The organism is Savagea serpentis, from assembly GCF_015351395.1.
GTDB classification, from domain to species: domain Bacteria; phylum Bacillota; class Bacilli; order Bacillales_A; family Planococcaceae; genus Savagea; species Savagea serpentis.
The window spans coordinates 1-115,343 of sequence record NZ_JADKPV010000004.1 but is presented as its reverse complement, the minus strand read 5'-3'; the positions used below and the strand labels follow the sequence as shown (position 1 = coordinate 115,343).

101 protein-coding genes and 1 riboswitch (1 of these 102 running past the window's edge) are annotated in these 115,343 nt (G+C 42.2%); of the genes, 74 read left to right on the top strand and 27 right to left on the bottom strand.

Going from position 1 to position 115,343, the window contains the following annotated elements; translation table 11 throughout:
- On the bottom strand, positions 1-1,348 hold the 5' portion of the coding sequence (locus IRY55_RS09010) for a DHA2 family efflux MFS transporter permease subunit (protein ID WP_194562983.1). Its footprint begins 101 nt before the window's first position; only the first 1,348 of its 1,449 coding nucleotides appear in the window; it begins with the start codon at positions 1,346-1,348; its stop codon lies beyond the left edge, outside the window.
- 174 nt (positions 1,349-1,522) lie between these two features.
- Here IRY55_RS09010 and IRY55_RS09005 point away from each other — a divergent pair, with 174 nt between their 5' ends.
- Positions 1,523-2,404: a TetR/AcrR family transcriptional regulator gene (locus IRY55_RS09005; protein WP_194562982.1), complete on the top strand. Its 882-nt coding sequence runs from the start codon at positions 1,523-1,525 to the stop codon at positions 2,402-2,404.
- Between the two features lie 62 nt (positions 2,405-2,466).
- Here the strand turns inward: IRY55_RS09005 and IRY55_RS09000 are convergent, their stop codons facing one another.
- Complete coding sequence (locus IRY55_RS09000; protein WP_194562981.1) at positions 2,467-4,095, bottom strand: GGDEF domain-containing phosphodiesterase; 1,629 nt, start codon at positions 4,093-4,095, stop codon at positions 2,467-2,469.
- Between the two features lie 360 nt (positions 4,096-4,455).
- Between IRY55_RS09000 and IRY55_RS08995 the strand changes: the two genes are divergently transcribed.
- From IRY55_RS08995 to IRY55_RS08965, 7 genes are all read left to right on the top strand, one after another.
- Complete coding sequence (locus IRY55_RS08995) at positions 4,456-5,376, top strand: DMT family transporter (RefSeq protein WP_194562980.1); 921 nt, start codon at positions 4,456-4,458, stop codon at positions 5,374-5,376.
- 151 nt (positions 5,377-5,527) lie between these two features.
- Positions 5,528-7,162, top strand: a complete 1,635-nt coding sequence (locus IRY55_RS08990) for a glycerol-3-phosphate dehydrogenase/oxidase (protein ID WP_194562979.1) — start codon at positions 5,528-5,530, stop codon at positions 7,160-7,162.
- A 12-nt stretch (positions 7,163-7,174) separates the two neighbouring features.
- Positions 7,175-7,723 (top strand): glycerol-3-phosphate responsive antiterminator, encoded by a 549-nt coding sequence (locus IRY55_RS08985; RefSeq protein ID WP_194562978.1) that lies wholly within the window; start codon positions 7,175-7,177, stop codon positions 7,721-7,723.
- Between the two features lie 149 nt (positions 7,724-7,872).
- Positions 7,873-8,676, top strand: coding sequence for an MIP/aquaporin family protein (locus IRY55_RS08980; RefSeq protein ID WP_194562977.1), 804 nt, complete (start codon positions 7,873-7,875; stop codon positions 8,674-8,676).
- 18 nt (positions 8,677-8,694) lie between these two features.
- Positions 8,695-10,191: a glycerol kinase GlpK gene (glpK, locus tag IRY55_RS08975; protein WP_194562976.1), complete on the top strand. Its 1,497-nt coding sequence runs from the start codon at positions 8,695-8,697 to the stop codon at positions 10,189-10,191.
- Between the two features lie 146 nt (positions 10,192-10,337).
- Positions 10,338-11,333 carry a DUF2804 domain-containing protein gene (locus IRY55_RS08970; protein ID WP_194562975.1) on the top strand — a complete coding sequence of 332 codons (996 nt, stop codon included), beginning with the start codon at positions 10,338-10,340 and terminating at the stop codon, positions 11,331-11,333.
- Between the two features lie 77 nt (positions 11,334-11,410).
- The gene (locus tag IRY55_RS08965) at positions 11,411-11,929 is read left to right on the top strand and encodes a YusW family protein (protein WP_194562974.1); all 519 of its coding nucleotides are present in this window, start codon (positions 11,411-11,413) and stop codon (positions 11,927-11,929) included.
- A gap of 22 nt (positions 11,930-11,951) precedes the next feature.
- On the opposite strand, the gene IRY55_RS08960 is transcribed toward IRY55_RS08965, so the two are convergent.
- Both IRY55_RS08960 and IRY55_RS08955 read right to left on the bottom strand, forming a co-directional pair.
- Complete coding sequence (locus tag IRY55_RS08960) at positions 11,952-13,784, bottom strand: ABC transporter ATP-binding protein (protein ID WP_194562973.1); 1,833 nt, start codon at positions 13,782-13,784, stop codon at positions 11,952-11,954.
- Positions 13,777-15,501, bottom strand: a complete 1,725-nt coding sequence (locus IRY55_RS08955; RefSeq protein WP_194562972.1) for an ABC transporter ATP-binding protein — start codon at positions 15,499-15,501, stop codon at positions 13,777-13,779. Before IRY55_RS08955 ends, IRY55_RS08960 begins: the two co-directional genes overlap by 8 nt.
- Before the next feature lie 160 nt (positions 15,502-15,661).
- Between IRY55_RS08955 and IRY55_RS08950 the strand changes: the two genes are divergently transcribed.
- Genes IRY55_RS08950 through IRY55_RS08930 form a run of 5 tightly spaced genes read left to right on the top strand, consistent with a single transcriptional unit; the run spans position 15,662 to position 18,906 of the window.
- Entirely contained in the window at positions 15,662-16,039 is a 378-nt protein-coding gene (locus tag IRY55_RS08950; protein ID WP_194562971.1) for a GntR family transcriptional regulator, read from the top strand.
- On the top strand, positions 16,036-16,947 hold the full coding sequence (locus IRY55_RS08945) for an ATP-binding cassette domain-containing protein (RefSeq protein WP_194562970.1): 912 nt from the start codon (positions 16,036-16,038) through the stop codon (positions 16,945-16,947). The genes IRY55_RS08950 and IRY55_RS08945 overlap by 4 nt, the downstream gene beginning before the upstream one ends.
- Positions 16,910-17,629, top strand: coding sequence for a hypothetical protein (locus tag IRY55_RS08940; RefSeq protein ID WP_194562969.1), 720 nt, complete (start codon positions 16,910-16,912; stop codon positions 17,627-17,629). Before IRY55_RS08945 ends, IRY55_RS08940 begins: the two co-directional genes overlap by 38 nt.
- Positions 17,629-18,297 (top strand): hypothetical protein, encoded by a 669-nt coding sequence (locus IRY55_RS08935; RefSeq protein ID WP_194562968.1) that lies wholly within the window; start codon positions 17,629-17,631, stop codon positions 18,295-18,297. The genes IRY55_RS08940 and IRY55_RS08935 overlap by 1 nt, the downstream gene beginning before the upstream one ends.
- Positions 18,298-18,312: 15 nt before the next feature.
- Positions 18,313-18,906 (top strand): hypothetical protein, encoded by a 594-nt coding sequence (locus tag IRY55_RS08930; protein WP_194562967.1) that lies wholly within the window; start codon positions 18,313-18,315, stop codon positions 18,904-18,906.
- Positions 18,907-18,949: 43 nt separating this feature from the next.
- Here the strand turns inward: IRY55_RS08930 and IRY55_RS08925 are convergent, their stop codons facing one another.
- The 4 genes from IRY55_RS08925 to IRY55_RS08910 all read right to left on the bottom strand — a co-directional run bounded on the left by IRY55_RS08925 (position 18,950) and on the right by IRY55_RS08910 (position 23,579).
- The gene (locus IRY55_RS08925; RefSeq protein ID WP_194562966.1) at positions 18,950-19,624 is read right to left on the bottom strand and encodes an ABC transporter ATP-binding protein; all 675 of its coding nucleotides are present in this window, start codon (positions 19,622-19,624) and stop codon (positions 18,950-18,952) included.
- A complete protein-coding gene (locus IRY55_RS08920; protein WP_194562965.1) occupies positions 19,599-20,642 on the bottom strand; it encodes an ABC transporter permease in 1,044 nt (347 codons plus the stop codon). Before IRY55_RS08920 ends, IRY55_RS08925 begins: the two co-directional genes overlap by 26 nt.
- Before the next feature lie 4 nt (positions 20,643-20,646).
- Positions 20,647-21,816 (bottom strand): ABC transporter permease, encoded by a 1,170-nt coding sequence (locus tag IRY55_RS08915; protein WP_194562964.1) that lies wholly within the window; start codon positions 21,814-21,816, stop codon positions 20,647-20,649.
- Positions 21,817-21,917: 101 nt separating this feature from the next.
- Positions 21,918-23,579 (bottom strand): DUF6583 family protein, encoded by a 1,662-nt coding sequence (locus IRY55_RS08910; protein WP_194562963.1) that lies wholly within the window; start codon positions 23,577-23,579, stop codon positions 21,918-21,920.
- A 629-nt stretch (positions 23,580-24,208) separates the two neighbouring features.
- On the opposite strand from IRY55_RS08910, the gene IRY55_RS08905 reads away from it, so the two are divergent.
- Both IRY55_RS08905 and IRY55_RS08900 read left to right on the top strand, forming a co-directional pair.
- The gene (locus IRY55_RS08905; protein WP_194562962.1) at positions 24,209-26,224 is read left to right on the top strand and encodes a methyl-accepting chemotaxis protein; all 2,016 of its coding nucleotides are present in this window, start codon (positions 24,209-24,211) and stop codon (positions 26,222-26,224) included.
- Entirely contained in the window at positions 26,214-27,023 is an 810-nt protein-coding gene (locus IRY55_RS08900; protein ID WP_328799646.1) for an EAL domain-containing protein, read from the top strand. The genes IRY55_RS08905 and IRY55_RS08900 overlap by 11 nt, the downstream gene beginning before the upstream one ends.
- 100 nt (positions 27,024-27,123) lie before the next feature.
- Here IRY55_RS08900 and IRY55_RS08895 read toward each other — a convergent pair whose 3' ends face one another.
- Complete coding sequence (locus IRY55_RS08895; RefSeq protein ID WP_194562960.1) at positions 27,124-27,987, bottom strand: DegV family protein; 864 nt, start codon at positions 27,985-27,987, stop codon at positions 27,124-27,126.
- A 191-nt stretch (positions 27,988-28,178) separates the two neighbouring features.
- Here IRY55_RS08895 and IRY55_RS08890 point away from each other — a divergent pair, with 191 nt between their 5' ends.
- Positions 28,179-28,748 (top strand): nitroreductase family protein, encoded by a 570-nt coding sequence (locus tag IRY55_RS08890; protein WP_194562959.1) that lies wholly within the window; start codon positions 28,179-28,181, stop codon positions 28,746-28,748.
- Between the two features lie 43 nt (positions 28,749-28,791).
- Here IRY55_RS08890 and IRY55_RS08885 read toward each other — a convergent pair whose 3' ends face one another.
- Complete coding sequence (locus tag IRY55_RS08885) at positions 28,792-30,171, bottom strand: dipeptidase (protein ID WP_194562958.1); 1,380 nt, start codon at positions 30,169-30,171, stop codon at positions 28,792-28,794.
- Positions 30,172-30,308: 137 nt separating this feature from the next.
- On the opposite strand from IRY55_RS08885, the gene IRY55_RS08880 reads away from it, so the two are divergent.
- The 9 genes from IRY55_RS08880 (at position 30,309) to IRY55_RS08840 (ending at position 40,608) form a co-directional block, all read left to right on the top strand.
- Entirely contained in the window at positions 30,309-31,556 is a 1,248-nt protein-coding gene (locus tag IRY55_RS08880) for a hemolysin family protein (protein WP_194562957.1), read from the top strand.
- 155 nt (positions 31,557-31,711) lie between these two features.
- On the top strand, positions 31,712-32,257 hold the full coding sequence (locus IRY55_RS08875) for an RNA polymerase sigma factor (RefSeq protein ID WP_235961108.1): 546 nt from the start codon (positions 31,712-31,714) through the stop codon (positions 32,255-32,257).
- 374 nt (positions 32,258-32,631) lie between these two features.
- A complete protein-coding gene (locus tag IRY55_RS08870) occupies positions 32,632-34,221 on the top strand; it encodes an L-lactate permease (RefSeq protein ID WP_194562955.1) in 1,590 nt (529 codons plus the stop codon).
- 56 nt (positions 34,222-34,277) lie between these two features.
- Complete coding sequence (locus tag IRY55_RS08865; RefSeq protein ID WP_194562954.1) at positions 34,278-34,991, top strand: FadR/GntR family transcriptional regulator; 714 nt, start codon at positions 34,278-34,280, stop codon at positions 34,989-34,991.
- Positions 34,992-35,004: 13 nt separating this feature from the next.
- A complete protein-coding gene (locus tag IRY55_RS08860) occupies positions 35,005-35,742 on the top strand; it encodes a (Fe-S)-binding protein (protein WP_194562953.1) in 738 nt (245 codons plus the stop codon).
- Complete coding sequence (locus IRY55_RS08855) at positions 35,739-37,154, top strand: LutB/LldF family L-lactate oxidation iron-sulfur protein (protein ID WP_194562952.1); 1,416 nt, start codon at positions 35,739-35,741, stop codon at positions 37,152-37,154. Before IRY55_RS08860 ends, IRY55_RS08855 begins: the two co-directional genes overlap by 4 nt.
- 1 nt (position 37,155) lies before the next feature.
- Complete coding sequence (locus IRY55_RS08850) at positions 37,156-37,857, top strand: LutC/YkgG family protein (protein ID WP_194562951.1); 702 nt, start codon at positions 37,156-37,158, stop codon at positions 37,855-37,857.
- Positions 37,847-39,268 (top strand): FAD-linked oxidase C-terminal domain-containing protein, encoded by a 1,422-nt coding sequence (locus tag IRY55_RS08845; RefSeq protein WP_408015165.1) that lies wholly within the window; start codon positions 37,847-37,849, stop codon positions 39,266-39,268. Before IRY55_RS08850 ends, IRY55_RS08845 begins: the two co-directional genes overlap by 11 nt.
- 11 nt (positions 39,269-39,279) lie before the next feature.
- A complete protein-coding gene (locus tag IRY55_RS08840) occupies positions 39,280-40,608 on the top strand; it encodes a (Fe-S)-binding protein (RefSeq protein WP_194562949.1) in 1,329 nt (442 codons plus the stop codon).
- A gap of 56 nt (positions 40,609-40,664) precedes the next feature.
- On the opposite strand, the gene IRY55_RS08835 is transcribed toward IRY55_RS08840, so the two are convergent.
- The gene (locus IRY55_RS08835) at positions 40,665-41,882 is read right to left on the bottom strand and encodes a DUF418 domain-containing protein (RefSeq protein ID WP_194562948.1); all 1,218 of its coding nucleotides are present in this window, start codon (positions 41,880-41,882) and stop codon (positions 40,665-40,667) included.
- 106 nt (positions 41,883-41,988) lie between these two features.
- Here IRY55_RS08835 and IRY55_RS08830 point away from each other — a divergent pair, with 106 nt between their 5' ends.
- Together IRY55_RS08830 and IRY55_RS08825 are read left to right on the top strand one after the other, a co-directional pair.
- Positions 41,989-42,687 carry a response regulator transcription factor gene (locus IRY55_RS08830; protein WP_235961107.1) on the top strand — a complete coding sequence of 233 codons (699 nt, stop codon included), beginning with the start codon at positions 41,989-41,991 and terminating at the stop codon, positions 42,685-42,687.
- Between the two features lies 1 nt (position 42,688).
- Entirely contained in the window at positions 42,689-44,272 is a 1,584-nt protein-coding gene (locus IRY55_RS08825; RefSeq protein WP_194562947.1) for a sensor histidine kinase, read from the top strand.
- Between the two features lie 43 nt (positions 44,273-44,315).
- On the opposite strand, the gene IRY55_RS08820 is transcribed toward IRY55_RS08825, so the two are convergent.
- On the bottom strand, positions 44,316-44,501 hold the full coding sequence (locus IRY55_RS08820; RefSeq protein WP_194562946.1) for an SE1832 family protein: 186 nt from the start codon (positions 44,499-44,501) through the stop codon (positions 44,316-44,318).
- A gap of 121 nt (positions 44,502-44,622) precedes the next feature.
- Here IRY55_RS08820 and IRY55_RS08815 point away from each other — a divergent pair, with 121 nt between their 5' ends.
- The 5 genes from IRY55_RS08815 (at position 44,623) to IRY55_RS08795 (ending at position 50,595) form a co-directional block, all read left to right on the top strand.
- Complete coding sequence (locus IRY55_RS08815; protein WP_194562945.1) at positions 44,623-46,560, top strand: cation:proton antiporter; 1,938 nt, start codon at positions 44,623-44,625, stop codon at positions 46,558-46,560.
- Between the two features lie 101 nt (positions 46,561-46,661).
- Entirely contained in the window at positions 46,662-48,824 is a 2,163-nt protein-coding gene (locus tag IRY55_RS08810) for a DNA topoisomerase III (RefSeq protein ID WP_194562944.1), read from the top strand.
- A gap of 19 nt (positions 48,825-48,843) precedes the next feature.
- Positions 48,844-49,380, top strand: a complete 537-nt coding sequence (locus IRY55_RS08805; RefSeq protein ID WP_194562943.1) for a hypothetical protein — start codon at positions 48,844-48,846, stop codon at positions 49,378-49,380.
- A gap of 79 nt (positions 49,381-49,459) precedes the next feature.
- Complete coding sequence (gene ybaK, locus IRY55_RS08800) at positions 49,460-49,960, top strand: Cys-tRNA(Pro) deacylase (RefSeq protein ID WP_194562942.1); 501 nt, start codon at positions 49,460-49,462, stop codon at positions 49,958-49,960.
- The gene (locus tag IRY55_RS08795) at positions 49,960-50,595 is read left to right on the top strand and encodes a YczE/YyaS/YitT family protein (RefSeq protein WP_194562941.1); all 636 of its coding nucleotides are present in this window, start codon (positions 49,960-49,962) and stop codon (positions 50,593-50,595) included. Before ybaK ends, IRY55_RS08795 begins: the two co-directional genes overlap by 1 nt.
- A 34-nt stretch (positions 50,596-50,629) precedes the next feature.
- On the opposite strand, the gene IRY55_RS08790 is transcribed toward IRY55_RS08795, so the two are convergent.
- The 3 genes from IRY55_RS08790 to IRY55_RS08780 are packed head-to-tail and all read right to left on the bottom strand — an operon-like array spanning position 50,630 to position 52,354.
- Complete coding sequence (locus IRY55_RS08790; RefSeq protein WP_194562940.1) at positions 50,630-51,265, bottom strand: hypothetical protein; 636 nt, start codon at positions 51,263-51,265, stop codon at positions 50,630-50,632.
- Positions 51,266-51,301: 36 nt separating this feature from the next.
- On the bottom strand, positions 51,302-51,988 hold the full coding sequence (gene bshB2, locus IRY55_RS08785) for a bacillithiol biosynthesis deacetylase BshB2 (RefSeq protein WP_194562939.1): 687 nt from the start codon (positions 51,986-51,988) through the stop codon (positions 51,302-51,304).
- Positions 51,989-52,003: 15 nt separating this feature from the next.
- Entirely contained in the window at positions 52,004-52,354 is a 351-nt protein-coding gene (locus IRY55_RS08780) for a YojF family protein (protein WP_194562938.1), read from the bottom strand.
- A 123-nt stretch (positions 52,355-52,477) separates the two neighbouring features.
- On the opposite strand from IRY55_RS08780, the gene IRY55_RS08775 reads away from it, so the two are divergent.
- From IRY55_RS08775 to IRY55_RS08755, 5 genes are all read left to right on the top strand, one after another.
- The gene (locus tag IRY55_RS08775) at positions 52,478-53,098 is read left to right on the top strand and encodes a DUF4230 domain-containing protein (protein WP_194562937.1); all 621 of its coding nucleotides are present in this window, start codon (positions 52,478-52,480) and stop codon (positions 53,096-53,098) included.
- Positions 53,099-53,103: 5 nt separating this feature from the next.
- Positions 53,104-53,796: a uracil-DNA glycosylase gene (locus IRY55_RS08770; RefSeq protein WP_328799645.1), complete on the top strand. Its 693-nt coding sequence runs from the start codon at positions 53,104-53,106 to the stop codon at positions 53,794-53,796.
- Complete coding sequence (locus IRY55_RS08765; protein ID WP_194562936.1) at positions 53,781-53,966, top strand: uracil-DNA glycosylase; 186 nt, start codon at positions 53,781-53,783, stop codon at positions 53,964-53,966. Before IRY55_RS08770 ends, IRY55_RS08765 begins: the two co-directional genes overlap by 16 nt.
- Entirely contained in the window at positions 53,963-54,247 is a 285-nt protein-coding gene (locus IRY55_RS08760) for a YwdI family protein (RefSeq protein ID WP_194562935.1), read from the top strand. Before IRY55_RS08765 ends, IRY55_RS08760 begins: the two co-directional genes overlap by 4 nt.
- Before the next feature lie 90 nt (positions 54,248-54,337).
- A complete protein-coding gene (locus tag IRY55_RS08755; protein ID WP_194562934.1) occupies positions 54,338-54,718 on the top strand; it encodes a DUF423 domain-containing protein in 381 nt (126 codons plus the stop codon).
- Between the two features lie 145 nt (positions 54,719-54,863).
- Here the strand turns inward: IRY55_RS08755 and hemQ are convergent, their stop codons facing one another.
- Entirely contained in the window at positions 54,864-55,646 is a 783-nt protein-coding gene (gene hemQ / locus IRY55_RS08750; protein WP_194563084.1) for a hydrogen peroxide-dependent heme synthase, read from the bottom strand.
- A 220-nt stretch (positions 55,647-55,866) separates the two neighbouring features.
- Between hemQ and IRY55_RS08745 the strand changes: the two genes are divergently transcribed.
- The 3 genes from IRY55_RS08745 to IRY55_RS08735 are packed head-to-tail and all read left to right on the top strand — an operon-like array spanning position 55,867 to position 58,576.
- Positions 55,867-56,697, top strand: a complete 831-nt coding sequence (locus IRY55_RS08745) for a lipoate--protein ligase family protein (protein WP_408015164.1) — start codon at positions 55,867-55,869, stop codon at positions 56,695-56,697.
- Positions 56,698-56,756: 59 nt separating this feature from the next.
- Complete coding sequence (locus IRY55_RS08740) at positions 56,757-58,061, top strand: HD domain-containing protein (protein ID WP_194562932.1); 1,305 nt, start codon at positions 56,757-56,759, stop codon at positions 58,059-58,061.
- Positions 58,062-58,072: 11 nt separating this feature from the next.
- Positions 58,073-58,576, top strand: coding sequence for a YwgA family protein (locus tag IRY55_RS08735; RefSeq protein ID WP_194562931.1), 504 nt, complete (start codon positions 58,073-58,075; stop codon positions 58,574-58,576).
- 26 nt (positions 58,577-58,602) lie between these two features.
- Here IRY55_RS08735 and IRY55_RS08730 read toward each other — a convergent pair whose 3' ends face one another.
- Complete coding sequence (locus tag IRY55_RS08730) at positions 58,603-58,788, bottom strand: 2-hydroxymuconate tautomerase (protein ID WP_194562930.1); 186 nt, start codon at positions 58,786-58,788, stop codon at positions 58,603-58,605.
- A gap of 69 nt (positions 58,789-58,857) precedes the next feature.
- Here IRY55_RS08730 and IRY55_RS08725 point away from each other — a divergent pair, with 69 nt between their 5' ends.
- From IRY55_RS08725 to IRY55_RS08685, 9 genes are all read left to right on the top strand, one after another.
- Entirely contained in the window at positions 58,858-59,358 is a 501-nt protein-coding gene (locus IRY55_RS08725) for a YwhD family protein (RefSeq protein WP_194562929.1), read from the top strand.
- Between the two features lie 275 nt (positions 59,359-59,633).
- Complete coding sequence (locus IRY55_RS08720; protein WP_194562928.1) at positions 59,634-60,056, top strand: DUF1934 domain-containing protein; 423 nt, start codon at positions 59,634-59,636, stop codon at positions 60,054-60,056.
- Positions 60,053-61,717, top strand: a complete 1,665-nt coding sequence (argS, locus tag IRY55_RS08715; protein ID WP_194562927.1) for an arginine--tRNA ligase — start codon at positions 60,053-60,055, stop codon at positions 61,715-61,717. Before IRY55_RS08720 ends, argS begins: the two co-directional genes overlap by 4 nt.
- Before the next feature lie 60 nt (positions 61,718-61,777).
- Positions 61,778-61,961, top strand: a riboswitch (cobalamin riboswitch).
- A 73-nt stretch (positions 61,962-62,034) separates the two neighbouring features.
- On the top strand, positions 62,035-62,988 hold the full coding sequence (locus IRY55_RS08710) for an ABC transporter substrate-binding protein (protein WP_194562926.1): 954 nt from the start codon (positions 62,035-62,037) through the stop codon (positions 62,986-62,988).
- Positions 62,981-63,967, top strand: a complete 987-nt coding sequence (locus tag IRY55_RS08705; protein ID WP_194562925.1) for a FecCD family ABC transporter permease — start codon at positions 62,981-62,983, stop codon at positions 63,965-63,967. Before IRY55_RS08710 ends, IRY55_RS08705 begins: the two co-directional genes overlap by 8 nt.
- Positions 63,960-64,709: an ABC transporter ATP-binding protein gene (locus tag IRY55_RS08700; protein WP_194562924.1), complete on the top strand. Its 750-nt coding sequence runs from the start codon at positions 63,960-63,962 to the stop codon at positions 64,707-64,709. Before IRY55_RS08705 ends, IRY55_RS08700 begins: the two co-directional genes overlap by 8 nt.
- Before the next feature lie 174 nt (positions 64,710-64,883).
- Positions 64,884-67,043: a (Fe-S)-binding protein gene (locus IRY55_RS08695; RefSeq protein WP_194562923.1), complete on the top strand. Its 2,160-nt coding sequence runs from the start codon at positions 64,884-64,886 to the stop codon at positions 67,041-67,043.
- Between the two features lie 82 nt (positions 67,044-67,125).
- Entirely contained in the window at positions 67,126-68,313 is a 1,188-nt protein-coding gene (locus IRY55_RS08690) for an acetyl-CoA C-acetyltransferase (protein WP_194562922.1), read from the top strand.
- 66 nt (positions 68,314-68,379) lie between these two features.
- On the top strand, positions 68,380-69,519 hold the full coding sequence (locus IRY55_RS08685) for an acyl-CoA dehydrogenase (RefSeq protein ID WP_194562921.1): 1,140 nt from the start codon (positions 68,380-68,382) through the stop codon (positions 69,517-69,519).
- A gap of 86 nt (positions 69,520-69,605) precedes the next feature.
- On the opposite strand, the gene IRY55_RS08680 is transcribed toward IRY55_RS08685, so the two are convergent.
- From IRY55_RS08680 to IRY55_RS08670, 3 genes are all read right to left on the bottom strand, one after another.
- Positions 69,606-71,198, bottom strand: coding sequence for a CTP synthase (locus tag IRY55_RS08680; RefSeq protein WP_194562920.1), 1,593 nt, complete (start codon positions 71,196-71,198; stop codon positions 69,606-69,608).
- Between the two features lie 181 nt (positions 71,199-71,379).
- Positions 71,380-71,943 carry a DNA-directed RNA polymerase subunit delta gene (rpoE, locus tag IRY55_RS08675; protein WP_194562919.1) on the bottom strand — a complete coding sequence of 188 codons (564 nt, stop codon included), beginning with the start codon at positions 71,941-71,943 and terminating at the stop codon, positions 71,380-71,382.
- A 383-nt stretch (positions 71,944-72,326) separates the two neighbouring features.
- Entirely contained in the window at positions 72,327-72,845 is a 519-nt protein-coding gene (locus tag IRY55_RS08670) for a DUF2529 family protein (RefSeq protein WP_194562918.1), read from the bottom strand.
- Positions 72,846-72,995: 150 nt separating this feature from the next.
- On the opposite strand from IRY55_RS08670, the gene IRY55_RS08665 reads away from it, so the two are divergent.
- From IRY55_RS08665 to IRY55_RS08615, 11 genes are all read left to right on the top strand, one after another.
- Positions 72,996-73,853 (top strand): class II fructose-bisphosphate aldolase, encoded by an 858-nt coding sequence (locus tag IRY55_RS08665; RefSeq protein WP_194562917.1) that lies wholly within the window; start codon positions 72,996-72,998, stop codon positions 73,851-73,853.
- 80 nt (positions 73,854-73,933) lie between these two features.
- Positions 73,934-74,578, top strand: a complete 645-nt coding sequence (fsa, locus tag IRY55_RS08660; RefSeq protein WP_194562916.1) for a fructose-6-phosphate aldolase — start codon at positions 73,934-73,936, stop codon at positions 74,576-74,578.
- Entirely contained in the window at positions 74,579-75,844 is a 1,266-nt protein-coding gene (locus IRY55_RS08655; RefSeq protein ID WP_194562915.1) for a UDP-N-acetylglucosamine 1-carboxyvinyltransferase, read from the top strand. It abuts the gene before it with no gap.
- An 83-nt stretch (positions 75,845-75,927) separates the two neighbouring features.
- Positions 75,928-76,896, top strand: a complete 969-nt coding sequence (gene glpX / locus IRY55_RS08650; RefSeq protein WP_194562914.1) for a class II fructose-bisphosphatase — start codon at positions 75,928-75,930, stop codon at positions 76,894-76,896.
- A 102-nt stretch (positions 76,897-76,998) separates the two neighbouring features.
- Positions 76,999-78,282 carry a transcription termination factor Rho gene (gene rho, locus IRY55_RS08645; RefSeq protein WP_194562913.1) on the top strand — a complete coding sequence of 428 codons (1,284 nt, stop codon included), beginning with the start codon at positions 76,999-77,001 and terminating at the stop codon, positions 78,280-78,282.
- 202 nt (positions 78,283-78,484) lie between these two features.
- The gene (gene rpmE / locus IRY55_RS08640) at positions 78,485-78,694 is read left to right on the top strand and encodes a 50S ribosomal protein L31 (RefSeq protein ID WP_194562912.1); all 210 of its coding nucleotides are present in this window, start codon (positions 78,485-78,487) and stop codon (positions 78,692-78,694) included.
- 91 nt (positions 78,695-78,785) lie between these two features.
- Positions 78,786-79,370: a thymidine kinase gene (locus tag IRY55_RS08635; protein WP_194562911.1), complete on the top strand. Its 585-nt coding sequence runs from the start codon at positions 78,786-78,788 to the stop codon at positions 79,368-79,370.
- 133 nt (positions 79,371-79,503) lie between these two features.
- Positions 79,504-80,580 (top strand): peptide chain release factor 1, encoded by a 1,077-nt coding sequence (gene prfA, locus IRY55_RS08630; protein ID WP_194562910.1) that lies wholly within the window; start codon positions 79,504-79,506, stop codon positions 80,578-80,580.
- Positions 80,573-81,385 (top strand): peptide chain release factor N(5)-glutamine methyltransferase, encoded by an 813-nt coding sequence (gene prmC, locus IRY55_RS08625; RefSeq protein ID WP_194562909.1) that lies wholly within the window; start codon positions 80,573-80,575, stop codon positions 81,383-81,385. Before prfA ends, prmC begins: the two co-directional genes overlap by 8 nt.
- Before the next feature lie 27 nt (positions 81,386-81,412).
- The gene (locus IRY55_RS08620; protein WP_194562908.1) at positions 81,413-82,450 is read left to right on the top strand and encodes an L-threonylcarbamoyladenylate synthase; all 1,038 of its coding nucleotides are present in this window, start codon (positions 81,413-81,415) and stop codon (positions 82,448-82,450) included.
- 226 nt (positions 82,451-82,676) lie between these two features.
- A complete protein-coding gene (locus tag IRY55_RS08615) occupies positions 82,677-83,072 on the top strand; it encodes a single-stranded DNA-binding protein (protein WP_194562907.1) in 396 nt (131 codons plus the stop codon).
- A gap of 79 nt (positions 83,073-83,151) precedes the next feature.
- On the opposite strand, the gene IRY55_RS08610 is transcribed toward IRY55_RS08615, so the two are convergent.
- The 3 genes from IRY55_RS08610 to IRY55_RS08600 all read right to left on the bottom strand — a co-directional run bounded on the left by IRY55_RS08610 (position 83,152) and on the right by IRY55_RS08600 (position 88,032).
- Positions 83,152-85,839: a DEAD/DEAH box helicase gene (locus IRY55_RS08610; RefSeq protein WP_194562906.1), complete on the bottom strand. Its 2,688-nt coding sequence runs from the start codon at positions 85,837-85,839 to the stop codon at positions 83,152-83,154.
- On the bottom strand, positions 85,836-87,377 hold the full coding sequence (locus IRY55_RS08605; protein ID WP_194562905.1) for a hypothetical protein: 1,542 nt from the start codon (positions 87,375-87,377) through the stop codon (positions 85,836-85,838). Before IRY55_RS08605 ends, IRY55_RS08610 begins: the two co-directional genes overlap by 4 nt.
- Positions 87,378-87,540: 163 nt before the next feature.
- Positions 87,541-88,032: a helix-turn-helix domain-containing protein gene (locus IRY55_RS08600; protein ID WP_194562904.1), complete on the bottom strand. Its 492-nt coding sequence runs from the start codon at positions 88,030-88,032 to the stop codon at positions 87,541-87,543.
- Positions 88,033-88,263: 231 nt separating this feature from the next.
- On the opposite strand from IRY55_RS08600, the gene IRY55_RS08595 reads away from it, so the two are divergent.
- The 5 genes from IRY55_RS08595 (at position 88,264) to IRY55_RS08575 (ending at position 93,494) form a co-directional block, all read left to right on the top strand.
- Positions 88,264-88,527 (top strand): hypothetical protein, encoded by a 264-nt coding sequence (locus tag IRY55_RS08595; RefSeq protein ID WP_194562903.1) that lies wholly within the window; start codon positions 88,264-88,266, stop codon positions 88,525-88,527.
- A gap of 195 nt (positions 88,528-88,722) precedes the next feature.
- Positions 88,723-89,406, top strand: a complete 684-nt coding sequence (locus IRY55_RS08590; protein WP_194562902.1) for a hypothetical protein — start codon at positions 88,723-88,725, stop codon at positions 89,404-89,406.
- On the top strand, positions 89,403-90,644 hold the full coding sequence (locus IRY55_RS08585; protein WP_194562901.1) for an efflux RND transporter periplasmic adaptor subunit: 1,242 nt from the start codon (positions 89,403-89,405) through the stop codon (positions 90,642-90,644). Before IRY55_RS08590 ends, IRY55_RS08585 begins: the two co-directional genes overlap by 4 nt.
- 103 nt (positions 90,645-90,747) lie before the next feature.
- Entirely contained in the window at positions 90,748-91,680 is a 933-nt protein-coding gene (locus tag IRY55_RS08580) for a DMT family transporter (RefSeq protein WP_328799643.1), read from the top strand.
- The gene (locus tag IRY55_RS08575; protein ID WP_194562900.1) at positions 91,677-93,494 is read left to right on the top strand and encodes an S-layer homology domain-containing protein; all 1,818 of its coding nucleotides are present in this window, start codon (positions 91,677-91,679) and stop codon (positions 93,492-93,494) included. Before IRY55_RS08580 ends, IRY55_RS08575 begins: the two co-directional genes overlap by 4 nt.
- Before the next feature lie 41 nt (positions 93,495-93,535).
- Here IRY55_RS08575 and IRY55_RS08570 read toward each other — a convergent pair whose 3' ends face one another.
- Positions 93,536-95,092: a hypothetical protein gene (locus tag IRY55_RS08570; RefSeq protein WP_194562899.1), complete on the bottom strand. Its 1,557-nt coding sequence runs from the start codon at positions 95,090-95,092 to the stop codon at positions 93,536-93,538.
- A gap of 154 nt (positions 95,093-95,246) precedes the next feature.
- Here IRY55_RS08570 and IRY55_RS08565 point away from each other — a divergent pair, with 154 nt between their 5' ends.
- The 5 genes from IRY55_RS08565 (at position 95,247) to IRY55_RS08545 (ending at position 104,698) form a co-directional block, all read left to right on the top strand.
- Positions 95,247-96,872, top strand: a complete 1,626-nt coding sequence (locus IRY55_RS08565; protein ID WP_194562898.1) for an S-layer homology domain-containing protein — start codon at positions 95,247-95,249, stop codon at positions 96,870-96,872.
- Between the two features lie 316 nt (positions 96,873-97,188).
- Positions 97,189-98,079: a C40 family peptidase gene (locus IRY55_RS08560; RefSeq protein ID WP_194562897.1), complete on the top strand. Its 891-nt coding sequence runs from the start codon at positions 97,189-97,191 to the stop codon at positions 98,077-98,079.
- A gap of 197 nt (positions 98,080-98,276) precedes the next feature.
- Positions 98,277-100,418: a 5'-nucleotidase C-terminal domain-containing protein gene (locus IRY55_RS08555; RefSeq protein WP_328799642.1), complete on the top strand. Its 2,142-nt coding sequence runs from the start codon at positions 98,277-98,279 to the stop codon at positions 100,416-100,418.
- 196 nt (positions 100,419-100,614) lie between these two features.
- Positions 100,615-102,672 (top strand): S-layer homology domain-containing protein, encoded by a 2,058-nt coding sequence (locus IRY55_RS08550; protein ID WP_194562896.1) that lies wholly within the window; start codon positions 100,615-100,617, stop codon positions 102,670-102,672.
- 322 nt (positions 102,673-102,994) lie between these two features.
- Positions 102,995-104,698 carry an N-acetylmuramoyl-L-alanine amidase gene (locus IRY55_RS08545; RefSeq protein WP_194562895.1) on the top strand — a complete coding sequence of 568 codons (1,704 nt, stop codon included), beginning with the start codon at positions 102,995-102,997 and terminating at the stop codon, positions 104,696-104,698.
- Positions 104,699-104,740: 42 nt separating this feature from the next.
- Here IRY55_RS08545 and murJ read toward each other — a convergent pair whose 3' ends face one another.
- The 3 genes from murJ to csaB all read right to left on the bottom strand — a co-directional run bounded on the left by murJ (position 104,741) and on the right by csaB (position 108,644).
- Positions 104,741-106,201: a murein biosynthesis integral membrane protein MurJ gene (gene murJ / locus IRY55_RS08540; RefSeq protein ID WP_213086691.1), complete on the bottom strand. Its 1,461-nt coding sequence runs from the start codon at positions 106,199-106,201 to the stop codon at positions 104,741-104,743.
- A gap of 130 nt (positions 106,202-106,331) precedes the next feature.
- Positions 106,332-107,507, bottom strand: a complete 1,176-nt coding sequence (locus tag IRY55_RS08535; RefSeq protein WP_194562894.1) for a glycosyltransferase family 4 protein — start codon at positions 107,505-107,507, stop codon at positions 106,332-106,334.
- Positions 107,508-107,519: 12 nt separating this feature from the next.
- A complete protein-coding gene (gene csaB, locus IRY55_RS08530) occupies positions 107,520-108,644 on the bottom strand; it encodes a polysaccharide pyruvyl transferase CsaB (RefSeq protein ID WP_194562893.1) in 1,125 nt (374 codons plus the stop codon).
- Between the two features lie 144 nt (positions 108,645-108,788).
- On the opposite strand from csaB, the gene IRY55_RS08525 reads away from it, so the two are divergent.
- The 4 genes from IRY55_RS08525 (at position 108,789) to IRY55_RS08510 (ending at position 115,085) form a co-directional block, all read left to right on the top strand.
- The gene (locus tag IRY55_RS08525; protein ID WP_194562892.1) at positions 108,789-109,508 is read left to right on the top strand and encodes a WecB/TagA/CpsF family glycosyltransferase; all 720 of its coding nucleotides are present in this window, start codon (positions 108,789-108,791) and stop codon (positions 109,506-109,508) included.
- Positions 109,509-109,522: 14 nt separating this feature from the next.
- Positions 109,523-110,791, top strand: a complete 1,269-nt coding sequence (locus IRY55_RS08520; RefSeq protein WP_194562891.1) for a nucleotide sugar dehydrogenase — start codon at positions 109,523-109,525, stop codon at positions 110,789-110,791.
- A gap of 29 nt (positions 110,792-110,820) precedes the next feature.
- Positions 110,821-112,206, top strand: a complete 1,386-nt coding sequence (locus tag IRY55_RS08515; protein ID WP_194562890.1) for an O-antigen ligase family protein — start codon at positions 110,821-110,823, stop codon at positions 112,204-112,206.
- A 152-nt stretch (positions 112,207-112,358) separates the two neighbouring features.
- Positions 112,359-115,085 (top strand): S-layer homology domain-containing protein, encoded by a 2,727-nt coding sequence (locus IRY55_RS08510; RefSeq protein ID WP_194562889.1) that lies wholly within the window; start codon positions 112,359-112,361, stop codon positions 115,083-115,085.
- Positions 115,086-115,343: the final 258 nt, after the last annotated feature.

The window sequence follows — 115,343 nt, the reverse complement described above, 5'->3', positions numbered from 1 at the left end:
CTTCTTGCGCAATTTGGAACATCATTTGAGAAGCTTCTGTCGGATCGCTCGGAATCATCGCTGTACTTTGCAATTCTGTCATTTTTGTTTGCGTATGTTTCGTCGTAATTGTCAATAAAATCGCTGAACCAATCGCACCGGATACTTGTTGTAACGTATTATTTATAGCGGTACCGTGCGGGTTAGATTCCATCGGTAATTGATTCAATCCATTCGTCATAATGGGCATCATCACCATAGACATCCCGAACATGCGAGCCGTGTAGACAGCCATAATATAATAATAACCATCATCAAAGCCGAGTCGGCTCAATAAAAATGTTGTTAAAACCGTGATGGTTAAACCTGTTAGAGCTAAAGCTTTCGGGCCGTATTTATCAAACAATTTTCCGGTAATCGGCGACATGATCCCCATTATAATAGCGCCAGGTAGCATGAGAATTCCAGATTCAAATGGTGAAATGCCACGAATGTTTTGGACGTAAAGTGGTGTTAAAATCATCGCGGAGAACATGGAAACGGAAATGACAACTGAAATGACAGATGACAAAGCGAACATCGGATAGCGATAAATGCGCAAGTCAAGTAAAGGTTCTGTCATACGTAATTGGCGAATGATAAATATTGTGAGTGCAATCGAACCAATTGCAATCGTTCCGTACACAGACCAATGTGTCCATCCATTTTCGCCAGCTGCACTGAATCCGTATAAAATACCACCGAATCCGATAGACGATAACATTAATGAGAAGATGTCTAATTGAACATGTTTTGTTTCCATAACATTTTTTAACTTGAAAATTGCAACGAGTAAAATAAAGATTGCGAAAGGTAATACAATACCAAAAAGTGTACGCCATGAGTAATGTTCAATTACCCATCCTGATAATGTCGGTCCAATGGCTGGTGCTGTAATCATCACTAGCCCGAACACACCCATCGCACTTCCGCGTTTTTCAATGGGGAAGGTGACGAGCATAATATTCATTAAAAGTGGCATCATAAGAGCAGAGCCTGCCGCCTGTAACATTCTTCCTGCGACAAGTAACAAAAATGTCGGTGCAACCATTGCGAGCGCCGTACCAGCGGTGAAAAATGCCATAGCGCTAATGAATAGTGCACGGTTTGTAAAACGTTGTACAAAAAAAGCGCTCGCAGGAATTAAAATTCCATTTACGAGCATAAATCCTGTCGTCAACCACTGAGCAGTTGAAATTTCGACAGAAAACTCTTCCATAATCGTTGGGATTGCGATATTTAATAACGTATTATTTAAAAAAGCAATAAATGCACCGAAGAATAAAATGGCGATCATTCCATACGGAATGCGTTTTTGTTGATCTTTCATAAAGAACCTCCGAAACTATAGTATATTATTTGTACTCCAAGTTCACTTAGAACATTCTACCGAGTTTAAATGGACAATTCAACAAAAATGTACCGACCTCCAAAAAAATTGGACAAACAGTATAAATTCGATTAAATTAAATGAAAGAAACAGGTGGAAGAGAGAAGGGGAATTATGAAAGATCGCAAAAGACATGTTTTGCGTGTTGCGCAAAGATTATTTATCGAACAAGGTTTTCCAGCAACATCCATTCAACATATTTTAGACGAAGCGAACATTTCGAAAGGAACGTTTTATAATTATTTTAAATCGAAAGACGACTGCTTGAAGGCGATTTTGCAAAAGTCATATGAAGAAGCAGTGATGTTACGCAGTGAATTGTTAACAGAGCAAAATAAAAAAGACCCGTCCATTTTTGCTGAACAAGTTGCGTTACGTCTTGTCATAAATCGGGAAGATAATTTGTTGCCTTTGTACGAAGCGGTGTTTTATTCAGGTAATCGTGAGCTCATGTCTTTCTTAGAAGCTCATTTTAAAGAAGAATTATTATGGATTGCAGAACGTTTAATCGATATACATGGAGAGGAAATTCGACCGTATGCGCCAGATTTATCCATCATGTTTACAGGAATGATTCAGCAATATTTGAATTTTTCAAGGCCACATAATTACGAAGTGATCGATGCGCGAGCTCTAGTTTCCTATTTAGTAAAGATTATTGATTATCTTGTTGCTCCTATCATTCAGGATCAGTTCGCATTTGTGGGGAGTTCCATTTTTCAGCGTTTTGATATTCCGACTTCCGATGTTACGGTTACATCGGAAGAGTTGATTGAAGAGTTGAGACAATTTCAACGAGAATGTCTTGATTTGAGTAAGATGCAATTAGAATACTTCTCTTTTCTTATAGAAGAGTTGCAACGAACTCCATTAAGACCGACTTTACTCAATACGATTTTAAGAGAATTTCGAGCGAGCTTTATGAATACGCGTTGGGAATCTGAAGCAAAAGTGTTGAGTACGATGATTTGGAAATATATCGCTCAAGAAAAATAATAAGAAATAAAATAAACGAGCAGAAGGGAAATTCCTTTCTGCTCGTTTATCTTTTCTTTCGATTATAAAGCTTCAGGTTGGGCAATATAATACCCTTGAACGCCATCAATTTGTAGTTTTTTTAGCATTTCGAATTGGCCTTCTTGTTCTACACCTTCCGCAACGACATAAAGATCGAGCGAGTGGCAAAGACGAATGAGTCCTTCGACAAGCTTTGTCGTTTGTGGATGAGTGACGAGAGATTGTATATACGTTTTATCGATTTTCACAATTGAAATCGGCAAGGATTGCAAAAATCGGAAGGAAGCATAGCCTGTGCCGAAGTCATCGAGGGCGAATGTCATACCGAGTTGTTGTAACTGTTGCATTTGACGTGTAATCGATTGTTGTTCTTCCGCCTGGAAAGCAAATTTTTCAGTGATTTCAATTTGAATTGCGTTTGCTGGACAATCATATTCGTTCAAAATGGCTTGCAATGTCACACTATGATTATCTTTCATAAACTCACGAATAGAGGAATTGATGGCTACTTGAAAAGTAGGCTCAGACTTAATTCGCTCTGCTGCAAATTTCACGACGGTGCGGAAGAGAAAATCACCAATTTCATGAATTAATCCACTTTCTTCAGAGATTGGAATGAGTTCGTCTGGTTTAACTTCACCTAAAACTTCGTCATTCCAACGAATTAATGCCTCATACACATTTTTTTCTCCTGTATGTAAGTTCAATTGGGGTTGGTACACGACTGATAATTCCTCATTCTGAATCGCTAAGGGGAGGCGCTCATTGATCAATGCATAACGATCAATTTTTTTATGTTGTTCTGTCGTTAGTGATAAAATATCTCCTCCACCTGATCGCATGATTGCTTGTGTCGCTTCACGTGCTGCGAGAAGAAGACGTTCGTATGTTTGTTGGTCTTCTGGGAACTTAGCGATACCTCCACTGACGGTTAGTTTAATTTGATAATGTTCAATATGGATCGGTTGTTGCTCTAAAAAATTCATAAAGCTTTGAATGAACCAATCCGCATGTGGCGTTAAAATTACGAATTCGTACTTATTAATACGAGCGATGGGACTATCTTGAAAAAATCGTTGCAAACGATTCGCAAATTGTTGAATAATTTTTAGGTCCAGCTTCGCTTTATTATCTTGGTCATCAAAAATATAATAATCTAAATTAATATGAACGAATGAAAAATGAAGGTTTTCTTTAATGCGCTCTGTCGTTAGCATTTCAAGTTTGTAACGGCTCATTAAGCCCGTTTCAAAGTCGATAAAAGCAATGCGTTCTAACTTTTCTTGTAACGCCATATCTTCTGTCATATCTAATTGCAAAAACAATACTTCTTTTAATTGTTCGCTTTCAAATATAGGAGTGGCCAACATGTTAACATAGTAAGATTTTCCTTTTCTACTCATTTTTTTCACTTGGCCAAAGTAATTGCGCCCTGCTTGTACAGTTTCCCAAATGAGGTCAGCAATTTTTTGATCCTCTTTAGAAGGGTCGAACATTTGCCAAATTGATTTCCCGAGTACTCGTTTCGGTGTCCATTCACTCACTTGAAGAAAGTTTTGATTTGTATACGTAATGAAGCCTTCAGAATCAGTCTTAAATACCATGACATGTTCATCTAAACTATCCATTAAACAAGAAAAGTATAGTTCTGTTCTCGTTGTTTCCTTCATAATAAATAACTCCTTTAATCTCTTTTCTCTCTAATCCCTAACTATTATACTATTATATGCGATTGTCATTATAAAATCAGTAAAAAAGACTCTTAAAAAGATTCTAAATTAATGGATAATACATGACTAAAATACGATGTCTTCTTAAATATTATCAGTTTATCATAAAAAAATAAAATAAGAAAAAGCTTTTACAGAGCGGAACATTGTATTCTATTAACAACCTTTCAAAACTTTTTTCTTTTATTAATAACATCTGAAATATAATACGCATTTTTATAACTATGGACTTATATAACGTAACAATGTTAACGTAAAGTTACATGACGTAAAACGTCAAGAAAGGAGTTGTACGGACGAATGCTACGTGCAAAAGGGATTTTGATGATTGTGGTCGGAGCGATGTTTTGGGGCGCTACTGGACCAATGATGGAATGGATTTTAGATCAAGGGATGAGCAAGCAATTTTTACTCATTTTACGTTTGTTAGTCGCAGGAATGGGCCTTCTCGCAGTCTTAAAATGGAGAGGGGTCCGAGTACGTCGTCCGTTCGCTCAACCGTATTGGACACGTAAGTTAATTATTTTCGGGATTTTTGGAATGCTCGGAGTACAATATACATTTTTAGCATCGATTGATACGAGTAATGCTGTCATTGCAACGCTCTTTCAATTTTTAGCACCGATTTATATTATTTTATTCGTATCGCTCATTCAAAAAGCGGTGCCTCCTATCGCACAAATTTTAGGGATGCTCGTGACCTTAATCGGTCTTTTTTTATTGCTGACCGATGGCACTTTAGAAGGGTTTGCACTCAGTCGTGAAGCTGTATTTTGGGGCATAGCAGTAGGATTTGCATTCTCTTTTTATACATTATATCCAGCACGTCTCATGCAAGAGTGGGGAGTTTTACTTGTCGTCGGATGGGGAATGGTTATAGGAGGGGTCATCTTACTCATCTTTAATCCTATTACTTTCATTAAAGGCATTCCGACATTGTTCGATTGGCAAGTGGCGTTCATGTTACTCGGTGTCATTATTATCGGGACGATTGCTTTCGTTTTATTTTTAGGAAGCATGACATATATTACGCCTGTTGAAACGAGTGTGTTATCGAGTTTCGAACCGTTAACGGCGATGGTTATTTCAATTTTATGGTTTGGCATAAGACTTGGCACATTCCAATTAATTGGCGGCGTGACGATGCTTGTCGGCGTAACAGCGATTTCTTTAATTGGTAATAAGGTGAAGACACCGGAAGTCGAACTGAAAATTGAGTGACATCATTTTACTTTTTCAAGGCGGTTTGATATGATGAGAGTAAGTTAATACTGTATACGGTTTGAGTATAGAGAGACCTTTCACAGGAAGTGTGTTTTCCGCACTACCTTTGTTGAGAGGTCTCTTTTTTATTATAAAGGAGAGGGAAAATATGACAAAACAACGTGAAAGTATGATTAAACGTTTACAATCAGAGTCATTTGAAGTCGTCGTCATCGGAGGTGGAATTACAGGAGTCGGAATCGCACTCGATGCAGCATCACGAGGTATGAGTGTCGCATTATTAGAAATGGAAGACTTCGCACATGGTACATCGAGTCGTTCAACGAAACTCGTCCATGGAGGATTACGTTATTTAAAGCAATTTGAAATTAAAGAAGTAGCCGAACTCGGTCGCGAACGTGCGATTGTCTATGAAAACGGTCCACATGTAACAACACCTGTTCAAATGTTACTCCCATTTTATAAAGGAGGAACATTCGGTAGTTTCTCAACTTCAATCGGTTTAAAAGTATACGACACATTAGCGCAAGTGAAAAAGTCAGAACGCCGTACGATGTTATCACGTGAAGAAGTCGAACAAAAAGTTCCAATCGTGAAAAAAGACGGTTTATTAGGTGGCGGTTTATACGTCGAATATCGTACAGATGATGCTCGGTTAACGACAGAAGTCATGAAAGAATCGATCGAATACGGTGCAGTTGTCGCAAACTACGTAAAAGCGGAAAACTTCGTCTATTCTCACGGAAAAGTGACAGGCGTCGTCGCACAAGATTTAAAAACGAAAGAGTCGTTTGAAATCAATGCGAAAGTCGTCGTAAACGCAGCGGGTCCATGGGTCGATGAAGTGCGTGAAATGGATGGTTCAAAAGCAGGAAAACACCTTCAATTATCAAAAGGCGTTCACCTCGTCTTTGACCAACAAACCTTCCCACTTCAACAAGCGGTCTACTTCGATACACCAGACGGACGTATGGTCTTTGCGATTCCGCGTCAAGGAAAAACATATGTCGGTACGACGGATACATTTTATGAAGGAGATCCAAAGCGCATGACAGTCACATCGTCCGACCGTGCGTATATTTTAAAAGCGATTGAATACATCTTCCCAGATATTGAAGTGAAAGAAGAAGATATCGAGTCCAGCTGGGCAGGAGTTCGTCCGTTAATTCATGAAGATGGGAAAAATCCTTCAGAAATTTCACGTAAAGATGAAATATGGGTTTCAGAATCAGGACTTATGACGATTGCGGGCGGTAAATTAACAGGTTATCGTAAAATGGCAGAAACAATTGTCGATCGCATCGTGAAACAATTTAAACAAGAAAATTATATTTTATATACGAATAGCCGTACGAAACATCTGCCGATTTCAGGTGGTAAAATCGGAGGTTCTGATGCATTACCACAATTTATCGAAACAGAATCGAATAAATTAGTAGAACGTGGCATCGAAAAGAACCGCGCTGTTCATCTCGTTCGATTATACGGTAGCAATATCGGGCAAGTTGTAAGCTATATGGACAGCAATGACTCGAAATTACCAGATGATCTTTACGGACAATTAATGTACGCGATGGAAGCAGAAATGGCGATGACACCTGTCGACTTCTTATTGCGCCGTACAGGATACATTTTATTCAATATCGATTATGCATTAAAATGGAAAGACGAAGTGACGAATGTAATGCAACAGTACTTTGGATGGAAAGATGATATGCGCAATCAATATGAACAACAATTACGTGTAGAAATTGAACGAGCGACTGAAGCAATTGCTGAATAGTGAGGGAAGCGTATGCTAACGCAAAAGATATTGCCAGCGTTAAGACAAATGCAACAATTTGAAAAAATTATGGAATCATCTTTTCAAACTTTCGTTTTATTAGATGTTCACATTAGCCAATTAGCACTCATCCGTAGAGAAGCGAAACGTCGCGATAAAAAAATATTCATCCATGCTGATCTCGTGCATGGATTGAAGACGGATGATTTTGCTGCTGACTTTTTACTCCATGATATTCGACCAGATGGCATTATTTCCACCCGCTCGAATATTATTTTGAAGGCAAAAAAGAAAGATATCGTCGCCATTCAACGGATGTTTTTACTCGATTCAATGGCTTTAGAAAAAAGTTATTCACTCATCCGTCAAACAAAACCAGATTATATTGAAGTATTACCTGGGATTATTCCAGAAGTGATTACCGAAGTGAAAGAAACGACAAACATTCCGGTCATTAGTGGTGGATTGATCAATACAGAAGAGCAAGTGAAGGCAGCGTTACGTGCAGGGGCACATGCCGTTACAACGTCAAACGAAAGTTTGTGGAAAATAAATTTGTAGTTGACACAAAGGACCTCGTCACTTATATTGAATGTAAGTTAATACAAAAAGTGGCTGAGGATAGAGACCCCACACGAATGCATATTTAGGCATACGTGTGGGGTTTTTTCATTTCTCTGCCTCCCAAAATTTAAAAGGAGGAGAATAATATGACAGGATTTTTTGGTGAATTAATCGGTACGATGGTATTAATTGTATTAGGTGTCGGCGTTGTCGCAGGAGTTGTTTTAAATGATTCAAAAGCAAACGGTGGCGGTTGGATCGTCATCACGATGGGGTGGGGTCTCGGAGTAACACTCGGAATTTATGCATCGGCTCCGTTTAGTGCAGCGCATTTAAATCCAGCAGTGACACTCGGTATGGCAGCGATTGGGGAGTTCCCAACAAATGAAATTATGCCGTACATTGCGGGACAAATTGTTGGCGCTTTCATTGGTGCGGTAATCGTTTTCTTCGCTTATATTGCACACTTTTATAAAACAGAGGATAAAGAAACGAAACTTGGTGTATTCGCAACGATTCCAGCAATTCGCTCACCTCTTGCAAACGTTGTCACAGAAATTATCGGTACATTTATGTTAGTGTTAGCGATTTTATTTATCGGAGCGAATGAATTTACAGAAGGTTTGAACCCACTCGTTGTTGGGGCATTGATTGTAGCGTTAGGACTTTCTTTAGGAGGGCCTACTGGTTATGCCATCAATCCAGCGCGTGACCTCGGTCCACGTTTAGCTCATTTCTTCTTACCTATTCCGGATAAAGGTGATTCTGACTGGGGATATGCTTGGGTTCCAATCGTGGCACCAATTCTCGGAGGAGTGTTCGGTGCACTCTTTTATAAACAAATTTTCTTACAAGAAACATCGATCGCGTTTTGGATTGTCGCAGTGTTGATTGTCGGTATTCTTATCGCGTCACTCTTCGATACGAAAAAACGAAGCGCTAACTTTTAATTTAAAGGAGGAACTATTATGACAAAAAATCATTATATTTTATCATTAGACCAAGGAACGACAAGTACACGTGCGATTTTATTTAATAAACAAGGTGAAATTCACTTTACGAGCCAACAAGAATTTACACAATATTTCCCAGAGCCAGGTTGGGTTGAGCACGATGCGAACGAAATTTGGAGTTCGGTACTCAGTGTTATTGCAGGCGTATTATCGAAACGTAACATTCAACCGGACCAAATCGAAGCAATCGGAATTACGAACCAACGTGAAACGACAGTCGTATGGGATAAAAATACCGGAGAACCGATTTACAATGCAATCGTTTGGCAATCGCGCCAATCGGAAAGTATTTGTCATGAATTACGAGAAGCGGGCTTAGAAGATGAAGTTCGTTCACGTACAGGTTTACTTGTAGACCCTTACTTCTCAGGTACGAAAGTGAAATGGATTTTAGACAATGTAGAAGGGGCTCGCGAACAAGCAGAGGCAGGCGAGCTATTGTTCGGTACGATCGATACGTGGATCATTTGGAAACTTTCTGGTGGACAAGCACACGTTACAGATTACACGAACGCGTCACGTACATTAATGTACAACATTCATGAACTTGAGTGGGATGACTTCTTATTAGAAAAATTAACCGTTCCGAAAAGCATGTTGCCAGAAGTAAAACCTTCTTCACATGTTTATGCTGAAACATCGACAGATCATTTCTTCGGTCGTGCTGTACCAATCGCAGGAATTGCAGGTGACCAACAAGCAGCTCTATTCGGTCAAGCATGTATCGAAGAAGGTATGGTGAAAAACACATACGGCACAGGTTGCTTCATGCTCATGAACACCGGCGAAAAAGCAGTACAATCTGACAACGGTTTGTTAACGACGATCGCTTGGGGATTAGACGGTAAAGTAGAATATGCGTTAGAAGGAAGTATTTTCGTGGCGGGTAGTGCGATTCAATGGTTGCGCGACGGACTTCGTATGTTCCGTTATTCACCAGAAAGTGAAGAGTATGCACGTCGCGTTGAATCGACAGACGGTGTCTACGTCGTCCCTGCATTCGTAGGACTCGGTGCACCATATTGGGATAGCGAAGCGCGTGGGGCAATATTCGGTGTCACACGTGGGACGACGAAAGAACATTTTATCCGTGCGACACTCGAATCACTCGCTTACCAAACGAAAGACGTGCTCGATGCGATGGAAAAAGACTCAGGCATTTCATTAAAACGTCTCCGTGTTGATGGAGGAGCGGTCGGCAATAACTTGCTTATGCAGTTCCAGTCAGATTTACTTCAAGTGCCAGTGGACCGTCCAATCGTTAAAGAGACGACAGCACTCGGTGCCGCATATCTCGCAGGTCTTGCAGTTGGATTTTGGAAAGATAAATATGAAATTGCAGCTCATTGGAAAGTCGACGAAAAATTCGAACCAGAAATGGAAGAAGCGCGTCGTGATGAATTGTATGATGGATGGCAAAAAGCGGTAAAAGCGACAATGATGTTTAAATAGTAGGAATAGACCTCTTTGAATTTTTCAAAGAGGTTTTTTCATATGCTTCTTATACAATAAATGGAATAATTGTGCAAGTTGGACTACAGAAAAGCATTTTAAAATCTGCTACAATGGGAGGAGAGATAAGAAGGGGAGAGATGCGTATGGAGTTACTCACATTATGCGATGCAAAGGGAAAGTTGAATATGCAAACCGTTGGCTATTCACCCATTCCGAAAATTGATGCAAATGTGAAGCGTCGTCTTTTCCGCAGAAAAAATTGGAATCATTGGATTGTTTACGGGGAAGAAGCTGTTCTTACTTTTTTAATCGCCGATTTTAGTCATACGGTAGTAGGGATTGTCACTTTTTTTGATTTAGAAACCGATCGTTTTTTGATGGAAAAGGTAGACCTAACATTTAATCGACAAATGACATTAGGCACGCATCCGTCTCATTCTTCCCATTTCATACATGATGGCTTAACAATTGAATGTGTGCGTGAAGAAGCAGTGACACATTTATTAGCGAGAGTATCCTCTTTCGATGGAGAATCATTCCAAACAAATTTAAAAATTGAACATCCGACGCAAGATGAATCTCTTAATGTGGTCATTCCGACGACGGTAGACGAGTATCAAATGACTTCGAAACAGTTCACTCTGCCGACCTCAGGTACTGTCACATTAGGTAATCGGGAGTATCATTTTCACCCAGAATATAGCTTTTCTGTCGCTAATATGATGCGAGGCATTTGGGGAAGGAAAGTGGAATGGTGTTGGGGAGTTGCTTCTCAAAGAGTAGGCGATGAGCGAATTGGTCTTAATTTATCGAATGGTTGGACAGATGGAAAAGGATATACGGACAATGGTGTCGTCATTGATGGAAAATTACATATCATTAATGAAGAACTGCAATTTCTATTCAATCCACAAAATATGAGTGAAAAATGGGGCATTAAAACAAAATATTCTTCACGTGTACAATTGACGTTTACGCCTTTTTTCGAAGAGCAAGACATATTGAGAATGAAGTTAAGTAAGTTAAAGGTACAACGAGTAAAAGGATATTTTGATGGAATTATTGAATTAAATACAGGTGCTCCGTTGCGTATTCGTCAACTTTTAGGAACGATCGAATATGCAGCAGGCAAGTGGTAATGTTTAAAGAAGTGAATATGGGGAAAACACTCACTGTACACGATTGAAATCTTTATTTTGAAAGGCAGTGAAATCGTATGAAAAAACAACAACTAACGATGAGTGCATTGATTTTATCAGGAGCACTCGTACTCGGAGCTTGTGGCAATGATGGAAATAAGGAAGCACCAGAGCCAAATCAACAAGTGACCCCACCGACAACAGAACAAGAGGATAATACAGTGGAGACTCCAGAAGTTGAAACTGAAAAACCAGCTGTAGAATCTCAAACAGGAGAAACAACAGCAACAAACTTTGAAAAATTTGAAGTTGAAATTGACGTAGATGGTAAAGATGCGATCGATTTAGAATATGATCAAAAAGATCCAAAAGATAATGAATATAAAAACTATGTCACAAATGAAGCATTTAAAGGCGAAGACGCTACTGCCAAAGTAGAAGAGTTCGTAAATGCTTTGAAATTGACAGATACAAGCAGTGAAGAAGAAGTAATCGCTGAAGTAACGAAAGCGTTAGGCATCGACGCTTATTCGAAAATTGAAGTCGAATACAAATATGCAGACGGTACGAAAGTAGAAGTAAAAGATAAAAAATAACGAATGAAAATGGCGGTTCTCATCATAGAGAGCCGCCATTTTTTTGTTGTTGCAACATGTCGTAATAAATGCCACGTTTTTCAATGAGTTGTTGTTGAGAGCCACTTTCGACGATGCGCCCATCTCGTAAGACATAAACCGTATCCGCTTGACGAACAGTGTTCAAACGGTGAGCGATGACGAAGCTTGTCCGTCCTTCCATCAATCGTTCGAGCGCTTCTTGAATGTGCAATTCCGTTAACGTATCGATACTACTCGTCGCTTCGTCTAACAGTAGGATCTTCGGATTGGCAACAAATGCACGGGCAATTGATAACAATTGTCGTTCACCTTGCGATAATTGTCCGCCATCTGATTCAATCATCGTATCGTATCCATCAGGCAGTTTCATAATGAAATTGTGTGCGTTCGCTCGTTTTGCGGCTTCGACAATGTCCGATTCCGTTGCGTCGAGACGTCCGTATCGGATGTTATCGCGAACGGTCATTTCGAATAAAAAGGAATCTTGCAAAACGAAGGCCATTTCACTTCGTAAAGAAGAACGGGCAATCGTGTCGATCGGTCGTCCGTCGATATAAATCGTTCCGGAAGAAGTATCATAAAATCGACTAATGAGCTGCATAATTGTCGTTTTTCCTGCACCAGTAGGACCAACGAAGGCCACCGTTTCACCACGTTTCACGTGAAACGATAAATCGTGAACGATTGTCGTTTCATCGTACCCGAACGAAACGTCCTCAAATCGAACATCTCCTTGAATGACACCACGCTCTAATACGTCACCATCATCTTTTTCTTCCTCTTCATCCATTAAAGCGAAGACACGCTCCGCTCCTGCTAAAGCGGAAAGAACGGTATTAAATTGATTCGCTAAGTCGTTTAGTGGTCGAGTAAATTGACGTGCGTATTCGGAGAAAATAACGATCGTTCCAATTGTCACGAGTCCATCTCCTCGTAGAGCGAGCCATCCTCCGACACCTGCGACGATTGCGAATGAGGCGTTGTTTAAAAAGTTCATCACTTTCGGAATGTATCCCGAATGCGTATGTGCCCAAAAGCCGCGCAATTTTAACGCTTCACTTTTTTGTTGAAATTGTTCTAACATGCGTGCTTCTTGCGAAAAAGTTTTCACGACGGCTTGTCCTGAAATGGATTCTTCGATAAAACCGTTCAACTCTCCGAGTGCACGTTGCTGTTCTTTGAACAAAATCCCTGTACGTCGCGTAATCCAGCGCATCGATAAAAACATCACTGGAATGATCGTCATCGTGAGCACGGTAAGAAGTGGGCTTAAATAAAGCATGATGGCGACTGTCCCGGTCAATGTGATGATACTCGAAAATACTTGAATGAACGAGGAGTTCAATGTTTGGCTAATATTATCGATATCATTCGTTAAACGGCTCATAATTTCCCCGTGTTGGCGCTTATCAAAAAAGGAAATTGGTAACTTTTGAAGTTTCGCAAAGAGGGCCGTCCGCAAACGATAAACGGTCTGTTGGGCGATGCCAGCCATCCAATAGTTTTGACCGTACATCGTTAAAGAGAGTCCGAAATAAATCGCAAGCAATAACAAAAGCATTTTGCCGAGTCCATCCATTTGTCCAGGAACAATATATTGATCAATGATCATTCCGAGCAAAAAGGGTCCAGCTAAAGCGAGTAAGGAGCTGATTAAGACGAGTGCGAGCACTGCAATGAGTAAGAGACGCTGTTCATCGACGACATCCCAAATGCGCTTTAACGAAGCTTTCCAATCGCTTGAACGTTGTTTCTTTTTTGGCGTTGCGCCTTTTTGTATTTGTTCTTTCGTTAATAATTTAGGATAACGAAACGGTTTTAACCATTCACTCATCTTCCTTCCCCTCGCTTTCTTTTTGAGATGCGATGAGACGTTGGTAAAGTGCTGAGCGTTTCGCTAATTGCTCAGACGTACCGTAGTCGACCACTTGTCCGTCTTCCAATAATAAAATCGCATCCGCTCGTTCGGCCGTCATCACTTTTTGAGTAATGATGATCGTCGTCACATCGAGTGTTTGGAGCGCATTTAAAAATTGTTGCTCAGTTTGAATGTCCAAAGCGCTCGTACTGTCATCTAAAATGAGTAGTTCTGGCTTTCGAATGAGTGCGCGCGCAATCGAAATGCGTTGCTTTTGTCCGCCTGATAAATTGACACCTTTCTGTCCGATGACGGTGTCGTACCCGTTCGGAAAAGCTTGAATAGCGTCATGAATTTGAGCGTTCGTTGTCGCTTCAATTAACTCATCATCCGTTGCATGAGGTGCACCCCAACGCAAGTTGTCCGCAATCGTCCCGGTGAAAAGTAAAGACTGTTGTGGCACGTAGCCGATCAGTTCGCGCAATTGCGAGAGCGACCATCGTTGCAAAGGCTGTTCTCCGAGCACAATTTCCCCTGATGTCGGAGTGAACAGGCGCGGAATAAGCTGCACGAGTGTCGACTTACCAGAGCCAGTCGCACCCATAATCGCCAATGTTTCGCCACGCTTTAATTCGAAGTTAATATTGCGTAGCGCTTGACGGTCACTCCCTTTATAAGAAAATGACCCATCGTGAAAGCGGAGACGCTCCCAATGAGGAATGTCGTCTCGCTCCCTTTTGACGTCTTCGAGCGATTCCACAACGAGCACTTCTTCAATTCGTTCTGAAGAAGCTTTCGCGCGTGAGAAAATCATAATTAAAAATGAAAACATCGAAAATGCACCCGTCATACGGAGTCCGTAGTTTAAGACGGCGACGAGTTCACCGACTTGAATGGATGATGTTTGAATTTGTTTCGCACCGAACCAAAGGACTGCCATTAAGCTTGCGTTCATAACGAAGAGCAAGACAGGCAAGATGAGTTCCATCGTTCGCAAAGCGCGCACCGTATCTTTTTGTAATGCTTCGGCTACTCGATTGAAGCGGCTCGTTTCAAACGCGTGACGCAAATACGCTTTCACGAGTCGCATCGCGCGCAAGTTTTCTTGTGCCATGCGGTTGACGCGATCTAATCGACGCTGTACCGATGCGAAAATAGAGACCCCTTGTTTCACCATCACCCATAAAAAAATAGCTAAAAAAGGAGCGGTGACGAGAAGTAAAAGTGCGAGTTGAACGTTGACGAAAAACGCCATCATTAAACTACCGATCACGACGAGTGGTGCGCGCGTCATAATGCGCAAACTCATAAAAAGGAAGTTTTGAATGATCGTGACATCATTCGTTAAGCGTGTAATTAAACTAGAAGATTGGAATGTTAAAAAAGTAGCGAGCGTCATCTTTTGTAAATGACGAAATGTCGCGCTGCGCACATCGTAAGCAAAACTTTGCGCAACGTGGGCTGAAAAGTACGAGTTCACAATACCCGAAACGAAAGCGAGTACGGCAAGCCCCATCATGATGCTTCCCCACGTAATGACGACGGATGAGTCGTGCGCTGTAATACCGTCATCGATAATTTTAGCGATGAGGAGCGGTTGAATTAATTCGACGCTCAATTCTAAAAAAGTTAAACAGAGCGCGATGATAATAGGAATTTTATAAGGACGTGCATAAGAAAAAACAGTTTTCAAAAAACAACACCTCACTTAAATGCGAATCATTCTCACTATTATCGCACAAAAAAGGAAGTGGTGGCATATAAAAATGCTTGCGTCATTCATCGTTGTATCGTATAGTTAAGTCAATCAGTACATTAGTTGAGTAACGTACTAGGTTGGAGGTGAGAAGGAAATGCTTGATGCGACAAGTACAGAGCCGATTTATCAACAAATTGCGAATTGGTTAGAAGATGAAATTTTACTCGGACATTTAACAGAAGATGCGAAAGTGTATTCCCAATATCAGCTCGCTGAACTGTTTCAAGTGAATCCAGCAACAGCAGGGAAAGCGATCACATTACTGCTAGAACAAGATCTCGTCTATAAAAAACGCGGACTCGGGACGTTCGTGAAGGAAGGAGCGCAACAACAATTGAAAATGAATCGAAAGACGACCGTTATTCAGTCGATCATTGATGATTTAGTTGAGCAAGCGAAACTTCTCGGATTAACAGAACATGATGTTCAGCAAGCGATTCAAGCGAGCTTTCAAAAGGAGGAAAAGAAATGATAGAGGCAATCCAATTACGTAAACGTTATGGAAATAAAGATGCGTTGAAAAACGTCACCTGTCACATTCCGAAAAACAGCTTCGTCGGTTTAATCGGTCGTAACGGTTCGGGAAAGACGACATTTTTAAAATTGTTAGCAGGAGAATCGACACCGACATCAGGTCAACTATTCGTCGGAGGAGAACAGCCTTTTGACAATATTCAAGTGAGCGCGAATACGATGTTGATCGACGATGAATTTAATTTAGTCGACAATGCGCGTTTAACAGAAGGGCTTGACGCGATGGCGCATTTCTATCCGAAATTCGACCGTCTTTTAGCGGAGCGATTGTTAGCGTATTTTGAAATTCCGACGCACGCTCGCCAGTCGAAATTGTCGAAAGGGATGAATATGACGTATCGTTTCGTCCTCGGTTTATGCGCGCGCACGGATGTTACGTATTTTGATGAGCCGACGAACGGTATGGATGCGAGTGTGCGTAAAGATGTGTATCGACTATTGTTGAAAGATTATGTCGAACATCCGCGTACGATCATCGTATCGAGCCATCATATCGAAGAGCTCGAACAACTGTTATCATACGTCGTCGTCCTCCATGACGGACAGACGGTTTATGTCGACGAAGCGGAGCAACTTCAACAACGTTACGTCGAATTGATCGGTTCTGCAGCTACGATTCAATCGGTCATTGCGAAAAGCCAAGTCGTGACGACATTCGGAGAAGCGCCCGTCCAACACGTCATTGTGCCGAATGAGCTAACAGCAGAAGAACGTCATCAATTGCAACAATCGAATGTGCAAATAAAAGGAGTCGGACTGTCTGACGCATACATTTACATGACAGAACACCGCAAAGGGGGAATCGATGATGTTTACAACGACTATGACGCCGACTCAACTTTATAAACAACAGCTTCAATGGATGATGCGCACCTATTTTAGTGCAAGCGTCGGGACGATTTTATTATTCCAAGTCGTCGGACTATTTTTTAAAACGACACAGTATTCAAGTGATGAAGAAAGTAGCATTGCCGTCGTCAGTCAAAGCTTCGACTTCAACTTAATTATGATTTTCATTTGGAGTTTCGCCATCAATGCGATTTTGGCGAATAAATTAACGGAACGTCTCATGTTTCGTTTCATTTCGACGAAGCGCGTTCACCATTTAGCGAATGTGACATTCAGTGTGACGCAAATGATGATTGGTTCCTTTATTCCGTTACTATTCATTTCATTTGCACCGTTATTGAAAATGTTTTCAGATGACACGATCATTATGGCGTATCCATTTCTCATTGAAGACCCACTACTGTACGGGTCATTATGGTTAAGAGTTTTCGGATATAGTTTAATTGCTGGATCTTTATCTTATTTTATCGTTTCATTTTATCGATACTCAGCAAAACTATTTTTCGTCACCGCTGGGATTCTCTTTATTCTTCAAATTATGAATTTACCTGCTGCGTTTATCATTTATTTATTTGAGTCTGCAACGGATGTTGAACAGTTCGGAAAGGGAATGGTTGTGGCAGTCGTGTTATACACAGTCAGTTATTTATTTAGAAAGCGGACGGAGGTGCGTTCGTAATGTCGATCTTTCCAGTAGCACTCTTATTGTTAGTAGGTTTTCTTTTCGCGATTATGGCTTTCATGTATATTGCTTTTAAAAATTATTCGATGACGAAATATGTGACGACGGCAGCATTACTCACTTGTTTAGTATTAGCCATTGTTACACCGTTTCTCGTAGAGACGACCCCGTTAAATGCTTATGAAAAACGACCGATGGAAGCGATGGTACCGGAATCTGACGAAACGTACACATTCGATTTAAGTGGAAATGAGTTGTATTTAGATTTCGCTTCCGATGAATTAGCAGAGGAATTACGATTAGGAGAGAAAGGGAACATTTTAGGAGTAAGTACACAGAGTTACTCCGTTTATTGGGAAGAAGTCGATCAAGTGCAAGTGAGCGTATCGAAAAGTAGAGAAATTTATATGAAAGGTTACTTAATCGATGAATACTCTCATGTTGAAGCAGTGTCATTTAAAGACGACGGATTGTATGTAGAGCCATCAGAAGAGCAAAAATTACATGCTTATACAATGTACGATTTAAGCTCCCTCTTCAAAGAGCATGACGAGGAGGAGTATTGGATGAATGTGTACGTATCCAGTCCACAAATTGATATTACTGTCCCACTCGGAACGAAAGTCACGACGAATCCAGCACTTGCAGATCCGACATCACCCTAGAAAGGAGGGACCGCTTTGCTCGGTATAAATCTCGTATTTTTAATATTGACGATAGGGGTTCCGATTTATTTTTGGAGTCGGTTATCAAAGCATTCAACATTACGCGTTCCTTTTTATCGGTGGAATAGTATGTTTATAGTTACGTTCGTCTTTCTCTTCATCGGTGCGATCATCGCGCCATTTATCGTCAATGTGACGAAGGTGGAAGATATTATAAAAGAAAGTGTGCCAGAAGATGTAAGCTGGAAGACGCCTGATGAAATGTATCACTTCGACGTGAATGCTAATTCTTCCATAAAGTTGGACATCCCAGAAGGACTCTCGTATACGATTGAACAAAGGGAAGAAGTGAAAGAATTAACGGTTCACCTTTATCAAGAAGCTTTTATTTATGATGAAAATGCTATAACAAGTTGGGGAGAGCCGTGGACCGTTACATTGCGTCATGACACATTAGTTGTCGAACGCCCGACCTTTCACGAAAGTTATTGGATGTATCGTCTTCCGATTTTCGCCCAGCAAGAAGGGCAGTTAAGTGCTACTTACTATTATGCACGAGGAGCATATGTAGAAATTCTCGTGCCGCCACATGTCCAAATGAATGAATAAAATACGTACCTCTTCACGTCTGTGAGGAGGTGCGTATTTTTCGTTAACGAAGTGAAATCGTGTCGATTCCTTTCGTTTGGAGCAATTGAGTGTAAAACAAATCATCGCCTACATTAAAAATCGTATCGGCTAATGCGGTCACTTCTTCCATATCGTGTGAAATGTACAACATCGTCATGCCGAACTGATCACGTAAAGCGAGAAGTGCTTGTTGAATTTCAATTTTCGAACGTAAGTCGATGCCGACAGTCGGTTCGTCAAGCAGCAGGAGAGCGGGCTGATGAATGAGTGAGAGCGCTATGTTTAACTTGCGCTTCATCCCGCCTGATAAATGTTTCGCTTTACGATCCCATTCTTCGAGTGCGACACTTTTTAAAATCGCTCGTAACTGTTCGTCGCTGCGCCTAATGGGCGAAAGTTGTTCGAAAAAGCGCATATTTTGAGCAACGGAAAAATCTTCCCAAATGGCCAGTTGTTGAGGAACGTATCCAATTTGTTGGCGAATCGTTTTCGCCTCTTGCTCATAACATCGTCCGTCCCAAGTGAGCGTGCCACTGTCAGCGTGCAACAATGTCGCAATGATATGAAAGAGCGTCGACTTCCCCGCGCCATTTTTTCCGATAAAACATGCGATCTCTCCTTTCGGAATCGTGAACGAGACGTCGTGAAGGACGGTTTGTTGTCCGAATGCTTTATGAAGATGTTGTACGTGTAACATCGAGATTCTCCTTTCGTATCGCGAACATGAGTGCGAGTAAACAAGAGACGACGAGACTCATCGCGAACGTTCCTCGCAATAGCGCGGCGAACGGGTGCCACGTCGCGAATGTCGTACTTGCTGTTGCGATCAATATGAATAATAGGACGCTCGCTGTCCGATGAAGCGCTCGTGTCGTATGAAACAATGTGAACACGAGACCAATTCCGATGAACAAGGTGAAGCGGTACGTCACGACGGTCCAAAGGGACGAAAAGTCTAATAATCTATAAGCGATGCCATCTGTGAGAAGAGCGATTCCGTTAAGAATTGCCCATTGTCGCCAAAATAATGAAATGCTTGATAAGCGACTAAACGGGAAGCGCCATCGGAGTGAGCTTCGTATTAATGTCCAAAGAGGGAGTCCGATTATATATGTCCCGATCATCGTGAAGATGCTCCATAACAGGAGGGGCGTTGTCGGCTTACGTTGTTGTTCATTATCGCTAAATTCATCGTGCAAAACGACCGTTAGCAATTGTCGCTCTCGTTCTGCTTGCATCGATTGTTGTGCGATAACTTCATGATCGACTGGACGATTTACAATGTGTTCAATCGCGATTGCTGCACGCTCCCGCCCTACAATTTGTTGAATGTGAGCGGTGATGATTTCTTTTGCAGTGCTGTACCCGAACGATAAGTTAGACGTATAACTTTCGACGATTGTTTGTCGTTCTCCTTTTGCAATTTGTTCATCAAAAGAATGTTTGAATAAGAAGACACTATCTACTTCATGCCGTTCAAGCGCGCGTAAAGCAGCGGAACGATCCATTTCGCGTACGTCGATATAAGGAGCATCGTGAAGCGCAACGAGTAAATCGTTCGAAAATTGTTCCGTACTTTCATCGACGATTGCGACAGGAATGCGAAACTCTTCTGTCGTTTGAAAGATGAGTTTTGTGAAAAGTAATGTAACAGCGAGTGGCAACAGTAATAATAACCAATGCCACCACCGCCAATGAAAACGTAATAAAGCCATCGTATTACTTCACCTCTTTCTGTTGACGCCAAACGATGAGCCATAAAAGTGCGAGCATGCCGAATGTTGTGATGCTGACCGACCATTGCATCGAAAAACTCCCCATTAAAAAGAGCTGACGTATCCCTTCTGTCAATTCATTTAAAAAAGAGAAAGAAACGACGGGCTGGAGTTGCGCAGGTAAATAGAGCGGTGGAACAATGAATCCACTCATCCCTAACAATAAAACGATGCCGAGCACTTGGGTGGAAGTTGCTAAAAATCGAAAACGTTCCATAATGGAGATGAAAAAAAAGCTCATGTTGGTCGTAAGTAACATGGCGAATGCGAGAGAAAGAACGTCCGACGTAACAAAAACGATTGAGCTTAAAAGTAACAAAATGATGATGCCGAGAAAACTCGTCATGAAAACAAAGAGCGTAATAACGATTCCTTTTGCGCTTTCTATTGAAAGTGGTGAGACGTTCAATAGTTGAAGACGCATCGTAATAGAAGGGGGCAACGTGCCGTGGAAGAAGCGATATAGAAGCCACGTCCAAATAACGAGTAATCCGAATAAAAATTGAATCGCGAAGTAGTGGACTGGAGAATCGGTCAATGGATTTACAATTTTTTCTTCTTCGAGCATCGCATCTTTTCCGAGCGTGAATAAACTATAACTCATAAATTGTTCAAATAATAACTCATCCCGTTGCGCTGTAGACCATTCGGCTTCCTTTGCGTATTGGTCGATGAGTAAAATATTCGCTTGTGACGTATTAATATGTTGCGCAACGGTTTGTGCCAAACTATAGAGCAGTTCTGTTTCTCGTTGTTTTTTATCATTTCCGATGACATGAAGTTCAATCGCTTTTCCGTCATAAAGCGCGCGTGTAAATCCAGTAGGAAATTGCAAAGTACCACCGATTGTATTGTGATGCATTGCATTCTCGCTTTCTTCTTTAGACATGCTTTCGAAGTGGAGCGGACCCTCAATTAATTGACCGTCCGTTAAAGCGGCAAGCAATTGTTTCGTTTCACTTGACTGATCTTCGTCGACAATAGCAAAGCGAATCGGCTCATGTTCATCAAAGGAAAGCAATGGAATAATCGTCCATAGTGCGAGCATTATGAGTAGGAAAGGAAACGATAAAAAAGCGAAAATTGTTAATTTTTGTCGTTGTATCAGTTGCATAAAATGCTTCATAAAATAAAACAAATGTTGCATATGAACCCCTCGCTTTCCAATTAAAAAACGGAACAGGTTTTCACCTATTCCGTTTCATCTTTCCCGAATTATTCGTTTCCGAACATTTCTTGCATTTCTAATTTCCACTCTGCGAATTCTTCATCTGTCATTTCGATGCCATCTTCCGCAAGTTCAGCACGCATCTCTTCAAAATCTGCGTCTGTAAATTCCATCGTTGGCTCTTCATCCCAAGCGCCTTCCATATCGCCATCGAACATAGTTGTCATCATAAGCCCTTGTAAAATTTGGCCGACTTCTTCAAATTCTGTTTCGAGATATGTTGTAATTTCGTCTTGAGACATGTCGTTTAAGTTACGAATATTGTCTGTCGGGTTTTCAGAAGTAGCCTTAATGCGTTTCGTATCTGATTCTACGATGAGCGCAACGTCTTCTACTTTAATATCTTCGTAGTTAATGCCGACACGTTGAGAGCTCTTCATTGCGTCTTTGCTATATTCGTTTTTACCTGACCAAACGAGTTCGCCTGCGATCGCCATATCCGATTGAACGCTGAACGTATATTTGTAATCACGCACGTCTTTTTCAAGCGTTTCATCTGCTGTGTATGTTAACGTACCGAGGTCTTCCACTGCGAAGTCGATGCGGTCAGCTGTAATTTTGCCGTCGAATTTCGTTTCACCTTGAATTGTGAAAGCGTTCGGTTGTTCAACTGAACCGAATGCGTACTGGAATGTGTGACCGTCTTTTTTGCGTAAATGATTACCTTTCACTTGTACAGCTGTTTCTTCGTCATCAGCCATCGTAAGTTCACGTTTCACGATGAAGTCGTCCGCAATCCAAATTGTTGACACGAGATGTGGCTTTTCAGTTGATTGTTTCACTTCTTCAATCGCTTCGTTAATATCGTTATTAAAATCTTTCATCATTTCTTCTGGTGATGTCATTTCGAACATTGCGTTTTGCGTCATCGATTCTTTCACCATTTTTTGAATCGTCTTGTCATCGCGTACGAGTTCAAGAATAGCGACTGTCGCTTTTTTTAATTGTTCTGGACCGAGATCCATCGTAATTTTTTCAGCGTTTAGTTCTTCAGATAAAACAGTAACTTTTTCTTTCGTCGACGTGAATGCTTCGTCGTCTAAGTTTTTATACAATGTTTTTAACATCGCATCTTGCACATGTTTCATATCTTTATCCGCAGGCAATGTGTTTTGATTGAAAAATTGAGTAAAGTCGATACTCATTTCTTCTGTCCATTCAGGGTCGTTTTCTTTCATTAATTCGTTCACTTTTTTATCGTTGATCGTTAAAACTTCAGATAAAAATGGTAATTGAACGAAAAGGTCGTGCTGTGCGAGGCGAAGATAAATGTTGTCGAGTGGCATTCCGGCAACTTCACCTTTTACACGAACATCCGCTACTTTATTTTTCATATCAGACTGTGACGTCATTTCGATATGAGAATCTTTAATGAGATCTGTCGGAACGTCCGCGAGTAATGCTGACTGGCTATTCATATCAACTGTCATTTTTGATTTTGCTTCGACAGGATGTTCCATCGTCATGTCGTAATAATCAAGTTCTGGTTTATAACGATGTTTGAAATCGTCCACCATCGTTTGGACGGATTTAAATTCCGCTTTGAAATAATCTTGTTTTGTTGAACCGCCTAAAAATGCAAAGGCAAGGGCTCCACCGCCTACAACAACGGCAATAATAAGTGCGATCATACCTGTTTTCTTATTCATTCTGTCACTCCTTTTTATTGAAACGCTTTTAAAAGTATAACGTTTTCGTCTATTCTTTACGAGAACTATTTCAGAAGGTTTCAAACTATCGAAAGTTAGAATACTTAGACCTATTTTTAGGTGTTTAAAGAAGTTTAAATAGGTCTTAAAGACTTAAGTTAAACTTAGTCATTATTAAACATAAAGATTTTGATAAAAATGACACTAGTTCTTTTTAACCGATATCCATTTATAAAACGATATAGGTAGGTGAGGTTATATATCTTGTTTTTTATAAAAAACAAGACTAAAGAATCGTTTTTAGTAAAAAGGAAATGACATCTAAAAACAAGATGAAAAACTCATGAATAGATATTCAGTCAAAATAATGATAAAAACAAAGCAACTTTATCATTATTTGTAACCATAAAATTACATATTGATATATCTTTTCACTTGGTTGGATAGTTCCAGTGAAACATGATTTTCAAAGTATATAGTTATAAATTGGATGAGTTGTATAAAAAGTTTAATAAAGCTATTGTCAGGAAAAGTGATTATGTTTATGGTTAAGTTTATCAAGTAATACATTTGGCCAAGTGGTAGGACCTTGTAGAATAGAGAAATTATTATGAGGAGTTACCCTAGAAATGAGTATCAGAACAAAGTTAATAATTTTAATGGTTGCAATTGTAGGTAGTGTTGTGGTTAGTATCGGACTTGTTACCTCGAATCGTGTAGGAGAGGCGATTGAAAAATCAGCAGAAGAGCGTGGGATAGAAGAAGTGGAACGTTTAACTGCTATAGTCCAGACGCAGTTTAATAAATATGCAGATGATTTATTGCTACTTTCTGCCCTATCGGACATACAAAAACTTGCGCTAGGGAAAGAAAACATTGAGAAAGTTCAGCAATTATTAAAAGTATATATAGAAAAAAATCCCGATGTCTTTCAAATCTCAATTGGTTTGAAAGATGGTACTTTTATTAATTTTCCTGAAGATGGTTTAATGAAAGACTCTGTATATCGACCACAAGAGAGAGCCTGGTATAAAGAAGCAAGTCAAAATCCAAATGAAGTTTATTTTGGAAAAGCACATGTCGATATAAAAAGCGAACAATTATTAGTCCCTTTTTCAAAAGCAATCGTACAAAATGGACAAGTACAAGGAGTTTTATTACTGGACTTGCCTTTGACATCCATTGAATCTTTACTTACAGAATTTAATTTTTCATACGATGGATTTGCGTTTTTAATGGATCAAGGTGGAACGGTGCTTGTACATCCGACAGAAAGAGGAAAGTCTGCTGCAGACACTGAGAGTTTTTATAGTAAGATGAATAATTCTTCCGGTACATTTCGTTTTGAAATCGACGGAGAAAAGAGGCATGCTTATTTCGATACTGTGGAGACTTTCCAAGTAGGCGTTATCTTTTTAGAAAAAAATATGTTCAATCTTCTTCGAGTGGTGAAATATTCGTTAGCTGTGATTTCGCTACTTGTATTTTTTGTGGCTATCATCGTGACAATTTATGTATCGCGCAAAATGACGCAACCCATTCGTGAAGTAGCTTTTTGTATGGAAGAAGTCCGAAAAGGAAACTTAAATATTGCAGCTCGTATTTTTAGTCATGATGAAGTCGGACATCTAGCTTCTAATTTCAACGATATGTTACAGGATTTAAATGAACATTTTGTGAAAATAAAAAATAGCTCTAAACGACTAAATGAGGATGTCCGCCTGTTGGAAATAACAGCTCAAGAAAATGTAGAATCGAGCGAACAAATTGCTGAAGCGATTACTGACGTAGCAATAGGAACTGTCTCTCAGTCCGAAGATTTAGAAAAGGTACAACAGGCAATGGAACGGTTAAATACACAATTTAGCGAAGTAGAACAAAGCACGGCCATCATGCAAGAGATGAGTTCTAAAACATCCATAGTCAGTAACGAAAGTGCACAAAGAGTATCAGAATTACAAAGGCAATCCCATTTAACATTTCAACATATTCAAAAAGCAGAAAATGATATGGACAAATTATTAGAGCATATGAATGATATTGAAAAAATTATAGATGTGATCAATGACATTTCAGAACAAACGAATTTATTAGCGCTCAATGCATCTATTGAAGCGGCCCGTGCTGGCGAAGCGGGGAAAGGATTTGCTGTAGTGGCTCAGGAAGTACGTAATTTAGCAGAACAATCTGCACAATCTGCTCACCGTATTACGAGTATTATTCAATTAGCAATGTCTGCCGTCGAGCATGCTGTGCAGCAAATGTCCCGTACCCATGAAAGCATGTCGGAGCAACAAGGATCAGTCGTTCAAACGTATGATGCTCTACAAAATATTGATCAACATATGGAAAGTATAATGAACCAGATTGAGCAACTTTATCATAATGTGGAGAACATGGTGTCTTCACGTTCACAGGTGAACGATTTTATTCTTCATTTGTCATCAATTTCAGAACAATCTGCAGCTGCTGCAGAAGAAATAAGCGCCTCTGCGGAACAACAAGTGAGTTCGATTGAACAAGTAAAACAAGTGGCTTCTCAAGTAGAAAAAGAGAGTGAAATGCTCACGATGATTTCTTCTCAATTTACTTTGAATGAAAGTGAAGTGAATCTAAGTGCACCAAAACTTGAAAGTGAAAAATAAACAAGAAATGATAGAAAATTATAAAAAACTCCATCAAATGACTGAACAAGTTGGTGAGGCTTTAATGAACAATCAATTTGAACTTTATTATCAGCCCATCGTTCAAAGCAATGGTGAGATATCAAATTTTGAAGCACTCTTACGGTGGAACCACCCAAAAGAAGGTGTGATGTCTCCTGCTTTATTTTTACCTTATCTTGAAGAGACAGGAATGATGATTCCGATAGGGGAATGGGTTGTTACACAGCTTGTAGAACAGCTTGCTTTATGGAATAAAAGATATAAGAAAATAAATATTTCATTTAATTTATCGATGCCTGAATTGCTTTCCGGCGAAGTCATCAAAACATTAGTGCGTAATTGCGATGCACATGCCGTCCGTCCTGAGCAAATAACAGTGGAATTAACAGAGTCTATGAAAAGTCCAGATGCCACAACTTTAAAGCGCTTAGTAAATGAAATTAAAGACTACGGTTTCCGAATTGCTATTGATGACTTTGGGACGGGGTATGCTTCATTAGAAAAGATTTTGACAATTCAGCCACATTATTTGAAATTAGATCGCTTATTTGTAGAACAATTAAGTACGTCGACACAAGTCCATTATATATTAGAAGCTATTGTAAAATTGGCTCATCAACTTCAAATGGAAGTTATTGTTGAAGGGATTGAGACTGCAGAACAGAAAAAATATATCGAGCGCTTAAAGGTTCGTTATATGCAAGGATACTTTTATGGAAAGCCTCAACCGGCTGAAAAAATAGAGGGAAAGTGGAGTAGAGTGTTACGGTGTTGTTAGAGAGTTAAAGAACTTATTATGCTAAATATAATTTAATAAAAATAAAAAACGTATGAAGTTTGAATTTCATGCGTTTTTTATTTTAGATAACTGAAATTTCCTATGAAGTTGTACCGTCATCTTCAAACCATAAAATCGCTAATGTTTCTTCACCAGCGTGCACTGCGATGGATGAGCTAATTTCTCCAATACGAATATCAAGATTCGGAATTTGTTTATGAATCGCTTCCTTTAAAGCGATTGCACGTTCTTCGACATTACCGTGCATAATGTACAAACAAGAAGTCATTCGGTCTGCTTTTTCTGTTACGCGATCGATTAAATATTGAACGCCACGTTTTTCAGAGCGTACTTTATCGTAAGGAATTAATAAACCTTCGTCGTTCATATGGACGACAGGTTTCATTTTCAACAGGCTTCCGAGGAAATATTGAACGCCACTCATGCGCCCACCTTTATACAATTGATCTAGTTTTCCGATCAAAATGTAGTTTTGTAATTTAGCTACTAAATTTTGAATGACTTGCATCGTTTGCTCAATCGATTTTGTTTCTTCATACGTTTCGATTCCACGCTCTAGCATATATGTCATGCCATATGACATCGACAGAGAGTCAACTGTGTGAACGGTGAAATGAGCAAGTTCGGCACCTGCATTCGAAGAGGCGAATGTGCCACTTAATTTGCTTGAAATATGAACTGCGATGGCACAATCATAACCTTCTTCTTTTAAAGAACGATACAATTTTTCGAAATAGCCAGCGGAAGGTTGGGAAGTTGTTGGAATTGATTTTGTCGTATTAATTTTTTCGTACAGTTCGTCGGTCGTTAAACTTTCCCCGTCTACATAGCTATCCGTCCCAAAATGGATGGTGAGTGGTGCGACGAAGACGTCAGAGCGCGCTGCAAGTTCAGGTGATAAGTAGCCGAGGCTATCGATAATCCATGCGATTTTTTGAGTCATGTTGTTCATCCTACCCTTTGTTGTATAATGATTTTCACTATACAGTGAAAAGTATTGAAAATCGATACAATATGACAAAAATCATATCGTGAATTATGAACATTCCGTTACAAGGAGAAAGCAAATTTTTCTAATTTTCATACGGCTTCAGGTATAATGAAAAAGACTATACATAATAAAGGAGAATGGTTATGACAAAACAATCATTATCTGTACGTGACGCGATTATTCAACGTCGTTCAATTAAAGCGTTTAACGGGAAAAAAGTAGCGGAAGAAGACTTGCTTGCGATTTTAGAAGACGCGACATGGGCGCCAAATCACGGGATGCGCAATCCGTGGCGTTTCATCGTCGCAGGTGGGGAGCGTTATGAGAACGTTTTGCCTGTGATCCGAGAAGTAGCGATTCCGAACTGGAAACAATTAGATGAAGAAACACTCGAAAAACAGATGCGTAAATTTACGACTGTCGGTGGTGTCGTATTCGTCATCGTTCCAGAGGATGTCCGCCAAAAAGAGCGTCTCGAAGATTATGGTGCAGCGAGTGCACTTATCCAAAATGCGCAGTTGCTCGCATGGGATCAAGGGATTGGATCTTGCTGGAAAACACCGCCGTTTTTGGACAATCCAACATTCCGTGAACGATTAGGGGTTCAGCCAGGGGAACGCATTATGAGCATGCTTCAATTCGGTTATTATGACGTAGAACCGAAAGTGAAAGAGCGTAAGCCTTTCGATGAGCTCGTCACATTATTTGAATAAATATAAAAAGATGTCGCGATCGTAAATGCGACATCTTTTTATATTAAAGGGATTGTTCAATTTCGAAGTAATAATCGGCAAGAACACGCAGTCCTTGGTCGAAGTTTTCGAGATGGAAGTGCTCGTTCGGTGCGTGGAAGTTTTCCGTATCTAATCCGAAGCCCATTAAGACGACAGGAACTTGAAGAATTTGGTCAAATGCCGCAACGATCGGAATAGAACCGCCACCGCGAATGAATGATGTCGGTGTTTCGTATACTTTTTCGTATGAGCGACTCGCCGCTTGAATAGCAGGGTGGTCGAACGGTGCGATGAATGGTTTTCCTTTATCGAATTCTGTCACTTCTACCGTAACACCAGGTAAAGTATGTTTGGCGATATGCGCTTTCAGTTTATCCACGATTTCATCTGGATCTTGGTCGGGTACGAGTCGACAAGAAATTTTAGCGCTCGCTTCGTTCGGCAATACCGTTTTAATCCCTTCACCCGAAAATCCACCGTGCATGCCGTTCACTTCAAGCGTCGGACGTGCCCACGTTTGTTCGTAATACGTGAACCCTTTTTCGCCGAATAGTGCATCGACTTGTAATTCGTCTTTCACTTGTTGCTCGTCGAACGGAATCGCTGCGAATGCCGCACGCTCATCATCCGATAATTCGCGCACATTGTCGTAAAATCCTTCGACTTGAATCGTTCCTTCCGCATCACGGAAGCTACCGAGAATATGAGCGAGTGCATGGAGTGCGTTTTGGACAGCGCCTCCGTAAAGTCCTGAATGGAGATCACCTTTTGCGCCTTTCACATCGATTTGCACGCCAGCGAGTCCGCGCAACCCATACAATACTGCAGGCTTACCTGGGCCAACCATTCCTGTATCTGAAATGACGATGATGTCTGAAGCTAATTTTTGTTTATTTTCTTCAATATATTTCTCTAAATTTGGGCTACCGACTTCTTCTTCCCCTTCAATCATAAATTTCACGTTGACCGGAAGTTTGCCGAATGACTTCATTAAAGCTTCAACTGCTTTAATATGCATGAATACTTGTCCTTTATCGTCGCTCGCACCACGCGCGTACAATTTATTGTCGCGCACTGTCGCTTCAAAAGGGGGCGTTTCCCAAAGTTCTAACGGGTCGACAGGTTGTACGTCATAATGTCCGTACACTAAAATCGTCGGTTTACCTTCCGCATGTAACCAGTCGCCATATACGACAGGATGTCCGTCTGTCGCATCGATTGAAACATTTTCAAGACCTGCTTGTTTGAAAGAATCTACGAGCCAGTTCGCAGCTGTCGTCATATCTTCCTTATGTTCTGATAATGCGCTAATGCTCGGAATGCGTAAAAAGTCTGTCAATTCTTGTAAGTGACGTTCGCGGTGTTCGCGAAAATACGCATCGAATGTTGAATATTGTGTCATCGAAATTCCTCTTTTCTCTCATAAAATCAATTCCCTTTCAGTATAGCAGAAACATATTTTCAATACCGAAATGATACGTTTGAAATGTGAGATATGATATAATTGGAACACTTTAAAAATTACTGGAGGAGACGCTTTTGTTTATTGCGTTAGCATTCTTTTTATTCATGTCATTCTTTTTATCGGGGAGCGAAACAGCGCTTACCGCGGTGAATCGAATGAAAGTTCGTTTCCGTGCGAATGATGGCGATGTCGCTGCGCAAAAACTTGATGCGCTCTTACAACAACCGGATCGAATGATTACCGCCATCTTAATCGGAAATAACATTGCCAATATCATGTTACCGACGCTCGTGACGATGATCGCCATTGAAAAATCATGGCAAGTAGGTCTTGCGACAGGAACGTTGACGATTATTTTAATTATTTTTGGAGAAGTATTGCCGAAAACGATCGCCGCTACGTTTGCAGATAAAATTGCATACGTTGTTGCACCAGTCATTCGTGTACTCGTTTTCGTCTTAACACCTTTAACTTTTTTATTGTCCAAGTTTACGAATTTATTCATTCGTATCATTAGTAAAGGGCAAGTGACGGAAGCGACATTGACGAAAGATGATTTGCGTTCGATGGTCGACCTTGCACAAGTAGAAGGGGCTTTTGAAAAAGAAGAGACAGAACGTATTAAAGGAATTCTTGACTTCCCTGAAAAAGATGTACTCGATGTGATGGAGACGCATCGTACAGACGTTATTGCATTAACGCTTGATGCGACTTATGAAGAAGCACGAGATACGGTCTTGCAATATTTTTACACACGTTATCCTGTTTACGAAGAAAGTATTGATAAAGTCGTCGGTATTTTTTATTCTAAAAAGTTAATTGAATGGTCGATGCATCCGAATCGACCGATGAAACAATATATTGATATGGAACCTTTATTTGTCGTACAAACGATGAGTGTAGAAACGGTATTCCGTCTCATGCTCGCGCATAAAAAACATATGGCGATTATTTTAGACGAATACGGTGGAACGCTCGGAATCGTGACACAAGAAGATATCATTGAAGAAATGATCGGGCAAGAAATTGAAGATGAGACAGATTTAACAGAAGAGCAAGTCATTTACTTCCATGACGATCACACATTAATTTGTAGTGGACGCTTAGACTTAGAAGATGCGATGGAATTATTAGAAATCGAATTACCGGACGAGAACGAAACGATTGGCGGCTTTTTCATGCAAGAATTTGGTCGTATTCCAGAAGTAGGCGACACGTTAAATTACCATCATCACACGTTTACGATTGATGAGATGGAACGTAGTCGCATTATGAAAATGACGATACGAAAAGAAGAAGTAGAAGAAAAGATAGAAGAATAAATAAAAATAAGATGATTTCACTCGAAATGAGAGTGAAATCATCTTATTTTTTTCCCTTACAAAATTGTAATGTAAATGAAAGGAACTCCGATAGTACCTTTTTTGCTTTTTTTGCATAATAAGAGTACAAAGCGAATGAGATGGAGGCGGTAGCAATGACTACAGTACAAAATTTATATGAAGAATATGGTAAATATACGTATCATTTATGTTTAAAACTAACACGGAACAAAGAAGAGGCTGAAGACTTAATGCAAGACGTCTGGGTTAAAATTGTCCGTTATGAAGGAAAAATTGAAAAGGTCGATAAAATGAAAGCATGGATTACGACAATTTGCATGAATACATTTCGCGATCGTTATCGTAAAAATGTCCGTCGTAGCAAATACGTCATGAATCAACCAGATACATTGGATGTTCCGATTCTCGACCTCGTGCCAAGCGATACGCTAACGCCGGGAGAAACAATTGAAAAAGAAGATATGCAACAAATTATCCAACAAAAAATTGGAGAATTGGATGGGATTTATCGTAAAACTATTGAATTGTTTTATGTGTCGCAATATTCATTAATTGAAATTGCAGACGAAATGAAAGTGTCGATTGGAACTGTGAAATCACGACTCTTTCGTGCAAAAAAATATTTGCGTGAGCTCATGCAAAAAGATGAATTACTAACAGATTATGTCGTTCAAATATAGGAACGTTTACTGTACTTAAAAGTTGCATGCTCACCATTCGCTAAATCACTTTAATGCCATTGTGCTTAAAGTGATTTTTTTATGTGAAAAACGAAAAATTGTACACGAAAAGATAAAATTACTATGGAAAATACAATAATATTTTACAAATCACTGGTTGCTATTTCATACTGAATATGATAATTTGACAATATGCTTTGAAAAATAGTGAAAGCGCTATCAGTTCACACATCAGATGACCATAACTGTTATAATAAATAAAGTACAATCTCTGATAGATGCATCTCCACTATTTTTTTGAGTCAGGTCATCAGATGACCATAACACAAGAAGACCTTATGAAATATTACATGGAAAATGAGGAGGTAGTGAAGATGTTATTTGTCGCATTATCAGCAATTATTGCACCACTGTTCTTTTTAGTTATTATGCGTATGTCCGCTTTGAAAGGGATGGCACTAAGTTCAATCATCGTCATTTTACTCGGTTTAACAGCTTGGGGCATGGAAGGCAAAATCGTCATGGCATCAACATTGCAAGGGGCGCATAAAGCGTTAACGATTTTGTTAATTTTATTTGGAGCGATCGCATTATTGAATACGCTCACACATACGGGAGCAGTTGACCGTATTAATCAAGGTTTCCAAAGCATTTCTGGAGACATGCGTGTACAAGTCATTATCGTTGGTTTTTTATTCGGTTCGTTAATTGAAGGAGCTGCTGGTTTTGGTACACCGGCTGCAGTTGTAGGACCGCTCATGTTTGCGCTCGGATTTAATCCGATGGCAGCAGCGGTACTCGCCTTGATCGCCAACAGTACACCGGTCCCATTCGGAGCCGTTGGTACACCTGTACTCGTAGGATTAAGTAACTTAGAGAGCGTTGCGACGAATCCAAACTTCTTCCAAGAAGTAGCGATTAAAGCAACGACGATTGATTTGATGGCAGGAACATTTACACCATTTATTTTAATTATGGTATTGACGTTCTTCTTCGGAAAGAATAAAGGCTTAAAAGAAGCATTCAAAATGTTCCCGTGGGCATTCTTAGTTGGATTAAGCTATACGTCATCGGCATTTTTGTATGCAAACTTATTCGGACCGGAATTCGTTTCAATTCTCGCATCTTTAACAGCACTTGTTGTCGCAACACTTACAGCGAAAGCAGGGTTTTTATTACCGAAAGATGAATGGCAAGATGCAATGCGTGACGATTTCGAAGTGAAAACAACGAAGTCAGATATGGGTTTAATCCGCGCATGGTCACCATACCTCGTCGTTGTCGGATTATTATTATTAACACGTGTCGTACCGTCAATTAAATCATTTGCTCAAGGGGCGATTGATTTAACGTGGCGCAACATTTTAGGCGTTGAAGGCATCACTTCTGGTTGGGAATTTTTATACTCACCAGGAACCATTTTAATTATCGCGGCATTTTCAGCTGTATTTATTCAAGGAAAATCGGTCAATAACTTTACAAAAGCGGGTAAAGAAGCATTAGTTTCCATTAAAAATGCTGGATTCTCACTGCTCTTTACGTTAGCGCTCGTTCAAGTGTTTACGAATTCAGGTATGAATACGAATGACTTAGCGAGTATGCCACAATACATCGCGGAAGCATTGGCAGGTAGTTTAGGTTCAGTCTGGATTTTCGTCGCACCATTTTTAGGACAGCTCGGAGCATTCATTACAGGAAGTGCAACCGTTTCAACATTAACATTCTCGCCAATTCAAGAAAGTATTGCGATGCAAGTCGGGACAGATGTCAATACGGTACTCGCTGGTCAATTATTAGGGGCAGCAGCCGGAAACATGATTTGTGTGCATAACGTCGTTTCAGCATCAACAGTCGTTGGTTTATCAGGTAAAGAAGGCGATATTATTCGTAAAACGATTTTACCTTCTATCGCTTATTGTTTACTCGCAGGACTCGGAGGCTTTATCGTTTTGTCGTTCATGTAGTAATATAGCTATATTAAACAAATTGTCGTTCGTTGACGATTTAAGGAGGCTATATTATGACAAAATTTACACCGCCGAAAAAAATCTACGAAGAAATAGCAGATTTAATTAAATCCCAAATTGAAGAAGGACATTGGCCACCTGGACATCGTCTTGATTCAGTTGAGCAATTAGCAAAAAATTACAATGTGAGCAGATCTGCAGTGCGCGAAGCAATGAGTGCACTGCGCGCTCTCGGTTATGTAGACATACGCCAGGGAGAGGGTACATTCGTCGCGCAATTTGATTCGTTGAACTTTTCGGCGCAAGTAGCGAACAGTTTATTAATGAATGAAAAACAAATTCGCGATATGTACGAAGTGCGTAAAGTTTTGGAAGTTGGAGCAGCAAAATTAGCAGCGGCGCATCGGACAGAGGAAGATTTAAAAGAATTAGAAGACGCTTTACAAAAAATGTATGAAGCGGATATACAAGGTCAAACAGGAGAAGAGGCGGATATGGCATTTCATTTAGCGGTTGCAAAAGCGACGCAAAATGAAGTGCTCATTCACTTTATGCAGTCGGTCTCTGAAATTATGCGTGATGTTTTAAGAGATACGCGCAATGTTCTTCTATATAAAGAAGATAAAGCCGCTTCTTTATATAAAGAACACCGACGCATTTATGATGCGATTCGCGAGCGACGTCCTGATTTGGCACATGATGAAATGTTTTTCCACTTAACAAATGTGGAAAAATCACTACAACACTATATGGAGTTTAAAAAGTAAGGACGTGTTCAAAATGAAAGTATCTTTATTTATTACGTGTATGGCAGATATTTTTGCATGGCAAGTAGGTAAAGCGACAGTTGAATTATTAGAAAAATACGGATGTGAAGTCGATTTCCCAGAAGGTCAAACGTGCTGTGGACAGCCTTCTTACAATAGTGGCTACAAAAAAGAAACGATCAAATCGATGAAACATATGATTGATGTATTTGAAGATGCAGAGTATATCGTCGGCCCATCCGGTTCATGTGTCTACATGTTACGTGAATATGAACATATTTTAAAAGATGACCCAGAATATAGCGAAAAAGCGAAAAAGTTTTCCCGTAAAGCATATGAAATTACACAATTCTTATATGAGGTATTAGAAGTGCGTAATATACCTTCGACATTTAAAGGAAAAGTGACGTATCATCCATCATGTCATATGACGAGATTACTCGGCGTGAAAGAAGCTCCATTACGTTTACTTGAAAGCATTGAAGGTGTTGATGTCGTTCCGTTACCACAGGCGGAAGATTGCTGTGGATTCGGCGGAACATTTGCAGTGAAAAATGCGGTCATTTCAGGCCGTATGGTAGACGAAAAAGCGCATCATGTCGAAGAAACAGAAGCGGAATATTTAGTCGGCGGAGACATGGCTTGTTTAATGAATATTCAAGGTCGTTTAACACGTGAAGGCAAAAATGTAGAAGTATTGCACATCGTAGAAATTTTGAACCAATTTTCAAATGAGGAAGTGAAAAAATGAGCATTCGAATTAGCAATGATCCGTATGACAAACGAATTGACAAAGGTGTAGCGAACGATTTTATGCGTGAGTCAATCGCTTCAGCGCAAGGTCGCTTCCGTTCAGGAAAACTTGCAGCTTCTGAAGAGTTAGGTGATTGGGAAGATTGGCGCTCATTAGGTGAAGAAATTCGGACGCATACGCTAAATCATTTGGATTATTATTTAAACCAATTGACAGAACAAGTCGAAGCGCGTGGCGGAAATGTATTTTTCGCTAAAGATGCTGCTGAAGCGAATGAATATATTAAAAAAGTCGCGCAATCGAAAAATGCTAAAAAAGTGGTCAAATCTAAGTCGATGGTCACGGAAGAAATCGGCTTAAACAAAGCGCTCGCCGAAGTAGGAGCCGACGTGGTCGAGACAGACTTAGGCGAATGGATTTTACAATTGGATGGAGACTTACCGTCTCATATTGTTACACCAGCTCTCCATTTGAATAAAGAACAAATTAAAGATACTTTCGTAAAATATCGTGGCTACGATAGCACAAGTACTCCTGAAGATTTAGCATTATTTGCGCGCAAGCAATTGCGTGAAGAATTTTTAGCTGCAGATATCGGGATTACAGGATGTAACTTTGCCATCGCGGAATCTGGAACAGTTACACTCGTAACAAATGAAGGGAACGCACGACTTTCCACAACATTGCCGAAGACCCAAATTTCAGTGATGGGGATGGAACGAATCGTCCCGACATGGGAAGAGATGGAAGTGCTCGTCAGTTTATTAACACGTTCGGCAGTCGGACAAAAATTAACGAGTTATATCACCGCGATCACAGGGGTACGTCAAGAAGGCGAAACAGACGGGCCGGAAGAATATCACCTCGTCATCGTAGACAATGGACGTTCAAAGATTTTAGGAACAGAATTCCAATCTGCCTTGCACTGTATCCGATGTGCAGCATGTATTAACGCATGTCCCGTATATCGTCAAATTGGCGGACACGCTTACGGTTCCATCTACCCAGGACCGATTGGCGCTGTTTTAACACCATTGTTAGACGGTTATGAAAATCATAAAGAATTACCTTATGCATCGACACTTTGCGCAGCATGTACTGATGCATGTCCTGTCAAAATTCCACTCCATGAACATCTCGTGCGTCACCGTGAAAATATCGTTGAACTCGGCATGGCACCTAAAATGGAAAAAGTAGCGATGAAAGGATTCGTTCAATGGGCTTCTCACCCTGCTGCGTACAAATTGAGTTCAAAACTTGCACGCACAGCGATGAAACCGTGGACGAAAGACGAAAAAATTACAGATGGACCGAGCATTTTGAAAGAATGGACGAAAGAACGCGACTTCCCTGCACCACCGAAAGAAACGTTCCGTCATTGGTTCAAAAACCGCAAGGAGGAGAAATAAGATGGCGACAAAAGAAGAATTTTTAAACAATATTGCGAATGAATTAGGAAGACCTCGCATTACAGCACCTGTCGAAAAGCCAGTATGGCGTCATCAACCTCAACATGCGGTATTGCAAGGGTTGTCACAAGACCAATTAGTCGAAGCACTGCAAGCGCAATGCGCAGTCGGCCACACTTCAGTAGATGTTGTACCGCTCGCGCAACTTGAAGCGACACTCGATCGCATTTTGGACGGTTTACAAGCAGATTCTGTCATCGCTGCAGACGATCGTCGCAATGATGAATTTGGTATGACAACTTATTATGAACAATTAAAAAATAAAATGGATATGCATATTTGGAAGGAAGAAGCGGGAGAAGAAAATCTTCGCTTTGCAGAGCGTGCACGTGTCGGCATTACGTTCAGCGATGTGACACTTGCAGAATCTGGAACCGTCGTCTTATTTATGAACGAACAAATGGGACGAGGCATTAGTCTTTTACCTCATGCGCATATCGCAATCGTTCCGAAAAGCACAATTGTCCCGAGAATGACACAAGCTGCGCAAACAGTTCGTGGTAAATTAAAGGGAGAAGGAAAAGTTCCTTCATGTGTTAGTTTCATTTCAGGACCGAGTAAAAGTGCCGATATCGAGATGAACTTAGTCGTCGGTGTACACGGACCTGTCGAAGTGTTTTACATCGTTGTCGATGATCAATAATCGAGAGGTGAGAAAATTGATTTCTAGCAAAATTCGAAAGCAATTCGTCGCCATCGTTGGGGAAGAAAATGTCTTAGATAGTGAATCTTCACTTTTAAACTACTCGTACGATGCGACACCAGGATTCCAAGCGCGCCCACATTGTGTGCTTGCACCACGCAACGTTTTTGAAGTGAGTGAAATCGTTAAAATTTGTAATGCAAATCGTATTCCAATCGTTCCACGCGGTTCAGGAACGAATTTGAGTGCTTCGACAACCCCGTCTAAAGGTGGCGTCGTTTTACTCTTTAAAAATATGAACGAAATTATTGAAATTGATGAAGCGAACTTAACGATGACCGTACAACCAGGTGTCATCACGCAACGCATCATTGAAGCGGCAGAGGCGAAAGGATTATTTTACCCACCGGACCCAGGTTCCGTGAACATTTCTCAAATCGGTGGAAACATTAGCACGAATGCTGGTGGTTTGCACGGTTTGAAATACGGTGTAACACGTGATTACGTCATCGGATTGCAAGTTGTGCTTCCAAATGGTGAAATCATCGAAACCGGTGGTAAATTAGCGAAAGACGTCGCAGGTTACGATTTGACGCGTCTTTTCGTTGGGGCAGAAGGTACACTCGGTGTGATTACCGGTGCTGTCCTTAAACTTATTCCGAAGCCAGAAGCGACGAAAACGATGCTCGTTTTATTCGAAGATTTAGAAACGTCAGCGAAAGCGGTATCGGCAATTATTGAAAATCGCATCATCCCTGCAACTTTAGAATTCCTCGATCAAGCGACGGTTCGCGTCGTAGAGGACTTCGCACAAATCGGTTTACCGACAGATGCGGGAGCAGTATTGTTGATCGAACAAGACGGTCCGAAAGAAATTGTCGACCGCGATACAGAACGCATGGCTAAAATTTGTATGGAAACAGGAGCGATGGACGTTCAAGTCGCCCAAACTCCAGAAGAAGCATATGAGTTAACGAGTGCGCGTCGTACAGCGTTATCGGCACTTTCTCGTATGAAGCCGACAACAATTTTAGAAGATGCGACGGTACCCCGTTCGAAAATTGCAGAAATGGTTGGCATCATTAATGAAATTGCGAAAAAATACGAATTAACCGTTTGTACATTCGGTCACGCAGGAGATGGAAACTTACACCCCACTTGTTTGACAGATGCGCGTGATACAGAAGAGATGGAACGTGTCGATGCAGCGTTTAAAGAAATTTTCGAAGAGGCAGTGCGTCTCGGTGGAACGATCACAGGAGAACACGGTGTCGGTGAAATGAAACTTCCATATTTATCATTGAAAGCTGGGGAAGCAGGCGTTGAAGCGATGCGTAACATTAAATTTGCGCTCGACCCGAATGCGATTATGAACCCAGGTAAAATGTTCACAGCAAAACAACAACGATAGGCGGTGCTCAAATGCAAACACGTGAACGCAAAAAAATTCAACAAAACTTTGTCGCGAAGATGGATTATGATGAACTAATGAACTGTACACGTTGCGGCTTTTGTTTACCGAGCTGTCCAACATATAAAGAAACGAATCAAGATGAGAAACATTCACCACGTGGTCGTATCGCGATTATGAAAGGTGTCGTCGACGGTTTAATCGAGCCGGACGATGAAGTGAAACGCTCCATTGACCTTTGTCTCGGATGTCGTGCTTGTGAGACAGCTTGTCCTTCAGGTGTAAACTTCGGACAATTGTTAGAACAAGCGCGTCATGCGATTTATGAAGTAAACAACCAATCCGCAACGGAAAAAGTTGCGCGTACACAAGTATTGAATCGCTTCTTCATGGATCAAAAAGAAATGGTGTCTGCCGTTAACTTACTCGGCATTTACCAACGTACGGGAATCGGCAAATTCGCTCATTCATTCGGCTTAATGAGCATGCTTCCAGATACGATGGCTACGATGGAAAAAGTGTTACCGAAAGCGCCGACGAAACGACAAATGCAAAATCGTCCACGTTACTATGAACCGATTGGCAAAAAGACGAAAAAAGTAGCGTTTTTCGGCGGTTGTTTAATGGATACACTATTTTTAAAAACGAATGAATCGACAACGAAATTGCTTCAATATGCAGGTTGTGAAATCGTCGTTCCAGAAGGGCAAGGCTGTTGTGGAGCGCTCCATGGTCACAGTGGAGAGGTCGATCAATCGAAAGTGTTAGCGAAGCGCAATATCGAAGCATTCGAAAAAGCGGGCGTCGATTATATTATTACGAACGCAGGTGGATGTGGAGCATTTTTAGTCGATTACGGACATTTATTACGTGATGAACCAGAATGGAAAGCGCGCGCGGAAGCATTTTCAGCGAAAATTCAAGACATTACGTCGATTTTAGTGGACCTCGACTTCCATAAACAAAAATTATCATTGCCGCGTCAAATCGTCACGTATCAAGATTCATGTCACTTACGCAACGGTCAAAAGGTAAGCGAACAACCACGTCAATTATTGCGCGCAATCGAAGGCGTCGAATTTGTCGAAATGGTTGGCGCTGACAGTTGCTGTGGCTCAGCAGGGATTTACAACTTAGTAGAATCTGACATGTCGATGCAAATTTTAGATAAAAAGATGACGCATGTAAAAGCGACAGATGCGAAAACAATCGTCACGACAAATCCAGGATGCTTATTACAAATGAAGCTCGGAATTGAACGTGAAGGATTATCTGACAAAATGGACGGTGTACATATCGTCGATTTATTAGTCGAAGCATACGAACGTGCGAATCGTTAATACAAAAATAGACAAAGTCCCAACAATTCATGGGCTTTGTCTATTTTTTGTTTCTATTAAGAAATGATTTCTTGTGCAGCTGAAGCTTTCGGTCGACGAGGACGCACATGTCCTTTCCACGTTAAGTTTGTCCCGATGCGAAGCAATGTTTCTAAAGGACCGCGTTTGAAATAGCGGAGATACAATACACTTCCGACACATTGCAACGTGTAAATGACGAGTCCGAGAATCATCGCTTTCCAAACACCGAGTGAACCGAACAAGCCGAAGCCGTATCCGTAAAAAATAAAAGTTGTGATAACAGATTGCATAATATAATTCGTTAAAGATAATTTGCCGACCGCTTCAAATCCTTTAAAGAGGAGAGCGTGTGGAGTAGCATAATACATTTGAGCGAATGTTAAAATATATCCGAAAGCGAGCAAGTGTGGACCTTGTTCAGCGACCGCTTGTAATACGAGGTTTTCACTCCAATCAAAATGAACAATCGCTTTTAAAACGAGTCCGACTAGGACGAGTGGAACACCGAGCTTATACCATTTTGCATATTTCGAATCGTGGAAGAAATTCACTTTTGCCGTCCACATTCCGAGTAAAAATAAAGAACCTGTAATAAATGGCAAAATGAGTGTAATGACTCCCATCATCGCTTCCATTTCTTCATCGTAAGGACTCACTTCTTGAACGAATTGATGAATGTCAGTGTATGAGCCGTTCGCATAAATCGGAATTGATTGTTCGACGTACGCTCTCGTCGTTTCATCTTCACCGAGCAATAATGTATCGGAAGAATCCCCCATAAAGACGAAGCTCATGATGAGGGGGAGGAATAAGCTCAGTAAACCTAAAATCGCGACAGTTAAAGGTTTTCGGTGAACGAAAGGCAATAATAAAATCGCCATCCCTCCGTAAAAGGCGAGAATGTCACCTTCCCAAATGAAATAACTGTGCAAAAGACCTGCTGCGAGCAATAGTACACCACGGCGGAATAAATGCCATTTCGGACGCGCATTTTTTCTTTTTAAGCTATCTGATAACTTCACGAGTGAAAAGCCGAAAAGCAAAGCGAAAATCGGTAAAAAGCTTCCTTCGATTGCGATTTTCGTAAAATCGTAAGCGATCTCGTCAAAAGTAGAAATCGGGAACAGTTCGATCATATCTTTTCCGAACATGCCGTATTGAAAAATAAGTAAGTTCGCGAGTAAAATTCCGAATAAACTAAAACCACGTAAAGCATCAACGACGTGGACACGTTCTGTAGGACGTTCTATCATAAAGTGACCTTCTCTCTATAGTTGTTTGCGTATTTTTAGTATAGTGAGAGAAGCTTATCGCACGTTTTCACTTATCTTAAACTTAGCTTAAAAGGAGGAACAATCATTGAATTCACTATATGCAAAACGTATTCTAGTCGTAGATGATGAAGTGGCGATCGCCCAAATGATTCGCATTATTTTAGAAAAGGAAGGATGGACGAATATTACAGTTGTCCATACGTATCAAGAAGCGAAAGACGCGATTCAACGCAGTGCATTTGATTTATATTTATTAGATATTATGTTGCCGGACGGTTCTGGGCTCGATTTAGCCACCGTCGCACGTGAGAAAGGCAATGCACCAATTTTCTTTTTAACGGCGCTTACAAGCGATGCTGACGTTCTGACAGGCTTTATGCAAGGAGCGGATGATTATATTAAGAAGCCGTTTAATCCTTTAGAATTAGCAGCGCGAGTGAATGCTCAAATGAAACGTTACGTCGGACAGCACGACGGTAATGCGCGCATTCGGTTCGGCAATTGTATACTCGACACGAAAGCGGCCTTATTACTTGTGGAAAATCAAGAAGTAGAACTGACGGGAAAACAATACCAACTCCTCGCCTTTTTCGCGACGCATCTCGATCAAGTGTTATCAAAAGAGCAATTGTATGAAGCGGTATGGCAAGAGGAGTATATCGATGATAATACGATTATGGTACATATTCGGAAATTGCGTGAAAAAATAGAGGATAATCCGAGCGATCCGCAATTGCTCGTTACGATGAGAGGAATCGGATATAAATTAAAGCGGGAGGCATAATATGAAAAAACGGTCTGTTAAAACATTGTTCGGGCGTTTCACGATTTACTTTTTAGGTTTTTATTTCATCAGTTTCTTTGCGTTCGTCATGACTTTTTTCTATATGTTTTTTCAAAGTGATCCAGCGAGTTTACATACGCGTGTAGAAGATTTGACGACGACGGATATCGAGGCGCATTATACCGACCATCAATTCGATGAAGAAGATCGGCTCATTGCCGAACGGAGCGGTGGAGTGTTACAAATGATTAATGACAAAGGACAAGTTGTCCAAACGACTCATCCGCACTATCATGCGCCGACTTCCTATACGTTCGAACAATTATTAAAACACCGTCAAAAATATTATGTTTGGGATATCGAACAAGACCATCATATGTTGTTCATTCCTTATACGGAAGCGGATGAACAAATGTATCGTTATGCAAAAACGGGCGAACGAAGCGATGGTGTATGGGAAACATATAATGAGGAAGGGCGTCGTTTAACGACGACAGACGAATCTACTGAGCCACTCCGCTTAGAAGATATTGTCTCAGGTTCTCCTTATTTTTCAGAGGAACGCGAAATCGTCTCCTTTATGCAACAAGACGACGAACTCATTGTCGTACGTCTCCCAAATACGTATTATTTACCTGTACAATTTGATCCGCTTAGCTTTTTAAAATGGATTGTATCGTTTCACCTCGTTCTCCTTTTTGTAGCGGTGCTCTTTTCGTGGTGGATTGGGACGCGTTTTGCCAGACCCCTCTATCATTTCTTAAAGTGGATGGAACGCCTAAGCATGCGCGACTACACATTGACATACCCAAAACGCTTATACAAAAATGAAAAATTGAAACGAAAATACAATTTATATGCGAGTGTCGATGAATCATTGCGCGATTTGACGAAGAAATTACAACTTGCAGAAGAAGAGCGTGCGCAACATGATCAGTTGCGAGAAGAGTGGATTACAGGGCTTTCTCATGATTTAAAAACCCCACTCAGTTCGATGTACGGCTATGCGGTCATGTTAAATTCGGACTATCATTGGTCGGAAGAAGAAGTGAGGCAATTTGCTGAAACGATTGAAAAGAAGGCATCGTATATGAACGCTTTACTCGATGATTTGAATTATACGTATGCGCTGCAACATCGCCAGGTCACTTTAGAAGAGAGACCGGTTGAATTGTTGCATTACGTGCAAGAATATAGTGAAAAACATATTCAAGCATCACGCCTCAATGTACAAGGAGAAGAAGTAAGCGTCTTACTCGATACGATCGCTTTTGAACGTGTATTAGATAATGTCGTGTCAAACGGGTTGAAATATTCAGAAGGCATCGTCCGCATACGTGTAGAGCGTAGAAATAATGAGGCGATTTTGTCGATTTGGAATGAGGCAGAGCCTTTGCCAGAACAATTGTTACAACAAATGTTTGAACGCTACTATCGAGGCACGAATACGAGTGAGACGATAGAAGGAACGGGACTGGGACTTGCGATTGCCAAACAAATCGTTCACCAACAACACGGTACGATTGTGGCACGCAATGCGAGTGGCGGGATCGAAATCGTCATCACTGTGCCAATGGAACAATAAAAAATACCGTTTTCGCCATTAGACGAAAACGGTATTTTAGTGATTAGGGTGTATTCGCAAGCATCAATCGTAATTCGCGTAAACGTTCTTCCATGCGAGCGAGACGCTCTTCCGATTGTTCGACTTGTTTCGCATGACCTGTCACTTCTAATTTTTCGATATCATGTTGTAAGTTCATATAGTCGTACTTCACTTCTTCCATCTCACGTTCAATTTGTTTGCGGTCCATTTACAAAACTCCTCACATGTATTAATACTTTTAGTGTACCGTAAGATGAAGATTGTTTCCATTTTTATCGGGTATAGTGTAGAATGGTCGATATTTCGTTAGAAGATAGGGGGATACATAGTTGTTCGATTCATTATTATTTGATCTCATGTTCGTCGTTTTACTCGGCATCATTTCGCAATGGGTCGCTTGGCGATTCAGCATGCCAGCGATTGTGGTTATGTCGATTGCAGGATTGCTCGTCGGACCCATTTTTGGCTTCATCAATCCGCAAGAAACGATGGGAGATTTATTCAGCCCTATTATATCGCTCGCTGTTGCGATCATTTTATTTGAAGGTAGTTTAAATTTAGACTTTAAAGAAATTAAAGGATTTAGTAAGCCAGTCGGTCGCATTGTGACAGTTGGTGCGTTTATCGCATGGATTGGTGGCTCACTTGCTGCGCATTACGTCGCTGGCTTGTCATGGGCAGTCGCATGGATTATCGGAGGCTTGTTCATCGTGACAGGACCGACCGTCATCTTGCCTCTTTTGCGCCAAGCGCGTCTCAAGCCGAGACCCGCTGCCATTTTAAAATGGGAAGGCATCGTTGTTGACCCATTCGGCGCATTGCTCGCAGTATTTGCTTATGAGTTCATTAAGTACATTAACGGTGAAGTGAACTTCAATACATTACTCATGTTCTTTGCCGCTTCTGGTTTTGCGGTATTCATCGGTTGCTTTGCCGGCTGGTTTATCGGTCGCAGTCTAGAGCGCGGTGGCATTCCGGAGTTTTTAAAAGCGCCTGTCCTGTTTGCTGTCGTCATTTTCACATTCGTATTATCGGATGAAATTATGCACGAAACAGGCTTGCTTGCAGTAACAGCGATGGGGATGACGATGGCCAATATGCGCATCTCAAGCCTCGATGATATTAAACATTTCAAAGAAAACATTTCTGTATTACTCATTTCAGGAATATTCGTTATGTTGACAGCATCACTTAGCCCTGACGTCTTGCTTCAAATTATGAATCCGAATATTATCGCATTCGTCGTCGTCATGTTAATCGTCGTACGTCCATTATCGATTTGGATTTCAACGATTGGGACAGAGTTAAACTATCGTGAGAAATTGCTTATCGGATGGATCGCACCGCGTGGAATTGTCGCGTTAACCGTTTCGGGATATTTTGCGACGATTTTACTCGATAACGGCTATCAAGATGCTGAAATTTTAACGGCCTTGACGTTCGCACTCGTCTTCGGTACCGTCGTCCTTCACGGATTTTCAATCAGTTGGGTCGCGAAAAAACTTAACTTGGCGACAACCGATGATTCAGGCGTCTTACTCGTCGGAGGAACGAAATTTGCAGCGGAATTTGCGGAAGCGATTCAAAAAACAGGGAATGACGTGATGATTGTGGACCGCAACTATTCGAACTTAGTAAGTGCGCGAAATAAAGGGATTAAAAGCTATACAGGAAATATTTTATTAGAACAGACAGAGTTAAACGTCGACTTAACACCGTATCAATACATGATTGCGATGACGCATTCAGACCGTTACAACGCGAATGTGTGCGCCGATTTCGGTCCGGATTTAGGCTATGATCATTTGTATCAAACGGAAACGCGTCGAGTGAATGATGAAGCGGAACGTCCGTTAAAAGCAGGACAATCTTTATTCATTCCGGCATTGCCAATTTCTGAACTAGAGCGACGCATCATTCGAGGGGACGTTATGCGACGTACACTGATTACAAAACAGTACAGTTATACGAACTATTTGCGTGATCGAGATAATCAGTCCGTTCTTCTATTTATCGAACGTGAAGACGGCTCGATTGAATTTTTCTCGGAAGATAAAGAAATCCAAGCATTCGCAGGAGACACTGTCGTCGCTCTCGCCACACCACAAAAGACGATTGAGCGTGTGAAAGAACGCCTCGATGAAGAAGGTGCAGCGAAAGAAGAAAATATGAAAGAAGTGGTTGACTACTATGTAGAACCGACTTCTTTAGAAGAGACAAAAGGTTACAAAGATTTGCCGGGAGAAGCACCTCCTACAATAAAATAAAAGTAAAACGATAAGCTGTCACAACTTGTGCATCTTATCGTTTTTTCTATTTTCAGTAGAATCATGGTAAACTAAAAGGAACGAATGGAAAGAGGGATTACATGGCAAAATCAGTAGTACTTGCAGAGAAACCGTCAGTCGCACGCGATATTGCGCGCGTCTTGAAATGTCATAAAAAAGGAAATGGCTATTTAGAAGGGGACCGTTACATCGTCACGTGGGCGCTCGGTCACCTCGTCACACATGCGACACCGGAACAATACGATAAAAAATATCAAAAATGGACGTTGGAAGATTTACCGATCATTCCGAATTCGTTTAAACTCGTCCCGATTCGTCAAACGACGAAGCAATACAATGCAGTGAAGGCACAGTTGAATCGTAAAGATGTAAATGAAGTGATCATCGCAACGGATGCGGGACGTGAAGGAGAGCTAGTAGCGCGTTGGATTTTGGAACGCGCGAACATTCGCAAACCGATTAAACGTCTTTGGATTTCTTCCGTTACCGATAAAGCGATTCAAGATGGTTTCCGTCAATTGAAAGACGGACGTGCGTACGACAATTTGTACGCAGCAGCGGTCGCTCGTGCGGAAGCGGACTGGATTGTCGGCATTAATGCGACGCGTGCACTTACCGTCAAGCATAATGCGCAACTGTCAACGGGGCGTGTTCAAACGCCGACGCTCGCAATGATTCGCGCGAGAGAAGAAGAAATTCAAAACTTTAAACCGAAGACGTATTACGGTTTAGAAGTACAGACGGATGACGCACTTTTCGTTTGGCAAGATGCGAAAGGCAATACGCGCACATTCGATGAATCAAAAATGAAAAAGATGTTCGCTCAACTCGAAAATGAAAAAGATGCAGAAGTCGTTCACGTCGAAACGAAACCGAAAAAAACATATGCGAAACCTCTATTCGACTTAACAGAACTCCAAAAAGAAGCGTTTCACCGTTGGAAATGGAGTGCGAAAGAAACGTTAAACACGCTCCAAAACTTGTACGAGCGTCATAAAATTGTAACGTATCCACGAACGGACTCGAAACATTTAACGAGCGATATGCAGTCGACATTGCTCGACCGCATCCGTGCAGTCAACCGCGGAACGTACCGTGACATTGCACAACAAATTGCACGTACGAAACCGCTCGTCATTCAAAAAGGGGTCGTTAACGACAAGCTCGTCACCGACCACCATGCGATTATCCCGACGGAAGAGCCACCGAATTATATGAGTTTATCCGGCAGCGAGAAACAGCTATACGATTTAATTACCGCACGCTTCCTCGCAACATTTTTAGGACCTGCGGAATTCGAACAAATGACCGTGACCATTCGAGTAGGGGACGAGACATTTAAAGCGCGTGGTGAAAAAATGACGAAGCTCGGTCATCGTGCAGTAACGGAGTCGACGTTGACAGAGTCGACATTACTACCTAGCTTCTCAAAGGGGCAGAAACTCCCGATTCGCTCTTTACATCGCACATCAGGCGAAACGAAACCACCAGCACGTTTTAACGAAGGAACATTGCTCGCGGCGATGGAAAATCCATCTGCCTTCATGCAAGGTGAGTCGAAGCAAGCGGTACAAACATTGCAAGAAACAGGAGGCATCGGGACAGTTGCGACACGCGCTGAAATTATCGAGCGTCTCTTCCAAATGTTTGTTATTGAGAAAAAAGGGAATGAGCTGTACACTACGTCAAAAGGCCGCCAATTATTGAATTTAGTTCCAGAGGAGCTTAAATCTCCAGCATTAACTGCTGAATGGGAGACGAATTTAACAAAAATCGCTCATGGTAAAATGAAGAAAGAAGCATTTATCCAAGAAATGATTGACTTCTCTAAAAAAACTGTAAATAATATAAAGAATGACACAACGAAGTTTAAGCATGATAACGTATCGGGGAAAACATGTCCCGATTGCGGAAAATTTTTATTGCGCGTGAATGGCAAGCGTGGCGTCATGCTCGTCTGTCAAGATCGCGAATGTGGACATCGTCAAAATGTTTCTCAACAGACGAATGCGCGCTGTCCAAACTGCCGTAAAAAATTACAATTACGCGGTGAAGGGGAAGGTCGTATTTTCGTTTGTTCATGTGGACATCGCGAAAAGCTATCATCTTTCGAAAAGCGCCGTAAAAAATCAACAAACGCAAAAGCGGATAAACGAACGGTACAAAAATATATGAAACAGCAAGATGATGAACCAGTGAACACAGCATTAGCCGATGCTTTAAAACAATTATTCGATAAATAAGCGAAAGGAGTGAAGTGAAATGAATGCGATTTTATCAGCAGTTGCGCAAGATAAATTAAGCCGTTACGATACCGTACGTCGAAAAAATGCCGAACAAGCGTATACGACGCAAGCCGAGATGAAAGATTCAAAAGAAGCGCTCGTTAAAAGGTTAGAAGCTTTATTACTCGGCACATTGACCGAAGAAGAAGCATTGGAGACGGTGAAAGATCAACAAAAGCTTCAAGCGGGTCAAGTGAAGCAAGTCCCTCTTCCGCTCGGACAAACATTAGAAGAGACGATTCGGACGTGGAAAGATGTCCGCGCGGAAGCAGAACATGATTTTAATAGTCCTGTTGACATTGCTTTACACGGTCAAGCATCGAGTGCGATTCGCCATGCAGAATCGATCATCGCACTTCATAACCTAGCGCGAAATCTCGCAAAACAACCGTGGATTGCCCAACATATTCCGCCAGAGATTGCGTCTTATGAATCCGTTGCGACACAAACGTATACGACGCAACAAAATTTATTATCTTTACCTTATGTGCCGAACGTTAATTACGCCGCATAACAGAAGCCGTCTTTTCGAAATCGAAGAGGCGGTTTTTTTCATGCGTTTCATGTAAAATAAAACAAAAGGAGCGAGGTTTATGGCGAAGAAAAAAATACAAAAGACGAATGCAGTTCGTCTACTCGAGCAGAAAAAAATTCCATTTGAGTTGAAAGAATACGAAGTGGATGATGGACAATTAGACGGTACTTCCGTCGCCCAAAAGACAGGAGAAGCATTTGAACACGTATATAAAACGCTCGTTGCGATGCATGAACGAGAGCGCTTCGTCTTTTTAATTCCCGTCGACCAAACACTTGATTTAAAAAAAGCCGCGCAAGCCGTCGGAGTGAAAAAAATCGAAATGCTCCCTTTAAGTGAATTAACGAAAGAGACAGGATACGTACGTGGCGGTTGCTCGGCTGTCGGAATGAAAAAATTATTTCCAACGTATATTGAAGAGCGAGCAAAGCAGCAAGAAACGATTGTGGTCAGCGCAGGGAAAGTCGGTTTACAAATGATTATCTCACCCTATGATTTAGCTACTGTAACCGACGCGACATTTGTTTCACTCATCGCAGAACAGGAGTCGAACGCTTGATGAATCGCACAGTATTTTGGAGATGGGCCTTTTATTTAGGTGGCATGATTATTTTATCGTTCGGCATCGGCATGACGATTCGAGGGGAGCGTTTCGGTATTGGACCGTGGGATGTATTTCATTACGGTTTGACCGAAACAATCGGTTTAACGATCGGGATGTGGAGTATTATTACAGGATTTTTAATCATTGTGCTAACAGCATTGTTCACAAAAAAACTTCCGAAAATCGGCACATGGATCAATATGGTTGTGATTGGAACGTTTATCGATATTAGTTTAGCTGTCTTACCGGAAACGCCGACATTCGCTTCAAGTTTGACGAGTTTTGTTTTAGGTGTCATCGTCATGGGAATCGGTGTCGGCATATACATCGCTCCGAACTTAGGGGCAGGGCCTCGCGATAGTTTAATGTTATTGTTTATGGATAAGTTAAATATGAGCATTAATACAGCACGTACGCTCATGGAAGTGCTCGTCGCAATCGGCGGTTGGTTCCTCGGAGGACCTGTCGGCATCGGAACGGTACTCATCGCATTCGGACTCGGTTCTTTCGTTCAACTGGCAATGCCGTACAGCACGAAAGTATTAAAACATCTTATCCGAGAACGCGATCATTATCTTTTAAATGAATGATAAAAAAGCTGACCTTTTCAAAAGGCCAGCTTTTTTAAGCGTTCAAGCGTTGGAAAGAATGGTATAGCGTATACTTTTGCATGCCGTGGGTTACATTCATCAATTGTTGAAACTGTTGTTCCGCTGTCGCTTCATCTCCTTCATAATGAGCGATGAGCGATGCCGCTGAAAAGCGCGTCCACGGGGACGTTAATTTCGCTTCGTATTGACGCGCTTCTGCAAACTCTCCACGCATCGCGTGCGCAATGAGTAAAAAATAAACGCGATATTCAGAAGGGGATAAGCTTTCGGCATGCGCTTGTAAAGCGTCCGCATCTTTTTTGAAAATCGCTAAATTTCCTTTGTACACCATTTGCATTTCAGGTTGCGGGAAACGTTCCAGCATCGTATGAAGCGCGCTAATTACATCCTCGTCTGTTCCATGTGCTAATTGATACGAATAATTGAAAATCGGTCGCTTCGCATTATTTTTCATATAACGGTCGACGAGTTTTAAATTATCCGTTTTGTAAATGATGTAAAATGGCCAACTGACAGAAATGATCATAAACACTAAAAAAATAGCGCCAATTGTCACATATGTTGGTAAACCGAGTGATTCAAATGTGAACGCAAGTACAATTCCGAGTCCTACTAATAATAAAATACGCATAAAAGGTAAGCTTCTCACAAAACGTCATCTCCTTATGCGTATTAGTATAGCAAATTATTCGACCGTATCGTTAGACCAATCGTATGTGTAGAAATATTCATTTTCAAAATAAGCGGTCGCATCCGGCATTCCTTTTTCGATACCATCCTTCAAATTACCGAGAACGAGTGCTGTTTGAGAAGCGTGAGCTTCAAGTGCCGCTTGTTTATATTTCGCCATTTCAGGTAAATGATGATGAATATCAGGCTCTCCAATATGTTCGACCGTGTCGTTTGCGAATGCGATTAAATGAAGTGTTGGACGTTCGTCTTCTGGAAGCGCTCGGACTGCCCGAATGACCGCACGTGCGGAAGCTTCGTGATCCGGATGAACAGAAAAGCCTGGATAAAAGGAATAAATAACAGACGGTTGTAATTCATCGATATACGCTGCTACTTTTTGCGTCATCTCTTCATCGTCTTCAAATTCTAATGTTTTATCGCGCAAACCACCGAGTCGCACATCTTCAACATTCATCGCGCGACAAGCATTCATCAATTCTTCTTTTCGAATGCCCGGTAATGTTTCACGATTGGCGAATGGAGGATTGCCAAAATTTCGTCCCATCTCTCCAAGCGTCCAACAGACGTACGTGACAGGGACTCCGAGTTCTCGGTATTTCGATAATGTTAAACTACAGGCGAATGATTCATCATCAGGATGAGGCAAAATGACGAGTACGTGGCGTTCTTTTTCTAACATAGTAATCCTCCTTTATTATTTGGCGAAAGGTGTTTCGCTAATTTGTAAACTGACCGCGAGCTTCCCTTCGCCGTCTAGGCCTGCCATGAGAAGGCGGTTTTCTTCATCGACGATATAGTGTGTAATCCCTTGCGCATAAACCCAACCGCCTTCTAATTTTAAACCGACGCGATGGGGATAGTCAGGGGTAACTTTCCCGAGTGAGTAGTTGAGTTGCACGTTGCGGATGAACGCACCGCTATTAAAAAAACCTTCTTGAAAATGCGCCGCATACGCGCCATTTGTCGTTTCTAAATGGATGTAGACGGGGCGATTCGCAAGCTTGTTTAATTCTTGTTGTAATTGATAGACTTGTACAATTTGCATCATGATTCCTCCCTTATAGGTATATTATAAAGAAGCCTATTTTAAATTGCGACGAACTCGTGTTTGAAGTTGTAAAAAGAAAGAAATTTTCTTATGCTTAAACGGAGAAAAGGAGTGAAGCGAATGAATTCATCAAAAAAGCGTCCCATTATTTGGGCGGTTGTATTTGGTATGTTTCTCATTACAGGGATTATTGTATACGCTGTGTATACGTTATTTTTAGGCTCATCGATGCAAGAACGGAAGTCACAAGTGCTTGAACAAATTCGAGATGTTTCTGAACTTGCGACAGCAGAAGCCATTACAAAAGTAATTATTGAGCGAGAAGATAATAAAGTATTCGGTCAATCGATTGGAATTAACTTGCCGGGAACGAAGAGACAGCTGCTCGTCGTCATTCCAGGTTCAGTAAAAGCTGGAATTGACTTATCCCAAGTGAAAGAAGAAGATTTCATGATCGATGAAGAAAATAAAACCGTTCGATTTCGCATTCCGCATGCGGATTTTTTAGGAGGCGTGAACCTTGATTTTGAACGGGTTGACATTTATTCTTCAGAAGGACTATTTCGCTCGGAAGCAACGATTGATGAAGCCTATGAACTGGCGGAAGAAGCGACAAAGCTTGTCAAAAAAGAAGCAGAACAACAGCACGTTCTTGAAAAAGCGGAACAAAATGCAGAACGTCTTATCCGTGAGTTGTTTCAATTTGAAGGGTATACTGTAATTATTGAATTTAAGGAGTGACGAAGGTGAAACAATTAATCGGCAATGATTGGGATGGAAAACTGCAACATATTTTCATGTCTACCGCTTACGCTGAGCTACGCGAGTTTTTGAAAGAAGAATATAAGAATGCGACGATTTTTCCAGAAATGCACGATATTTGGACGGCGCTCCAATGCACCCCATTTTCAGAAACGAAAGTCGTCATACTCGGACAAGATCCGTATTATCGTCCGAATCAAGCGCACGGAATGAGTTTCTCCGTAAAGCCAGGCGTCGCATTACCGCCGAGTTTGCGCAATATGTTTAAGGAACTGGCGACAGATCTCCAAGTCGAGCTACCGACAGAAGGGACATTGACTGGTTGGGCGACGCAAGGAGTACTTTTATTGAATGCTGTGCTCACGGTGCGGGAAGGTGAACCAAACTCGCATAAAGGAAAAGGTTGGGAAGTTGTTACGGATGAAGTGATTCGTCAACTGAATGACAAAGAAGAACGCGTCGTCTTTATTTTATGGGGCAATGAAGCGAAAAAGAAAAAAGCGCTTATCAATCAATCAAAACATGTCATCATTGAAGGTGTACATCCGAGTCCTTTAAGCGCACATCGTGGATTTTTCGGCAGTCGTCCGTACAGTCGCACAAACGAAGCATTACAAGAAGCGGGGCTCACACCGATCGATTGGAAGAAGGTGAGCATCGGATGGCCCATTCCGTAAAGCCGAACTGTTTTCGCTGTCAGTATTTCCGCGTGACGTGGGAACGTCAAAATCCGAGAGCTTGTGAAGCGTACGGTTTTAAGACGCGTGAAGTCCCGTCAGCGGTCGTTTTACGTTCGTCAGGCTTACCTTGTATGAAATACGCACCGAAAGAAGGAAATCGATTATGAATTATGAAGCGATTTTAAACGAAATTGAACAACAACTAAAAAGTGCTCGTACGACATCCGAAATAGCGGATATTCGTGCACACCTTACAGCAATTCAAGCATTGTGTAACGCAGCACTAGGAGGGAGTAGTCGCAAAGCAAGTTCAGCAATTTTAACAACGCAGCCCTTCACTCCTACATTTGTCACGTCGGAAGCGAATTCACTTCCTGTCACAGCAGCTGCGCAATCGGTCCGTTTGGAAGAAGAAGATGCGAATGGTGAGTCTTTATTCGATTTTTAGTTTGTCTTTGTTCATGTGAAATTCACAAAGCTTTCGCGCGAAAGTGATATACTAGAAACTAGTAAACAATTGAAAAAGGAGTCGAAACACATGCCATTTTATTTAATCGCAGGTGCGATCAATGCCGTCATCGGAGTCGCACTCGGTGCCTTCGGAGCGCACGGCTTAGAAGGAAAAGTTGAAGATAAATATTTAAAAGTGTGGGAAACAGGAGTTCAGTACCATATGTACCACGCGCTTGCATTACTCGTTGTAGGTATTTTAATGAGTTCATCCTTTTTCGGCGAAACACCGATGCTCAAATGGGCAGGGAACTTATTCATTCTCGGCATTATTTGTTTCTCAGGTAGTTTATATGTGACGACAATTGCAGGAGGCGGCCTCGGAAAGTTCGGTCTCATTACACCGCTCGGCGGCGTGCTCTTTATGATTGGATGGATTTTGTTCATCGTCGCGATCGTGAAGCGATAATTTCGTCCTGTTACGCTCTTCTTCAGAATGAAGAAGGGCGTTTTTTTTGTTCATCTTCTGTTCATCTAATCTTTTTACACTAAAGAAGAACAAGTCCAAAAAAAGCACCGATCCTAGTTGAAGTAGAATCGGTGCTTTGTATGACTTATAGTGCGAAAAATTGTGCGCGAGCGTCGCCGTCAAGTAAATGACCGACGAAGAATGAACCGAACACGCCGTAACGTGCACTCACTTCATCAAAGCGCATTTCGTAAATTAATTTTTTGAATTGGAGAACGTCGTCTGCGAAAAGTGTAACGCCCCACTCATAGTCGTCTAAACCGACTGAACCTGAGATGATTTGTTTGACTTTTCCAGCGTAGCTACGTCCGATTAAACCGTGGCTGTACATGAGTTTGCGACGTGTTTCCATATCGAGCATGTACCAGTTATCATTGCCTTCACGCTTTTTATCCATCGGATAGAAGCAAATGTAAGGGCGACGTGGAAGTTCAGGGTAAAGACGTCCACGAACGTATGGGTTTTCGTATGGGTCTTCGTCAGATTCACCTGCTAAGTAGTTTGAAAGTTCAACGACTGAGAAGTAGGAGTATTCTTTCACTAAGAAGTCTGCAATCGCAAGCTTATTGAACTTCGCTTCAAGTACTTGAAGTTCATCTAATGTAGGACGAAGCATCATTAACATGAAGTCTGCTTTCTGTCCGATTACTGTGTAGAAAGCGTGGCTTCCTGTTTTTTCGTCGTCTGCTTTTTGGAGTTCGTCTAAAAACGCAACGAATTCTTGAACGATTGTGTTACGTTCTTCTTGTGCAAGCATTCTCCAGCTCGCCCAATCTACAGAACGCAAATCATGTAATACGTACCAACCATCTAAAGTTTGAGCTGCTTCGTTCGCCAATTGTGCGGACTTTGCGAGCTCTTTTTTCATTTCTTCATTCACTTTAGTCAACTCTCCTTTTAAAAATAGTTTCATGCCAAGTGTAGCACATCTTTACTAAAAGTTATGCTTTCAAGCCCCCCTGTCATCAATTTGCCATGAACGAATCGACTTCTTCCTGAGCTTTTTACAACTGTCTCTTTTGTCTATGGAAAAAAGCTGATATGCTAAAAGAAGAATTTGAACGATAGGGAGAAGCACAATGGATCAAATTGAACGTATGTTATATCGAAAGACGTGGCGTTATATGGATGAATCGCTCATCTCGCGCTCACGTTCAGCATTAGAATCGTTTGCGACAGATGATACACTTTGTCACATCGTCGGCCAGCAAATGAGTGAGGCGATCGTTCGCACGTGGGTGCACGATCAGACGATTGTACTCGGCATTCAAGATTATCGCTTACCATATGTAGAAGAGATGATGGATTATTGTCGCACGAGAGGGTATACCCCAATCGTACGCAATTCAGGTGGTTTAATGGTGGCATTAGATGACGGGGTATTAAATATTACGCTCGTCTTTCCAGAAGATGTCGGAGCGATTGACATTAACGATGGATATGAAGCGATGTTACTATTCGTTCAACTGCTCTTCCCAGAAGCGGAAGGACGGATTGAGGCTTACGAAATCATCGGTTCGTACTGTCCAGGAAGTTATGATTTAAGCATCGATGGCAAAAAATTCGCAGGCATTTCCCAGCGGCGCGTCCGCAACGGCATCGCAGTACAAATTTATTTAAGCATCGAAGGAAGCGGAAGCGAACGTGCCGAATTCGTCCGTGAATTGTATGACATCGGGTTACAAGGAGAAGAGACGAAATTCATTTATCCTGATATTAAGCCAGAAGTGATGGCATCATTAAATGAATTATTAGATGAACAATTTACAGTAGCGGACATCGTACACCGTACGGAGCGACTCATTCATTTACTTGCAGATCAAGTTGAACATCATCCATTCACAGATGAAGAACTGACATGGTATGATTATTATTTAAGACGGATTTTTAAAAGAAATGATAAATTATTCGCTAAATGAACGGAGCTCAGCGTAAGTGTTGGGCTTTTTACTATCATAGGCATTGCAGGAGGTGTGCGATGATTCCATATCGTGAACAAAAACTAACAGAAGAGAAAGTGTTTAAAGATCCGATTCACCATTATATCCATGTGCGCGACCGTGTCATTTGGGATGTCATCGGAACGAAAGAATTTCAACGTTTGCGTCGCATTCGTCAACTCGGCACGACATATCTCGTCTTCCACGGGGCGGAACATAGCCGTTTTCAACATTCACTCGGCGTGTACGAAATCGTACGTCGCATCGTCGACGATGTATTTACAGGACGAACTGAATGGCGAGAAGAAGAACGCCTCGTCACACTTTGTGCTGCCTTGCTTCACGATTTGGGCCACGGACCGTTTTCACATGCATTTGAAAATGTGTTTGAGCTCGATCATGAACAGTATACGCAAGCGATTTTACTAGGAAATACAGAAGTGAATGAAGTATTGTCACGGGTCGCCCCCGATTTTCCGGAACGAGTAGCGAATGTCATTGAAAAGACGTATCGTGATAAGTTGGTCGTCAGTTTAATTTCGAGTCAAATCGATGCAGACCGCATGGATTATTTGCAGCGCGATTCGTATTATACGGGAGTGAGTTACGGTCATTTCGATATGGAGCGTATTTTGCGTGTCATGCGTCCGACGGAAGAACAAGCCGTTATTAAATATAGCGGCATGCATGCGGTAGAAGATTACATTATGAGTCGCTATCAAATGTATTGGCAAGTGTATTTCCATCCGGTATCGCGCAGTGCGGAAGTCATTTTAATTAAAATTTTGCATCGCGCGCGACAGTTGTATCAAGAAGGGTACATATTTGAGACGAATCCGACACTATTCATTCCATTTTTCAAAGAGCGTGTGACGGTGGAAGATTATGTCGCATTGGATGAGAGTGTTTTATTATCTTCTTTCCAACTTTGGCAACGGGAAAAAGACGCGATTTTATCAGATTTATGTACGCGATTTATTAATCGACGTTTGTTTCAATATGCGGAATTTGACCCAGCGACAGAGTACCAAAAATTTGGTAAGCTTCAAAAGCTATTTGAACGTGCAGGACTCGATCCGACATACTATTTAGTAACGGATTCATCTTCCGATTTGCCTTATGATTTTTATCGGACAGGGGAAGAGAATGAGCGAATTCCGATTCATTTACAAATGCCAGATGGCACACTGCAAGAATTGTCCCGAAAGTCCGAGATTGTCGAAGCCATTTCGGGGAAAAGACGAACAGACCATAAAATATATTATCCAGAAGATGTGTTAAGGCGTGGAGCGGAGACGAATCCGCACTATGCGGCGATATTGCAATTGATTGGTGAGAAATAGGAGTGGTGAACGTGTTACAAGATCATGCGAAGCTCGTCCAATTCATTCGCAAAGCGACAGAAGTGCGCGGACGAAAAAAATTACAAAAGATGATTTATATTGCGAAGCGTTGTGGAGTCCCTTTTAATGAAAAATATCATTTGCACATGTACGGTCCCTATTCAGAAGAATTGACATGTCGCATTGAGGAATTGTGTGAACTCGGATTTCTAGAAGAGGCGTTAGAAGATAAAGGTTCATACGTCGTCTATCGTTATGAAGCGACGACATCTGGTCTTGAATTTGCGGAAGCATTTACCGATGAGCAGTTTATTCCTGAAGCGCTCATCGAAAGTATGCAGTCGAAAAGCTCACGTTTTTTAGAGCTCGTGTCGACATTATATTATTTCGACGAATTGTCGAAAGAAGCGCAAATTGAAAAGGTGAAAATTGTCAAAAATAAATTGAATTACACGGATGAAGAGTTTGAAGAAGCATTCACTTATATGGGAGAACTCGCAAATATCATTCAATAAAAAAAGAAGGGAGATCCCTTCTTTTTTTATTGGTCGCTAATGCGTTTGCCAACTTTTGCGAAGTTTTCTTTTTTCATTTCTTCGATGACGACCCAAATTCCTTCAGCAGGCGCGCCTACTGATTCTGACACGGCTTGTGTCACTTTGTCACAAAGTTCGCGCTTCTGTTCTTCTGTGCGTCCTTCTAACATTTGTACAGTTACAATCGGCATTTGATTTCCCTCTTTTCATGAATATTCGGTATAGTATATAGTATAGCAGAATTGAAGGAGGTAAAAATGATGTCGAATAAAAAAATGTCTTTCACGATTATAAAGGACGATCCGACAGACGGTCATAAAGGGTTCGGAATCGGTTCAATTTCTCTCGAGAATGTCACACCGTTGTTTATCGATGTTCAAGAAGAAGAAGCATATATTGAAGTAGGGGCGATGCATGCGCGTGGTCCGACAGAACGAGGTATTAAATTTACGAACAATCGAGCGGATTCAGAAGGTGGCAAACCGTACTGGCTCGTTTGGGTGACGATTGATTTTAAAGAAGATGGGCCGTACTATGCAGGAATGACAGCATGTGAGCTCGTCGTCAACCGTGAAAAGCGCCGTGGCTATAAAATTTTAGCTGATCACGTGAATAACTTAGACCGTTCGATGAAGCGACGCATTATCGTCGACCAAATGGATGATGCATCAAAGCGCGTATTGGCGAAGTTTTTAGAAAGTCATAACGCAGAAATGTGGGAGCGTAGCGAAGCGGAGTTACACGAACAATTACGAGTATAATATGAACAAAGCGTGACATTTTGTCGATAGTTTTTCAGAAGTGGTTGAATGTCAGTCCGAAAGGAAGTAAACTAATAAATACAGCTTATATTGTAAGCTAGGACATTGAACGAATATGTTTAAGAAACCAAGCATCTTACTCATGTACGTTCGAACAGAAGGCTTTCCATTTCTCATTATGAGAAAGGAGAGCTTTTTTCAATTATAGAACGATAGGCAATCTCGCAGGAGAACGTTATAATGAATAAAGACTGAAGAAGATAGTAGGTGACAAGATGGAACAAGCGATTCAATTGAAAATTCGTTCACTTATTCAACACCCTGGTCATGAACCGATGATTGAATATCAAAAAGTAGCCGGTACGCTTTTTAAAAAAGCGCGTTCTACGTATATTCGGTACGACGACCGCATGTCAGGTGAAGTCATTCAAACGACATTGAAAGTGTCTGAACGCGAACTCGTCATATTTCGAAAAGGGGCAGTGACGATGAAATTACCGCTCACAATCGGTTTACGTCGTGCAGCGACATATTCAAATAACGGAATGAACATGCAGTTAGAGAGTGAAGCAGAACGATTGCTCGTAAGACGTGAAGAAGATCAATATTCTATCGACGTTACATATCATCTCTATGCAAATGAAGATAAGCTCGGTACATACGAGCTCGCATTAACTTATACGGAGGCGACAAAATGAACGCAGTACAACAAGTAGAAGAACAAATTAAAGCGACATTGAAAGAAGCGGTAATCGCTGCACAACTAACGGATGCACCAGAAGATTTAAACATTCACTTAGAAACACCGCGCAATAAAGAGATGGGAGACTACGCGACGAACGTAGCGATGCAATTAACGAAAGTAGCGAAACGTGCCCCACGCCAAATTGCAGAAGCGATTCTCGAACATTTACCGGAAAATGAATGGATTGAATCGATTGAAATTGCAGGACCTGGATTTATGAACATTCGCGTGAAAAAAGACTACTTAGCAGACGTTGTCAAAACGGTTCTCGAACAAGGAGAAGCGTATGGACGTTCTAATGCAGCACAAGGAGAGAAAGTTCAAGTTGAATTCGTTTCGGCGAACCCGACAGGAGATCTTCATTTAGGTCACGCACGTGGTGCATCCCTTGGAGATTCTCTCTGCAATATTTTAGATGCAGCAGGCTACGACGTATATCGTGAATATTATATTAACGACGCAGGGAATCAAATCGATAACTTGGCGATGTCGATCGACGTTCGTTATGCAGAAGCGCTCGGCCAAGAGAAAGAAATGCCGGAAGATGGATATCGAGGAGCGGATATTATCGCTTTAGCGCAAAAAATTGCAGAGCGTGATGGAGACAAATGGTTGAACGTGGACGAACAAGAGCGTCTTCAAGCGTTCCGTCAAGAAGGACTCGCTTATGAGCTCGGTAAGTTAAAAGAAGACTTAGCGAATTTCCGCGTATCATTCGATCGTTGGTATTCTGAAACATCGCTTTATGAAAGCGGAAAAATCGATACAGCACTCGATGCCTTGCGCGCGAACGGTCATGTATATGAAGAAGAAGGCGCGACATGGTTCCGTTCAACGACATTCGGTGACGATAAAGACCGTGTACTCATTAAACAAGATGGTTCATACACGTATTTAACTCCAGATATCGCATACCATAAAGACAAACTTGACCGTGGCTTTGAAAAGCTCATCAACATTTGGGGAGCCGATCATCACGGCTACATTCCACGTATGCAGGCAGCGATTGAAGCGCTCGGATATGACCGTGATACGTTAGAAGTAGAAGTCGTTCAAATGGTGCAACTGTTTAAAGACGGTGAAATTTTCAAAATGAGTAAGCGTACAGGCAAAGCAGTGACGTTACGTGAACTTGTGGAAGATGTCGGACTCGATGCCGTTCGTTACTTCTTTGCGATGCGTTCAGGCGATACGCAAATGGACTTCGACTTAGATCTTGCGGTATCTCAATCAAATGAAAATCCAGTCTATTACGCACAATACGCACATGCTCGTATCGCTTCGATTTTACGTCAAGCGGCGGAGCAAAATATGGAAGCTGACGTAGAACAAGCTTCGTTATTAACATCAGAAAAAGAAATTGAATTGATGCGTAAAGTGGGCGACTTCCCACAACTCGTATCAGATGCCGCGCGAGCACGTGCACCGCACCGCATTACGACGTACGTACAAGAATTATCATCGACGTTCCACAGCTTCTACAATGCGCAAAAAGTGATCGATGCGGAACAACTCGATCGCTCAGCAGCTCGTCTTGCGCTTGTGACGGCGACGAAACAGACGATTGCGAACGCTCTTCGTTTAGTCGGAGTAGCAGCGCCAGAAAAAATGTAAGCTATTGTGATAAAAAGCGAACTGATTTTTAATCGGTTCGCTCTTTTTGTGTATAATAAGAACGGACTTCAAAGATGAGGTGCTCGCGTTTGCGAGAGAATAGGGAAAGATGTGAAAATCATCTACGGGCCCGCCACTGTGAAGCGTTTGGAATGCCAAAGACCACTGGAAGAATAGGACTCTTTCGGGAAGGGGGCATTCATCATGCGTCAGTCAGGAGACCTGCCTCATTTTTCACACCACTCGCTCGGTACGAGTGTCAAGCTGTCCTCTTGCATGTGTGAAGGAAGTCGAACGGTTATAAAGGAGGAAGAAAAATGAAAAAACAATATGCATTCTCATTGTGGATGGCTCTATTTTTAGTGCTTGCAGGATGTTCGGCAGAACCTGAGTTAAAGCCGAATGATGAAAGTACGGTACAGTCGGTAGTAGACGGTACAACGTATCCGTTAACGACGACTGATTCATTCGACAATGAAATAACATTATCTGAAGAACCGAAGCGAATTGTCTCGCTCATGCCGAGCAATACAGAAATTTTATTCGCGCTCGACTTAGATGAAAGCATCATCGGTGTTTCTGATTTTGATGATTATCCAAAAGAAGCGGAAACGAAAGAAAAAATTGGCGGCATGGAGTTCAATGTCGAGGCGATTTTGGCGTTGGAGCCTGATCTCGTAGTAGCACATGAATTAAATGCTAGCGCAGCGGATGGTCTTAAGCAATTGCGTCAAGCAGGGATTCCTGTTTATACGGTGGCGAATGCGGCAAGCTTTGACGCAACATATGACACGATTTTAATGCTTGGGGAAGTTGTCAATCGCACGAAAGAAGCGGAACAAATGGTGAAAGAGATGCAAGAAGCGGTCGACGAAGTATTTCGTGCGACGGAAGCGATTGACACACCGAAGCGCGTCTTCGTCGAAACGTCTGACCTTCCACATATTTATACGCCAGGAACAGACACATTTATCGATGAAATGTTGTCGATCATGCATGCAGAAAACGTTGTAAAAGAGCAAGGTTGGGTGGAGATGAGTCCTGAAGCAATCGTTGAGGAAAATCCAGACGTCATCGTCATCATGTATGACTATGTGCCGAATATTATCGAACAAGTGAAAGCGCGTCCTGCTTTTGATGCAGTGAAAGCTGTTCAACAAGATGCGGTCGTTCAAGTGGACGAAAATTTATTGAGCCGTCAAGGTCCACGCTTATCAGAAGGTTTGCGCCAATTAGCTGAAGCGGTTTATCCAGAGGCTTTTCATGACTAAGCGATGGTCGGTGCTATCGCTCCTAATTGGAAGTAGCGTTATTTTCGTCATCGCGACGATTGGAGGAGCAGTCCGCATTCCGTGGACTGCTTTCTTATTTCAAGAAGAAGGCGTATACACGTCAATCTTATGGCAAATTCGCATGCCTCGTGTCGTGCTCGCAGCTCTTATCGGGGGCGCACTTGCTATATCAGGGGCCGTATTGCAGTCACTTTTACAAAACCCTCTTGCAGACCCGTTTACGCTCGGCGTTTCTTCCGGGGCATCGGTAGGCGCAACGATTGCGATTGCTTGTTCTTTCTCTTTTTTAGGAAGTTGGACGATCATCGGCTTTGCGACGCTCGGTGCGCTTCTTGCTATGCTCATCGTTTTCGTATTGACGCGTTTCATCGACATGCAAATGCGGATGGAGACTTTACTGTTAGTCGGTGTCATGATGGGTGCTTTTTTATCAGCGTTCACCTCGCTCATCTTGCTTTTTTCACCAGATGAAACGCGCCCGATTTTATTTTGGTTAATGGGGAGTGTCTCGATGAAAGGATGGTCTGCCGTCCTCATCATCGCACCTATTATCCTCTTACTATCACTCTATATTTGGTCGCAAGCGCGCGCTTTAAATGCGTTCAGCTTAGGCGAGCAAGAAGCGCACATCGTCGGTGTCGATGTGAAACGATTGAAGCGCAATATGTTTATCGCGGTATCGTTGCTCGTCGGGAGCGCGGTCGCCTTTTCAGGAATGATTGGCTTCGTCGGTTTAATTATTCCGCACGTGACGCGATTATTTGTCGGCTTTCATCATAAATATGTATTGCCGTTGTCATTTCTGAACGGGGCGAGTTTTTTAATGTTAGCGGATTGGATTGGGCGAACTGTGCTCGCACCGACTGAGCTACCGCTCGGCATTATGACATCATTTATCGGAGTTCCTGTTTTTTTAATCGTTTATATTCGTTTACGTAAGGAGGCGCATCATGCTTAAAGTTGAACAACTACATGTCAAGGTCGGAGCCTTTCAATTGCGCGGGATTGACCTTGAACTTGCGCGCGGAGAAGTGCTCGGTGTACTCGGTCCGAACGGCTCAGGAAAATCAACGTTTTTAAAAAGTTTGTTAAACCTCTATCCTATTCAGAGTGGAACGGTTACAATAGATGGGATAAACGCACAAAAAATGACAGCATCGGAGCGCGCCCGTCACGTGACTTTACTAAGTCAAATGAAGACGCAGACGATGGGACAAACGGTATATGATTTAGTGGAGACCGCTCGTTACGCAGTAAGAACAACAGACGCTAAACAAGAACAAGCCTTTTTAAAAGAAGTGTTAGAACGGTTTGCGTTAAGCGCTTACAAAAATATGCCACTTGCATATTTATCTGGGGGAGAATTACAGCGAGCCTATATGGCAAAAGCTTTCGCACAGGAATCAGCACTCATTTTGTTCGATGAGCCGACTACGCATCTCGATTTGCATTATCGCGCTCAGTTTTTTGAGCATCTTCTCTATGCGAAACGTGCGAACAAAGCGAGTGTCGTCATCGTTCACGATGTCAATGACGCGCTCCATTATTGTGACCGCGTACTCGTTTTACGTGCTGGATTACCGATTGCTTACGGAAAGCCTGCCGATATTTTGACACAGTCCTTCGTTGAACAGTTATTTCAAGTGCGTGTTGCAACAGTGATTGATCCGCGAAATGGAATGCCGAAATATTTATATTAACTCATCATTGCCCGAAAGGTGTAGAAAAGTACAGATTATTCATGCTTTCGGGCAATTTTGAATATTTATTTCAGAATATAGTTGACTGAATGACCATTCATATTTTAGTATAGATGTATAGGGAAAGTTTATTCATAAAATTTCGATTGACATGTTTAAGGGGGAGGATTAGAAATGAACACATTATTAATTGCGAACTGGATTTTATTTTTAGCGGTTGTTGCGTATGCGCTTACATTGTTCGTCTATCTTATTCGAACGCGTACTCAGTTCATCCAATTAGGCCGTAAAGAAGAATTCGATCGCAACTTCAAGCAACGTTGGGAACAGATCAAAGTGAACGTCTTTGGTCAGAAAAAGTTATTGAAAGACAAGAAATCCGGGATTATTCACGTGATGTTTTTCTACGGATTTTTACTCGTACAGTTCGGAGCGATTGATTTAATTTGGAAAGGATTGAAGCCGGGGTCACATTTACCGCTCGGGCCGCTCTATCCATTCTTTACATTTTTCCAAGAAATCGTCGTTTTCGTCATTTTAGTAGCGGTCGTTTGGGCATTCCATCGCCGTTACGTTGAGAAGCTCGTTCGCTTAAAACGCGGATGGAAATCAGGACTCGTTTTAATTTTCATCGGGGGCTTAATGGTGTCAACACTCATCTCAAACGGGATGAACATGATTTGGCATAGCGGAACACCTGGATGGTCAGAACCGATGGCGTCGCTCATTGCGAGCGCATTTAGTTTCATGTCACCGACAGCAGCTGCGGTCGTGTTCTTCATCGGTTGGTGGGTACACTTATTAATTTTATTAACATTCTTAGTCTATGTACCACAGTCGAAGCACGCTCACTTAATCGCAGGACCAGTGAACACGTACTTCCACGAAGAAGAAAAAGTCGGACGTTTAGAGCCGATTGATTTCTCTGCTTTAGAGGAGATGGATGAAGACGATGAGATGCCAGTTCTCGGTGTCGGTAAGATTCAAGACTTCCGCCAAACACAGTTGATCGATTTATATGCTTGTGTAGAATGTGGTCGTTGTACAAATATGTGTCCAGCTTCAGGAACAGGAAAGATGCTTTCGCCGATGGACTTAATTACGAAATTACGTGATCATTTAACGACGACAGGTGGCGTTGTCACAAAACAAAAGCCATGGGTACCGACATTCATTTTCGGTAATTCAGAAGCGAACGCACTTGCGATGCAAGCAGCGGGTGGCGTACCTGTTGAAGAAGTATACAATCCAGAATTGATCGGAGACATCATCACAGAAGAAGAGATTTGGGCTTGTACGACTTGTCGTAACTGTGAAGACCAATGTCCGGTAATGAACGAGCACGTCGACAAAATTATCGACCTCCGTCGTTACCTCGTCATGACGGAAGGAAAGATGGATGCCGATGCGCAGCGTGCGATGACGAATATCGAGCGTCAAGGAAACCCTTGGGGATTAAACCGTAAAGAGAAAGAAAACTGGCGCAACGCTCGTCCAGATCTCGACATTCCAACAGTGCGTGAAGTATCGAAGCGCGGTGACGAGTTCGAATATTTATTCTGGGTCGGTTCGATGGGAGCATTCGATAACCGTTCACAAAAAATCGCGTTATCATTCGCTCACTTAATGAACGAAGCAGGCGTTAAATTCGCTATTTTAGGAAATAAAGAGAAAAACTCTGGAGATACACCACGTCGTCTCGGAAACGAATTTTTATTCCAAGAGCTCGCTGAAGGCAACGTGAAAGAAATTGAAAAATCAGGCGCGAAAAAATTAGTCACTATTGACCCACACGCTTACAACATTTTCAAAAATGAATATCCAGATTTCGGTTTAAATATCGAAGTGATTCACCATACAGAATTGTTATATGACCTCGTACGTGGAGGTAAACTCGTACCGAAACATGCGATTAACGAAACAATCACATTCCACGATTCATGTTATTTAGGACGATACAATGATGTATACGACCCACCACGTGAAATTTTACGACAAATTCCAGGTGTGGAACTTGTGGAAATGAAACGTAACCGCGAAGACGGCATGTGCTGTGGAGCGGGTGGAGGACTCATGTGGATGGAAGAAGATACAGGGCACCGCGTTAACGTCGCGCGTACTGAACAAGCGATGGAAGTAAGCCCAGGCATCATTTCATCAGGTTGTCCTTACTGCTTGACGATGATTTCAGACGGTACGAAAGCGATCGAAGTAGAAGACCAAGTCGGCACATACGACATTGCAGAATTACTCGAACGCTCCATTTTTGGAGAAGATTATGTGCCGGTAATGGAAGAGGAAGAAGAAGTTCCAGTAGAAGGCGAAATACAATAAAGATTTGATTGAGGGTGGGCATATGAATGAAAAATTCACTGCCACCCTCTTACATACTAAAAATTAAAAGGGGGATTTTATCATGACGAAAACAGTAATTGTAGATGGAGCACGTACACCGTTTGCGCGACTCGGTGGTTCACTCATTTCAGAAAAAGCGTATAAATTAGGGGGCGCAGCAATCGAAGCAGCTTTAGAGCGCTCGAACGTGAAGCCAGATGAAGTAGATGAAGTGATTTTTGGAACGGTATTGCAAGCAGGACAAGGTCAAATTCCATCACGACAAGCAGCCAATGCAGGAGGAATTCCATTCAATGTGCCAACGGAGACAGTGAATAAAGTTTGTGCGTCTGGTATGAGAGCGGTTACACTTGCAGATCAACTCATTCGTCTTGGCGATGTGAAAACAGTCGTTGCAGGTGGAATGGAATCGATGTCTCACGCGCCGTACTTAATGCAGACGGCGCGCTTCGGTTCAAAAATGGGAGATGTCAAAATGATCGACGCCCTCGTCTATGACGGACTGACGTGCGCATTTTCAGACGGTACGCATATGGGCGTGTATGGGGATGGAACGGCAACGAAATTTAACTTAACGCGTGAAGCGCAAGATGCTTGGGCGCTTCGCAGTCATGAACGTGCTCTTGCAGCGATCGACGAAGGTCGTTTCGCGGAAGAAATCGTTCCCGTTACCGTGAAAACACGCCGTGCAGAAACAGTCGTCGATACGGACGAAGCACCGCGTCGTGACACGTCAGCAGAGCAACTTGCGAAGTTGCGTCCAGCATTCGTTAAAGACGGCACAGTGACAGCAGGGAATGCACCAGGCGTGAATGACGGAGCAGCAGCACTCGTATTAATGAGCGATGAAGAAGCGGCATCACGCAATATTGAGCCACTCGCAACAATCATCGCACATACGGAAATAGCGACAGCGCCACAAGACTTCCCAGAAACACCGGGATTGGCGATTAATGAATTGCTTGAAAAGACAGGGAAGACAGTGGAAGAAATCGATTTATTTGAAATTAACGAAGCGTTCGCGCTCGTCTCACTCGTCAGTGCAGAGATTGCGAACATTCCACATGATAAAGTGAATGTTAACGGTGGAGCAGTGGCGCTCGGTCACCCGATTGGGGCAAGTGGCGCGCGTATTATTTTAACGTTAGCGTATGAATTAAAACGTCGTGGCGGTGGAGTAGGAATTGCGGCAATTTGTTCGGGAGGCGGACAAGGCGATGCGATTATGATTGAGGTGCCGAAGCAGTAAGCTAAACTGTCGATCCGCGACCTTCACACATAGAGGACAGCAACTTGAAGAAAGGATGGAAAGACGATGAACTTTACATTATCAGAAGAGCATAAAATGCTACAAAAAATGGTGCGCCAATTCGCAGAAAATGAGGTAGCGCCGACAGCAGCAGAACGAGACGAAAACGAAACATTTCCACGTGAACTATTCGACCAAATGGCGGAGCTCGGACTCGCAGGCATTCCATGGCCCGAAGAATACGGTGGCGCAGGAATGGACTACTTAGCATATGTCATCACAATTGAAGAACTTGCACGCGTCTGTGCTTCGACTTCTGTCGTGTTATCAGCGCATACATCCCTCGCAGGATGGCCAATCTATAAGTACGGTACGGAAGAGCAGAAGCAAACGTACTTACGTGCGCTCGCAACAGGCGAAAAAATCGGAGCGTACGGTTTGACAGAAACCCAATCAGGATCAGATGCTGGAAATATGAGAACGACAGCGAAAAAAGACGGAGACGATTATATTTTAAACGGTTCGAAAATGTTCATTACGAATGGTGGAATCGCTGATATTTACGTCGTGTTCGCAATTACGGATGATTCAGGTGACCGTCCAGAAACGACAGCCTTTATCGTCGAAAGTGATTTCGAAGGATTCTCAGTCGGTAAAAAAGAGAAGAAGATGGGGATTCGTTCATCTCCAACGACGGAAATCATCTTTGAAAACTGTCGTGTCCCAGCACAAAACATGCTCGGTGAACTTGGACAAGGGTTCAAAATTGCGATGCAAACATTGGACGGAGGGCGTAACGGAATCGCAGCACAAGCGGTCGGTATTGCACAAGGGGCACTCGATGCAGCGGTCGATTATGCGAAAGAGCGCGTTCAATTTAAACGCCCGATTGCTCATCAACAAGGGATTGGTTTCAAGCTTGCAGATATGGCGACAGCGATTGAAGCGAGCCGTCTGTTAACGTACCAAGCAGCCGTCTTCGAAACAGAAGGCATTCCGTACAGTAAAGCGTCTGCGATGGCGAAGTTAATGGCGGGCGACACAGCGATGATGGTCACGACAGAAGCGGTGCAAGTATTCGGTGGATACGGTTATACGAAAGACTATCCGGTTGAACGTTTCATGCGTGATGCGAAAATTACCCAAATTTATGAAGGAACACAAGAAATACAGAAGCTTGTCATTTCAAGATTCCTCACATCTTAAAAATGAAGCACTCATTTCCGTACGGGAGATGAGTGTTTTTTTGGACAAAAAAACTTCCCTATCGCTTGAATAGGGAAGTTGAAATATTATCGCTCATTCTTTAATGATGCTTCAATGAAATTGCGAATTAACGGTTGTGGACGTGTCGGACGTGAAACAAATTCTGGATGGAATTGTGTGGCGATGAAGAATGGGTGATCTTCGAATTCCATAATTTCAATATTGCCATCCTCTGTGCGTCCCGTCACGATGAAACCTGCCTCTTTTAACTGCGCTTCGTATGCAGGGTTCACTTCGTAACGATGGCGGTGACGTTCGCTCGCCTCTGTCGTGTTGTATGCTGCTGCTGTTTTCGTATTCGGTTCGATATTGAATGGAATCGCACCTAAACGCAATTCACTACCGATTGCACTATCGTAATTCGGTACGACATGAACGATTGGATGTTTCGTTTCTTTGTCGAATTCGAGTGAATGTGCATCATGTAAGCCCGCAATATTGCGCGCAATTTCAACAGCTGCAATTTGTAAGCCGAGACCGATTCCGAGTAAAGGAAGGCGCTGTTCACGTGCGAAGCGTGCGGCTTCGATCATCCCATCAATGGCACGACTACCGAAGCCACCAGGAATGACGACACCATCGACGTCATGTAAGAAGTGTGCGACATTGTCCTTCGTCACTTCGCTCGAGTCGATCCATTTCACTTCGACTTCTGCGCCGAATGCGTATCCTGCATGGCTGAATGCTTCGACGACAGAAATGTACGCATCTTGTAATTCCACATATTTGCCAACGAGCCCAATTGTCACTTTTTTGTCGAGTGATTTGACGAGTTCGACGAGGTCTTTGATTTCTGTTAAATCAGGTTCGTGTGATTCTAATCCGAGGAAGTCGACGACGATTTGATCCATCTGTTGTTCGTGAAGACGGAGCGGTACTTCGTACAATGTTTCCGCATCGAGCGCTTCGATCACTTCACTCGGTCGGATGTTGCAGAAGAGTGCAATTTTATCTTTCATATCTTGTGGCATTGCATACTCACTACGAGTCACAATCATGTTTGGCTGAATACCGAGTGAGCGCAATTCTTTTACGCTATGTTGTGTCGGCTTCGTTTTCATTTCACCCGCTGCACTTAAATACGGAACGAGTGTATTATGGATGTACATAACATCTTGATTGCCGAGGTCTGTTTTCATTTGGCGCAAAGCTTCTAAGTATGGAAGAGACTCGATATCTCCGACGCTACCACCGATTTCTGTAATGACGACGTCCGCATTCATCTCTTTTCCCGCACGTTGAATGAGTTCTTTAATCTCATTTGTCACATGTGGGATGACTTGGACTGTCGCTCCATTGTATGCACCGCTACGCTCTTTTGATAAAACACGTGAGTACACTTTACCCATCGTAACGTTTGAATATTTGTTTAAATCGATGTCGATAAAGCGTTCGTAATGGCCTAAGTCAAGATCTGCTTCAGCGCCGTCTTTCGTCACGAATACTTCTCCATGTTGGTATGGACTCATCGTACCTGGGTCGATATTGATATACGGATCAAATTTTTGAATTGTGACGCTTAACCCGCGATTTTTTAACAATCTCCCGAGCGATGCCGCGTTAATTCCTTTCCCTAGTGATGAGACAACTCCACCTGTGACGAAAATATATTTTGTCATCAATTGTTCCTCCATTCATTAATTTGCCTATTGTTCCAAGTAAAAGAAAAAAGCGCCCTACACTTGTATTCATACAAGATAGGAGCGCATTTAAACATACTTCAGTAAGTTTCCTTATTTTAAGGAGCCCAATAAAATCTTAAATCGTCTACGACTTGAAGTCAAGTTTTCTCCAAAAAAATTATAAAACTTCTTCTTCATCCTCATCTTCGTCCTCATCATCTTCATCGAGTTCGAGGTCTTCATCGATCAATTCAAGGCCTTCTTCCTCTTCTTCTTCAATTAAATCGTCTTCGTCAAGGTCGGCTTCAGGTTCGATGAATACTTCATCCTCCTCGTCCTCATCCTCATCATCTTCGAGGTCTTCTTCGCCTAATTCTTCATAATCTTCTTCGAATACTTCTTCGTCTAACAATTCATCTTCTTCATATGCTTTTTTCTTTTTCTTACGTACTTTAACGACTGGAGCTGTTTCTTCCGCAATTTGGTCGACTGGATACCATTCGCGAAGTCCCCATAAACCCTCGCTCAATGCTAAGAAGCGACCGTCAATATTCATATCCGTGTAAAATTGAAGTTTCTTTTGATCCATCTCTTTAATCGTAAATCCTGTTAGTCGACGAATGTCATCAAATAAATCTTGCACTGTCTCAGGTTTTTTATTGCTCGTTAAAAGAACATAAGCTAAATCGATTAATGATTCTTCTTTAAGTTGTTTTTTTGTCATGTTCGTAATATCTATCATATACGTGCACGTCCTTTCTCATTCAAACAAGTTCGCATCTATTTCGTATATGCGAGGCGCCTTCCGTTAGAAGCGCAACTTACATTATATACAAAAAATTGCCTCATATGCTACTATCTTTTCTCTTTTTTCATTCGGCGATATTCCGAAATGCTTATAACCCCAAAATAGAGTGCAGCTAAAGAGAATGGAATTACACCTAGCCCACGATTATAAAGGAAATAAACCAATACTAAAAAGAATATCATACTACCTACATGGAACAACCATTTCATTGCTGACACCCCTTTGTCTTTCTATTATACGAAAAAATCGTCCCCTGCATTTAGTGCTATTTTCCCGTTTTTAGAAAGAGATAAACTGGAGATAAGCGATAGCGATAGTCAATCTTCAAAATCGAGAATCATTTCATCCATCATTTGTTTCATCGCTTCAAAGATGAAGAGCGTTGCAATTAAATCGACATAGACGGTACGATCTCCTGTTTCCGTCGGCAAAAGCCCGCGCGTAATTGCTGTCGAGACATATGTATACGCAAATGGAGCGAGTGCATCGTCCTCTTCTTTGGCGCTTGCAATTACAGCGAAAGGAATGAATGCATCGTGCAATTGCTTGGCAAGTTGGAGTGCTTCTTCAGGATGCTCGCGCTTACCCATTATTAAGACGCGATCTGTATGATGAAAGTTCATGCCAGTTTCGTACGGAATCACAGACGGCAGCGCTTCGTCTCCCAGCTGTGCCCGCATTGTCACGGCAGCGAGCTCCTCCACTCCGTAAAAGATGATGCGACCCTCGCTCGCGAGCGCTTGTGCGAGTAAGCGAGCTGTCTCTTCAATCGCAAATTGTTCACGTTCCGCAAGACGTGTTAAAAGTCCGGACAATTGTGTCGTTAACATTTTCATTGTAGTCACCTCTTTAGCCATTGTAGTCAAAAGCGCTCTAAAAGAAAATGAAAACATGTACGAGTAGTCAAAACACCGCATATTTGATATGATAAGAACGAAATGCTGAACTGAAAAGTTGACAAACAAACTTTGAGGAGGAATTTAAAAATGGCACTTGAATCTATGAAAGATATGATGATTAAAGCGAAAAAAGAAGGCTATGCAATCGGCCAATTTAACTTAAACAACTTAGAATATACACAAGCGATTTTACAAGCGGCAGAAGAAGAGAAATCACCGGTAATTTTAGGGGTTTCTGAAGGGGCTGCGCGCTACATGAGCGGTTTCAAAACAGTCGTAAACATGGTAGAAGGATTGATGGAAGACTTAAACATTACAGTTCCCGTTGCCATTCACCTTGACCACGGTTCAAGCTTTGAAAAATGTAAAGAAGCGATTGAAGCAGGTTTCACATCTGTCATGATTGACGCTTCAAGCCAACCGTTCGAAGAGAATGTTCGCATTACGAAAGAAGTCGTCGACTATGCGCATGCAAAAGGTGTGTCAGTCGAAGCAGAACTCGGCGTTGTCGGTGGACAAGAAGACGACATTATCGCAGATGGCGTCATCTACGCAGACCCTGCAGAGTGTAAAGAACTTGTAGAGCGCACAGGCATCGATTGCTTAGCGCCAGCACTTGGATCCGTTCACGGACCATATAAAGGTGAACCAAACTTAGGATTCAAAGAGATGGAAGAGATTTCATCACAATCGGATTTACCACTCGTTTTACACGGTGGAACAGGAATCCCATTGAAAGATATCCAACGGTCAATCTCACTCGGAACGGCAAAAATTAACGTCAACACAGAAAACCAAATTGAAGGAACGAAAACAGTGCGTGAAGTTCTTGCGAATGATGCAGAAGTGTATGACCCACGTAAATATTTAGGCCCAATGCGCGAAACGATTAAACAAACGGTAATCGGTAAAATGCGCGAATTTGGTAGTTCACAAAAAGCATAAGTCAAAAGTAAGAGGAGAGGCGCAAGGAATTTATTTCTTGCGAGTCTCCTTCTTTTCCATTTCAGAAGGAGGAAGCGTATATGCGTATTTTTATCGATACAGCAAACTTACAACACATTCAAGAAGCACATCAATTAGGAATTATTGCAGGGGTTACGACAAATCCGTCACTCGTAGCGAAAGAAAATGTTTCATTCCATGATCGTTTAAAAGAAATTGCAGCACTCGGCTTTGAATCAGTGAGCGGTGAAGTGATTGCACTTGACGCAAAAGGAATGATTGAAGAAGGGCGTGAACTCGCAGCGCTCGCACCGAATATTACGGTGAAATTGCCGATGACACCAGCAGGGATGGAAGCTTGTTCGACATTGACGAAAGAAGGTATTAAGACGAATGTCACGCTCATTTTTAGCGCAAATCAAGCACTACTCGCAGCACGTGCAGGAGCGACATACGTGTCACCATTTATCGGTCGACTCGATGACATCGGTCAAAACGGGGTGGAATTAATCGAAGAAATTGCGACAATCTTTGCGATTCATGACATCGACACACAAATTATTGCAGCGTCGATTCGTCATCCACAACATTTCACACAAGCAGCTTTAGCAGGTGCACACATCGCGACAACGCCTTACAATGTCATTCAACAATTGTTCAACCATCCTTTAACGACAGCGGGAATTGAACAGTTCGTCAAAGACTGGGAAGGTCGTACATTTTAAATGAGCGAGTACGTATATAACATTACAGGGGGACGTCCATTATCAGGAACGATTAAAGTGAGCGGAGCTAAAAATAGTGCGGTCGCACTCATCCCAGCAGCCCTGCTCGCGGATTCTCCTGTGACGATTGACGGTTTACCTGAAATATCAGATGTGCACACATTACAACGTTTATTGGAGCAAATCGGCGCCCCTTCGACATTCGAAGAGGGTGTGATGACGATTGACCCTTCTGAAGTGGAAGAGATGGCCTTACCAAATGGAGATATTAAAAAAATGCGCGCCTCGTACTATTTAATGGGCGCAATGCTCGGACGCTTTAAGCGAGCGGTGATCGGTTTACCAGGAGGTTGTCCGTTAGGGCCACGTCCGATTGATCAACATATTAAAGGATTTGAAGCGCTCGGTGCGAAAGTGACGAACGAACATGGCTCGATCTATTTGCGGGCGGATGAATTGATCGGTGCGAAGATTTATTTGGATGTGGCGAGCGTCGGTGCAACAATCAATATTATGTTGGCCGCTGTTCGTGCAAAAGGACAGACGATTATCGAGAATGCCGCAAAAGAACCCGAGATTATCGATGTCGCGACATTATTATCGAATATGGGGGCTGATATTAAAGGTGCGGGAACGAATGTCATCCGCATCAATGGCGTAGATCAATTGACAGGTACGCGCCACACGATCATTCCAGATCGCATCGAAGCAGGAACTTATATGATTATGGCCGCTGCACTAGGACAAGGCGTGACGATCGATAATGTCATCCCGCTCCATATGGAAGCTTTAACAGCAAAATTGCGTGAACTCGGCGTAGAAGTAATCGAGCGAGAAGAGCAAATTTACATTCCAGAACGCAAACAACCGCTTCAAGCGGTCAATTTAAAAACGCTCGTCTATCCAGGATTTCCGACCGATTTACAACAGCCATTTAGCGTATTGTTAACGCAAGCGGAAGGATCGTCGGTCGTCACGGAAACGATTTATCCAGCGCGCTTTAAACAAATTGACGAATTAAAGCGAATGAATGCAAAAGGTAAGATTGAAGGCAACTCAGCCATCATTAACGGTCCTGCTCGTTTAGACGGGACGATTGTTCGCGCATCGGATTTACGAGCAGGAGCGGCGCTCGTCTTAGCTGGTTTATTAGCGAAAGGGACGACGACAGTGGAAGACATTTATCATATCGAGCGTGGCTATAGCGACTTGATTGATAAATTGAATGCGCTCGGAGCGGACATTCGTCGCGAAAAAAAGAACTAGAAGTACATGCGGAATGATGGAAGACTATGGTATAATAAATAGAACTGAAAAATTAAGACCGTGAAACGGGAGGCAAACATTCAATGGAAAGAAGTTTATCAATGGAACTTGTACGCGTCACAGAAGCAGCAGCGGTAGCAGCAGCGCGCTGGATGGGACGAGGACTGAAGAACGAAGCAGATGATGCAGCAACTACGGCAATGCGCCACGTATTTGATACGATTCCGATGGAAGGAGTCGTCGTTATTGGTGAAGGTGAAATGGACGAAGCACCGATGCTTTATATCGGGGAAGAATTAGGACAATCACCAGGACCGGCAGTCGATATTGCCGTTGACCCACTCGAAGGAACGAATATCGTTGCGCGTGGAGGCTGGAACGCACTCGCAGTCATCGCAATCGCAGACCGTGGAAACTTGCTTCACGCACCGGATATGTACATGAACAAAATCGCAGTCGGACCCGAAGCAGTCGGCAAAATCGACATTAACGCATCGATTACAGAAAACTTACATGCCGTAGCAAAAGCGAAAAACAAAAATATTGAAGACGTCGTAGCGACAATTTTAAACCGTCCACGTCACGAAGCGATCATTGAAGAGATTCGCGCAACAGGAGCACGCATTAAGTTAATTCAAGACGGCGACGTAGCAGCGGCGATCAATACAGCATTCGACAACACAGGAATCGATATTTTATTCGGTTACGGTGGCGCACCAGAAGGCGTGCTCGCAGCGGTCGGTATGAAAACACTCGGCGGTGAAATCATTGGTAAACTCGCTCCATCTTCGAAAGCAGAAGAAGAACGTTGTGAGCGTATGGGACTCGACATCGACAAAATTTTAACGATGGACGACTTCGTAAAAGGCGACGATGCGATTTTCGCAGCGACAGGTGTTACAGACGGCGAACTTTTACGCGGTGTTCAATTTAAAGGTGGATTCAGTTCAACACACTCACTCGTCATGCGTTCTAAATCAGGAACGATTCGTTTCGTTGAAGGACGCCACAGCATGAAGAAAAAACCACTTCTCGTTGTAGAAGATAACTAATTGTAATAATGACACATATGAGAAGACAAAGTCCTTAGCTGACTTTGTCTTTCCCTATTTTAGAACGATACATAAATAACATAGAAAAGGTGTGATCAATCAATGGCTCAATTAACAATCGCCGCACTTGAAGCGATGACATTAAAAGAACTGTATGAACTCGCAAAAAAGTATAAAGTGTCTTACTATGCAAAACTGACGAAAAAAGAGCTCATTTTCTCCATATTAAAATCACGAGCAGAACAAGAAGGCTATTTCTTCATGGAAGGGGTTCTCGAAATTATTCAATCGGAAGGGTACGGTTTTTTACGTCCGATCAACTACTCCTCTAGCTCTGAAGACATTTACATTTCAGCTTCTCAAATTCGACGCTTTGAATTGCGCAACGGTGATAAAGTATCTGGAAAAGTAAGACCACCGAAAGAGAACGAACGCTACTACGGCTTGCTTCAAGTCGAAGCCGTCAATGGTCAAAACCCTGAAACCGCACGCGAACGCGTACACTTCCCAGCACTCACTCCTCTTTATCCCGATCGTCAAATTAAACTCGAAACGACACCGACTCGCTTATCAACACGCATTATGGATCTCGTCTCACCTGTTGGATTTGGACAGCGTGGTTTAATCGTTGCGCCTCCAAAAGCTGGAAAGACGATGCTCATTAAAGAAATTGCGAATGCGATTACGACGAATCATCCAGAAGCAGAACTCATTGTTTTACTCATCGATGAGCGTCCAGAAGAAGTGACGGATATCGAGCGTTCGGTCAATGCCGATGTCGTGAGTTCAACATTCGATGAAGTGCCAGAAAACCATGTTAAAGTGACAGAGCTCGTTTTAGAACGTGCGATGCGCCTCGTCGAACATAAACGGGACGTCGTCATTTTAATGGACTCGATCACTCGACTTGCGCGCGCGTATAACTTAGTCATTCCACCGAGTGGCCGTACATTATCCGGAGGGATTGACCCAGCAGCCTTCCACCGCCCGAAACGTTTCTTCGGAGCGGCGCGTAACTTAGAAGAAGGCGGAAGCTTAACAATTTTAGCGACAGCACTCGTCGATACGGGTTCACGCATGGATGAAGTGATCTATGAAGAATTTAAAGGAACAGGCAATATGGAATTGCATCTCGATCGTCAACTCGCGGAACGTCGTATTTTCCCAGCGCTTGATATTCGTCGCTCAGGAACGAGAAAAGAAGAATTACTAATCGAAAAAGATCAACTCGATAAACTATGGGCGATTCGCAAAACATTTTCCAACACACCAGACTTTACCGAACGCTTTTTACGCGCTTTACGTCAGACGAAAACGAATGATGAATTTTTTGAGAATTTAAATGAAAAAATGAAAGCGCAGCGTAACGGAAAGGGTCTCATCTAACTGGTAACAATTTGAAAACAAAGGACTTGTCAAAAGTAAAAAACCTTGCTATAATTTTCGAGTATGGTTTTACTACCATCTTGCATATGCGACTGACATATACGGGTCGTGTAAGGCATCAGTCTTTTGTTGCGTGGCAAAATCTACGCAAATACATTTTACACTCTGTTCCAGATGGTTCAGGGCGAGAGGAGAGAGACCGATGAAAGCAGGAATTCATCCAGAATACAAAACAGCGAAAGTAACTTGTTCATGTGGTAACACATTCGAAACTGGTTCAGTCAAAGAAGACATTCGCGTTGAGATTTGTTCGGAATGTCACCCATTCTACACTGGACGTCAGAAATTTGCTGCAGCGGACGGACGTGTCGACCGCTTCAACAAAAAATATGGCCTCAAAGAAGAAAAATAATACAAACAGTGTGGATTTATACCCGTCACGTGCTGCCGCACATGGCGGGTATTTCAATTTGTTTACATAGATTAAAAGGAGGATGTGCACGATGTACGTAGCGATGCAAGGCGGTTGGATAGAGGTTATTTGTGGAAGTATGTTTTCGGGGAAGTCAGAAGAACTCATTCGCCGTGTCCGAAGAGCACAATTTGCAAAACAAAAAATTGCCGTATTTAAACCGGTGATCGATAATCGATATAGTGAAGAAGCGATTGTGAGTCATGATGGGACTGAGGCGCTTGCGATGCCGATCGAACAATCACGCACGATATTAGATAAGGTCGATGCTTCTTACGATGTCATTGCAATCGATGAAGCCCAATTTTTTGATTCGGCTTTACCAGAAGTTGCATCAACACTCGCAGAACGCGGGTTTCGCGTCATCTTAGCAGGGCTCGATCAAGACTTTAGAGGAGAACCGTTCGGCCCGATGCCTAAATTGATGGCCATTGCCGAGCATGTCACGAAATTACAAGCAGTCTGTACGGTCTGTGGCTCTCCTTCAAGTCGCACGCAGCGACTCATCGATGGTAAGCCAGCTTACTACGATGATCCCGTCATTTTAGTCGGAGCTCAAGAAGCGTATGAACCGCGTTGCCGTGCGCATCATTTCGTCCCAAAACGAGAACAATAGGGGGAAAATCACAAAAAAGAAAGACATCCGCTTTCTCATTTTTGTGATTTTTTCAATTGGAGATAAACATTGTAAACGAGGACCTTTTTCCCGTACAATAAAAGAAGATAGATAAAATAGTAGAGGTGTAAATATGTTTGATAAATTACAAGCAGTAGAAGATCGATATAACGACTTAAACGAATTATTGAGCGATCCAGATGTTGTGAGTGACATCGATAAATTACGTGAATATTCGAAAGAACATTCTGATTTACAAGAGACGGTAAACGTCTACCGTGAATATAAAAAAGCGAAAGAACAGTACGAAACGACGAAGCCGATGTTAGAAGAATCACTCGATGATGAAATGCGCGAACTCGTCAAAATGGAAATCGATGAATTAGAGACGGCCATTCAAGAAATGGAAGAGCGTCTGACAGTATTACTCATTCCGAAAGACCCGAACGATGACAAAAACGTCATTATGGAAATTCGCGGTGCGGCAGGTGGAGATGAAGCGGCACTTTTCGCAGCGGACTTACACCGCATGTATAGCCGTTATGCAGAAGCACATAATTGGCGTGTCGAGACGATCGAGGCGTCACCGACAGAACTCGGTGGTTATAAAGAGATCATCTTTATGATCACAGGACAAGGCGCGTATTCTCGTTTCAAATACGAAAACGGCGCACACCGTGTACAACGTATTCCAGAGACGGAATCAGGCGGACGCGTCCATACGTCGACAGCAACGGTCGCTTGTTTACCAGAAGCGGAAGATGTCGACATCGAAATTCGCAACGAAGATTTGAAAATCGACACGTACCGTTCAAGTGGAGCAGGTGGACAGCACGTTAACACGACGGACTCAGCGGTTCGTATTACGCACTTACCGACAGGAATCGTCGTATCGATGCAAGATGAAAAGTCACAAATTAAAAACCGTGAAAAAGCGATGAAAGTATTGAAAGCACGTGTCTACGACGCAGCGCAACAAGAAGCGCAAGCGGAATACGCAGAACAACGTAAAAGTGCGGTCGGTACGGGAGATCGTTCAGAACGCATTCGCACGTACAATTACCCGCAAAATCGTGTAACAGATCATCGCATTAATTTAACGATTCAAAAGCTCGACCAAATTATCGAAGGGAAGCTCGATGAATTGTTAGATGCGCTCATGATTGAAGAACAGACAGCGAATTTAGAAAGTTTAAATTCACATGCGTAAAACGCAACAACAAGTGCGGCAGGAGCTCGAACGCCAATTCGATGCTTCCGTTGCGCGTTACATAGTGGAAGAATTGTTTCAATGTTCCTACGCGGAACTCATACACGGGGGAACGATTGAACTGACGGAGCGAGAATTGACGGTATTGCAGCGAGTGCTCGAACGAGTGAAAGAAGGGTATCCGCTACAATATGCGTTCGAACGCGCTTATTTTTATGGGTATACTTTTTATGTGAACGAGCATGTTTTAATTCCGAGACCCGAAACAGAAGAGCTCGTTTATTTTATTTTACAACGCTTCGGTAAAGAACAGTTGCGCGTACTCGATATCGGAACGGGGAGCGGTGCAATTGCTCTCACTTTAAAATTAGAAAACCCTAAATTCGAAGTGACTGCGACAGACATTTCGACAGAGGCTCTACAAGTCGCGCAGCGTAATGCAAATGCACTTGAAGCAGACATTCAATTCGTCCAAAGTGATGGCTTGACATCCGTAGAGCAACCGTTCGACATTATCGTATCGAATCCGCCTTACATTAGTGAAAATGAAAAATCACTCATGTCCGAAAGCACGTTACGCTATGAGCCACATCTTGCGCTCTTTGCGGAAGATGAAGGGTATGCTTTGTACGAACAGTGGATTCATGCGATCGAAGGAAATCCTCGTTGTGTCGCTTTTGAAATTGGTTTTGCACAAAAAGAACGAGTCGAACAAATGCTGCGAGCTAAATTTCCGAAAGCGGTCGTTGGAACAGAACGCGATATGCACGGGAAAGATCGCATCGTGTATGCACTTTTAGATTAAGGATTCGAAATAGAAAGGGGAAGAAATGTGGAAACAGTGGTTTATACGATACGAGAAGATGAAACGACAAACGAAGGCTACGAACGAGCGACGGCTGTTTTACGTGAAGGAGGCATCGTCGCCTTTCCTACTGAAACGGTTTACGGACTAGGGGCACTCGCAACAGAAGAACAATCGGTTCAAGCGATTTTCGAAGCGAAAGGACGTCCCTCGGACAATCCGCTCATTGTTCATATCGGAAGCACTTCACAAGTGGAACAACTGGCACAAAATGTTTCGGCGGATGCTTATGCTTTAATGGATGCTTTTTGGCCTGGACCACTCACATTAATTTTTCATCAACAACATGGAAAGGTCGCGCGCAATGTAACGGCAGGTTTAGAAACGGTCGGTTTGCGCATGCCTGATCACCCTGTCGCATTAGAATTACTGCGCCGTGTCGATGCGCCGATTGCAGCCCCGAGTGCGAACCGGAGCGGAAAGCCGAGCCCGACGGAAGCAGCGCACGTAGCGCAAGATTTGAACGGTCGCGTCCCTGTCATTTTAGACGGAGGCTCGACAGCAGTTGGCGTTGAGTCGACGATTTTAGATATGACGACGACGCCCCCGACGATTTTACGTCCTGGAGGTGTACCGCGGGAGAGCATTCAAAAAATTATCGGTCCGGTTCAGGAAGATATTACGGTGAAAGCACATGCAGCACCGCGTGCACCTGGTATGAAATATATGCATTACGCACCAGAAGCACCATTATTCGTCGTCGATCCGACGGTCATTGAATTGAAAGAAGCGGTGCGACAAATTCATGAGAAGAATCAAAAAATTGCCATTATCGGCCCAGATGAACTGTTTGAAAAAACCGCGGATTGGTATTTTTCTATCGGTCAATTGAATGATCATCGTACCATGGCCGCGAATTTATATCGCGCTTTACGTCAATGTGATCTTACCGATGCGGACGTCATACTCGCTGTAGAAACGAATGTATCTGGCGTCGGATCTGCGGTGATGAATCGCTTGACGAAAGCGGCAGACGGCAAGCGTTATCCAGAAGACCAGCAATAATAGGTAGCACCTTTTTCCGAAAGTAGGAGAAAGGTGTTTTTTAATGTTTTTCATTAAAACGAAACATTAGTCCTCGAAATCGGGGCAAAATCGGAAAATGAATCGATTTTTATAAAAAATGATGAAGAAAATGTTAAATTGGTGCCAGAAATTTAGTCAAAAAGTAAAAACGCTTTTTGCGAGAAGCGAGGAAATTTTTTATAGTGGAAGTGAAAGGAGGGACAGAGTGAATCAAGTAAATTTAGTAGGACGTTTTGTAAGAAATCCTGAGACGAAAGTGACGGACAGCGGTAAACAGCGCGCAACATTTACTTTAGCTGTTCCGAAAGCTTTCAAAACGACTTCAGGGCCGGAAGCGGACTTCATTTATTGCGTCGCCTGGGGAAGGCAGGCAGAAGTCGTGACGACTTACTGTGAACAAGGACAACTCGTCGCCATCGTCGGCCGAATCCAAACACGCTCGTATGAACAAGAGGATGGAACGAGGCGTTATGTGACAGAAGTTGTCATCGAACGCATCCATTTCTTAGCGAAAAAATCAACGTCTACACAGGCTGAACAATATGAGGAATTGAATACATCACCACAATATGTAGAACCGAACACACAATTGCTATTTTAAAATGAGAGGACACAAAAAGGAAGAAGGCGCAAACGCCAAAAAAGACGACTAGTTGAGGGGCTAGTCGTCTTTTACTCGTTTAAAGTGAAAATAGCTGATCTAATTCATCATCGGAAAGTTCGGTAATCCAACGGCTCGATTGAACGAGTTCGTCGGAAAGTGCCATCTTTTCCGCTAACATTTTATCGATTTTTTCTTCGATTGTCCCGAGTGTGACGAATTTCGAGACGTGGACGAATTTCGTCTGCCCGATGCGATACGCACGGTCTGTCGCTTGATTTTCAACAGCAGGATTCCACCAACGGTCTGCGTGTAAGACGTAATTGGCAGCCGTTAAGTTTAAACCTGTGCCACCTGCGCGAAGCGATAAAATGAAAATCGGAAACTCACGATTTTGAAACGCTTCTACGAGGCGATCTCGCTCATCTTTGCGCATGCTACCTGTTAAAAAGGGTACGTCTAATCCGTATTGTTCTGCAAGACAATATTGAATGAGTTCACCCATCCCTAAATACTGCGTGAAGATTAAACATTGTTCACCATCTGATGCGATTTGGGCGCTTCGTTTAACAATTTCGTCGAGTTTGTAGGAACGCTCCATTAAGCGCGGCGCATCGACAATCGGTTCTTTCAAATAAAGTGCAGGGTGATTGCATAATTGTTTTAAGCGATTCAACATCGCGAGTACGATCCCTTTTCGTTCAAAAGGCGAAGCGTCATGCATTTTCTCCCGTGCGGATTGAATATAGCCTTCGTAAAGTGCGGCTTGTTCTTCGGTTAAAGGTACATATTCATTTTGCTCGACTTTTTCTGGGAGGTCGAGCTTTAAGTGAGGGTCATTTTTGGTACGTCGTAATAAAAATGGTTCGATTTTAAGTTTTAATTCTCGTTTCGTCGCTTCATCGTCATCTCGTTCAATCGGAATGATATATTCTTTCGTAAAAGTCGTGAAGCTGCCAAAATAACCTTGGAACATAAAATCAAAAATCGCCCACAATTCACTTAATCGGTTTTCGATCGGCGTTCCTGTCAAAGCGATATAATGATGTCCTTGAAGCGAACGGATTGCGCGCGATTGTTTCGTCTGCATATTTTTAATATTTTGCGCTTCATCGAGTGCAATCGTTGAGAAGACGACATGTTGGAGCGCTTCGCTATCTTGTGTCGCTGTCCCATACGTCGTCAAAATGACGTCCGCATCCGTATCGTTCATCCACTCTCCGAAATGTTCTCCGACCCGTGATTGCCCATAATGTACGTGGACTTTCAATGATGGCGCGAATCGCTCGAGTTCTTTTTGCCAGTTGCCGAGCACGCTTGTTGGGCAAATGATGAGAGCAGGTGGCTGTGCGGGATTTTGTTCTTTGACATGAAGTAAGTACGTAATGAGTTGAATCGTTTTTCCAAGACCCATATCGTCTGCCAAACAAGCGCCGAATTCATATTGACGCATAAAGACGAGCCAGTCGAACCCTTCACGCTGATACGGGCGAAGGGTCGCCTGAAGCGTATTCGGAAGAGCAACGACAGGAATCTCTTTTTTCTCACGGAATGTTTTGGCGAATTGACGCAACTGTTTATTTAACGTGAAGGCGAGAACGGGAGAGTCCCCATCATCTTGGAATAATGCTTTTGAATTGTCTTCGTCATCGGCTTGTCGCTCGAGAAGCAACTCACGCACCGTCCACTCTTTCGCTTCAGCCTCTTCGATTAAAGCTTTCAACTTTTGAAGTGCTACGTCGTCAATGTGAAACCACTCATCCGCAATCCGAATGAATTGGCGCTGTTCTTCAAGCAATTGTTCAAAAGTCGCCCGGTCGATCTGTTGATCGCCGATTGCGAATTGCCAGTCGAACTCTACAATATCATCGAAAGAAGCTGTCTTTTTATATGAAGTCATCGCTTCAGCACGAGCAGTTATTTTCGTCTCCGTTAACTGCTTCAACCAAGAAGGTAAAATGACTTCGAAATGAAAGGCGCGCAAAAGCGTTAAATCTTCCTTCAACAATTGTTGCACTTGGCGTTCGTTTAAAGAAGCGTAGAAAAAGTGCTCGGCCTCATCGACCGAAAAAGTCGGACAGAGAGAAAGGAGCTGACTTTGTAAGTTCGCCAATTCTTCGGCATATGGCTTCCACTTTTTTAACAACGCTTGTTCAATCGGTGCATTTACTTTCGAACGAGCAGGTGTCCAGTGCGCATTCTTTTCTGTAATAATGATCACTTCAGCGAGCCAATCGGTCTGTTCTTCTTCAGGTTCTGTTAAGCGAAGCGCGAGGTGAATCGGCAAAGTGTTCGCCTGTTCAAGCACCGCATGTTCGTCCATAAATTGCATAACGCGTGACAATTGTTCAGTTGGTACCGCGCGGAAACGTTCATTAATGTACGTCGTTAACAGTTTTGCGACGAGCGGGTCTTCATGTTCGAATGTAAAACGCTCTTGCTCATCGAGAGACAATGCTTGCCAATCTTTCTGTTGCAACCACGTGATTGCGTGACGAATCGCAGTTAAGTAAGCTTCTGACGCCGCATCGTCTCCTTGAAAAGCGATGAAGTGAAGACGCGACTCATCGAGTAAGCGCAACAGCTGTTCAGTCGTCAGTAAAAGGGTATCTCCCGACATGTTTAACTGCAAGCCAAGAGACGAAGGGAAGTCGTGAAAGGCGATGCATTGGGCTAATTCAAAAGCGCTTAATGGTCGGTCATCCTTTGAAGTGAGCGCCCAATGATTCGACTTTTGTTCAATGTGTAACGTGATGATTCGTTTCATAAATAAATCTTCCCTTTCTCCATCTCTTCTTGCAAAGCGCGCAAACGGCGGAACGAATTACGCAACTCGTCAATATACGTATTCCACCAACTATGCATACCTGCGCGGTTCGCACATGTGCGCATCTTTTTCAAAAAGCGGACCGCCCGTTTATAATGCGGACGTGTTTTTTGATCGATTTCGCGTAAGACGAACGGATGCATCGCAAGCACGGCATGCTTCGGACTCTTTTGGATGACAAAGTCTAATTGATTTTCGATAATATGAGGAGAGGTTTCGAACGTTTGATTAAACGCTAACCACTCATCGAAGCGTTCATCTTCAATTAATAAATTACTATACAATTCGCGACTTTCTAACGGATACTTGCGGAACATTTTCTCTCGTACTTCTTGATGTTCAGATGTGAAGTAAAAGAGGTGGTCAATCATATGTAGCCGTTTCGTTAAAATGAGCGGATCTAAGTCGCGGTGTAATAAAGTTTCCAATTCCTGTTCCATAATATCGGCAATGAGGCGCACGATATCACTACGGTCTTCCACATCCGCATACTCAGCAAAATGCAAAGCTGTTAACAATTGCTCTTCCGTCCATTCGCCAATCGAAAAGCTAGGCGGGATATCTTCCCCTTCTTCGATGAGGAAGAACGCTTGGAAAAAAGGCGTATCCGGATGCGTACTGCGTGCGAGTCGTTCTTTTTCGGCTTCGTATTGTGTCGTTGATAATAACGAAGACTTCCATAACATTTGATATAAATGAAAGCGCGGTTTAAAAAGCTCCGTCATTTGCATCGTCGCGCGTTCGACGAGTTCCGGGAGTTTTAATAAAAAAGGTTCTACTCCAAAGAGTGTATGGGATACGACCATCTGTCCCTTTGCGCGTTCCACCTCATCTAAAATGTCTTCCACTAAACGCTCGGCAATCCAGCTTTCATATTGTAATAATGCTGGCTGTTCATTTAACGTTTGCGCGATTTTCGGAAATAAGGCTTCCGCCATGAGTAAAGATTGATACAGTGTAAAAATCGGTCGCCATTCCCATTCATATGGTTGGAAGGGAACGAATTGTTCTCGCACAAGTGCTTGTTGTCTCTCTAATTCGCGAATGGAGCGGTAGTCCTTTTTAGTTAATTGTTGCGTCAATTGTGTAAAGTGTGCCAACCACGACTCTGGAGAACGGTCAGGCGCTTTCATCGAGTCAGTCGTACGCCACAGTGAAAGACGCTCTTGCAAGGAAAAGAACAATTGATACGTTAAAAAAATCGGCAATAATAAAGAGGAGTCGACTCCTTCCGTATCATAGTTGCGCAATACTTCATCATCTAAGCGCAATGTAACGTGGTCATCTTGAATACGCCACGTCACGGTGAAAAATCGTTCATCGCAATACATATATTCTACATCTCCAAAACGGACCTCGCGCAAAGCCTTTTGAGCGATATCAAAAGAGACGAAGGGATCTAAATAAAGTAGAGCACTTTCCATGGCAGCTTCCGCACGTTCAGCAAAAAATGGCGGGATTGTTACTTTAGAAAACATAATCAAAAAGACTCCTTTCGCAAATCGACGGACTTCAAGGTCTAGTCGAATCGCTAAACGTATATTTTACCAATTATACATGTTTTTCGTCGTTCTGAAAACTAGGCGTCTTGCATGTAAAAAAGCTTAAAGAAGGAAAGTGGACACGCATGCCACTTTTTCTTTAAGCTTTCGGATTTTGTTTCGCTTTATCGAGTTCTTTTTGTAACTTATGATTTCGTGCAATTTCAGTTTGATATAAATTGGTGAATCCTTTAAACGTATTTAACAATTGTCGTTGATATTTTTTATCAAGCATAGCAACAAGTGCGATTAGCTCTCGCATTTCATCATTGTCGAGAATGACATCTTCAAATTGTTCGATAAATTGATGTTGATATGCCACGCGTAAATCTTTCGTCACTTCCGGTAATGTTTGTTCATTCGATCGGACCGATTTTAAAGGTGTGCCGGTCACCATGGCGATGAAATAATCATCCGGAATTTGAAAGGTCATTCGGACTTTTTGATAGTCGTCCGGAGGAAATTTTCGGCTGCCTGTTTCGTATTGAGAGAGGGATTCTTTTTTCATGTTCAAAGCAGCAGCAGCTTCAGTTTGGGTAATGTTTAAATAACTTTCTCGATATTCTTTAAACTGTGCTCCAAAAAAACGCATCCTAATCTCACACCCTTCCTTTCATTAATTTAGAAAAGAATCAATAAAAATTTGACGGAACTAACAAACTGTTAACAAATCGTTAGTTTCGCAAATGAACGATAGGAAAATATAGTAAATTATCATAAAAATTCAAATGGGGTGAAAGGACTATTGGAGAAAATTGTATTGTCTATGCCTAGCTTGCCAGATGATCTTATACACGTTCGCAAATTTTTCAAAGGAGTGAAAATGAAGAATTTAGAGAAGTATGATTTGTCAGTTGGACAATTCAATATAATTTATCCACAATTGTATCGTTCGTATAAGCATTTAATTCAAATCAATTGTTTAAATGGTGAAATTGTCTTTTTCTACGCAACTGAGACGGAACATAATGCTTATGAAACGAAACAATTTCGATATTTAATTCGCTTTTTCGCTCTGGAATTTCAAGGGAAGGTAGAAGCTCAAACGATGACATTCCCGCTTGTGACACGTAAAGAGTATAAATAGGGATGAGAGATTAAATTTCAAGTTGAATCGTAAGGAAGTTTTTCGGACAGAGAAGAACTTCCTTATGTGAAGGCTTAGGAGAATGGAAAAACGTTCAAAATTCAAATTTGAACGTTTTTTTAGTGTAATGGTTTTTAAATGAGACAAAAAAGGGTATGATGAAAGAGATTATGAAGGAAGAAGGAGATTCCGTTTATGGTTTATGATTATCGTCACTTTCACTATATGACGCATCCTGAACAGCTTGCAGCGCATACGATGCAAGGGGAGCTGCGTCCGACGAAACGTGCATTATTTCTCGTCTTTGCTGTTTCTTTCTTACTGTTTGGATTCCGTAACGTATACGGCTTCGGTTCGCATACGGTGATGCATATTTTGGCGCAAGAAGGAGAAGCGATGTATCAAGTCGCACGGCTGATGTCACTTTTAGGAAGTATGCTGTATAGCGGTTTATACGTTGCGCTCATCATTTTCGGAATGGCTTTTATTTTTGCGGCTTTTACCGAAATACCATATCGCGCTTTTTTACCATTACAACTCATTGTAGCAAGTTTATATTTATTTGAAAAAGCACTATTGACCTTATTTTTCGTAATGCGTGATGAAATTGCTTCATTATCCGTTTTTTCGTTTGGTCCGTTGGCACATCGTTGGATCGATAATGAATTTCTCGTCTATTTTCTCAATCAATGGTCGATCTTTACCATTGTGATTATTTCATTGCAATATCGCTTCATTAAGACGCTCGAGCCGAATGGAAAACGCGCGTTCGTTCTCGTCGTCGGACTGCATTTATTTATCACATTAATTATCGCAGGGATTAGTTTGACACCTTTCGATGACTTATATCGTTCACTTATGGGAGGTGGCGTTCGATGAAAAAGTGGTTCATTCTCCTCTTTTCACTCGTCATTTCGCTCTTTATCGCAGTGAATAGTTACTTAGTCTTTTCGGAAGAAAGTCCAGTAGCGAAGACGAAAATTGTCAAACAGTCATTCATCGCACAAGAAGAAGACATCCGTCAAGAAATCGAAAAACCGAGCTATCTCGCACCGCGTGAAATTGTCACGCTCTACGTGAACGATGAAGAAGCAATCGAACAGTGGCTCATCCAAGAAGGCGATACGATACAAGCGGGCGATGAACTCGTCTTGCTGGAAACAGAACGAATCGATGGGCAAGTAGACGCTTGGGTTGCGGAACAGAGCGCGCTTCAAACACAACGTGAACGCATTGAAGATACGGTCGCCATGTTAGAGAGCGAGCGTTCAGATGCAGATAGTGAAGAGTCGTTAAATTCTTCGTTATCTCAATTGGAAGAAGAATTGAATTTAGAGTTTAATGTCAAAATGGATCAACGTGGTTCATACGCGCAAGCCATCGCAGAAGCAGAGCGCGAACTTGCGAGCATTGACCGCCAGTTAAATATGTTGGATTACCAAATCGACCAAAGTTACGTCCGTCCAGCAATCATTAGTCCAATATCAGGTGTCGTCGCACGTGTCGACCGTCATAGCGACCGTCCGACGATCGACATTTATAGCGAAACGGCAGACTTAGTGACATATGTGACGGAAGAAGAATGGGAAGATTTAATGCTCGGTAATGACGTACTCATTACGTATGACGAATTTGAAGAACGTGGTGAAGGAACGTTAGACCGTCTCGACACCATTCCAGCACAAGCATCATCGACACTCGAACTGTTTGAGAAAGCATTTGATGACAAGCAGATGCAAAACTTATACGAAGTGCGGGTAGACCCGCTCGGGACAGTCGAACAACAGCTCTACGGCAAACGTTACGACATCGCACTTATCGGGCAAGAAGCGGTAGATAGCGTTGTCGTACCACTCGACTACATCGAACGCGAAACGAAAAATGAAGGCATCGTGTACGTCTTGAATGAAGAAGGCATTCCGACAAAACAAGCGATCACGATCGACTTCATCTTAGAAGACGAAGCGATTACGATGAGCTTAGCTGAAGGAGATGTCGTCTTGCGAGAAGCTCTCGACTTAACACGCGTCGCCTTGCCACTCAAAATGATGTGGCCAGAACGCCAAGCGTGGAAAACATTCGGATGGAAAAACTATGTGAAATATTTCGTCGAATAAGGAGAACGACAAGTGAGAAGTAGAACATTACTTCAGGCACTTGTCGTTTTTTTGTTGCAAATGATACGATAGCAATAGTTAAACAAAGAGGGGAAGAAGGCGCATGAGTCGAATGACTAAAGTGTATGTAATCACGGTCCTCGTCATGTTTTTATGGGGAATGAATTTACCGCTATTGAAGTATTTACTTACGTTTGTCGGGCCGATTACATTGACGGGCTTTCGCATTTTATTAGCGGCGATCAGTGTATTCGTCATTTTGTCGGTAATGGGACTTGTCCGATTGCCAAGGGGGAAAGAATGGCTTTATATTTTTGGAGGGGCTTTGTTGAATGTGACGATGCACCATTATTTTTTAAACGTCGGACTCACCGAAACGTCTGGCACGAGTGCAGGACTCATTCTCGGCACAGGACCTGTCCTGACAGCCGTGCTCACGGCACTCATTTTGCGCAACTATCCGTCTCGTCTTCAATGGGTCGGTGTCGCATTCGGCTTTGTCGGCGTCAGTTCGGTCACATTATTAAATGGGGGAGAATTTACCGGTTTGTCGATGGCAGATAGTTTTATTTTTATCGCCATTTTAACGCAAGTATTGTCATTTTTAATTATCGCCAAAGCTGCGCGCACATTGGATCCCCGTCTGTTGACAGGATATATGTTATTGATCGGAAGCGTTGTGCTCATCGTTCTCGGATTTATTCAAGAGCCAGGAGAATGGCGCGTCATGTTGGAGACACCGCCGAAGTTTTGGCTCGGTTTCGCTGCAAGTGGTATTATCGGAACAGCGATTGGTCATATGTTATACAATGCGGCAGTCGGTGAAATCGGACCGACGAAAGCAGCGATTTTTATCAACTTGAATACGCTTTTCTCCTTACTCGGAAGCGTCGTCTTCTTAGGAGAGTCATTAACGATGCGCCATTTATTCGCCTTCGTTCTCATCATCATCGGAGTCATACTCGGATCGGGAGCGGCGCAAGATTTATGGAAAGCTAAAAAACAAAAAAGAGATGAAATGGAGAGAATGTCGTGAAACTTTGGAAACAAAGCATGATTTGGTTATTATTATTCGTCCTCGTCGCTTTACCACTCGGACGAACTCAAGCGAAGGGGACATTTACAGACGTCCCAGCAAGTTATGAAGAAGCTGTACAATATATGGTGAACAAAGGAATTCAAGGGATGTCCCCGACGGAGTTTGGGGTAGCTAAAACGATCACACGTGGAGATGCGGCAGTATACTTAGCGCGCACATTGAACGTGTGGAATGAAGAAGCACCTGAAGTCGCTTTTACGGATATTCCTGCTCATCGACAAGATGCGCAAATCGCCATTCGAACTTTATATGAATTAGGAATCATTCAAGGGAAAACAAATAAATTATACGGGTTTTCGGATGAAATGACGCGTGGAGAGCTTGCTTTAATCGTCACTAAAGAAGCGGCATTCGACCTACATGTCACGACAGAAACAAATCTTCCTTTTACCGATGTGAATGAGCGCTACCAAGAAGCGGTTCAAGCACTTGTCGCACATGGAGTGACGAACGGTGTGAGTGCGACAAAGTATGGAACAGTTCAATCAATGAAACGCGGTGATTTCGCAAAAATGTTGTTCGTTTTAGACGGGGGTGTTATCGATAATCCAGATCCAGGACCGTCGCCAGAGCCTGCTCCAAATCCAGATCCGAATCCAGAACCTCAACCAGATCCGAATGGTCTTGTATTAAAAACGCTTACGAATGCGAAAGGTTTCCAATGGATTGAGGGGAAACGTCTCACAGTAATGGAAATAAATGAAGGCGTGATATTGCCTATCCTTCAAGAAACAGGAAAAGGGTATGAAGTCGCGTTCGGAAATGGAGTCGTCACATTTTTAAAAGAAGAAGTTCATATTCAAGAAGGACATGTACCTGCGGTGACAAAAGGCAAGCAAACGGTATTGACGAAGAGAAATACTCCGATGCGTTTTGAAGCGAAAGGGAAAGTGGTCGGAACGATTCAACCAGATATGCGTCTTGTCATTTTAGGAGAAGAAGGAACGCAGTACCGCATTCAAATCGGAGGAGTTCCAGTATATGTTGATAAAAAAGATACAATGAAAGATTCGGGTGTTCCTGTTCTCATGTATCATCATATGTTAGAAAATGCAGCGCAATCTTCTCAAAAGAACAATCGCATGGTTATCGATGTACGTCAATTCGAAGAACAAATGGCTTATCTAAACCGTCACAACTGGACACCGATTACGTTAAACACGTTTAAAGCTTGGAAAAATGGCGAAATTAATTTGCATAAGCGCGTCGTTTTAATCACATTTGATGACGGTATTTTATCAACCGTGAAATATGCGTATCCGATTTTAAAACAATATAATTATCCAGCTGTTTCCTTTTTAATTTCAGGGAAATTACGTCAACAAGCCGCTCCGTGGGATCCAGATGGGCTTCAAAACGTCGGATTAAAAGAGATGGCGATGACGGAAGATATTTATAATTTCCAAAGTCATACCCATTATATGCACGTCTTTAAAAAAGGAACGCGCGAAGGATTATTATTGCATAGTACGAAAGAAGAAGTGTATGAAGATGTGATGGCAAGTAAAGCACAAATCGCGAAAGGATACGCAGGCGACACCTCACATATTATCGCGCTCGCTTATCCGTTCGGTCAAAATACACAAGCAGCGCGTGAGGCATTAAAAGAAGCAGAAATCGAGTTCGCTTTCACGACGCAACCAGGGACAGTGTTGTTAGGAGACGACCCACTTTTATTAAATCGACAAGGAATCGCACCTGAACATACGTTGAAACATTTCGAACAAAAGTTGAATAATACGTTTAAATAAAACGACGGAAACAGTGAGATCATCGCTGTTTCCGTCGTTTTTTATTGCAGTTCGAGCGCTTCTATTTTTTCTTTAATATCTTCTTTTAAAGGAATTTGTTGTTGCTGGAGAAATTCTCGCTTCTGTTCAATTAATGTGTAAAACACGTCATCATACGGAATGTCGAGACGTCGAAAGTCTTCCAATGCCGTCAACAAATCGCGCAACGTCAATTGTTCATAATCCGTTCCACCGTAAGAATAGTCCGCTGCGATACGATAAAAGAGATCACCTGTCTCCTCATCAATCCAATGCGTACCGCTATCTTCCACCGCATTTTTCATCATCGTACCGATATGCAAGTATCGCTCATCACCACTTGCTTCGTATGCTTGTAAGACGTAATGCAATTCACCGAGTGCATGGTTGAGCGATACATGAGTCGGTTTCGTCTGTGTAGGGGAGAAATAGTCTAAAATGTAAAATCCATTTTTGGTCGGTAACGTATTTTGTTGCTCCGCCTGTTCGACTAAAAAATCCGCATATAATAAGTGGATCGATTCTAATGCCTCCTCTTGAATGTAGGGACGCACATTCGTCAAAAAGAGAGAGATGAGTTCATTATGTCGTGTGTCTGTATAAGGAGCGGTGATGCCATATTCTTTTTTCAACCAGGTGCTCGTATATTCTGTATAGAAGGTTGAAGCTTCCCCTTTATAATCCATTAACACATTCACACTATGAACGATCATATTGTAGAAGAAACGCTCTTGAGCTCGTTCGTAATAATCTAGAAATTGTTGACCTTGCATGAGCTGAGGATTCCGTCCATATCCGAGCTTGGTCGCAGGTTCAATCGACCAAGGTAATTTTGTATAAATACCTGTCGGTGTCACCCATTTCGCTGAACGCAAAAACTCTTCGTTCGTCTCGTCCCGATATTCTTCCCAAAGATCTGTTTCGAATAAAGAAGAAGAGCTAAACATGAACCACTGTTCGTTATGCTCATCCGCATAGCTCGTTTCAATCGTTTGTTGAAATTGTAATTCGTCATTGTTCATCTCGATAGTCAAACGGTCGTCTTCCTCCACTAAATGGCGCACTGTGCTCGTCGTTCCGTCATCGTATTCCATAACTTTAGGGACGGAGCGGTAATTTTGAGAAATCATCCAATCTCCCGCATCTGATTGAACATAGCCTTTTACATTTGTCGTATAGTCGATTCCGAAAACATCGTGATGTTCTTCGACAATCGGATTGGCAAACGGATGGAACGTATAGTCTTTTGTCGCCGTTTTGATTGTATAAGGGATATGTAATGGGCGTTCCCCGATTTGAATCGCTTCGAAAAAGAGCATCGTATCTTCCTCGATCATGCGCTTCGTAATCGTGAAGGATCCTTCCTCTAATTCGAATGAGTAAATTTCATCCACTGCATGTATTTTTTCGATCGTTTCCTTATGTGACGGTAGTGGTATGTTAGGAGAAAGTTCGAGAAAGACATGTTCATCAATAGATAATGTAAAAGGTGAATGATCGATTTTAGAATCATTTTGACAAGCGCTTAAAAGAAACATTATCCCGATGATGAATAATCGTCCATACCATCGTATTTTCATCATAAACCTCGCTTTCTAAGCTATATTTTTCACTCGATAGAAAAAGTCGCACAAAGACTAATCTAGCGGTAAAATGAAGAAGGAGAATCAGCCGAAAGACTGCTCCGTATTATGATACAATAAGTAAAATAGATTGTAAAAAGGAGGTAGTTGCTTGAATAGAAAATGGTTCATCAGTTTCGCACTGATGGTGATGTATATGATTATGCCATGGCATGTAGAAGCAGCGAACTTTAAAGATGTTCCGAAACAGTCCCCGTATTATGAAGGAATTGACTATTTAACGGAACGTTCGATTATTTCAGGTTACCCTGACGGAACATTTCGTCCGAATGCGTATGTGACGAGAGGAGAAGCGGCTAAGATGATCGCTTCCACATTAGAACATCATCATTACCCTCTCCACGTGCAACAATCATCTGTTTTGTATTATAAAGATTTGTCCTTGAACACGTGGTATTATCCGTACGTTGTCAAGCTGAATGCAATCGGTGCTATGCAAGGGTACCAAGATCATACGTTTCGCTTGAAAGATTCCATTCAACGTGATCAATTTGCAAAAATCACATCGACTGCATTTCAATTGGAACCTGTATATGGCGATCGTTACTTCAGCGATTTGACGCCAAGTCATTGGAGTTATCCATTCATTCAAACATTGGCGACGAAAGGAATGATTCAGAAGCCGAAAAACTCCAAGTATCAAGCATCGCATCGTATTACGCGAGGAGAAGTCGCTGATATTTTGTATCGCGCAGTGCGCTGGGAACAACAAAATGCGCATATGTGGAAAGGGGAAGAAAATCCCGAGCTTCCGAATTTATATTCGCTTCAACGAAAACAACAACAACAAGCAGCCTACAAACGCTATGTAAAACCAGTGCCGAAACAAAAATTTGCGGTACACCCGAAGCTCACGTTGCCTTATCGTCCAGGACAATTAACGGAAACATATAAGCAACAATCGTTACAAGCGATTTACTATGTCCGCGCAGTTGCAGGGTTGACAAATCCGTTGCGCATTACAACCCCTTATATGGAAGAAGCGCAAGCTGCAGCATTTGTCTTAGCGTTAAACAATATAGGGCTATCGCATGAACCTGTCAAGCCACCTCATCTAAGTAGTAGCTTTTATGAAAAGGCGTATAATGGCGCATCAACGTCTAATATTGCGTACGGTTATGACGACATCGCTTCGAGTATTTACTACGGGTACATGATGGACTCTGATTCGATCAACCGTCAAGACGTTGGTCATCGTCGTTGGCTCATTTGTCCTTGTTTGTCGACAGTCGGTTTTGGAGAAGCGAAGACCGACACAATTTTTGAAGAAGAACGCACGTATAGTGCGATTAAATTATTCGACCATTATGTCGTTCCACCTGTCACCCATAATGTTCAATATGTCACGTGGCCTGCAGAAGGAGCTTTCCCTATGGATTTATTCGTACCGAGTCAGATTCACGAAGCCCTTCCGTGGTCGGTAAGTTTATCACCTGAATTTTACAATACACCGCAACGCTCGAAAGTTGTCGTAAACTTGAAACGTGTGAGAGATGGAAAGCGATGGACGTTTTCTGCGAATCGTTCCGATGGCTTCTTTAATGTAGAAGCTTCGAATTACGGACGTAGTGGACCGACTATTATTTTCCAACCTACCGTTAAAACGATATATCCCGTTCGAAATGAAGAAGTATTCGAAGTGGAAGTAAAAGGGATTCAAGACAAAACAGGTAAAGCTACCGTACTTCGTTATCATACGGTCATTTACGATCATTAAAAATAATGCCTTTCGATTTCTTAAATCGAAAGGCATTATTTTTATTTTTTGTCACAATGATCATTTCTCTTTGTAACAAATGGGGTCGTATTGTTACACAAAGAGAAATCCTTACAAAATAAAACGCTGGGATAAAAATCCAATCGTTGTAGAATCAACGTTTGCAGGTGTTTTTCTCTGTAACACAACTGTAATATAAGTGTAAACGAAAAAGATGAAACCATGTGGTAAGCTATATCTAGTTAAAAAGTTCACAGCGTTTTATCACAAAACGTCCAATACATAATTTGAAGAATCGGAAGGGGAAAATGTCAACGTGAAACGTATCGTATACACTATACTTGCAAGTTTGTTAATTTTCATGTCAGTGCCAGAAGCAGCATCTGCTAAATCGGCGGATCAAGTGATTAATATCGGTAAGAAATATATGGGAATCAAATATCGTTACGGTGGAACAACACCAGCAGGATTTGATTGCTCAGGATATACACAGTACGTTTTCCGTGAAGCAGGCGTTTCAATTCCACGCACAACGGGTAGCCAATTCGGAGCAGGAAAAGCAGTTGCGAAGTCAAACTTAAAAACAGGTGACCTCGTATTCTTTAACACATCAGGTCGTGGCGTATCACACGTAGGAATTTTCATCCAAGGTGGAAAATTCATTCACGCTTCAACTAGCCAAGGTGTTACAATTACAGCATTGAACGACCCATACTACTGGGGAAGCCGTTACATCGGAGCGCGTCGCGTGAAAAACTTTGACTCAGCACCAGCAGTAGCAGCACCAGTACAGAAAGAATCACCATACATAACACGTGGTGAAGTGGCAAAAGTTCTTGCAGACAAATTAAATTTACCAGCATCATCAAATTTGAACTTCAAAGACGTTGATGCGAATCACCCACTTGCAGCAGAAATCGGAGCAGCAGCGGCAGCAGGGATTTTCGGGGGAGACAATAATGGTAACTTCAACCCGAATGAGTCACTTACTCGTGCACAATTAGCAAAAGTATTAGTTGACGCATTTCATTTAACAGGATCTTCAGATGTACAATTTACAGACGTTAAACCAGGATACTGGGCAGAGCGTCATATCAACACATTAGCAACGAACAAAGTAACGAGCGGTTATGCAGATGGAAGTTTCGGTATTGCGAACAAAGTGGAAAAGAAACACTTCAACACATTCATTAGCCGTTTAAACTAAAAAGAGTGAACCAAGGCCATACAGGGCTTTGGTTCTTTTTTATGGTTTATGTTACAACTTCTATACCCGAAATTTCATCAGAAAAACATCTTTTATCGTTCGCTCTATTAAGATTTGTAAAAAACTGAATAATCGAAACCGTTCATCTTTTTCATGATATAATGAAAGGAATACTGAAGATAGAAAGGAAGATTTATGTGAAGAAGAAAGCGATGTATTCAGGATTGGCAGTGACGACGGCTCTCGCAGTAGCAATGACTCCTGTTGCAGCAGAAGCGAAATATGATGCAGCGATTCAATACGTAAAAGATGAAGGTATTGCCCAAGGATTGCAGGATGGATCATTTGGAGAGCAATTGAACATAAAACGTGGAGATGCTGCAGTGATGGTAGCGAAAGCGGCACGTATTTCTACTGAAGACGAAGTGAGCAAAGCACCATTTACCGATTTGGCAGGACGTTCGACAGCAGCAGTGACAGCACTTGCAGCGAAAGGTATTGTTCAAGGAAAAACGAAAACGACATTTGCGCCAAATGAGCAACTGAAGCGTTCTGAATTTGCGATGATGCTTGTGAAAGCATATGACCTTCCGTTAGAAGAAGGTCATACGGCATTCACAGACGTCTCCCCACGACTTGCACCGTATGTTAATGCATTAGTGAAGGCAGGGATTGCGAGCGGGAAGACAGCGACACAGTTCGCGCCAGATGCTGCCATTACTCGTGGAGAATTAGCGCTCTTCTTACATCGTGCGGCAAAACATCGTCCCGAAGGCGGGCAGGTAGGCGGAGAACCGACATTCGACTTAACGATTATGCATTTTAACGATACACATGCGCACTTAGATAATGCGGCAAAACGTGTTACAGCAGTGAATGAAATTCGCTCAACGCGCGACAACACATTGTTGTTAGATGCCGGAGACGTGTTTTCTGGCTCTCTTTACTTCAACGAGTTCAAAGGGCAAGCGGATTTACAATTTATGAATATGATGAAAGTCGATGCAATGACATTCGGAAACCATGAATTCGACCTCGGTTCGACACCAGAAGGTCATAAAGCGTTAGCAGACTTCGTTAAAGCGGCGCAGTTCCCAATCGTTTCAAGTAACGTTGACGTTTCAAAAGACCCTTTATTCGAAGGGTTATTCAGCACGAAAATCGCGACCGATGATATTCAAGATGGTCATATTTATAAAGGGATTGTGAAAGAAATCGATGGGGAAAAAGTCGGTATTTTCGGATTGACGACAGAAGAAACAGCAGATATTTCAAGCCCGAAACAAATTGAATTTAGCAATTATATTCAAGAAGCAAAAGTGATGGTAAAAGAATTCGAAAAAATGGGCATCGATAAGGTGATTGCGGTAACGCATATCGGATTTGATGACAATCCTGCGATCGATAATGATCAAGAATTAGCGAAAGCAGTTCCACAAATCGACGTCATCGTAGGCGGTCATAGTCATACGAAATTGGATGAGCCTGTGAAAATTGGAAATACATTAATCGTCCAAGCTTTCCAATATGGCGAAAATCTCGGTGTACTCGATGTATCATTCGATGATCAAGGTGTTGTCAAAAAATATAAAGGCGAATTAATTAAAGTGGCGGACCGTGCGGAAGATCCAGAAGCAGCGAAAGTGCTCGCGCAATATTCATCAAAAATTGAAGAATTAAAAACGACACCGATTGGAGCAGAAGCTTTAGAGGATTTAACGAATCCACGTACGAGCGACGACGCAAATGATAGTGTGCGTCGCAATGAAACGGCGCTCGGCAACATCATTACAGACGGTATGTTGACGAAAGCACGCACATTAGATCGCAACGGAGAAGAAACAATTATGGCGCTCCAAAATGGTGGTGGCATTCGTACGTCAATTCCGAAAGGACAAATTACAATTGGGCAAGTAATCTCTGTCTTACCGTTTACGAATACACTTGCAACGATGCATTTAACAGGAGCGGAATTGAAAGCAGCATTCGAACATAGTTTGAAAGAGTACCCGCAAGAGAGCGGTGGTTTCTTACACATTTCAGGCGGTAAAGTACAGTTCGACTCGTCCAAACCAGTTGGCCAACGCATCATATCAGTCGAATATTATGATAAAGATAATAATCTACAGCCGATCGAAGACTCAAAAACATATAAGTTGGCAACGAATGCCTTCACTGCAAAAGGTGGAGACGGCTATGATATGTTCAAAAAAGCATATGAGGAAGGCCGCGTAACAGATCTCGGCTTATCAGATTGGGAAAACTTTGCAGAACAATTAAAATCACTGAAACAAGTGAATAATGAACGTGAAGGCCGCATCGTCGATATTAAAAAATAATGATGTAGCAACTAATAAAAAGGTTTTATGCGCAAACGTAATTTTACTTCTCGAATAAGGAAGTAGAAAGCGGGCGCATAAGCCTTTTTCTTTTGATGACGGAAGTCCAAATGTAATGAGAATGTAATAATATATTAGTAGACGAGTGTAGTAGAAAGAGTGTAATATCTCTAGTAGAAGGAGGATGGACGATACAATGAAGAAGTGGTTACTCACATTCGTCGTAGCACTGTTACTCTTGCCTTCCATGGCGGTAACAACATCTGCAGATGAACTACAAGGACTGAGCCTTGAAAAAGAAGTTCGAGAAGCAATTGCATTAGGGATTATCCAAGGGGATACGAAAGGAAATATCAACCCGAAACATGAGGTGACACGTGAACAGTTCGCCGCGTTTATTGCGCGTATGTTAAAATTAGAACCTTCTACCTCACAAGTACCTTTTATCGATTACACAAACGGTCATCGTTTGTCTCGAGAAGTAATGGCGGTCGTAGATGCTGGTTATATTCAAGGGACACGTACGAATGAATTTTTACCGAATGATCCAATTACACGCGAACAAATCGCGACGATTATTGCGAATATTTTAACAGAAAAAAATTTAACAGAATCAAAAAGAATTAAACTTTTAGACAGTGAAGCATTTGGGGGATCGACAACGATTCGCAACGTTTATCAAGTATACGCATACGGAATTTCTAGCGGAACATGGATGAACGAGGCAAAGACAGAAATGCGTTACAGTCCGAAAAATACGGCAAAGCGTGACGAAGCAGCTGCAACACTACTTCGATTGAACAAAGTATTAATCGAACAGCCGACAGTAAAACCACCTGTGTTACCCGAACCGACACCAGAACCAAAGCCGGATCCGAAACCACCCGTTGTAGCACCGAAAGAAGCGTACACATTAGCGTATGTGAAAAACGGCAAGCTCGTACAAGGGGATAAATCGTTCAAAAACTACGCGAACGCTTTGAGTGAAATGACGAAAGACCCCAATGCGGTAGGCGTCTACAATAACAATAAAGTCGTCGCAGCGAAAAACGGTATTGCTTACGGGCCGACTGCTGGAAAAGTTGTAACAGTTTATAAAAATAGCAATTTAACAGAACAATATACGTATCAAGAACCAGGAAAAGAAATGAAAATCATCAGCAATGGTGAAAAAGCGATTTACGTTAAAATTGGAGATACGTTAGGTTATGTGAATGCTAGTCATGTCAATGTCTTACCTTATGAAAGTATTCAGTATCGTGATTATTATAAAGTCGCAACGAACGGTATGCTCGTTCACTATCCGAAGAACCATTTAAACACGACAGCGAACACGTATGGCTACGTAGTAGGGCCTGCTTCCCCTACGATGAAAAGTGGCGACAAGTTTTATTCATTAGACGGCGTCCACTTTGAAAAAATCGGAACGAGACAAACATTCGTTCATTATCCATACTTCCAATTCCAATCGATTCGCACGAAAACGAATTACACAGCGGAAGAATTAGATGCTTTTATTTCGAGTGAGGTTCAACGTTTAGAAGCAACAGGTATTGCGCGTTATGCGGAAGCTTCAAAAAAATCTAAACTGATTGGTCTCGGCTCTTATTTGAAAGAAGTAGAAGAAAAGCATCGGGTAAATGCACTCTTCATTTTAGGAGCTGCGATTCACGAAAGTGATTTCGGCACGAGTTGGAATGCATTAAATAAAAATAATATTTTCGGTATTCGAGTATTCGATAGCAACCCAGGTGCAGGAGAGATGTATGCGACGCCAGAACGTAGTATCGATGCGTTCATTGCACATTATATGAACGATCGCTATGCGATTCCAAGCGCGCGTCTTCTTTACTCAAATGGAGCAGTACCCGGAAACAAAACAATCGGCGCGAACGTCATGTATGCGTCAGACCCACATTGGGGAGCGAAAATCGCTTCAAAAATGTGGACGGCGGATCAATTCCTCGGCCAAAAAGATTATAAGCAACATCGCTTAGCTATCACGACGAATAAAGAAGGCGCAACGATTTACCGCGAACCTTCAACGACGAGTGGTCCACTTTTCAAATATCAAGCGAAATACTTAGGGCATTCTGGTTATTCTGGATACCCATTAGCGATTGTAGACGAGCAAAGAGATTCACAAAATCGCACGTGGTACAAAGTATTTTCAGATGAATTGATTCGAGAAAATGGAGCGCATGTTGAATTTGGATGGGTTCAAGCGAAAGATGTTAAGTTGATTAGCGAATAAAAAAATGTTCGATGAGCGATTTCGCTCATCGAACATATATAAAAAAACAAAAACTGTCATTCATGTCATGAACATGAACGACAGTTTTTGACTTGGAGAGTCGGCAATTAGCTCACCACTTGCGATTCTTATATGAAAAATCAAGTGAATTCTACAGTTCTAATAATAGCACAACATCTTTAAAGAATCTACAAAAACTCCTTGATAAGAAAGAAGTTCTTCATAATATCCTAGGAGTGAAATGAATGACCGATGAAAATTTCACACATATAGACATCAAATGAAAAGAAAAACAACCGAATAATAATGGAGGGATTTTTCCGTGTCCAAACGAATACGACGTATTATTATTGCTTGGATTTTGATAGTGTTGATCTTGCCATTGGATGTTTTTGCAAAAGCGTGGACATTTACAGATGTAACGCCTAAGTTTCGCGCTTACGATGAAATAAAGTATGTTGTCGATCAGCAAATGATGAATGGTCGCACTCACACGAAATTTGCTCCCGATGCTTATGTGACGAGGGCAGAAGCTGCCGCAGTCATCGGTCGTTCATTACACTTACCCAATATTAAAACAAATACAGGATTTAAAGATGTCTCAGCCCATCATCACTTTTCGGGATATATTCGAGAAATGGTGGACCGGAAAATATTAGCAGGCTATCCAGATGGAACATTTCGCCCGAATGAGCCATTGACACGTGGACAAATGGCGATGATGATCGGCCGAGCTCATTTTAATCAATTTAGCGGTTCGGTTAGTGTGGCAGCTTCTGATTTAATGCGTAACGGTATTGCCCAGGGAATGACGGACGGAACATTTGGTGAACAATTGAAAATTAAGTGTGCAGATTTTGCGGTTTTCATCGCACGTACCGTTGATCCGTCTTTCCGTCTATCAGTCGTCCAACCACTAGCAGTGGACCCTTATGTACGAACGATGTATGTCACTGCGGAACAGTCTGATTTGAATGTGCGAACAGGACGCGGAGTTCATTATCCAGTAATGACGAAGCTTCCTTTTCAAACGAAAGTGCAAGCTGCCTATCCTGTAGCCGGTTGGACTAAAATTCGAGTGAACGGTATAGAAGGGTATGTATCGGAGGCCTACTTATCGACTACATACCCGCAACCGAAACAATCGTCAGGAACGACGAAACCGGAATTGACAGGAGCTTATAAATATTTAATTTATCCAGAAGGAAATGCAGCGCCATTATTTGCGAGTGCGAATAGTTCGAGTAAAGTGTTGACACGAATTCCAACAGGTTCAAAAGTTCGTGTACTTTCATCGGGTGCCTCATTCACACAAGTGCAATACGGCAATAGGAAAGGATACGTTCGGACGAACTTGCTTTTTAATGTTTTCCCTACTACACCAAAGAAACCGACAACCCTCGCTGGTGAAGTAATCATTCTCGACCCCGGACATGGGGGGTCTGATCCTGGAGCAATCGGATATGGATACAGGGAAGCAACCGCTACATTGGCGATCGCGAACTATGCGAAAAAATATTTTGAACACTCGCCATTTCAATTGAAAATGACACGGGAAACGAATGCGACGATGTCCCTTGCCGAGCGCGTAGATTTTGCACATCGTCACAATGGGTCTTTATTTATTAGCGTACACATTAACTCTTTCAGCAATCCGAATGCTAACGGGATGGAGACATACTATTATCCTTCGAATCAGACTGCGCGCGATAAAGAAGCGCGCCTTATAGCTTCTTACATGCAAAATCGTGCGCAAGAAGCGTGGCAACTAAATGATCGGAAAGTGAAGACGGCACCATTTCTCGTCATTCGTTTCACGGGAATGCCATCGATATTGCTCGAAGCAGGGTTTATTACGAATCCGAACGATCATGCAAAAATTCGCAGTGCGACGTGGCAAGAAAAAATGGGGCGCGCTATTTACTTATCGACATTAGACTATTACTATCACGAACATGGCATGATTTCCGAAACGCTACCTCTTTATGAAGCGATCGGCGAAAAACCATCGAAACGTATACAATAATGCAAAAAGCGTCAAACTCCCCAATGAGAGTTTGACGCTTTTTTATGCCCGACGCAGTAAATGCATCACATCGCGGAAACCTTGTCGATAGACGACGTATAAGCTTGCGACATAGACGATGACGCCGAGTGGAATGAGTAAAACGAGTTGAACCAATGGCGTAAGGGAGCCGAGGAACGTCCACTCCATACAAATGTATAAGACACCACCCATGACTGCAGCAGGTGGAATCGCGAAGGCTAACATTTTGAAAAATCGTGTCAATTCAGAAAAACCAATTTCACGATAGACGATGAATAGAGACATCGTAAACAAATACAAAGTGACGATCGATGTCGATACGGCTAGTGCTGGATAACTGAAGCGGTCAACTAAAAAGTAGTTCAACGTCCAGTTAATGACGATTGTCGTCATACTCACACGGAAAATTAACTTCGTCTTCTGCATCGTAAAGATGGTCTTCGCCAAAATGAATTGAAATCCTTGGAAAATGACGAAAGGTAAATAGAGCAATAAGACGATATACGTTCGATGTGTATCCTCAGCCGTAAATTTGCCACGTTCATATACGAATGAAATAAACGATTCACCGAGCACGAGCAAACCGACCGCAATCGGCAATAAAGTGAGCGCGGAAATTTGCAATCCTTTAAAGACGATTTTGCGGAATTGTTCGATATTGTCGTGTTGCTCGCTCAACAAAGTGAAAATAATCGCGACGATCGTCGTCGCAAAAATCGCATGCGGAATACTCGCAATGAGCGATGCGTTGTTTAAATACGTCGCCGCGGCATCGACTGTATTCGACGCGAACGAACGGTCGACGAATAAGTTAATTTGCCCGACTGCCGAATGAAGAAGAGCAGGAATTAATAATAAAAAGAACGTCTTTTTAAAGTCCGGTGTCAATTTGAATTGAAGGCGCCATTCATAATTCGAGCGCATTAAATAATACAATTGAATGACGACACCGACAATCGTTCCGAATCCAAATCCGTAAACGACGGAGAAGATACCATACGTATCGCTAAATAATAAAGCAGCAATCGCAGCACTTAATGTCGCGCTTAATTTTGCAAATTGGGACGGGACAAAAATGCGACGCGACTGCAAGTAAGAATCTAAAATCGCACTCAATCCGACGAAGGTTAACATCGTGAAGAAGACGCGTGTAATGTCGATCGTTAACACTTTTGTATCGCCAATCATCGGTCCGAATAGTAATCCGACGATCGTTTCGGTAAAGAGTACGCCGATTATGCTCAAAACGATGAATAAGACGATAGAGCCATTTAAAAGAGCGTTGGCATTCGCATCGCTCGCGCCTTCGCCTTTTTGTCGCTCTTTCACATACAGGGGTAAGAAGACGTTGTTAAAGCCAGAAGCGGTTAACGTAATCGCTAATGTGATGAAGCCGAATGACAGAACGTACGCGTCCGTTGCCGAAGAAGCTCCGAATTCACGCGCGATGACAGCTTCTCGAATAAAGCCAGATAACTTCAAGAAAATCGCTAATAAAGCAGTCCATAAAGCTGCGGAACGTAACTTAGAAATAGCGAATACTCCTTTCTCTTACAAGAAGAAAAAACCATGGAAAATGCACACGACACAATCCATGGTTTCCATCCGTGTATTATTTATTGATTGCTTTTTCATAAATCGCTTCGTAGGAAGCGGCTGCTGCAAGGTGAGAGTAATGATCGACAATTTTTTGGCGAGCCGCTTGTGCTAATGCTTCGCCTGCATCGACATCATCGATTAATTGAATCATCGCATCGCTCAATCCGTCGATACTTTTTTCTTCTACGAGTAACCCGTCTTTGCCGTGTTCGATAATTTCTTTTAAGCCACCGACAGCACTCGCAATGACAGGAACGCCAGACCCCATACCTTCTAGAGCAGAAATTGAAGTCGCTTCTTCAACACCTGCTGAATAGATCGATGGGATGATGACGGCATTCGCCAATGAATAATAGTTTAAAATTTCCGCATGATCGACAGCGCCGATGATCGACACTTGTTTATCGATGCCGAGCTCTTCCGCTTTCGCTTTCATCTCATCCATCATTTCACCAGTACCAGCGAAAATGATGCGCGTACGCGGATGCTTTTGCAACACAGCAGGCAGTGATAAAATCGGATAGATGACCCCATTTTTCTTCGTCAAACGACGTGGAACGAAAAAGACGAATTCATCTTGAGCAATTTTATATTGTTCACGCAATGCTTCGCGTTGTTCTGTTTTCGGTTTGAAAGCGTGGACGTCGATAAAGTTGCGAATCGCTGTCCCTTCAACGCCCGCCATCTCTTGAATATAATCTTTAATGCGCGTATCTACTGTAATAATTTCACTCGTCGCACGATATGCTTCGCGCTCTGCATTTTTCAATGTTTCTGCTGCTTTCGAATGCTCGGGAACAGTCCCTTTTGAAATCCCTTCAAATGTTAAGTAACCGTGCACGGTGCTCACAACTGGAATACCCGTCGGAAGCGCTGCAAATGTCGTGTACACATCTTGTGCGTTAATGACATCATACTTTTTTTCTTTTGCTTTTTGTTGAATGATTTGTTTCAATTCTTTCGAACGTTGTTCTAATGAGTAGACATAACCCGAACCTGCTTCTTTTTTATTTTTTAAAAAAGCTGGTCCACGCACGATTAAGTCGCGTTTCCATTTCGGAACGTCGGTGAACGAAACGATATCAACTTCGTGACCGCGCGCTTCGAGTCCTGCTTTCAATGTCGTTAAATGCACGCTCAAACCACCGAGGTGGGGATAATCATACGCCGTAGCGAGTAATATTTTCAACTGTAGTTCCTCCTATTTAGATTTACTTGAAAAGTTTTGTTGTAACAATTCAAAGTTGCGCCATGCTTCCTCTTTTAGAGGGACGATTGCGCGTTCAATTTGTTCTTCAAATGGTGCGGGATTCGTAAGTAATTGATCCGCTTGTTCAATTAACGCTTCGGTCGTCTCTTCACCTAATCGGAAAGAATGCGGCCACATGCTTGAACGTTTTAAAAATGCTTCCACTTTCGGGTCATAACTTAGTCCGATGTGGGGGACGTGTGACAATGCTGAAAAGATTAATGCATGTAAACGGAGAGCGATCGTCAATTCTGCTTTCCCGATGAAGTGTGCAATTTCGACAGGTGCGTAGACTCGTTCGAAAACGACCGCGCGCGCGCCGAATTTCATCTTCTCGATAATGCGCTCGGAAATGAGTACATCAGAAGGCGTTTCCATCGTGACGAACACTGGAATGACGTCATGCTTTTCGACGATGACGTCCAATGCTTCTGCGACATGTTGAATGTACGTCTCCTCATGTTCGAACCAAGGGCGTGGTGCAATCGCGATGTAACGGTCATCATCTGTCAATTGCAATTCGCGACGAATCGTGTCGGCAGGGTCATGCGTCTCCAATGCGAAGACGACATCTGCTGTCACGACCGTCTGTGGCTTCGTTACGCGCAAGTCGTGCAAATATTGTTTCGAGAACTCGTCGCGTACAGTAACGAAGTCCGCTTTATTTGCGAGTCGTCGCATTAAAAATTTCCCCCATGTGCTCGTCACAGGACCGATTCCTTGTGAGAAGAACATGACGGGTGTTCCGACAATCTTCGCTAATAATACGATGAGCAAATAATACGGCAATGGTCCGAATAAAAACTTCGTCGGATACGTATCTTGCAACAATCCACCACCGCCAGAAATAAGAACGTCTGCGCTTTTAATCTCTTTCACTTTATTCCAATTATCTCTTCGCCACCCGCGGTAAAAAGAACGCACATTATGCGTCTTTGCCGTTTGTTCAGGCGAGAGAGAAAGTACTGTAATCTCAGGGTTATCATACGCTTTGCGTAAATTGTCGACAATCGCTTGTAAAATTGCCTCATCCCCTGTATTATGCAATCCGTAAAATCCGGAAATGACAAATTTCAAAGAAAGCTCCTCCTCGAAGTATCTTAAAACACAATGATTTCCTTCAAAAATAATAACACTCCTTATACGCTCTATGCAACTTGTACTTGATTCTGATATACTGAATAGAATAAAAAACAAAAAGAAGAATAATGAGGGATATAGATGAAAGAGACGTATTTAGGAGTGTCGGTCTCGCGGTATAATTACGAACAAATTATCGAGCAACTCGAGCACCGATTCGAACGACACGAGCAGTCTACCATCATCGCAGTCAATCCGGAGAAAGTGATGACTGCACAACGTGACCCTGTCGTCAAACGCTTGATCAATGAAGCGACGTTTCAAATTGCAGACGGCATCGGCATGATCCTCGCATCGAAAATAAAAGGAGGCGCCATCCGCTCACGAGTTACTGGTGTTGAGATGATGGAACGTCTCCTTCGGTTTGCTGAGGAAGAGGCGCATCCGATTTATTTATACGGAGCGAAGGCAGACGTCTTGCAGAAGGCGAGCGCCGAAATTGCAAGGCGTCACCCGAACATTCACATCGCAGGGCAGACGGACGGTTACGAGCAAGATGAGGAAGCGCTTGTCGAACGGATTCATTCAAGTGGTGCGCGCATCCTTTTTATCGCACTCGGCAGCCCGAAACAAGAACTATGGATTGAGCGCAACTTGTCACGCTTGCCAAACGTCTTACTGTTTCAGGGGGTTGGCGGGAGCTTTGATGTGCTGAGCGGTACAGTAAAGCGCGCCCCGAAAACATTTCAGAAGTTAGGACTCGAATGGTTGTACAGATTAATGACGAATCCATCTAGGTGGAGAAGGCAGCTGAATCTACCGAAATTTCTCCTTCGTGTAGTGACAGAAAAAAAGAAATGAAAGAGGTATTTTTCATGAAACAATCAATTTGTATTATCGGCTTAGGATATATTGGATTGCCCACATCGGTCATGTTCGCCAATCACGGACACCGCGTTCACGGAGTAGACGTGAATGAATCTGTCGTCGAACGATTAGGCCGTGGTGAAGTAACGATTGAAGAACCTGATTTAGAACGACGTTTAAATGAAGTGATCGACAACGGAATGCTAACTGTGGCGACGAAGCCACAAGAGAGTGACGTTTATATTGTCGCTGTTCCGTCGCCTATCACTGCAGCGAAAGAGCCGAACTTCGACTACATTCGCTCGGCGACACAATCGCTCGTTCCATATGTGAAAAAAGGAGATCTCGTCATTTTAGAATCGACGGTCCCACCACGTACAGTAGCGGATGTGATGATTCCGATTTTAGAACAATCGGGACTTAACATTGGCGAAGAACTATTCGTCGCGCATTCTCCAGAACGAGTCATTCCAGGACGTGTCTTTGAAGAATTAATTTCAAATGACCGTATCATTGGTGGAGTGAATGAACGAGCGGCTGAAATGACAGCAGACTTGTATAGCACATTCGTCAAAGGGAAGATGCATTTAACGGACGCGACGACAGCCGAACTTGTTAAAGTGATGGAGAATACGTATCGTGACGTGAACATCGCGCTTGCGAACGAACTCGCAAAAATCGCCGCAACAATCGGCGTTGACGTATGGGAAGCGATTCAACTCGCGAACTATCACCCGCGCGTCAATTTACACCAACCAGGACCAGGTGTCGGCGGGCACTGCATCGCGGTTGATCCGTGGTTTTTAGTCGACATTCAAAACGTCAACACACCGCTCATTCGGACAGCTCGTGAGACGAATGACTTCATGCCACGCTATACGGCGATGATGACGAATGATCTCATTGCAGAGCGTCCGACAAAACGTGTCGCTGTCTTAGGGCTTGCCTTTAAAGGCAATATTGACGACATGCGTGAAAGCCCGTCACTCGATGTCATTCACTATATGAATGAAGAAGGATTACAGGTGAATGCGTACGATCCGCATATTTTAACAGAAGCATTACCTGAACAATGTGCGACATTGGAAGAGACCGTTGAAGGAGCGGAAGCGATTGTCATTTTGACGAGCCATGATGCATTTGCGGAACTCGACCCTGAACCTTTAGCGCAACAAGTGGCGAATCGTCTCGTCATCGATACGAAAAATTGTCTCCCACGCGAACGTTGGGAAGCGGCAGGATTCACTGTCCAAGTGCTAGGAAATTCAAAACATTAATTTAAAAATAGAGAGAGAGTTAAATGAACATGACTAAAAGACCTAATTATTCTTTCATGTACATTCTCGTCGCATTCATCGTTTTCCAACCGCTGATCGATATGTTAACGACGGTGACTGTGAAGACGATGAACTTGCCGATTTCATTCGGCATCCTCATGCGACTAGCGTACATGTTTGCGATGGCCCTTTGGGTACTATACGCCTTGCGATTCAGTCAATATGCCAAATGGATTTTGTATTACTTAATCGGATTGGCGATACTTGTTCTCGGGAACTTCTTGATGAACATGCAGTTGAAAGACCCGTATTACATGATGCAAGAAGTGACATTTTATTCAAAGGCGATCTACTTCCCGATTGTCTTACTCGGACTCATTATCGTGTTCGAACAATTAGCGAAAGAACGTATTAAACTACAAGCGGTGCTCATTCAAGCATTCACCATTGTCGGTGCGACAATCGGTACTGTCTTCCTCGTCTCCTTCCTTACAGGGACGGCGATGAGCAACTACGGATGGTACAAAACAGGATGGAAAGCTTGGTTCTTATCAGGGAACGAAATCGGTTCAACGATGGCAATTTTATTACCTGTCACTGCCTTATATGCGATGAACAAAATGAAATCGTGGCAACAATTGTACGCCTGGATCCCCTTCATCTTACTCGCATTCGGTATGATTTTGCTCGGAACGAAAGTCGGATATGGTGGGATTTTAATCACATTGATTGCAGTGATCGGTGTATCTCTCATTCAAATGTTTTGGACGCGTGAACAACCTCGTCCATACTCGATTCGTACGCTCATCACAGCCGGCATATTACTTGTCGGATTACTCGTAACGACACCATTTACACCAGTGTATAGCAATATTTTCGGTCAAATGCAATTTCTCGGTGTGACACAACAACAAATTGACGAAGCGCTCGGCGAAGAGGGAGAAGAAGGCGAAGGGATTGAAATGACCGCCGAACAGTTCGAAAATCTCGTCTTCAGCAGTCGCGAAGTGTATCGCGCAGATTACGGTCATTATTGGCAACGTGCGACGCTCGGACAGAAGTTATTCGGCATGGGATATGCTGGACTTTACGAACATCCGACAGAGGACAATCCGAATCGTCCGAACATCGTAGAAATGGACTTTCATGACTATTTTTACTCATTTGGAATAATTGGCTTCCTTTATATAGTCGCACCAATTATGTATTTAACCGTGACATTTCTCGCGCGCTTTTTCCGACGCTTCAAAAATAACTGCAATGCCTTCTATTTAATGTCGGGTGTCAGCTATGTGATCGGGCTCGGAATTGCGCTTACAGCAGGGCACGTTTTAATGGCGCCAGCGGTATCGATTTATTTAGCGTTCTTACTCGCACTTCTCACCGTCGAAATTCGGAAGGTAAAGGATTTGTGAACAAACATTTGGAAATAGCTGTATAGAATAAACAAATTAATCAAAAGAATAGACGACAATAAAAGAATGTGCTATATTTGTATTGTGCAGTTTTGTGGATACACCATAAAAACTGAAAAGTGTTTATTCAAAACAAGGAGGAATTCTACAAAATGACTAAGAAATCTTACAACAAATTTGTTGCAACAGCAGCAACAGCAACTTTAGTTGCATCGGCAATTGCACCAGTTGCAGCTTCAGCTGACTCGAAACAATTCACAGACGTGAACGAGCGTTACGCTCCAGCGGTTGACTACGTAGTATCGAAAGGTGTTCAAGGTAAAACTTCTACACAATTCGGTGTACAAGACTCAATCAAACGTGTTGACGCGGCGGTATTCATCGCGAACGCATTAGACTTAAACAAACCAGGTTCACCAGACGCAGGTTTCTCTGATGTTCCAGCACGTGCGAAAGACGCAGTTAACGCGTTAAAAGCAAAAGGCATCATCAACGGTAAAACAGACACTCGCTACGGTGCGAACGACGTTTTAACTCGTGGTGAAGTAGCATTAATCTTAGCTAGCGCTTACAACCTTAAAGGTGACGCTAACTCAGTTAAATTCACAGACGTGAACAAAAACCGTTACGGTTCAGCAGTTGCTGGATTAGTAGAAGCAGGCGTTACAGACGGTATTTCAGATACTAAATTCGGTACTGAAAACCCAGTAAAACGCGGTGACTTAGCAGTATTCCTTTACAAATTAAGCGGAGAAACTCCAGAAGTTCCTTCAACAGACGGTATCACATCGGTTAAGGCAATTAACGATACAACGGTTGAAGTGAAATTCGGTAAAGAAATCGATAAAGATTTCATTCGTGAAGCAGAACGTAACGGAGAATATTTCGTTGTATATACGGAAGGAAATTCTGTAGAATCTGGTATCCAGTCTAAGAATATTTCATTCAGTTCTGATGGCAAATCAGCACAATTTGATTTAGATGAAGAAATTGAATCTGGTAAAAAATATACGGTAGCACTTCTAAACGGCGATACACCTGTAGCAGCAGATGTTGTTCACTCATACGGACCAACAGTTTTAAAAGAAGCAGCATCAACTCCAGGATTTGACGTATCAGCTGTTTCTGACAAAATTTACGTGAAATATAGCACGAAAATGAAAGACGTTGCTAAAGATTCAGCAAAATATACTGTGTATGATGCAGGCGGTCAAGAATTAGGAACGTTAGATCAATTTGTGGCTGATGAAGATAAAGAGGGTTCTTGGTCAGACCTTAATGATAAAAAAGAAATTGAATTTAAATTAGCTAAAGTAGGTACTGATGGTAAAAAACAATTATCAGCTGGGAAAACATACAAATTAGTTGTTAAGGAAGATGTAAAAACAGACGATAATAAGACTTTAGCAGAAGGCAAACGTACAATTACTGTGAAAACACCATCTGTTGATGAAGCAAGCCCAGTGGCAAAAGTAGCTCGTCTCACAGGTGCGAATGAAGTGACACTTTACTTTGACAAAGATATTGCTGATGACGACAAAGTCAACCTTAATGCTGCGCAGTTAGATTTACGTACAGCAAATGGAAAAACAGTAACTGTAAATGGCATTGAAAAAGCTGAAGCTAAAGGTAACACTTTAACATTGACACTTGAATTAGAATCAGAATTAGATGAAGGTACATCTTATAAAATTGATATGCCTGCAAACGTCGTGAAAAACGGTGTATTCCCTAACGCAATGAACAAGGCGACATCTGGTTTAAAAGCAGAAGCACAAGCTAACGATCCAATTTCTTCAATGAAAGCTCAAATTGTAGCAAACGACAAGAAAAACGATCAAGCAGATCTCATTTTAACATTTGATCAAGTACCAGTGTTAGATGATATTAAAGAAGCTGTACGTTTCTTCGATGGACGTAAAGAATATAAAGTAGATGGTAATGAAATTAAAGTTTACGGCGGAGATACTTCAGGTAAATCAGTAATTATCGAAAATATTGAAAAATTCGTACGTGCTGAAACAAATGAAACTGGTACATTAACAGTTCGTGGAGATAAATCTTACAATGTAGAAATTGATAAAGATACGCTTCAAACTGCATCTTATGTTTCAAATAAAGCTAAAAACAAATCAGATTTAAAAGCTTCAACAAAAGGAATTTCAGTGGCAGCACCAAAAGTAGACGAAGTTCGCCTTGAATCAGCTGAAAAAATTGTTGTTGAATTTAAAGAAGATATTAAAGGCAATGTATCAGCAAGTGATATTGCAGTGAATGCATTCGTTGCAAACCGTTCAGATATCTTTGATGGTTCAGAAGCAGAAATGGTCAGTGGATCAGGTTACTATGATGTTAAAGTAAGTGGCAAAACATTAACTGTAACTGCTAAGACAGGCGTTAAATTTGTGACAGGTATTGAAAATAATATCTTAAAAATCGACGAAGGTACTATTACGAACACAACTGGTAAAACAGGAAATGAAGAAATTATTGTAGGTGAAACAGGTAATGTTAAAGCAAAAGATATCGTAGATAATGCTGCACCTGTTATTGTAGGAGTAAAAATCAAACCTGAAGATGACGTTACTGAACAAACAGTAGAAGTAACTTATTCTGAATCTGTTGCCTTACAAGGTGAAGACAAAGATATTGCTCCATTATTCTTTGCAGATAAAGGAGAAAATGCGGTTAAAGCTGTAGAATATAACGGTACTACTAATACAGCAATAATTACATTTGATAAGTTAATTGCGAAAGGTTCTACAGACTTAACAAAATTAACACTCAAATATACTTCAGGTAATACATTCTATATTGAAGATGAAGAGAATAATAAAATGAAAACACAAACTGTAACAGGTTTTGTAAAAGCTAACTAAAAAAACGAAACGAAACGTTGCTCTATAAGTCGAAAGATGAAATGAGCGGGAGTAAGGGAAAGGCTAGTCTTTTCCCTTTTCTTCTAACTGTTCAAAAGAGATAAATTGGGGAAGGTCCAATTCAAGTACAACAGTCTAGCGTACTTGCGCCTAATCCTCCTGCGTCCAATGCGTAATTTACCTTTACAAAAGGGCGAAGTCAGGTGAAGTCGTATGCTGGTGAAAGTCCAGTGGCGGGGCTCTTTAAAAGTAAACTAT

Coding starts and splice junctions, on each gene's coding strand:
- IRY55_RS09005 (WP_194562982.1), top strand. CDS start 1,523: ATGAAAGATCGCAAAAGACATGTTTTGCGTGTTGCGCAAAGATTATTT.
- IRY55_RS09000 (WP_194562981.1), bottom strand. CDS start 4,095: ATGAAGGAAACAACGAGAACAGAACTATACTTTTCTTGTTTAATGGAT.
- IRY55_RS08995 (WP_194562980.1), top strand. CDS start 4,456: ATGCTACGTGCAAAAGGGATTTTGATGATTGTGGTCGGAGCGATGTTT.
- IRY55_RS08990 (WP_194562979.1), top strand. CDS start 5,528: ATGACAAAACAACGTGAAAGTATGATTAAACGTTTACAATCAGAGTCA.
- IRY55_RS08985 (WP_194562978.1), top strand. CDS start 7,175: ATGCTAACGCAAAAGATATTGCCAGCGTTAAGACAAATGCAACAATTT.
- IRY55_RS08980 (WP_194562977.1), top strand. CDS start 7,873: ATGACAGGATTTTTTGGTGAATTAATCGGTACGATGGTATTAATTGTA.
- glpK (WP_194562976.1), top strand. CDS start 8,695: ATGACAAAAAATCATTATATTTTATCATTAGACCAAGGAACGACAAGT.
- IRY55_RS08970 (WP_194562975.1), top strand. CDS start 10,338: ATGGAGTTACTCACATTATGCGATGCAAAGGGAAAGTTGAATATGCAA.
- IRY55_RS08965 (WP_194562974.1), top strand. CDS start 11,411: ATGAAAAAACAACAACTAACGATGAGTGCATTGATTTTATCAGGAGCA.
- IRY55_RS08960 (WP_194562973.1), bottom strand. CDS start 13,784: ATGAGTGAATGGTTAAAACCGTTTCGTTATCCTAAATTATTAACGAAA.
- IRY55_RS08950 (WP_194562971.1), top strand. CDS start 15,662: ATGCTTGATGCGACAAGTACAGAGCCGATTTATCAACAAATTGCGAAT.
- IRY55_RS08945 (WP_194562970.1), top strand. CDS start 16,036: ATGATAGAGGCAATCCAATTACGTAAACGTTATGGAAATAAAGATGCG.
- IRY55_RS08940 (WP_194562969.1), top strand. CDS start 16,910: ATGTTTACAACGACTATGACGCCGACTCAACTTTATAAACAACAGCTT.
- IRY55_RS08935 (WP_194562968.1), top strand. CDS start 17,629: ATGTCGATCTTTCCAGTAGCACTCTTATTGTTAGTAGGTTTTCTTTTC.
- IRY55_RS08925 (WP_194562966.1), bottom strand. CDS start 19,624: ATGTTACACGTACAACATCTTCATAAAGCATTCGGACAACAAACCGTC.
- IRY55_RS08920 (WP_194562965.1), bottom strand. CDS start 20,642: ATGGCTTTATTACGTTTTCATTGGCGGTGGTGGCATTGGTTATTATTA.
- IRY55_RS08915 (WP_194562964.1), bottom strand. CDS start 21,816: ATGCAACTGATACAACGACAAAAATTAACAATTTTCGCTTTTTTATCG.
- IRY55_RS08910 (WP_194562963.1), bottom strand. CDS start 23,579: ATGAATAAGAAAACAGGTATGATCGCACTTATTATTGCCGTTGTTGTA.
- IRY55_RS08905 (WP_194562962.1), top strand. CDS start 24,209: ATGAGTATCAGAACAAAGTTAATAATTTTAATGGTTGCAATTGTAGGT.
- IRY55_RS08895 (WP_194562960.1), bottom strand. CDS start 27,987: ATGACTCAAAAAATCGCATGGATTATCGATAGCCTCGGCTACTTATCA.
- IRY55_RS08890 (WP_194562959.1), top strand. CDS start 28,179: ATGACAAAACAATCATTATCTGTACGTGACGCGATTATTCAACGTCGT.
- IRY55_RS08885 (WP_194562958.1), bottom strand. CDS start 30,171: ATGACACAATATTCAACATTCGATGCGTATTTTCGCGAACACCGCGAA.
- IRY55_RS08875 (WP_235961108.1), top strand. CDS start 31,712: ATGACTACAGTACAAAATTTATATGAAGAATATGGTAAATATACGTAT.
- IRY55_RS08870 (WP_194562955.1), top strand. CDS start 32,632: ATGTTATTTGTCGCATTATCAGCAATTATTGCACCACTGTTCTTTTTA.
- IRY55_RS08865 (WP_194562954.1), top strand. CDS start 34,278: ATGACAAAATTTACACCGCCGAAAAAAATCTACGAAGAAATAGCAGAT.
- IRY55_RS08860 (WP_194562953.1), top strand. CDS start 35,005: ATGAAAGTATCTTTATTTATTACGTGTATGGCAGATATTTTTGCATGG.
- IRY55_RS08855 (WP_194562952.1), top strand. CDS start 35,739: ATGAGCATTCGAATTAGCAATGATCCGTATGACAAACGAATTGACAAA.
- IRY55_RS08850 (WP_194562951.1), top strand. CDS start 37,156: ATGGCGACAAAAGAAGAATTTTTAAACAATATTGCGAATGAATTAGGA.
- IRY55_RS08845 (WP_408015165.1), top strand. CDS start 37,847: ATGATCAATAATCGAGAGGTGAGAAAATTGATTTCTAGCAAAATTCGA.
- IRY55_RS08840 (WP_194562949.1), top strand. CDS start 39,280: ATGCAAACACGTGAACGCAAAAAAATTCAACAAAACTTTGTCGCGAAG.
- IRY55_RS08835 (WP_194562948.1), bottom strand. CDS start 41,882: ATGATAGAACGTCCTACAGAACGTGTCCACGTCGTTGATGCTTTACGT.
- IRY55_RS08825 (WP_194562947.1), top strand. CDS start 42,689: ATGAAAAAACGGTCTGTTAAAACATTGTTCGGGCGTTTCACGATTTAC.
- IRY55_RS08820 (WP_194562946.1), bottom strand. CDS start 44,501: ATGGACCGCAAACAAATTGAACGTGAGATGGAAGAAGTGAAGTACGAC.
- IRY55_RS08810 (WP_194562944.1), top strand. CDS start 46,662: ATGGCAAAATCAGTAGTACTTGCAGAGAAACCGTCAGTCGCACGCGAT.
- IRY55_RS08805 (WP_194562943.1), top strand. CDS start 48,844: ATGAATGCGATTTTATCAGCAGTTGCGCAAGATAAATTAAGCCGTTAC.
- ybaK (WP_194562942.1), top strand. CDS start 49,460: ATGGCGAAGAAAAAAATACAAAAGACGAATGCAGTTCGTCTACTCGAG.
- IRY55_RS08795 (WP_194562941.1), top strand. CDS start 49,960: ATGAATCGCACAGTATTTTGGAGATGGGCCTTTTATTTAGGTGGCATG.
- bshB2 (WP_194562939.1), bottom strand. CDS start 51,988: ATGTTAGAAAAAGAACGCCACGTACTCGTCATTTTGCCTCATCCTGAT.
- IRY55_RS08780 (WP_194562938.1), bottom strand. CDS start 52,354: ATGCAAATTGTACAAGTCTATCAATTACAACAAGAATTAAACAAGCTT.
- IRY55_RS08775 (WP_194562937.1), top strand. CDS start 52,478: ATGAATTCATCAAAAAAGCGTCCCATTATTTGGGCGGTTGTATTTGGT.
- IRY55_RS08765 (WP_194562936.1), top strand. CDS start 53,781: ATGGCCCATTCCGTAAAGCCGAACTGTTTTCGCTGTCAGTATTTCCGC.
- IRY55_RS08760 (WP_194562935.1), top strand. CDS start 53,963: ATGAATTATGAAGCGATTTTAAACGAAATTGAACAACAACTAAAAAGT.
- IRY55_RS08755 (WP_194562934.1), top strand. CDS start 54,338: ATGCCATTTTATTTAATCGCAGGTGCGATCAATGCCGTCATCGGAGTC.
- hemQ (WP_194563084.1), bottom strand. CDS start 55,646: ATGAAAAAAGAGCTCGCAAAGTCCGCACAATTGGCGAACGAAGCAGCT.
- IRY55_RS08740 (WP_194562932.1), top strand. CDS start 56,757: ATGATTCCATATCGTGAACAAAAACTAACAGAAGAGAAAGTGTTTAAA.
- IRY55_RS08730 (WP_194562930.1), bottom strand. CDS start 58,788: ATGCCGATTGTAACTGTACAAATGTTAGAAGGACGCACAGAAGAACAG.
- IRY55_RS08725 (WP_194562929.1), top strand. CDS start 58,858: ATGTCGAATAAAAAAATGTCTTTCACGATTATAAAGGACGATCCGACA.
- IRY55_RS08720 (WP_194562928.1), top strand. CDS start 59,634: ATGGAACAAGCGATTCAATTGAAAATTCGTTCACTTATTCAACACCCT.
- argS (WP_194562927.1), top strand. CDS start 60,053: ATGAACGCAGTACAACAAGTAGAAGAACAAATTAAAGCGACATTGAAA.
- IRY55_RS08710 (WP_194562926.1), top strand. CDS start 62,035: ATGAAAAAACAATATGCATTCTCATTGTGGATGGCTCTATTTTTAGTG.
- IRY55_RS08705 (WP_194562925.1), top strand. CDS start 62,981: ATGACTAAGCGATGGTCGGTGCTATCGCTCCTAATTGGAAGTAGCGTT.
- IRY55_RS08700 (WP_194562924.1), top strand. CDS start 63,960: ATGCTTAAAGTTGAACAACTACATGTCAAGGTCGGAGCCTTTCAATTG.
- IRY55_RS08695 (WP_194562923.1), top strand. CDS start 64,884: ATGAACACATTATTAATTGCGAACTGGATTTTATTTTTAGCGGTTGTT.
- IRY55_RS08690 (WP_194562922.1), top strand. CDS start 67,126: ATGACGAAAACAGTAATTGTAGATGGAGCACGTACACCGTTTGCGCGA.
- IRY55_RS08685 (WP_194562921.1), top strand. CDS start 68,380: ATGAACTTTACATTATCAGAAGAGCATAAAATGCTACAAAAAATGGTG.
- IRY55_RS08680 (WP_194562920.1), bottom strand. CDS start 71,198: ATGACAAAATATATTTTCGTCACAGGTGGAGTTGTCTCATCACTAGGG.
- rpoE (WP_194562919.1), bottom strand. CDS start 71,943: ATGATAGATATTACGAACATGACAAAAAAACAACTTAAAGAAGAATCA.
- IRY55_RS08670 (WP_194562918.1), bottom strand. CDS start 72,845: ATGAAAATGTTAACGACACAATTGTCCGGACTTTTAACACGTCTTGCG.
- IRY55_RS08665 (WP_194562917.1), top strand. CDS start 72,996: ATGGCACTTGAATCTATGAAAGATATGATGATTAAAGCGAAAAAAGAA.
- fsa (WP_194562916.1), top strand. CDS start 73,934: ATGCGTATTTTTATCGATACAGCAAACTTACAACACATTCAAGAAGCA.
- IRY55_RS08655 (WP_194562915.1), top strand. CDS start 74,579: ATGAGCGAGTACGTATATAACATTACAGGGGGACGTCCATTATCAGGA.
- glpX (WP_194562914.1), top strand. CDS start 75,928: ATGGAAAGAAGTTTATCAATGGAACTTGTACGCGTCACAGAAGCAGCA.
- rho (WP_194562913.1), top strand. CDS start 76,999: ATGGCTCAATTAACAATCGCCGCACTTGAAGCGATGACATTAAAAGAA.
- rpmE (WP_194562912.1), top strand. CDS start 78,485: ATGAAAGCAGGAATTCATCCAGAATACAAAACAGCGAAAGTAACTTGT.
- IRY55_RS08635 (WP_194562911.1), top strand. CDS start 78,786: ATGTACGTAGCGATGCAAGGCGGTTGGATAGAGGTTATTTGTGGAAGT.
- prfA (WP_194562910.1), top strand. CDS start 79,504: ATGTTTGATAAATTACAAGCAGTAGAAGATCGATATAACGACTTAAAC.
- prmC (WP_194562909.1), top strand. CDS start 80,573: ATGCGTAAAACGCAACAACAAGTGCGGCAGGAGCTCGAACGCCAATTC.
- IRY55_RS08610 (WP_194562906.1), bottom strand. CDS start 85,839: ATGAAACGAATCATCACGTTACACATTGAACAAAAGTCGAATCATTGG.
- IRY55_RS08605 (WP_194562905.1), bottom strand. CDS start 87,377: ATGTTTTCTAAAGTAACAATCCCGCCATTTTTTGCTGAACGTGCGGAA.
- IRY55_RS08600 (WP_194562904.1), bottom strand. CDS start 88,032: ATGCGTTTTTTTGGAGCACAGTTTAAAGAATATCGAGAAAGTTATTTA.
- IRY55_RS08595 (WP_194562903.1), top strand. CDS start 88,264: ATGAAGAATTTAGAGAAGTATGATTTGTCAGTTGGACAATTCAATATA.
- IRY55_RS08590 (WP_194562902.1), top strand. CDS start 88,723: ATGGTTTATGATTATCGTCACTTTCACTATATGACGCATCCTGAACAG.
- IRY55_RS08585 (WP_194562901.1), top strand. CDS start 89,403: ATGAAAAAGTGGTTCATTCTCCTCTTTTCACTCGTCATTTCGCTCTTT.
- IRY55_RS08580 (WP_328799643.1), top strand. CDS start 90,748: ATGAGTCGAATGACTAAAGTGTATGTAATCACGGTCCTCGTCATGTTT.
- IRY55_RS08570 (WP_194562899.1), bottom strand. CDS start 95,092: ATGAAAATACGATGGTATGGACGATTATTCATCATCGGGATAATGTTT.
- IRY55_RS08550 (WP_194562896.1), top strand. CDS start 100,615: ATGAAGAAGTGGTTACTCACATTCGTCGTAGCACTGTTACTCTTGCCT.
- IRY55_RS08525 (WP_194562892.1), top strand. CDS start 108,789: ATGAAAGAGACGTATTTAGGAGTGTCGGTCTCGCGGTATAATTACGAA.
- IRY55_RS08520 (WP_194562891.1), top strand. CDS start 109,523: ATGAAACAATCAATTTGTATTATCGGCTTAGGATATATTGGATTGCCC.
- IRY55_RS08515 (WP_194562890.1), top strand. CDS start 110,821: ATGACTAAAAGACCTAATTATTCTTTCATGTACATTCTCGTCGCATTC.
- IRY55_RS08510 (WP_194562889.1), top strand. CDS start 112,359: ATGACTAAGAAATCTTACAACAAATTTGTTGCAACAGCAGCAACAGCA.